The sequence below is a fragment of the Roseateles oligotrophus genome (genome assembly GCF_014204525.1).
Lineage (GTDB): Bacteria > Pseudomonadota > Gammaproteobacteria > Burkholderiales > Burkholderiaceae_C > Paucibacter_A > Paucibacter_A oligotrophus_A.
On the sequence record NZ_JACHLP010000011.1, the window covers coordinates 1 to 112,253 of the forward strand.

A 112,253-nucleotide genomic window follows, 5' to 3' on the forward strand; every position below is an offset into this window, starting at 1 on the left:
GCCGGGTGTCCAACCCGGCTGCGGTTTGCGCCTTGCCTGCACCCCTGGCTGGGCACAACGCGACCCATTGCCGTAGCGCTAACAGGCCCTAGGCCCGGCAGCGCATAATCGGCCGCCATGAAACTCGTCATCTTGATCGCCTTTATCGGCATTCTGGGCGCCCTCGCCGCCGCCGGCCTCTTCATGCTCAGAGGCGGCAGCGGCGCCGACAAAGCCAGGCGCGGGCCCCTGATGGCGCGCGCCCTGGCCCTGCGGGTGGGCTTGTCGGTGGCCTTGTTCCTGTTCATTTTGCTGAGCTATCTGATGGGGTGGATAGAGCCAAGCGGCCTGCCGCTGCATCGATAGAGCCGCGCAGCTCGGAAGGAAAAAGCGCCGCAATCAGCGGCGCTTTTTTCATGGGGCCTGAGGGGCCCGGACTCACATCCAATAGACGATGAAGTAAAGGCCCAGCCACACCACATCCACAAAGTGCCAGTACCAGGCCGCGCCTTCGAAACCGAAGTGGCGGTCCTTGGTGAAATGGCCTTTTTGCAGGCGCAGGGTGATGAAGAGCAGCATCAACATGCCCACGAAGACGTGGAAGCCATGGAAGCCGGTCAGCATGAAGAAGGTGGAGCCGAACACGCCCGAGCTGAGCTTGAGGTTCAGGTCGGTGTAGGCATGGTAGTACTCATAGCCCTGCACGCACAGAAAGGTGGCACCCAGCAGCACGGTCACCCACATCCAGGCAATGGTCTTGGCACGATGGCCGGCAATCAAGGCATGGTGGGCAATCGTCAGCGTCACACCCGAACTCAGCAGCAAGGCCGTGTTGATGGTGGGCAGGGGCCAGGGGCCCATGGTGGCAAAGGGCTCCACCGTACCGGCCGGCGAAGCGGTGGCACCGGCGGCCACGCTGGGCCAGATGGCCTTGAAATCGGGCCACAGCAGATTGTTGTCCAGGCTGCCCAGGGCAGGCACCGAATGCACGCGAGCCCAGTAGAGGGCGCCGAAGAAGGCGGCAAAAAACATCACCTCGGAGAAGATGAACCAGCCCATGCTCCAGCGGAAGGACAGGTCGATGCGATCACTGTACTGGCCGCCTTCGCTCTCGCGGATGGCATCGCCAAACCACTGTTTGAGCACCACGGCGAACCAGAGCAGGCCGAAGATCAAAGAGTACTTGCCCCAGTCATGATCGTTGATCCACTGGCCCGCGCCCAGGATCACGAAGAACAGGCCGATGGCGGCCATCACCGGGTGCCGCGAGGGGCCGGGGACGAAGTAGTAAGGGGCTTTGCCCGTGGAAGTCGCTGCCGACATTTTTCTTCTCCTTGAACTAGGAATCAGTCCAGATTTCGCTAGGAACTCAAATCAGGTCTATCTATCAACACGCCTAAAAAAGCCATCCAACTCAAGCGGCCACGCCGCTGCCAATCACCCACTGGACCAGCAGCACCAGCAGCAAGACAAACAACAAGGCCCCGATGACGCCGCCGATGATCACATGCACCGGGTTCAGCCGCGCCACATCTTTCTCGTAGTCGGCCCCACGGCGGATGCCGAAAAACGACCAGGCCACCGCGCGCATGGTCTGCAAAAAAGACAGCGGCCGCGCCGTCACTTGCTTGAAGTCATCCCCTGCCTTGTCGCCACCACTCACAGCCGAATCTCCTTCGCCATCGACGCAGGGCTCAGCGCCGCGCTGGGTGCCGCAGGCGTGCCCGGCAGCGGCTTTTGCCCCTTGCCCGCCACCTCGAAGAAGGTGTAGGACAGGGTGATGGTCTTGACATCCTTGGGCAGCTTGGGGTCGATCACAAAGACCACCGGCCAACGCTTGGTCTCACCCGGCTGCAAGGTGTATTCATTGAAGCAAAAGCACTCCAGCTTGTTGAAATGCGCCGTCGCCTGCTTGGGCGCATAACTCGGAATCGCCTGGGCCGACATCACCCGGTTCTGCACATTGCGGAACTCATACATCACCGTGGTCAGCTGGCCCGGATGCACAGTCAGGTTCGAGACCTCGGGCTTGAACTCCCAGGGCCCGCGCGAGTTGGCGTCGAACTCCACCGAGATGGAACGGCTGGCGTCCACCTGGGTGTTCTTGACGTCCTCAGCGCGCACGGCATGCTGACGCTCGGACAGCGACAGCACATTGATGCCCAGCGCCGTGCAGACCGCCTTGTAAAGCGGCACCAAGGCATAGCCGAAGCCGAACATCAAGGCGGTCACCACGAGCAGCTTGCCCACCAGCTGCAGATTGTCTCTGCGCAGGGCGGCGGCCAGGGACCAGCGGCGTTTTTGATCGGTCATATCCGCGGGCGCGCTTGGCTGTTCAGAAGCCGAGCACGGCGATCTTGGCCATGAAGCCGACAAAGAACACCAGGGCCACGCTGGCCAGGATCAGGGCCAGGCGCTTATTGCTCTTGCGCTGTTCGGGCGTCTGGGCCATGGTTTTAGCCGATCACCTTGGTGGCGTTGGCATTCAGCTTGGGCGGCTCTTCAAAGGTGTGGAAGGGCGCCGGCGACGGCACTTCCCATTCCAGGCCTTCGGCAGCTTCCCAAGGACGCTGGGGCGCCTTCTCACCCTTGCCGCGCATCATGGGGATGACAACGAAGAGGAAGAAGTAGACCTGCATCAGGCCGAACCAGAAGGCGCCGATCGAAGCGATGGCGTTGAAGTCGGCGAACTGCAGCGGATAGTCGGCATAACGACGCGGCATGCCGGCCAGGCCCAGGAAGTGCATGGGGAAGAAGGTAACGTTGAAGCTGATCAGCGAGCCCCAGAAATGGATCTTGCCGCGCGTCTCGTTGAACATCACCCCGGTCCACTTGGGGCCCCAGTAGTACACGCCGGCGAACAAGGCATACAACGAGCCGGCCACCAGCACATAGTGGAAGTGGGCAACGACGTAGTAGGTGTCCTGGATCTGGATGTCCACCGGCGCCATGGCGCAGATCAGGCCGGTGAAACCGCCCATGGTGAACACGAAGATAAAGCCCACGGCCCACAGCATGGGCACTTCAAAAGTCATGGAGCCGCGCCACATGGTGGCCAGCCAGTTGAAGATCTTCACGCCCGTGGGCACGGCGATCAACATGGTGGCGTACATGAAGAAGAGCTGGCCCGTCACCGGCATGCCGGTGGCAAACATATGGTGAGCCCAGACGATGAAGGACAGGATGGCGATGGAGGCCGTCGCGTACACCATGGAGGCATAGCCGAACAGGCGCTTGCGGGCAAAGGCCGGCACGATCTGGCTGACGATGCCGAAGGCCGGCAAGATCATGATGTAGACCTCGGGATGGCCGAAGAACCAGAAGATGTGCTGGTACATCACCGGGTCGCCGCCGCCGGCGGGGCTGAAGAAGCTGGTGCCGAAATGGCGGTCGGTCAGCGTCATGGTGATGGCGCCGGCCAGCACGGGCATGACGGCGATCAGCAGATAGGCGGTGATCAGCCAGGTCCAGGCGAACATGGGCATCTTCATCAGCGTCATGCCGGGCGCGCGCATATTCAGGATGGTGACGATGATATTGATCGAACCCATGATGGAGGACGCGCCCAGGATGTGCATGGCGAAGATGCCGGCATCCATGGAGGGGCCCATCTGCAGGGTCAGCGGGGCATACAGCGTCCAGCCGGCCGCCGGGGCGCCGCCGGGCATGAAGAAGGAAGCCACCAGCATCAGCGCCGCCGGAATCATCAGCCAGAAGCTGAAGTTATTCATGCGGGCGAAGGCCATGTCCGAGGCGCCGATCTGCAGCGGAATCATCCAGTTCGCGAAGCCCACAAAGGCCGGCATGATGGCGCCGAACACCATGATCAGGCCGTGCATGGTGGTGAACTGGTTGAACAACTCCGGGTTGAAGAACTGCAGCCCGGGCTGGAACAACTCGGCGCGTATGCACAAGGCCAAGACGCCGCCAATCATCAACATCGTGAAGGCGAACAGCAGGTAGAGCGTTCCGATGTCTTTGTGATTGGTGGCAAAGACCCAGCGGCGCCAGCCGCTCGGTGCGTGGTGATCATGATGGCCATGGTGGTCATGAACGCCATGGCCGTGATTGTCGAGCACTGCACTCATCATTTTTCCTTTGCTAGACGTTCAGGCGCTTACTTGCGGGCAGCCAAAACCTCGGCCGGCTGCAGCACCTGCCCGGTCTTGTTGGACCAGCTGTTCTTGGTGTAGGTGATCACGGCGGCGATCTCGGTGTCGGACAGCTGCTTCCAGGCCGGCATGGCGCCGTTGTTCTGCCCATTCAGCAGCACGGTCACCTGCTTGAGTTTGTCCTCATTCAGCACCACCGGCGAGCCGTCCAGCGCCTTGATCGGGCCGGCGCCCTTGCCGTCGGCCTTGTGGCAGACGGCGCAGTTGGCGGCGTAGACCTTCTCGCCCCGGGCCACCAGCGCGGCCTGATCCCAGACCTTGCTCGGATCATCGGCCTTGGCGGCCAACTCCTTTTTCTTGCCTTCCACCCAGACGCTGTAATCAGCGGCCGACACCACCTTCACGTGGATGGGCATGTAAGCGTGTTCCTTGCCACACAGCTCGGCACACTGACCGTAAAAGTCGCCGGTCTTCTCGGCCTTGAACCAGGTGTCGCGCACAAAACCGGGGATGGCATCCTGCTTGACGCCGAAGGCCGGCACCATCCAGGCGTGGATCACGTCATTGGCGGTGGTGATGATGCGCACCTTCTTGTTGACGGGCACGACCAGGGGGTTGTCCACCTTCAGCAGATAGTCGTCGCCCGCGGGCTTGCCGGCGTCGGACATTTCGCGCTGGGCCGGGTCCAGGGTGGCCAGAAAGCCTATGCCCTCGCCCTCGCCCTTGATGTAGTCATAACCCCATTTCCACTGGTAGCCGGTGGCCTTGATGGTCAGGTCGGCATTGGTGGTGTCCTTCATCGCCACCACCACCTTGGTGGCCGGCAAGGCCATCAGGATGACGATGATGAAGGGCACGATGGTCCAGGCGATTTCGACCTTGACGCTTTCGTGGAAATTGGCCGCCACCGCGCCCTTGGACTTGCGGTGCTTGAAGATGGAATAGAACATCACGCCGAACACGGCGACAAAAATCGCCAGGCAGATGATCAGCATGAAGTTGTGCAACCACATCTGATCGGCAGCGATGCGAGTAACCGGAGGATGCAGATTGATCTGGTTGACCGCCGGCCCACCGGGCAGATCACCCACCGCCAGGGCCGCCTGGGCCACAAAAGCCGAGCCAGCCGCCACGGTCAGCCTAATCTGTTGACCCAAGCGTTGCATGCGCCCCATGCACCCCAGTTGGCACACGGCCTCCTGATGCACTCCTGCGTTCGTCATCTTCATGGTCGTCACTCTTGTTTCTAGTTCATCTGATGAATGAGCCGCAGCCACACCGGCTCGCTGCCACTCATTCCGATCAAACAAGGCCCCAAAGAACGCCACGCCGGGCGAACCACGAAGCCTGTCCTGTCTCAATGACTTGTATTTGAGTTGGCTCAAGCTTGCTGACGCAAGTCCTCGCTAAACTCGGTAGACACATAGGTCGGCCGCGAGTTTAGCCTAGCGTTTGTGCGATTAAGGGGATGGCTTCCCCTCATTCGGCGCCGGCTCAGCTTGTTTTTCTGACCATTGCCCGCATCTGCTCCAGCGTCACGCTGGTCTCGGCGCTGACGCGCAACTTGGGCGGCGGCTTGAAAGCATGGCCGTAGACAATCTCCACGCTGAGCTTGAGGCGGCCGTCCGCCCCCCGCAGCGATTCCAGCGCCTGCAGCAGCTCCCGGTGCCAGGTCTTGCCTCGGCAGCCCGCAAAGCGCGTGGGCGCGATATTCCCGCCCAAGGCGCGCAGATCCTTGAGCAAGGATTGCGGCTCAGCCCAGGTTAGCTGGATGCGCTCCTGATCCATCACCGGGTCGCCAAAACCGGCTTGCACCAGCAGGTCGCCGATGTCGTGCATATCCCACCACTCCGGCCCGGCCGCGCCCCAGCCCTGCGTCGCAAAGATGCGACGCAACTCGACAAAGCTGTCCGGACCGAGGCAAGAAAACATCACAAAGCCGTCGACCGCCAGGCTGGCGTTCCAAAGCGCGAGGATTTGTGGCAGCTCGGCATGGCTGTGCAGATCCATATTGGCCCACAGCAACTGCACCTGCTGGCCGGCCAGATCCTGGGGCGCCAGCACCTTGGCCGCCGCACCGCTCTTCCAGGCCTGCCACCAAGGCTTTTTGTGCAACGCCGTCGAACGCGCCAGCAAGGCCGGATCGCTCTCGACCAGCAACTGCTGGGCCTGCGGATAGGCCTGCGCCAATTCGGCGCTGCCACCACCCAGAAAGGGCGACCATTGCAGAATCTGCTGCGGCTGCAGCTTGATATAGCTCAAACGCTCCGCCATGCGGCGGGCCACTTCTTCGTGCAGCCAGGGGCTGGTTTCGGCGCCGCTCAGGCGGCGGCGGTGGCGGCTCAGCGCTTGCGGGTCCAGCGCCTGCGCCCGGGCCGGCGTCTTGGCGGTGGTGCCGCCGGCGAGCAGGCCCTGCTCGTCGAACGGAATTGGGGGCTTGGAATGCATGGCCGGCAGTATATTGAGCCCATGTCCGCGCTGCCGCTGGCCCCAGGCAAACCCGCTTTGGTGGAACGGGTGCTGATGCGTTGCCCCGGCCAGTGCGCGGTCTGCCGGGCCTGGTCCGGCCAGCATGTCTGCGCCGATTGCCTGCAGCGTTACGCCCAAGCGGTCTCCCGCTGCTGGACCTGCGGCCTGCAGCTCCCGACTGGCCTGGGCAGTTGGCGCTTGCGAAGCCGCCCCCGCTGCGGCAACTGCCTCAAGAAGCCACCGCCGCTGGAGCGCTGCATCGCCGCGCTGGACTACCGCTTCCCCTGGGACGGCCTGCTCCAGCACTACAAATTCCATCAAGCCATCGAGCTGCGCGAAACCCTGCTGGAGCGCCTGGAACAAGCCCTGGACGCCGCCCAGGCCGAACGCCCCGACTGGCTGCTGGCCGTGCCGCTGACGCCGGAACGCCTGCGCGAGCGCGGCTACAACCAGAGTTTGGAGCTGGCCCGCAGCCTGGCACGCCGGCGCAAGCTACAGTGCGAACCTCAATTGCTGCTGCGCGTGCGCCACACCGCCCAACAAGCCAGCCTGACCCTGAAGGAAAGGGCCGCCAATGTCAAACGCGCGTTTGCGCTGGAGCCCAGGCGGGCCGGCGATTTGCGCGGCGCCCATGTGGCCTTGCTGGACGATGTGATGACCAGCGGCGAGACCTTGTTCGAGATCGCCCGCATCCTGCGCCAGGCCGGCGCCGCCCAGGTGCAAGCCTGGGTGGTGGCGCGCACCCCGCAGGCCGGCAGCGATTGAGGAAAACCGCCCTAACCTTTTCTCCCCCCGCCTCCACACACCATGTTCCACATCGTTCTGGTCCAGCCAGAAATCCCGCCCAATACCGGCAACATCATCCGCCTGGCCGCCAATACCGGCTGCAGCCTGCATCTGATCGAGCCCCTGGGCTTTGCCATGGAAGACCGGCTGCTGCAACGCGCCGGCCTGGACTATCACGAGTACACCGCCGTCCTGCGCCACGCCAGCTGGCAGGCATTTCTGGACCAGGTCCGGCCCGCGCCCGAGCGCCTGTTCGCCTTCACCACCCGCGGCAGCCGGCCCTTTGCCGAAGTGGCCTGGCGGCCCGGCGACTTTCTCGTCTTTGGCTCCGAAACCGCCGGCTTGGCCCCCGCTCTGCGCGAACAGTTCGCGCCCGAGCAGCGGGTGCGCCTGCCCATGCGGCCGGAGCAGCGCAGCCTCAATCTGAGCAATAGCGTGGCCGTGGCCGTATTCGAAGCCTGGCGCCAGAACGGCTACGCCGGCAGCGCCTGAACCCGCTAACGCTCAATCGCCCTGGATTTTGGCCGCCTGGATCAGCTGGGCCCAGCGCTGACGGTCTTCGCGCATCTGCAGGCTCAAGGCCTCGGCCGAGCCGCCGATGGCGCTGAAATACTGCGTCAGCAGACGCTCCCGAAACGCATCGCCGCGAATGATGGACTGGGCCGCTTCGGCGAAACGGCGCGCCGGCACCGCCGGCGTGCCGGCCGGCGCCAGCAAGGCCTGCCAGGAAATCGCCTCAAAACCCGCAAAGCCCTGCTCGGCCAGCGTCGGTATCTCGGGCAGCGAGGCCGCCCGCCCCTGGGTGCTCAGGCCCAGGGCGCGCAAGTTCCCGGCCCTGACCTGGCCCATGACCTGGCCGGGCACCACAAAAGCCGCCTGAATCTGCCCGGCCAGCAAGGCATTCACCACCTGGGGAAAGCCGGCATAGGGCACATGGGTCAGATCCAGCCCGGCCCGGCTCTTGAAGGACTCCATGGCCAGATGGGCGGCGCTGCCATTGCCCACGCTGCCGTAGTTGAAGCTGCCCTTGGCCGCCTTGGCCACGCGCACAAACTCGGCCAGACTTTTGGCCCCCAGCCTGGGGTCCACCACCAGCACATTGGGCGAGGAGGCCACCAGGCAGAGCGGCATCAAATCCTTCAGCGGGTCGTAAGGCAGGCGCTTGTTCAGCAGCGGCGCCGTCACCAGCGGGCCCTGGATGGTCAGCAAAAACGTGTAGCCATCGGGCGCCGATTTGGCTGCCACGCCGGTGCCGATATTGCCGCCCGCGCCGGGGCGGTTGTCGATGATGACGACCTGGCCCAGGGCCTTGGACAGCGGCTCGGCCAGCGCGCGCGCCACGATATCGGGCGAGCTGCCGCCGGGAAAGGGCACGATCAGCTTGATGGGCCGCGCCGGCCAGGTATCCGCCCTCGCCGGGCCGCCGGCCCATAGGGCAGCGGCCGCTAAGAGCAGATCTCGACGGCGTGCGGCCGCCACCTCAGATCTCCGCCCGCGACTGGCGGCTCATCAAAAGCTCGACCGCCTCGGCCGGGCTCAGCCGGCCCTCCAGCACGGCCACCACGGCGGCGGTGATGGGCATGTCCACGCCCTTGGCCTGGGCGCGGGCCAGCACGGTGGGCGCGCTGTAGACGCCCTCGGCCACATGGCCCAGATCGCGCAAGATCTGCGCCAGCGGCAGGCCTTCGGCCAGCAGCAGACCGACGCGGCGGTTGCGCGACAAATCGCCCGTGGCCGTCAGCACCAGATCACCCATGCCCGAGAGGCCCATAAAGGTTTCGCCGCGTGCGCCCAGGGCCAGGCCCAGACGCAGCATCTCGGCCAGGCCACGGGTGATCAGGGCGGCGCGGGCGTTCAGGCCCGGCGCATCGCCAATCCCAGCGGTCCGCTCGGCCCGCAGGCGCAGGCCGTCGGCCGTGCCGACGGCAATCGCCATCACATTCTTGACCGCCCCGCCGACCTCCACGCCCACCGGGTCGTTGGAGGTGTAGACCCGCAGGCGCTCGCTGTGGAAGGCCTCCACCGCCGCCTGGGCCAGGGCCTCGTCCTCGCTGGCCGCCACCAGGGCGGTGGGTTGGCCGGCCGCCACCTCCTGCGCAAAGCTGGGGCCGGACAAAATACCGACCCGCAGGCGCGGCTGCACCTGGCGGGCGATCTCATGGCCCAGCAGGCCGCTGCCGGCCTCAAAGCCCTTGCACAGCCACAGCACCCGCGCTCCGTCCGGCAGGCTGGCCAGCATGGCGCGCAGCGCCGCCATGGGCGTGGCCACGATGATCAGGCCGGGCTCGTCGGACTGGGTGGCATGCGCCACGGCCAGGGCCAGATCGGACTCGATCCGCAAGGCCGACGGCAAGCTGGCCTCGGGCAGATAGTGGCTGTTGCGGCCCTGCTCGCGCATCGCCTGCACTGCCGCGGCGTCGCGGGCCCACAAGAGCACCTCGTGGCGCGCGGCCGCCTGGATGGCCAGGGCCGTGCCCCAGGCACCCGCCCCTAAAACGCTGATCTTCATGCTGGCAGAAATTGGCTGGTCAAAAGGTCTGGACCGAAAGACAAACGCCCCGACTGAAATCCAGCGAGGGCGTTTGCAGGGTTGGATTCAAACCCCAATCGCGCGGCGCGATGGCGGGGCTTGGCACTCGTTCTTAGTTGAGCGTGGGGGCCGCTGCGGCGGCTTCGCGCTGCGCTTGCTGAGCTTCGAACATGGCCTGGAAGTTGACTTCCGACAGCAGCACGGGCGGGAAGCCGGCGCGGGTGCAGACGTCCGAGACGATGGCGCGCAGATAGGGGTAAATCATCTGCGGGCAGACGATGCCCAGAATGCCTTCGACCTGCTCTTGCGGCACGTAGCGGATCTCGAAGATGCCGGCCTGCTTGGCCTCGATCAGGAACAGGGTCTTGTCGCCCACCTTGGTGGTCACGGTGGCGGTCACGCAGACCTCGAACACGCCTTCGGCCACCGGCTCGGCCGACAGGGCCAGATTGATGTCCACTTGCGGCTGGGTTTGCTCCAGCAGGATCTGCGGTGCATTGGGTTGCTCCAGCGACAGATCCTTCAGATACATGCGCTGAATCTGGAATACGGGGGTGTTGTTCTCTTCGGCCATGGTGGTTTTCCAAAAAAAGTGAGGCCCGCGGACGAGGCCACGGGCTTGCGCAGCGATTATGGCCCAGCGTTTATGACTCTCTCGTGGGGGTCTGCCCGCTCTTGAGAAAGGCGGGCCCGCCCTCAGGCTGCTTGCAGCAGCGGCTGCAGGCCACCACGCTGGTCCAGGGCGATCAAATCATCGCAACCGCCCACATGGGTGTCGCCGATGAAGATCTGCGGCACGGTGCGGCGGCCGGTCAGGCTCATCATGGCCTCACGCGCCGCCGGATCCAGATCGATACGCACTTCCTCGATCTGTTCCACCCCACGCTGCTTCAGCAAGGCCTTGGCCCGGATGCAGTAGGGGCAGACCTGGGTGGTGTACATCTTCACGGCAGCCATCGTCGTTCTTCTCTCTCAGTTCAAGCGGTTTTCTCAATCGGCAGATTGGCTTCGCGCCAGGCATTCAAGCCGCCGGCCAGGGGCTGGGCCTTTTCATAGCCCAGCTTGCGCAGCATGCCAGCGGCACGGGCGGCGCGGGCGCCGCTCTGGCACACCAGTACCAGGGGCAGGGCCTTGTTGCTGGGCAGGGACTTGTGGCCCTCCAAGCTGCTAAGCGGAATATTGCGCGCACCGGCCACATGGCTTTTGGCGAACTCCTCGGGCTCGCACACATCGATCAACACCGCCTTCTCGCGGTTGATCAGGCGCACCGCGTCCTGGGTGGAAAGCGCAGCGCCTTGGCTGCTCTTGGCCAGGGCCGGCCACAGCAACAAGCCACCGGAGGTCACGGCGGCCAGAAGCAAAATCCAGTTGTCGAGCAAGAAGTTCAAGGGGAGCATCCAGAAATGGGGGAAGCCGGGATTATAGAAAGCCTCATCGAGCGGCTCGATAGAATGCCCCAGCCCAAGGTGGGCAGTCCCAACAGAGAACCCCGCTCCATGTACAAAATCGTGCTCATTCGCCATGGCGAATCCACCTGGAATCTCGAAAACCGCTTCACCGGCTGGACCGATGTGGACCTGACCCCCACGGGCGTCGAACAGGCCAAGCAGGCCGGCCGCCTGCTCAAGGAGGCTGGCTTCGACTTCGACATCACTTACACCTCCATGCTCAAGCGCGCCGTCTGGACGCTCTGGCATACCCTGGACCAGATGGACCGCACCTGGCTGCCCGTGGTGCACAGCTGGCGCCTGAACGAGCGCCATTACGGCGCCCTGCAAGGCCTGAACAAGGGCGAGACGGCCAAGAAGTTTGGCGACGAGCAGGTGCTGGTCTGGCGCCGCAGCTATGACACGCCGCCGCCGGCCCTGGAGGCCAGCGACGCCCGTAGCGAGCGCAGCGATCTGCGCTACGCCAAGATGAACCCGCAGGACATTCCGCTGACCGAATGCCTGAAGGACACGGTCGAGCGCGTGCTGCCCTTCTGGAACGATAGCGTGGCCCCGGCCATCAAGCTGGGCAAGCGCGTCGTCATCGCCGCCCACGGCAATAGCATCCGCGCCCTGGTCAAGTATCTGGACGGTATCGCCGACGATGCCATCGTGGGTGTCAACATCCCCAACGGCATTCCCCTGGTCTACGAGCTGGACGAGAACCTCAAGCCCATCAAGAGCTACTACCTGGGCGACGCCGAGGCCGCGGCCAAGGCCGCCGCTGCGGTGGCCAGCCAGGGCAAGGCCTAAGCGGCCATGCCCCGCTTTGCGGCCAATCTCAGCATGCTCTACCCGGAGCATGCCTTGGTAGACCGCTTTGCGGCGGCGGCGGCCGATGGCTTCGAGGCCGTCGAAATCCTCTTCCCCTACGAGCTTGCCGCCGCTGAATTTGCCACTCTGTTGAAGCGTTATGGCCTGCACCTGGCCCTCTTCAACGCCCCACCGGGCGACTGGGCGGCGGGCGAGCGCGGTCTGGCCTGCCTGGCCGGGCGCGAGGCCGAGTTCCAGGCCGGCATCCAGCAAGCCCTGGCCTATGCCCAGGCCCTGGCCTGCCCGCGCATCCATGTGATGGCCGGCCTGCTGGCCGCCGGGGATGACGCTGAAGCAGCCCGGCAGCGCTATATCGCCAATCTGCGCTGGGCCGCCGCGCAGGCCGCACATTTGGGGCTGCAGCTCTGCATCGAGCCCATCAACGGCCGCGATATGCCGGGCTATTTCCTGCAAGGCCAGGAGCAGGCTCGTGCGCTGATCCAGGCCATCGCCGCGCCCAATCTGCGCCTGCAGATGGACCTCTACCACTGCCAGATCAGCCAGGGCGATGTGAGCACCCAGCTGCGCTTGAATATGGCGTCAGGCCTGCTGGCCCATGTGCAGATCGCCGGCGTGCCGGCGCGCCAGGAGCCCGACCAGGGCGAGCTGCGGGCCGAGCATCTGCTGGCCCTGCTGGACGAGCTGGGCTACACCGGCCATGTGGGCTGCGAATACCGGCCGCGCGCCAACACCCGCGCCGGCCTGGCCTGGCTCAGGCCTTGGCAGCCAGCAAAACCCTGATCGTTTCTGCCAACAGCGGCGTGATGCTGAGCGCATTGCTGGCATGGGGCACGCTATTGCTGCTCCAGACATGGCGCACGCCGGCCGCCTGCAGATCGGCAATGGCCGAGCCATTGAACAAGCCATGGGTCACGGCCACGTCGATGGACAGGGCGCCGCGCGCCAGCAAGCCCTGAGCCGCACCCATCAGCGTGCGGCCGGTGGAGGCCATATCGTCCAGCAAGACCACGGGCCGGCCACGCACATCGATCTCGGGCAGGGCCAGCGTGACCGCGTGGTCGCCATGGCGGACCTTGCGGCCGACGCCGAAGTCCAGGCCGCTGCTCTGGGCCGCCTCGCGCACCCACTGGGCCGATTCTTCATCGGGCCCGATCAAGACCGCCCCCGGCACCCGCTCCGCCACCCAGGCCCCCAGCAGGGGCGCGGCCGACAGGGCAATGCCAGCGCCGGCGGGCATCACCTCGTCCAGACTGCTGATGCGGTGCAGATGCGGGTCCAGGGTGATGAGATGGTCGAAGAACTGGCTCAGCAGCTTGGCGATATGGCGCTGGCTGACGGCCTCGCCGGGCGTGAACTCCATGTCCTGGCGCATATAGGCCAGATAGGGCGAGACCAGCAGCAGGCGTCGCGCGCCCAGCTCGCGCGCGGTCGGCGCGGCAATCATCAGCTCGGTCAGCTTTTCATTCGGCTGCTGCAGGCCGCGCAGCAACAGCACCGTCTCGGGCAGGGGCTTGGGCAGGACCAGGCGCAGCTCGCCGTCGGGAAAGCGGTGGCGCTGGATCGGCCGCATCTCCACACCCAGGGCCTGGGCCAGCTCCTGAGCCAGTTGGGCTTCTTCCTCAAAAGCCAGCAGCAGCGCGGCTGTATTCATCGCAAAACCTTCCCCTGATGGGCCCAGCACCGTAACTCAGTGAAGCGCCAGGCCCTCTGTGATTTGATCGCGCACATGCTCGGCCATGGCGCGGCGATCGGCATGGTTGCAGCTCAGCGAGCCCAGCACATCCACCCTCACCCCCATGCCCTGCGCCTTGGCCACCATCCACAGGCTTTGCACAATCGTCGTGCCGCCGATGAACTGGGCCGCCGTGCTGAAGCGCTGGCCCGGCTCATGCCAGCGCAGCACCAGGGGCTGCAGCGGCACCTCGGTGGCGATGGCGGCCTGCAAGAGATTGCCGTGGAAGGGCAGCAGCTCGGGCCCGGCGCCGGTCGTGCCCTCGGGGAAGACCGCCACCGTATCGCCGCTCTTGAGCGCATCGGCCATCTGGTGCACCACCCGCAAGGCATCGCGCTTGCTGCTGCGTTCGATGAACAAGGTGCCCACGCCGCCCACCAGCCAGCCCACCACCGGCCAATGCCGCACATCGGCCTTGGAGACAAAGCGCGCCTCGGGCAGCACCGCGTGCACGGCGGCGATGTCCAGCCAGGAGATATGGTTGGCCACGATCAGCTTGGCCCCTGGCCGCGGCGTGCCGCTGGTCTCCAGGCGCACGCCCAGAATGGCCAGCATCTGACCCGACCAGCGCTTGACCCGCCGATGGCGCTCGGCCGGGCTCATGCCCTCAAAGCGCAGCTGGATCAGATAGAGCGCCTGCAGGATGTGCAAGCCCAGGCGCAGCAAGCGCCAGATGCCGATCAGGCCGCGCATCTCAGCGGGCAGCGGCCGGCGAGGCCTCGAAAGCGATATGCCCGGCCACCACCGTGGCCCGCACCCGCGCCGGCAGCTCGAAGCCGCTGGTCTCGAAGGCAAACGGCGTGTGCTTGCCCTGGCTGCTCAAGGCCTCCGGCGTCACGGCCCAGTGCGCATTCGCGTCGAACACGCAGACATCGGCCACGCCGCCCTGCACCAGGCGGCCGGCACTGGCCGAGAGCGAACCCAGGGCATGGCCCAGCACGGCCACCGGACCCGCGGTGACGGCGCGCAGCGCCTCCAGCTCGCCCAAGCCCTGGTCGCGGGCCCAGCGCAGGGCCAGGCTCAAGAGCAGCTCCAGGCCGGTGGCGCCGGGCGTGGCCTCGGCAAAGGGCACATTCTTCTCGTCCGCGCCCACGGGCATGTGATCGCTAACGAGCGCGTCCAGCGTGCCGTCGGCTAGGGCCAAGCGCAGAGCGTCGCGATCGCGGCCCTGGCGGACCGGCGGCGTCAGGCGCAGGGCGGGGTTGAAGTAACCGATGTCCACATCGGTGAGATGCAGGGAGTTGATGGACACATCGGCCGTCACGGCCAGGCCTTCACGCTTGGCCGCACGCACCAGCTCCACGCCGGCAGCACTGCTGATGCGGCAGAGGTGAACCCGCGCGCCGGTGCTGCGCATCAGCTCGAAAATGGTGTGCAAGGCCACGGTCTCGGCCATCACCGGCACGCCCGACAGGCCCAGCCGCGTGGCCACGGCGCCGCTGGCCGCCACGCCGCCCGAGAGCCAGGCATCCTGCGGGCGCAACCAGACGGTATAGCCATAGGTGGCCGCATACATCAGGGCGCGCTGCAGCACCAGGGTGTCGCGGATGGGCGATTCGGCCTGCGAGAAACCGATGCAGCCGGCCTCCGTCAGCTCGGCCATCTCGGTCAGCGAGTCACCGCTGAGATTCTTGGTCAGGGCGCCCAGGGGGAAGAGCCGGCAGCGGCTCAGCTTGCGGGCGCGGAACTTGAGCATCTCGACCAGGCCGGGCTCATCCAGCACCGGGTCGGTGTCGGGCGGGCAGACCAGGCTGGTGACGCCACCGGCGGCGGCCGCCGCCAGCTCGCTCTCCAGCATGCCCTCGTGCTCGTGGCCGGGTTCGCGCAGGCGCGCGGCCAGATCCACCAGGCCGGGGGCGACGATCAGGCCGCTGGCATCGATGATGCGCTCGGCGGCAAACTCGGTGGGCTCGCCCAGGGCGACGATGCGGCCGTTGGCGATGGCCAGATCGCCGATGCGGTCCAGGCCGGAGGCGGGGTCGATCAATCGACCGTTCTTGATCAAAATCTTCATGCTTCGTTTCCGGCGAGTATGGACATCACGGCCATGCGAACGGCGATGCCGAAGGTCACTTGGGGCAGGATCACGCTTTGCAGACCATCGGCCACGGTGGAGGCGATCTCCACGCCGCGGTTGATGGGGCCGGGGTGCATAACGATGGCATCAGGCTTGGCCAGCGCCAGCTTCTCGGGCGTCAGGCCGAAGTTCTTGAAGAACTCGCCGGCGCTGGGCAGCATGGCGCCGCTCATGCGCTCGTTCTGCAGGCGCAGCATGATGATGACGTCGGCGTCCTTCACGCCCTCGGCCATATCGTGGCAGACGCGCACACCCATCTCGCGCAGATCGCCGGGCACCAGGGTCTTGGGGCCGACGGCGCGGATCTCGGGCACGCCCAGGATGTTCAGCGCATGGATGTCGGAGCGGGCCACGCGCGAATGCACGATGTCGCCGACGATGGCCACCGTTAGGTTACGGAAGTCCTTCTTGAAATGCCGGATGGTGTACATGTCCAGCAGGCCTTGCGTCGGGTGGGCATGGCGGCCATCGCCCGCGTTCACCACATGCACATGCGGGGCGCAGTGCTGGGCGATCAGATAGGGCGCGCCGCTCTCGCTATGCCGCACGACAAACATATCGGCATGCATGGCGCTCAGGTTGGCCACCGTGTCCAATAGCGTCTCGCCCTTGGCGGTGGAGCTGCGCGCGATGTCCAGGTTCAGCACATCGGCCGACAGGCGCTTGGCCGCGATCTCGAAGGTGGTGCGGGTGCGGGTGCTGTTCTCGAAAAACAGATTGAACACCGACTTGCCGCGCAGCAGCGGCACCTTCTTGACCTCGCGCTCATTGACCGACAAAAAGGTGCCGGCCGTGTCGAGGATCTGGTGGATGACGGCCTGGGGCAGGCCTTCGATGGAGAGCAGATGGATCAGCTCGCCATGCTTATTGAGTTGGGGGTTTCGTTTGGACAACACGAGCAATCCCTTGTTTATTGAATGTCGAAACTGAATCGACCGGCCTCGTCTTTGGCGAGGCTCAGGCGTTGGGCGGCATCCAGATGGATGCGGGCGGCGGAGAAAGCAGGCTCGATGGGCAGCTCGCGACCGCCGCGGTCCACCAGCACGGCCAGCGTGACGCTGGCCGGGCGGCCGAAGTCGAACAACTCATTGATCACGGCCCGCGTGGTGCGGCCGGTGTAGAGCACATCGTCGATCAGGATCAGGTGGCGACCGCCCACGTCAAACGGCAGCTTGGTGTGATCGGCACTGGCCGACATGCCGCGCGAACCAAAGTCGTCGCGGTGCAGGCTGCTGGAGATCACGCCCGAGGCGCCGGCCAGGCCCAGATCGCGCTGCAGGCGCTCGGCCAGCCAGGCGCCGCCGGACCAGATGCCCACCAGGGCGGCCTCGGGCCGCAGCAGTTTTTGCACGCCGGCGGCCAGGTCGCCGTACAGCGCCTCCGCGTTCAGCAAGAGTGAGCTCATGGATTCTCCCGAAAGAATTGTTCAAGAATCAGGGCGGCCGCCATGGCGTCCACATCGCGCGCGCCATAACTTTCGGCCTCGACGGAGGTGTAGCGCTCGTCCACCTCGTGCACCGGCAGGCCGAAGCGGCGCAGCTGGCGACCGAATTTGCGCGCCCGCAGCGTCATCTCGTGCTCGGCACCGTCCGGATGGCGCGGCAGGCCGATCACCAGGGCAGCGGGCTGCCATTCCTGGATCAGCTTGGCGATGGCCTGCATGCGTGCCTCGCCGTCCTGGGTCAGCGTCGTCAGGGGCTGGGCGCTCTGGGTGAAGCGTGTGCCGCTGGCCACGCCGGTGCGGCGGGTGCCGAAATCAAAGGCCAGAAAGGACTGCTGCGCTGCGGGAGCCGGGCTCATTGAGGCACCCTTCGGCCTGCGGCCTGTCCCGCCAAGCGGGAGCGAGCTTGCTTGGGGCGGCCCTGCGCTGCGCTCATGCGTGGCCGGCCTCAAGGCTGAGCATGCGTGGGTCCACGCCCAGCAGGCCCAGGGCGCGCTCGTAGCGCAGCTCCACCGGCGTGTCGAAGATGATCTCGGGCGAGGCCGCCACCGTCAGCCAGCCATTGCGGCCGATTTCCTCTTCCAGCTGGCCGGCGGCCCAGCCGCTATAGCCCAGGGTGACGAGGATGCGCCTGGGGCCGGCGCCATTGGACAAGGCCTCCAGCACATCGCGGCTGGTGGTCATCTCCAGGCCGCCGGGCACGGCCAGCGTGGCGTTGTAGTGGCCGCCCTTGGCGTCCAACGGTTCGTGCAGCACAAAGCCACGTTCGGTCTGCACCGGACCGCCGTAGAACACCGAGGTCTCGGCCAGCTCGTCCTGCGGGGGGCTCAGCTCGACTTTTTCAAACAGATGGCCCAGGGTCAGGGAGATGGGTTTGTTGATCACCAGGCCCAGGGCGCCCTTCTCATTGTGTTCACACAGATAGACCACGCTGCCGGCAAACGCCTCATCGGCCATGCCGGGCATTGCGATCAGAAACTGGTTGGCGAGGGCAATGCTGCTTTCTTGGCTCATGCGGGCATTTTATTCGTCGGCGAAACTCCCCCACCATGAAAGATCGATATGACTGTGCACTTGTCTGGTTTCGCCGCGATCTGCGGGTGCAGGATCAGGCCGCCCTCTACCATGCCCTGCGCTCGGCCCGCCGGGTCTACTGCGTCTTCCTGCTGGACCGGCACATCCTGGAGGCCCTGCCCCGCCAGGACCGGCGGGTGCTTTTCATCCTGCAGGCCTTGCAGTCGCTGGACGGTCAACTCAAGGCCTTGCGGCCCGGCAGCGGCCTGATCGTCCGCCAGGGCCTGGCGGCGCAGGAAATCCCCAGGCTGGCGGCCGAGCTGGGCGCGCAGGCGGTGTTTTGCAATCACGACGACGAACCCGCCGCCCTGGCCCGTGACGCCGAAGTTGCGCAGCAGCTGGCCAGCTTTGCCTGTGCTTTCAAGTCCTATAAAGACCATGTGATTTTCGAGCGCAGCGAGGTGCTGACGGCTAAGAACCGCCCCTATGGCGTGTTCACGCCTTACAAGAACGCCTGGTTGCGCAAGGTGGACGAGTTCTATCTGCGCGCCTACCCGGTGGAGCGCCATGCCCAAGCCCTGGCGACGGATGCCCCCAGCACACCCATCCCAAGCTTGGCCGAGATCGGCTTCGAGGCAGTGGAGCTCAGCCCCCAGTTGGGCCGTGGCTGCGAGGGCGCCGAAACTCTGCTGGACGATTTCCTGGATCGCATCGATCGTTATGACAGCACACGCGACTTCCCTGCCCTCAAAGGGCCGAGTTATTTGAGCGTACACCTGCGCTTTGGCAGCATCTCCATCCGCCGCCTGGCCCGCGAGGCCTGGCAGCGCGCCCAGGGCGGCGACCGGGGTGCCGAGGTCTGGTTGTCGGAGCTGATCTGGCGCGATTTCTATCACCAGCTGATGCACCACCACCCGCATGCGATGACGCGAGCCTTCCGGCCCGAATACGAGGCGATTCAATGGGAGAGCGGCCCGGCCGCCGACACGCTGTTCGCCGCCTGGTGTGAGGGCCGCACCGGCTACCCTTTGGTGGACGCGGCCATGCTGCAGCTCAATCAAAGCGGCTATATGCACAACCGCCTGCGCATGGTGGCGGCGAGCTTTCTGGTCAAGGACCTTGGCATTGACTGGCGGCGCGGCGAAGCCTATTTCGCTGAGAAGTTGCTGGACTTCGACCTGGCCGCCAATAACGGCGGCTGGCAATGGGCCTCATCGAGCGGCTGCGACGCCCAACCCTGGTTCCGCATCTTCAACCCGGTGACGCAGAGCGAGAAATTCGACCCCGAGGGCCGCTTCATCAAGCGCTATCTGCCCCAGCTGGCCGGCCTGCCACCCAAGCTGATCCATGCCCCCTGGCTGGCCAAGCCACTGGCATTGCAGGCCTGTGGCTTGGCTCTGGGGCACGATTACCCGGCGCCCATCGTCGACCATGCCGAGGCGCGCGCCCGCACGCTGGCGCGCTACGCCGTGGTCAAGAGCCGGGCCCTGCCAGCGCCGGCCTGAGGGCGGGCGAGGCCCCGGCCAGGCTGCCCTGCACACCGCTGGAATAAGGCGTTTGCCAGCGCGCCAGGATGTCGCGGTAAGGCCCGCCCCAGCGCTGCAAGGCCTGGGGTCGACCGAGCAGGACATCGTCCAGAAAGGCCACGGCCAGCTCCTTGGTGGCCTGCTTGGCGCGCGGGTTGAGGCTGGCACCGCCCGTCAGGCCGCGGTCGGTGAACATGCTGTGCGAGCCGCCCTCGAACACGGCCAGCATCTTGCTGGGGCCACCGATGGCCTCGAACAAAGCCACCCTGTCCTTGGCCTCGGAGTAATAGCCGGGGATGCGTATCACGTCCTCGGTGGCGGTGATGTGCAGGCTGGGGATGGGGATGGCGCCGGCGATGGCGGCCGTGTCGGCCTCGCCGTAGAAAGGCGGGGCCGAAATCAGGATGGCGGCCTTGATGCGGGGCTCGCGCAACTCCAAGGCATGTCCCGCGCGCTGCACCCGGGCGCCGGCCAGCAGCAAGCTGGTGTTGGCGCCGTAGGAATGGCCGGCCACGGCGATGCGCTCGGCGTCGATCAGCCCGGCCCGCTCGCTGCGCAAGAGCCGGTCCAGCGCGAACTTGACGTCGGCCACCCGCGCCAGCACTTCCTGCTCGCGCGCGGCCGTCTGCAGGCGCTCGACCAGTTGCAGCGGATTGCCCAACCAGAGCTGGCGGTCGCTGCCCACATGCTGGACATGCAGGCTGGCATAGCCTTGGGCCGCCAGATAGGCCCCCAGATAGCTATAGCCGCGCCGCGAGCTGCCGATGCCGTGCGAGAACAAGACCAGGGGCACGGCCTGCCCCTGCTGCGCCGGCTGGGGCCAGTACAGGCGCACCGGCACGGCCCGGTCGCGCGACTCGTCCTGCCAGTCCAGATCGAACACCTGCACCCCGGCGGCCAGCGCCTCCTTGGCCCAGACGCTATCGGCCGCCACCTCGGGCTGGCTCTGCGCCTGGGTGGGCACGCGCCGGCTGTCCACCGGCGTGCTCTTGCAGGCACTCAGGCCCAGCAGGCCGGCCAGGCCCAAGGCCAGCAGCCAGCGCCCCGTCGTCAAGGGGGTGAATTTGATCGCCTGCATCCGTATCCCTTCTTCTCCGCAGCCCTGCAAGAGCATATGACGACAGACTAAGGCGCTTTCAATCCATGCAGAGCCGGGGGAGCTGCCGGCGCAACAAAACGATAGGAAATCAGAACAATTCCACCGTGCTGACCTGGGCCTGCTCCTGCATCTGCCCGCTGCGGATCAGATCGGCATAGTTGTGCACCTGGTTGCGGCCCGACTCCTTGGCGTGATAGACGGCCTTGTCGGCCCGGTCAAAGGCCGAGGTGGGGGAATCATCCGCCCGCACCTGGGTGAAGCCCACGCTGACCGTGATATGGCCCACCTGGGGGAAGAGGTAATGCTCGGTGTTGAGGCGCAGGCGCTCGAAGGCCTGGGCGGCGTCGAGCTGATCTTCGCAACGCATCAGGGCCACGAACTCCTCGCCGCCGAAGCGGTAGAGCAGATCGTGGAAGCGGAAGCTGCTGCGCATCAGACGCGAGAGCAGCAGCAAGACCTCGTCGCCGATCAGATGGCCGAAGCGGTCGTTGACGCTCTTGAAATGGTCGATATCGATCACGCCCAGGTAGTACTGGGGGCGCAGGCCTTCGTGGCGGCGGCCGTCGTCACAGGGCGGGACGGCCGCGTGCGCGGGCAGCTCGCCAACGGCCTTCAAAAAACTTTCCTCAAAGGTCTTGCGGTTGAGCAAGCCGGTCAAGGTGTCGCGTTCGCTGTACTCCAGCAGGCCCTGGAAGTTGTGATAAATCCGCAGCACGCTGCCCACCATGCGCTGCATGGCCGGGCTGAGTTTGAGTGTCGTGTGGACCTCCACCACGCCGACCACCTCGCGGTCGGTGGCGATGGGGAATAACGAGAGCCAGGCCTCGCCCACCCGCTGCTGCTGCACGCTGCGGCTGCGCATGCAATGCAGGCGGACCGGGTGCTCCTCGGCCGGCGACAAGGTGGCGGGATCGGCCCACAGCGGATCGGCCGTGGCCACGGCGTCGGCCAGCTCCAAACGGGCGCGCGTCAGCCAACGTTCCTGGCCGGGCTCACCGACGCAACGGAAGATCGCCACCGACAGCGGTTCCAGCAGATCGCGCAAGGCCGACACCAGGGTGACGTCCATCACATCGCGATCGCGAAACCCCGTCATCTCGGCGAGATGATCAACGACTTCGGACATGGCTTGGATCGCCCCATGTACGGGGCCTCAGCATATTTCCTCAGTGTTCAGAGCTCTTGTGGCACTTCACACCCCGATACCCAGCCTCGGGTCGGCAAGACGACACGGGCCGCGGCTCTTGCAAGCCGGGCCGTGGCATCGAATGCCGATCCGGTGTGGAACTACGCCCCCGACCCTCCGTCGGGAATGTGTGTCGAAGTGTAACCATCAATCAGTTTCAAGAGCTGGTCTTCGTCGTAAGGCTTGCCCAGATAGTGGTCGACACCCAGTTCCTGCGCGTAGTCGCGATGTTTTTGCGCAATCCGCGAGGTGATCATGATGACGGGCAGACCGGCCAGGCGTGCGTCCCCGCGCATATTGCGCACCAGGTCGAAGCCGTCCATGCGTGGCATCTCGATATCGCTGAGCACCAGAGCCGGCAGCTCTTCCTCGGCCAGGCGTTCCATCGCATCCAGGCCGTCCTTGGCCAGCTGCACCCGGTAGCCCTCACGTTCCAGCAGGCGCTGGGTGACGCGGCGCACGGTCAGGGAGTCGTCCACCACCAGGATCAGCGGCGCCAGCTGCGGCTCGTCCTCGGCCGCCGCTGCGGCCGCGCCCAGCTGCTCGCCGGCCAGCGCCTGCTGGGCCTGCACATGCAGATCGCGCAGGCCTTGCTGGGCGGCAAGACCGTACCAGCTGGCCAGCGCATGCGGGTTGTAGATCAAGGCCACATCGCCGGAGGCCAGCAGGCTGATGCCGGCCAGGCCGGGCACGCGGCTGAGCTGGGAGCCCAGATGCTTGACCACCACCTCCTGATTGCCCAAGACCTCGTCCACATGCAGGGCCAGGCGCTGCTGGCTGTTGCGCATGAAGACGATGGAGGCCGTCTTGCCATGCGCGACGCCGCGGCCCGGCTGGCCCAGCAGGCCGCCCAACCAATAGAAGGGCAGCTCCTGGCCCGCCTGGCTCAGCGTGCCCGTGGCATAAGCCTGTTCAAGCTGATCGTTAGGCAGGCGCTGCACCGAGTCCATCAGGCTGGCCGGCACGGCCACCGATTGCTCGCCGCAGCGCAGCAGCACGACCTGGGTCAGCGCCGTGGTCAGCGGCAGGCGCAGCGTGAAGTTGCTGCCCTGGCCGGTGCTGGAGGCGGTTTCTATCGTGCCGCCCAAGGTGGCCACCTCGGCCCGCACCACGTCCATGCCCACGCCGCGGCCCGAGGTTTCGGTCACCTCGGTGGCGGTGGAGAAGCCGGGGCGGAAGATCAGCTGCATCAGCTCGGCATCGCTGAGCGCCTGGACGGCCTCGGCCGGCATCAGCGCCAGCTCGATGGCGCGCTCGCGGATGCGGGGCAGGTCCAGGCCGGCGCCGTCGTCGCTGAAGTTCAGCAAGACCTCGTTGCCCTCCTGCTGCAGGCTCAGGCGCAGCTGGCCTTGCGCCGGCTTGCCCGCGGCCAGGCGCACATCCGGCGTCTCGATGCCATGGCCCACGCTATTGCGCAGCAGATGCTCAAAAGCGCCGCCCATGCGTTCGAGCACGCTGCGATCCAGCTCGGTCTGGCCGCCAACGATGCTCAGCTCGGCCTGCTTGCCGGTGTCGCGCGCCGCCTGGCGCACCACGCGGTGCATGCGCTCGGACAGGCTGTCGAACTCCACCATGCGGGTGCGCAGCAAATCGTCCTGCAGCTCGCGCGTCAGGCGCGACTGCGCCGCCAGCTCGTCCTCACCCAGCTGCACATTGCGTTGCAAGGAGCGCTGCAGCGTGGCCACGTCGCCGACCGACTCGGCCAGCATGCGGGTCAGCTCCTGGAAGCGGGTGTAACGGTCGAACTCCAGGGGATCGAAATGCTCGGCCGCGCGCTGCAGCTGTTCCTGCTGCGAGCCCATCTGGGCCTCGGCCTGCAACTCCAGCTCGCGCAACTGGGCGCGCACGCGGTCCAGGTTATCGTCCAGGTCCAGCAAGGCACCCTTCATCTGGGCCAGCTCGGACTCCAGCCGGGTGCGGCGAATGCTGACCTCGCCGGCCTGGGCGGCCATGCGTTCGAGCAAGCTGCCGCGCACCCGCACCATGGCTTGCAAACCACTGGCCGCGAACTCGCTGCCAAAGCCGGCCTCCGGGTCGGTCTCGACAAAGCGCGACCAGTCGATGCCAGCAGACGGCGCGGCCTGCGCCTCGTCGGAGGCGGGCGCCGAAGCCTCGGCGGCGACCAAGTGCTCGGCCGGCTGTGGCACAGCCGGGGCGGCCGGGGCGACCGAGGGCGCATGCTGGGCCGCACGCAGGGTTTCCAGACTGGCGGCCAGGGCGTCGGCACCGGCCTGCAAGGCCAGCAACTCTTCCAAGGCCGGCATCTCATGCCCATCGGCCTGGGCCAGGGCCCGTTCGACCGCGGTTTCCAGCTCATGGGCCTGCTCGCCCAGGCGCATCGCGCCGCTCAGGCGGGCACCGCCCTTGAAGGTGTGCAAGGCCCGCATGCAGGCCGCACCGGCGCTGCGCTCGTGCGCCTGCGACACCCAGCTGCGCAGGGCGGCATGCAGCTCGCCCAGCAACTCCTGGGCCTCGTCCTCGAAGATGGGGAAGAGCTCGGCATCGATGGCGTCCGGCAGGCCGGGCTCGACCTCGTCGTCCAGGGCCGCGGGAATGGGGGCGGCGCTGGCGGCGAAAGGGGCAGACTGAGGCAGTTCCTCGTCCAGATCCAGGCGACGCGAGTCCAGCTCCAGCTCGGGGTCGGCCTCGGGCTGGTAGGCCTGCAGCAGGGCCAGGGTGGCGGGGTCGTGCGGGCGCAGGAAACCGGCGGCGAATTGATGCAGCAGCTGGCGAATCTCGTCCGCCGCCTGCACAAACATCTGGGCCTCGGCCTCGCTGTAATGCCGGGTGCGCTGGGCGCGGCCCAGGGCATGCTCCAGCGCACGCGCCAGGGTGGACAAGTCCTCGAACTGCACGGCCGCCGCATTGCCCGCCAGGGCATGGGCCAGGGGCTCGCAATTGGCGGGCACGGTGCCGGCCAGCTCCAGCGCCCACTCGGCCAGGCTGGTGCCCAGACGGCGCGACAACTCATCGGCCTCGTTCAGGAAGATATTGAACAAGGTGATGCTGACCCGGATCGGGCCGATGACCTTGACGCTCTCTTCCTCGGACTCGGCGGCGCGTTGCTCCTGCTCCTGCAGCAGTTCGGGCGGCGGCGTGTTGCGGACCAATTCCAGCACCGGCGCGGGGCTAGGCAGCGGCACCGCGTCGGCTTCGGCTTCGGCCTGGGCTTCAAGCGGAGCTTGTTCCGGCGCGGCCAGCGCCTCCAGCAAATCGGCCGGCTCGGCCACCGCGGGCTCGGCCGGCACGACGTCGAGCAAACCGTCCAGCGAACTCAGCAAGGCAGCATCGTTGAGCGGCTCGCCAGCGGCGCTGGCGGCGGCTTCGGCCAAGGCCTCCGGCACCGAGGCTTCATCGACCGGGGCGCCGGCATCGATGCCGGTCGGCACCTGCGTCTCCTCCCAGACCGGCGGGGCGTCGCCTTGGCTCCGGGCCAGGGCCTCGTCCAGGCTGGCGCTCTCGGTCAGGGTGGGCAGATCGGCGTCGGACAGATAGGAGCGCTCGGGCGTCGGCGGCTCGGCCGGCACCGGCGGCAGCTCTTCGCCCAGATCCAGGCGCAGCTCAAACTCGGGCAGCTCAAACTCGGCCGGCGGCGCGCTCGCGACCGCCGAGGCCTCATCGGGCAGCTGCAGCACAAAGGGCGGCTCGTCCTCGTCCAGGCCAGGCGCCGGGGCGAAAGCGGCCGTGGCCTGCTCCGGCGCTTCGGCCGGATGCAGCACGGCGGCAATCGCCTGCGCCTGCTCGGGTTCCAGCAAGGCCAGGAACTCGGCCTGCACCTCGGCGTCCGTGGGCGCGGGTGGCTGAACCGGCTCGTCCGGCACCGGCGTGGCCTCGGGCGGCAGGTCCAGGAGCAAGCGCTCCACCACCTCGGTGGGCGGGAGGTCGATATGGTGGGTGACCGGAAACTCGAGCTGCTGCGTCAGCGCAAACTCCAGCGGCGAGCCCAGCTCGGTGGACTGGAAGCCGGCATGCTCGGGCGCGGCCACGGCGGGCTCGGGCGGGACCGCAGCGGCCGGCTCGAAAATACTGGGCTCGGTGAGGCCCAGGTCCGGCATGGCAGGCGCGGCTGGCTCCGCCGGCTCTTCGAGCAGGGGCACGCGCAGGCCCTGCAGGCGCAGGGCGTCGGCGCCATGCCGCAAGGGGCCGGAGTAATGCAGGGGCTCGGACAGGCCGGGCTGCGGCGCGGCGATCTGCTCGCACCACTGGCCCAGATAGTCCAGGGCCTCGGCGCTGAAGTCCAGCAGATGCTCGTTGCCGGAGGGCGGCAAGGCATCGCTCAGGCGCACGTTGTAAAGCTGCTCGCAAGCCCAGGCACCTTCGCCAAAGTCCTCCAGGCCCACCATGCGGGAGCTGCCCTTGAGGGTGTGGAAGGCGCGGCGCAGCACGGTCAGCTGCTCGCGGCTCTGGCCCTCGCTGCGCAGCTTGGCCAAGGCCTCGCGGGCCGTGAGCAGCACCTCGCGGGCCTCTTCCATGAAGATCTCGCGCATCTCCGGGTCGAAGGAGGCCGGCGGCTGGGCGACTTGCACGGGGCGTGCGGGCATGGGCGGCAGCACCGGCGCCGACGCCGGTGCCGGGCTGGACGCGGCGGCCGGCGCCGGGACCGGGGCCGCCATATCGGCGGCAGCCTCGGCATGGTTGCGGCCCATCAGCGGGCTCAGACGACCCGTGGCCTCGTCAAACACAAACATGCGTTTGGCCAGGGCGGGCTGCACGCCCAGCATATCGATCAGAAAACCCAGGGCGCCGAGATTATTGGCCAGGCGGTCGAACAGCTCGCGCGGCGCGGCGCGGGCCACATCGACCTCGGTACTGGCCAGGCGGTCGACCTCGTCACGCATGCGCACGCAGGCCTGCGCCGCATGGCTCAGGCCCAGCACGGTCAGCACGCCGCGCATGGCGGAGAGCTGACCCGGCACCGGGATCAGGCGCTCGCGCTGGCTGGGGTCGCGGAAGTATTCATCGGCCAGGCGCTCGACCTCGGCCAGGCTGGCGCGCAGCTCATGCACGACGCTGCCCAGGGTCTGGCGGTCGGAGACGCGGCGGTAGAGGTCCTCCATCCAGGCTTCCAGCGGCTCGGGCGTGGCGCCGCGGGCGACGGACTCGATGCGGCCGGCCAGGCGCTTGACGCGCTGGGCCTGCTCGGGCTGGTCGAAGGCCTGATCGTCCAGCGCGGCCTCCACATACAGCAGGCTGGTGGCCACCTCCATCGCCAGCGGGGCCGGCGGCGGCTTGCCCGAACGCAGGGTGCTGACAACGGCGCGCTGCAGCATCTCGCCCAGCACGGCGCCGCCCGGGAACAGGCGCTGCAGGGAATCGGCCAGGCTGGCGAACTGCTCGTCCAGGCCGGCCAGGCGATGGGTCTCGCCCTCGGCCACCGTGCCCCAGGATTCCTTGGCCGCGCCGACACGGCGCCGGCCCTGGCTCACCCAGGCGGGGTCGATGCGCCCCAGGCTTTCGTCCTCGTAGTCGCCGGGAGGCTGATCGGGCAGATTGAAGTTGGCGCGCACCACCAGCAGGCGGGGAGCGCTCTCCTTGGGGCCGGGCAAGGCGCTTTGGGCGCAGAAGAACAGCAGGTCATGCGCCAGGCGCTCGTTGACGGCCGCATCGCCCTTGTCCACCGCACGCAGCTGCGCCAGCAGGCGTGAGCCCAGGCGCTTGACAAAGGGGTCGGCCACCAACAGGCCCTGGGCCTGGGCCTCGAACTGGGCGGCCGCCAGCTGCCACAGCATGCGGCTGCGCGGCGCGCCGACCAGAGCGGCGGCCAGGGCCGCGCACAGATCGCTGAGCTTGGCGGCGTAGGCGCGGGCCATCGCCTTGTTGGACTCGCGCATCTGCCTGAGCAAGGCCGCCTCGAAGGGACCGCGCAGGGCCGCCGGAGCCTGGGCTTGCGCGCTGACGTCCTCGGGCAACTCGCGCCAGCGCCAATCAAAAGTCCAGAGATCGGCGGGGTGGATGCGCTCCACGCCGTTCAAGGCCTGCAGCTCGCGGAAGCTGGGGAACAGGCTCAGGGCCGAGGCCGGTGTGCCGGCCAGCATGCGCGAGATCAGCGACAGCAGGGCGAAGTCGGCCCGCTCGATGATCTCCACCTTGGGCAGATCGATATGGGCCGGATGCTGGGCCAGATTCGACACCGCCTGCTCGGCCGCGCGCAAGACGGTGGCGCCGGCGGGCAGGCCCACCAGCGACAACACGCCCGCCACCTGGTGCAGCTGCGCGGCCGCCGCCAGCAAGGGCGAATGGGCCGAACCTTCGGCCGTGCCACCCGCCAGCGCGGCGAAACTGGACAAACGGGTCTCGCCGTCGCGCAGATGGCGGCGCAGCGATTTGTGCACCGTCTCCAGCGAGCGGCGCAACTCCTCCTGCACCCAGGCCAGCGGGCTCAGGTCGACCGGCAGTTCGGAATCCTGAGCATCGCGCGGCAGTTGCGAATCGCGAAACTCCGGCACGTCTCGGCCACCCGACGCGGTGCGGGACTGGCGTGGGTTTGAGGACAAGAGCTCCATCGCTGCCTCTTGCCTCAGGCGACCTTGAACCGGGCCACCGAGGCCTTCAAGGCGTCGGCAGAACGGGACAGCTCATGCACCATCTGGGCGGTCGAGCGAGTGCCCTCGCTGGTCTGCTCGGTGACGGCAAAAATGTGCTGGATGTTCTCGGCCACCTCGTTGGCGGACGCGGCTTCGCTGAGCGCCTGGCTGGAAATCTGGGCGATCAAATCGTCCAGGCGGCGCGACACGCTGTCGATCTCTTCCAGCGCCTTGCCGGCCGCGTCGGACAGGCGCGTGCCCTGCACCACCCCCAAGGTCGAGCGCTCCATGGCGGCCACGGCGTCGTGGGTGTCGGTCTGAATGGTCTTGACCAGGGCGGCAATGCGGCGGGTCGCATCGCCCGAGCGTTCGGCCAAACGCTGAACTTCCTCGGCAACCACCGAGAAGCCACGACCGGCCTCGCCGGCCGAGGCGGCCTGGATGGCGGCGTTCAGCGCCAGCACATTGGTCTGTTCGGTAATGTCGGAGATCAGCTCGGTGATCTCGCCGATTTCCTGCGAAGACTCGCCCAGGCGCTTGATGCGCTTGGAGGTTTCCTGAATGTGGTCGCGGATGGAGTTCATGCCGCTGATATTGTTCTGCATGGCCTGCAGGCCCGACTCCGCCGCCTCACGCGACTGGCGCGCCACCTGGGCCGTGGCCTGCGCCTGGGTGGACACCTCGTTGATGCGACCCGCCATCTGCAGCACGGCCTCGCCGGTGGAGCGGATCTCGTGCAGCTGCTCTTTCGAGGCCGCCAGCAGATCGGTGGAGGTCTGGTCCACCTGGCCGGTGGTGTCGGTCACGCGGGCGGCCGTGCTCTGCACCTGGCTGACCAGATTGCGCAGCTCTTCCACCGTGTAGTTGACCGAGTCGGCGATGGCGCCGGTGATGTCTTCCGTCACCGTGGCCTGCTGGGTCAGGTCGCCCTCGGCCACCGTCTGCAGCTCATTCATCAAACGCAAAATCGCGGCCTGGTTGGCGTCGTTGACGCGCTTGGCCTCGCGCTCCTGCGCCTCGGCTTCCTGCTTTTGCGACTCGGCCATGGCCGCACGCTGGCCCTGATCGGCCACGTAGAGGCGCAAAAATCCCAGCGCACCGGCCACCAGGGCGGCCAGCGAGGCCAGCATCACCACCACCAGGGGCAGATTGATACCGCCGGCCGATTCAAGTTCCTGCGCGACCTGTTCCAGGCCTTTGCGCAGCGGCTCGGCATCGGCCAGGATGCTGGTCTGCGCCTCGCGTGCCGACACCAGGCCCTGCAGATTGCCCAGAATCACCGCAGCCTGGCTGCGCGTCTGCTCGTACTGCTTCAGCAAGGTGTTCAGGCGCGCCTTCAGGCCGGCGTCACGCACGCCATTCAGGTGCAGCTCGGGGTTGCCGCTGATCAGGGCTTCGGTGATCAGCTTGAAGGAGTTCAAGTCCTTGCCCAGCAGGAACACCGCCTCGGGGCTGACGCCCTCCTGGGTCTGGAACTCGTTGGCGCTCTTGCCGATGCGCTGGGTCAGCATCACCAGCTGGCCGGCGGCGGAGATTTCGGCGGTGGAGGCGCCTTGCTGCAAGGCCTCGGCCGAGACGGACTCGGCGCTTTCCAGCAGATCACCCGATTGCTTGTTGATGGCGCGCAAGGCCTGGCCGACTTCGGTCAAGGCCTTTTCCTGCGACTTCACCACCTTGCCGCTGGCTTCGGCACGCTCCACCAGGGGCAGCACCGCGTCCAGGCTGGCCTGGGCCGAGTGGGGGGCCTTGGCCAGCTCGCCCTCGCCCGAGCGCAGGTCCTTGACCACCGTGGCCATGGTGCTGACGCTTTCGCGCAATTCGGCAAAGGCCTCGGGCTTGCCCACCAGGGCCGAGGTGACGGACTTGGCCATGCGCTGCGACTGCATCAAGGCCTGGCCGGTGGCACGCACCTGGGCCGCGCTGCGCGAGCTGTTCAGGATCGTCAGGCTGACCGTGGCGGCCGTGCCCAGCAGGCCCAGGACCACCAGGGCGGTGAGCAGGGTCTGGTGGCGCTTGGCCGCAATAGCGGGCGCTGCGGCCGGCAGGGCCAGGGCCTCGGCGGCGCTGGTGGTGGTGTTGAAGCTGGCCGTCGTCGTGCCGAAGTCGGGCGGCGTGAATTCGGTCGGCACCGCCTCCGAGATGATGGATGAGGAGGAAGACACCGGTTGAGAGGCCTCGCTGTCCGGCTCGCCGGCCTCATAGCCTTGCGCGCCATTCAGGGCCGTCGTGGCGGGCGTACCGCCCACGCTCGCTGCATCCACGCCAAACGCATGGGCCTCGCCCTCGGTCTTGCCCAGATTCTTGATCTTGTCCAGAAAGCTCATCTCACCCTCTTCTCGATGTCACTCGACGTCACTCGATGTCGATTGTTCGCCGATCCCTGTTCCGCCCTGAGATCGGCCATTTTTCTTGTTCCGGCGCGGCCGGCCCGGGGCTGCTCAAATGGGCTGTGCCACCGCAGTCCGCCGCGGATCAGACCACAACTTGCAAAAACTGTTCATGCTTTGACAGCGCATCCAAATGCACTTGCTGCCAGGACCGCCCCTGCGCGTCCAGCATGCGCTGGCCGGCAAAGCGGGGTCGCCCTTCCTGCTCGGCCGCCGTCAGAGGCTGGGCCTTGAGCTGCTCCTCGCTGCGCAGGCCGGCCAGGCGGTCCACCAGCAAGGCGCAGTTGGAATTCATCTCCGGGTTGAGCGAAACCAGGCGCGCCTGGCCCTGCTGGCCCGACGGGGTCCGCACTTCGGCCGCGCCCGGCGCCCGCAGGCCCAGGAAAACAGCCAGATCCACCACGGTGAACAAGCCGCCGCGCAGATTCGCCACCCCCATCATCCAGGGCTTGGCATAAGGCAGAGGCTTGAGCGGCACGGGTGCGAAGATTTCGGCCGCATGCTTGAGCGAGAACAAGAGGCCCTGCCCCCCGCACTCCACCGCCAACCAGGCGGCACCCGGCGCCTGCTGCTCGCGTGCGGCCTGCATGCGTTGCGCCAGGCGCTGCTGCAATTCACGCAGGGCTTCTTTATTGCTCATCAGATCAGCCCAGGGCCTTGATCTTGGCCAACAACTCCTCGGCCTTGACCGGTTTAACGACGTAGTCGCGCGCACCCTGGCGCATGCCCCAGACCTTGTCGGTCTCCTGATTCTTGCTGGTACACATGATCACCGGCAGATCGGCATAACGCTCGTCGCGAGTGATGGTGCGGGTGAGCTGGAAACCGTTCTGGCCGGGCATCACCACATCCATCAGGATGAGATCGGGCTTCTCTTCGGCCAGGCGCTTGAGGGCTTCTTCGCCGTTCTCGGCCGTGCGCACCGAGTAACCACGCTTGAGCAGCAGTTCGCTGAGCACATGCAGCTCGGTCTTGGAGTCATCGACCAACAGTATTTTTTGGATAGGCATTATTCGTCCTCAATCGATGAGGCCAGGGGACGCGATCAAGTCGATCAAAGCGCTTGAGGCGGGCATCAAGCAACACGCCGGTGCATCTGCACGGCCTTGAGCAACTGATCTTTGGTGAAGGGTTTGGTCAGATAGTCCTGCGAGCCGACCATGCGGCCGCGCGCCTTGTCGAACAAGCCGTCCTTGGAGGACAGCATGATCACAGGGACCGAAGAAAACTGTGGGTTGCGCTTGATGATGGCGCAGGTCTGGTAGCCGTCGAGGCGCGGCATCAGGATGTCGCAGAAGACCAGATCGGGCTCGAAGTCGCTGAGCTTGGCCAGCGCATCAAAGCCGTCTTCGGCCAAGACGATGTCATGGCCGGCCTGCTTGAGAAAGATTTCGGCGCTACGCCGTATGGTGTTGCTGTCATCAATGACCAGCACTCTTGCCGCAGTCACGCTGCTTTCGGGACCTTCAGGAACTTGCACGTCCTAGCCTCTTTCTCAGCAAAACCAAACGAATCAGGGGGAGAGCCTGGCAGCAGATACAACAAACCACCTGATGATGGTGGCTGCCCGCGGGACTTGGCCCTACGGCCCTTTTTGAATTCGACCCAGTCTCTAATTAATTAAATGCGGACCATTTCGAAGTCATCCTTGCGTGCCCCGCATTCGGGACAGGTCCAGTTCATATCCACATCGGCCCAAACAGTACCCGGGGCAATGCCATGTTCCGGATCGCCTGCAGCCTCGTCATAAATCCAGCCGCAGATCAGGCACATCCAGGTACTTGCTTCGCTCACGATGCTTATCTTTTTGCTCACTACAATGCAAAGATTGTAGCCACGCTGACTCCTGCGCCTTCGTATGGAAATCGACAAGGATGCAACAGCACTTATCGGGACTTACCCGCCGGTGCCTGGGCTTTTGTCGAGATTCGCACAAAGTATCCAAAAGGCAGGGGTCGCCTGTGCTCCGCCGCCTGCGGCCAGCCGATTTGCGAAAACACCCTGACCTTGCGCCGCAACTTATGAGCAAAATCGAACCCAAAGCCCGTCCGGCCAACCCCGTTGACATGGCCCTCAGCGAAGACGATCAGGGAGCGCAAGCCCCGGCCAGCGTGATGAGCTTCAATGCCAGCGAGGCCAGCGGTGCGAGCGGCCTGGGCTGCGACGTTGCCACCATTGCCGCCATGGGTGCCCACTGCCTGCCCATCGTCACCGCCATCGTGCTGCGCGACACCGCCGAGGTGTTCGAGCACATGACGCTGGACACCGACACCATCGCCGAGCAGGCCCGGCTGATCCTGGAAGACATCCCCATCACCGCCTGGAAGGTGGGCTTTCTGGGCAGCGCCGAGGGCGTCAGCGCCGTGGCCGAGGTCTTGTCCGACTACCCCGACGTGCCCCTGGTCGCCTATCTGCCCAATGTGGCCTGGCTGGACGAAGAGCAGCAGCAAAGCTATCTGGACTCCTTCCGCGAACTGATCCTGCCGCAGACCCATGTGCTGGTCGGCAATCACAAGACCCTGACCGACTTTTTGCTGCCCGACTGGGATGCCGACCGCCCCGCCTCGCCGCGCGAGCTGGCCGTGGCCGCCGGCCAGCATGGCGCCGCCCATGTGCTGGTGACGGGCATCAGCCTGCCCAACCAGTTTGTCGACAATGTGCTGGCCACGCCCCAGGGCCCGGTGACGGGCGAGAAGTTCGAGCGTTTCGACATCAATTTCGTCGGCGCCGGCGACACCCTCTCGGCCGCCCTGGCCGCCCTGCTCTCGGTCGGCGCCGAGATCCACGCCGCCGTCGGCGAGGCCCTGTCCTTTCTGGACCAGGCCCTGGACGCGGGCTACCGCCCCGGCATGGGCAATGCCATCCCCGACCGCTTCTTCTGGGCCCTGCCGCCCAATGAGGAAGAAGAGGAAGCCGCGGCCGCCGAGGCTGCAGCGGCCGCGGCCGAGCTGGATGCCGGCGGCCCGGGCCTGGACGATGGCCCTGTGGCGGGCCGCCCGCCGCGCCGCATGCACTGACCCTTGCCGACCCCGGTACAAGCGTGTAAATCAATACCTGTACGGGCGGGCCAGGCCCGCCCTTTTTTCTTTATAGCCTCCATCAGACCGCTGTTCCTGCCATGTCACAAAACCAAGTCTTGTTCGAGCGCGCCCAGCGCGTGATCCCTGGTGGCGTCAACTCGCCCGTGCGCGCCTTCCGCGCCGTCGGTGGCACGCCCCGCTTCATCACCCGCGGCGAGGGCGCCTACATCTTTGACGCCGATGGCAAGCGTTATGTGGACTACATCGGCTCCTGGGGCCCGATGATTCTGGGCCACGGCCACCCGGCCGTGCTGGCGGCCGTCACCCAGGCGGCGCAGGAGGGCTTCTCCTTCGGCGCGCCGACCGAGCGCGAGATCGAGCTGGCCGAAGAAATCCTCAAGCTGGTGCCCAGCATGGAGCAGGTGCGCCTGGTCAGCTCGGGCACCGAGGCGACGATGAGCGCCATCCGCCTGGCGCGCGGCGCCACCGGCCGCAGCAAGTTCATCAAGTTCGAGGGCTGCTACCACGGCCATACCGACGCCTTGCTGGTCAAGGCCGGCTCGGGCCTGGCCACCTTCGGCCACCCCACCAGCGCCGGCGTGCCGGCCGAGGTGGCCCAGCACACCCTGGTGCTGGAATTCAACCACCTGGCCCAGCTGGAAGAAGCCTTCGCCCTGCACGGCAAGGAGCTGGCCTGCGTCATCATCGAGCCCATCGCCGGCAATATGAATTTCGTGCGCACCCAGACCGCGTACATGAAGCGCCTGCGCGAGCTCTGCACCGAGCACGGCGCCCTGCTGGTGCTGGACGAGGTGATGACCGGCTTCCGCGTCGGCCTGGCCAGCGCCCAAGGCCATTACGCCAGCCTGATCCCCGGCTTCAAGCCCGATATCAGCGTGTTCGGCAAGGTCATAGGCGGCGGCATGCCGCTGGCGGCCTTTGGCGCCAGCCGCGCGATCATGAAGCATCTGGCCCCGCTGGGCGGCGTCTACCAGGCCGGCACCTTGAGCGGCAACCCCGTCGCCACCGCCTGCGGCCTGGCCACGCTGCGCGAGATCCAGAAGCCCGGCTTTTTTGAATCGCTAACGGCCAAAACACGCGCCCTGGTGGACGGCCTGGCCGGCGTCGCCAAGGAGAACGGCGTGCCCTTCAGCGTCGATGCCCAGGGCGGCATGTTCGGCTTCTTCCTGATGGATCAACTGCCGCAGGAATACCAGACCGTGATGAAGACGGACAAGGAACGCTTCAACCGCTTCTTCCACGGCATGCTGGACGAGGGCATCTACCTCGCGCCCGCGCTGTACGAAGCCGGCTTTGTCTCGGCCGCCCACAGCGACGCCGACCTCAACCAGACCCTGGAAGCGGCCCGCAAGGTCTTGCGCTGAACACAGCTATGCACATCCACATCCTCGGCATCTGCGGCACTTTCATGGGCGGCCTGGCGGCGCTGGCGCGCGAGGCCGGTCACCGCGTCACCGGCTGCGATGCCAATGTTTACCCACCCATGAGCGAGCAGTTGCAAGCCTTGGGCATTGAGCTGACCCAAGGCTTCGGCGCCGAGCAACTGGCGCTCCAGCCCGACGTCTTCGTGATCGGCAATGTGGTCACACGCGGCGAAAAATTCCCGCTGATGGAAGCCATCCTGGACGCCGGCGCCCCCTACACCAGCGGCCCGCAGTGGCTGGCCGAGCATGTGCTGGCCGGCCGCCATGTGCTGGCCGTGGCCGGCACCCATGGCAAGACCACGACCACCTCCATGCTGGCCTGGATCCTGGAACAGGCCGGCCTGCAGCCGGGCTTCTTGGTGGGCGGCGTGCCGCAGAACTTTGGCGTCAGCGCCAAGCTGGGCGCGGGCAAGACCTTCGTCATCGAGGCCGATGAGTACGACACCGCCTTCTTCGACAAGCGCAGCAAGTTTGTGCACTACCGGCCGCGCACCGCCGTGCTGAACAACCTCGAGTTCGACCACGCCGACATCTTTGCCGACCTGGCCGCCATCGAGACCCAGTTCCACCACCTGGTGCGCACCGTGCCGGCCGGCGGCTGCATCGTGGCCAATGCCCGTGAGGAGGCGCTGCAGCGCGTGCTGGACCGCGGCTGCTGGAGCGAGGTGCAACGCTTTGGCGGCCGCAAGGAAGAATCCGGCAGCCTGCGCGCCCGCGGCGAACCGCAGGCCTTTGACGTGCTGCGCGGCAGCCTCAAGGTGGCGCGAGTCGAGTGGGGCCTGATCGGCGAGCACAACCAGCTCAACGCCCTGGCCGCGATTGCCGCCGCCGAGCATGTGGGCGTGGCGCCTGAGCAATCCGCCGCCGCCCTGGCCACATTCCAGAACGTGCGCCGACGCATGGAGTTACGTGGCGAGGTCGCCGGCATCAAGGTCTACGACGACTTTGCCCACCACCCCACGGCCATACGCACGACGATTGATGGCCTGCGCCGACGGGTCAACCCGAGCGAACGCATCCTGGCCATCTTCGAGCCCCGCTCCAACACCATGAAGCTGGGCACGATGAAGGCCCAGCTGCCCTGGGCGCTGGAAGAATCCGATCTGAGCTTTTGCAACCAAGCGGGTCTGAGCTGGGATGCCAAGGAGGCGCTGGCGCCGATGGGCACCCAAGCCCAGGTCGGCGCCGATGTGGACGCCCTGGTCACGGCCGTGCTGCAAGCCGCCAAGCCCGGCGACCATTTGCTGTGCATGAGCAATGGCGGGTTTGGGGGCATTCATGAAAAATTGCTGGCGGGCTTGAAGACCAGGTTTGGCGGGTGAGCGAGGGGCATTGAAGATCGATTGAGTCATCCGCCATTGGCGGATAAATTCACCCATATGGTCTTCATCGAGACACCCACTTTTACCCGGCTCGTCACCCATTTGCTGACCGATGATGAGTACCGCGGCATGGACAAGACATTGTTTGAAGACCTGGTGAGCAGCCTGCAGGAAGCCAAGGCCATCGCCAAGGGCAAGGCCCAGCCCTCACGCCGATTTGAAGTTGCCAGGCCTGACGCCAAGGCCGTGCGGGAACAGATCGGCCTGTCACAAAGCGAGTTCGCCCGCCTGATGCAGGTGAGCGTCAAGACCTTGCAGAACTGGGAGCAAAACAGGCGCACGCCCACCGGGCCTGCGGCCGCCTTGCTCAAAATCATGTCCGCCGCACCCGAAGTGGCCCTGAAGTCACTTCACACTTGAGCGCTCAGAAATCCAGCGCCGCCGAGACCATGACGGTGCGTGGCGCGCCCAGCGCCAGGCTGGACAGCAGCGGCATGCCCCAATAGGCCTTGTTCGTCACATTGGCGACCTGGGCCCTCAGCGTCAGCGGCTGGCCGGCCAGGCGGCCGGCATGGCGTGCACCGATGTCGTAAATCGTCCGGCCCGGCACCGACAGCGCGTTATCGGCGCTGATGTACTGCCGGGACATCGCCGTAGCACCCGCCGTCAGCGTCAGGCCCGGCAGGGCCGCCAAATCCCATTCGGCGCCCAGCTTGGCCTGCCACTTGGGCACACCGGTGGCCTGGCGGCCCTGGTTGACGCCACCGGCGCTGCGGGTCAGCTTGGGGTCCACATAGGCCAGCCCACCCATCAGCCGCAGGCCGCGCTGGGCCGTGCCGAAGAAGCTCCAGTCCACACCCCGGTTGCGCTGTTCGCCACCAAAAGAAAAGCGTTTGCTGAGCGGATCGATCATGCTGCTAGGGCGGCTGATCTCGTACAGGCTGAGGGTGTGGACAAACTCGCCCTGGTCGAGCTTGAGGCCCAGCTCCTTTTGCTGGGTCTTGTAAGGCGGGAACTCATCGCCCGCGTTTTCAGTGCCCATCGGCGCCTTGGCGCCCTGGCTGAGCCCCTCGATGTAATTGGCATACAGGGACAGCGAATCCGAGGCCTTGAACAGCAGGGCGACGACCGGCGTCGTGGCGCCCTGCTCGTAGCGCGAGACGAGCGCCCCGGTGTCCACATTGAGGTTGTCGCTGAGCACCTGCTGGCGGCGCAGGCCCAGGGTCAGTTGCAGGCGCTGCTGGGCGAAGGACAGGGTGTCCGCCACGCCATAGCTGTTCAGCCGCAGCGCGGTCTTGAAGATGGGCGGCGCGATGAACTCGGCGGCCGGACCCCAGACGGGTTGGTAGAGGTTGGTGGTCCAGTCCGAGCCGGGCACGCGCCGGCGGCCGTAGTCGTTCTGCTGGTGCTCGTAATGCGTGAGGCTCAGGCTCAGCTGATGATCGACGGCGCCGGTGCGCACGCGCCCGCGCAGGCCCAGCTCGGCCGAGCGCTTGTCCACATCGAAGGCCAGCTGGCCTATGCGCGTGAGGTAGGTGCCGGCGCTGTCTTGCAGCTCGGCCGCCATGGCGCCGTTGTACTCGTAGCGGGTCTTGCTGCTGCCCAGGGCCAGATGGGCTTGCAGCTGCTCGGCCAGCTGGAACTCGCCGCGCAGCAGGGCCGCTTGATCGCGGGTCTGCACATGGCCCCAGGGCGGGTTGAGCAGGATGTCGGGTCGGGGCGGCCGGGGCACGGCCACGCCCGCCGCCAGCACAATGCCGCGCGCCGGGCCGGCCACAAAGTCCTCACTGCGATAGAGGTCGGCGGACCAGCGCACGCGCTCACCTCGCCAGTCCAGGCCCAGGGCGGCCAGCTGCACTTTTTTGTCCTGCTGCTTGACGGCGCCCTCGCCATCCCGGTAGACGGCGTTGAAGCGCAGGCCCAGCTGCTTGCGCTCGCCAAAGCGCCGCCCCAGGTCGAGGTGGGCGCCCAGCTGGGCCTGGGACAGATAGGTGGTCGTCAGGCGGCTCAGCGCCTCATCCCCGGCGCGTTTGGGCACCAGATTGATCGCGCCCCCCACCGAGCCGCCCGGCGGCATGCCCATCAGCAGGGCCGAGGGGCCCTTGAGCACCTCGATGCGCTCGAACATCTCGGGCGAGCTGCGGTAGAAAGGCGCCATGCCGAACAGGCCGCCGACCATCACGTCGCCGGTGTTGGCGGCAAAACCCCGGATCGAGTAGTTCTCGCTCCAGGCGCCGGTGACGCCGTTGCTGAACACCGTCGGGTCGGTGGCGGCGATCACCTCGGTGATGTCCTTGGCCTGGCGGTCGGCGATGCGCTGGCTGGTGTAGCTGATGGTGCTGAAGGGGGTCTCCATGAAGTCCTTTTCCCCCAGCAGGCCGAGCCGGCCCTCGGTCGCCACCTGGCCGCCCGGATAGACCTTGGCCGCCGGCCCTGCCTGGGCCTTGGCCCGCACGATGGGCAGCGCGGGCGCGGCCTCGCTGGCTTCGGTCGGCTGGGCCCAGGCCGGCAGGGCGCTCAGGCCGGCGAGCAAGGCCTTGCATGCCAGGGCGGTGCTGCGATGGCGAGTGAATCGATGGATCAAGACAAACTCCTTTCAGTTTGAATAATTTCTTACTTATTGATAGCCCTTGAGCACGTCGTTGATGACGATGTGCAGGGAGCTGAGGCTGGCGGCCGTGATGTACCAGGCGTCGGCGTCGACGAAGACCACGCGGCCGCTCTTCCAGGCCTTGGTCTGGCGCAGCAGCGGGTTGGCCATGCGCTCGGCGTCCATCACCGGGCGGCGCTCCATCACGGCCGTGCGGTCCACCACGTAGAGGATGTCGGGGTCGGCCTGCTGGATGAACTCGCTGGAGATGGGCTGGCCATGCAGGCCGGACTCGGCCGCCTGGCCGGCCGGCTGCACGCCCAGCGCATCGAACACAAAGCCGTAGCGCGACTGCGGGCCAAAAGAACTGAAGGCGCCGTTGTTGTGCAGCACGATCAAGGCCTTCTCGGGCCGGCCCGCGGTCACGCGCCGGGCCTGCGCCAGCCGGGCCTCCAGCTCGGCCGCGCGGCGCTCGGCCAGTTCCTCCCGGCCGAAGATGCGGCCCAGGTCCAGCAGATGCTGCTTGAGCACGGCGATATGCCGGCCCTGGCTATTGCCGAAGTCCACGTCGTAATGCAGGCTGGGCGCGATCTCGCTCAGCTCCTGGTAATGCTGGGCTTGCAAAGGTGTCATCAGGATCAGGTCGGGCTTGAGCGCGTGCAGGCGCTCCAGATTGGGTTGCACGATGGCGCCCAGGTCCTGCACCTGGGCGGCGTCCTTGTAGCGAGCCAGGAAGTGCGGCACATAGTCCTTCACCATGCCCGCGATCGGCACGCCCAGCTGGTCGAGGAAATCGGCCTCGTTCATGTCCAGCACCGCCACCCGCTGCGGGCGCTGGCTGATCAGGGTGCGGCCCAGCTTGTGCTCGATGCTGATGGGCGCGGCCAGCGTTTGCGCGGCCGCTGGCGGCTCAGCGGGCTTGTCGCTACAGCCCGGCAGGGCCGCCGCCAGGGCCAGCGCGAACAGCAGCTGGCAAGGTCGGCACTGGAATGTCATGGTCATGCTCCTTGGGGCTTGAAGTAATTGCACAGGCGGACGCGCTCGCGCCGCAGGATTTCGAAGTCGATCTCGTAGAGCTCGCACAAGCAGGCCTCGCTCGCCACCTGCTCGGCCGGGCCGCTGCAATGCAAGGCCCCATCCTTGAGCGCGACGATGTGGTCGGCGTAATTGGCGGCGAAATTGATGTCGTGGATCACCAGCACCACGGTGCGCCCCTGCTCGTCGCAGAGGCGGCGCAGCGCCCGCATGATTTGCAGGCCATGCTTCATATCGAGGTGGTTGAGCGGCTCGTCCAGCAGCAGCAGCGGGGTCTGCTGCGCGATGCACATGGCCAGCGCGGCCAGTTGGCGCTGGCCACCGCTCAGCTCGTCGAGATAGGCCTGCCGCAAGGGCGTCAGCGAGAGGAAGTCGAGCGCCGCGGCAATGGCCTGGTGATCGGCCGGCCCCAGCCGGCCGCGGCCATGCGGGAAGCGCCCGAAGGCGACCAGCTCCTCCACCCGCAGCCGCAGGCTCAGGCCGGGCGACTGGCGCAGCGTGGCGACCTGGCGCGCGTACTCGGCGAGCGGGATGTCCGCCACCGGGCGGCCGGCCAGCCGGATCTCGCCGCCCCAGGGCTGCTGCAAGCGCGCCATCAGCATCAGCAGCGTGGACTTGCCGGCGCCATTGGGGCCGATCAGCGCACTCATGCGACCGGGCGGGAATTCGGCGTTGACGCCGGACAGCACGGTCCGGCCGCCATGGCGTTGGCTCAATTGGTGAACGCTGATCATGCAAACAAGCCCCGGGCGCGCAGCGTCAGCGCCAGAAAATATGCACCGCAAACCAGATTGACCAGGATGGCCACGGTGGTCCGGTAGTTGAAGACATGCTCGACCAGCAACTGGGCGGCGATGAAAAGCGCCACGGCCACGGCGCAGCCTAGGGGCAACGTCAGCCGGTGCCGGCTGCTGCCGGCCAGCGCGTAGGCGATATGGGCCACCAGGATGCCCATCAAGGCCGTGGGCCCGATCAGGCTGGTGGAGACCGCGACCAGCAGGGCGATCCAGGCCAGGCCGCGGCGCAGCTGCCGGCCCGGCTCCACGCCAAGCGCCTGCGCCTGCTCCCGCCCCAGCGCCAGCACGTCCAGCACCGGCAGCGCCCGGCGCAGCGCCAGGCCCACGGCGGCCAGGGCCAGGGCCGCGAGCAGCAGGGCCTGGGGCCGCACCCGGTTGAACGAGGTCTGGCTCAGGCTCTCGAACAGCATGAATTCGCCGGGGCTGATGCGCAGCTGGATGAATTGCGTGGCCGTGCCCATCAGCATGCTCAGCACCAGGCCCAGCAGCAGCAGGCGGTAGACGTCCTCACCGGTTTCGCTCAGCAGCCAGCGCTGCAGGCCCCAGGAATAGCCCAGCATCAGCAGCACGGCGCTGAGAAAGCCGCCCACGCCAAACAGGCCCGGCAGCAGCAGGAGCAGCGCCTGCCACAGCAGATAGACCGACTCATAGCCCATCACCGCCGGCGTGAGGATGCGGTTGCCGACCAGGGTCTGGAACAGGATGGCCGAGAGCGCCACGCAGCAGCCGCCCACGACCATGGCCCCCAGCCGCAGCAGGCGTTTCGGGATCACATAGCCGTAGTCCAGCCCCGCACCGGCGAACACAAAGAGCAAGGCCAGCCCGAGCAGCAGCAACAGCATGAGCAATATCGCCCGGCCTTTCACCGCAGCCCCCGCAGGATCAGCAGCAGGAACAAGGCCCCGCCCACGCCAGCGGCCGTCAACCCTATGGGCAGCTCAAAGGGGTGGATCAGCAGGCGGCCGGCGATGTCACAGGCCAGCAGCAGCGTGGCCCCGCCCAGCGCCACCAGGGGCAGGCTGCGCCCCAGGTTCTCGCCATGGCGCAGCGCCACCCAATTGGGGACGACCAGGCCGACAAAGGGAATCGCCCCCACGGTGATGACGGTGGTGGCCACCGTCAAGGCCACCAGCAGCAGGCCCAAGGCGGCCGTGGCTGCATAGCCCAGGCCCAGGCTGCTGGCCATCTCCTCGCCCATGCCCAGCAGCGTGAAACGCTGGGCATACAGAAAACTCAGCGCCACCACCGGCAGGATCAGGTAGAGCAGCTCGTACTGCCCCTGCACGACCTTGGAAAAATCGCCCAGCAGCCAGCCCCGCATGCTTTGCAAGATGTTGTGGCGGTAGGCATAGAACTCCGCCAGCGCGCTGAGCAGGCTGCCGTAGCTCAGCCCTATCACCGGCACCAGCACCGTATGCTGCCAGCGGATGCGACGGACCAGGGCCAGGAACAGCAGGCTGGCGCCCAGGCAGAAGGCCAGCGCAAACAGCATGCGGCCGGCCGTGCCCGCGCCCGGCAGCCAGACCAGGGACAGCAGGATGCCCAGCTTGGCCGCGTCCAGCGCCCCCGTGGTACCGGCCTCCACAAAGCGATTGCGCAAGATGTGCTGCAGGATCACGCCGCTGATCGCCAGGCCCGCGCCGGCCAGCACCAGGGCCGCCAGGCGCGGCAGGCGGCTGGCCGTCAGCGTCAGCCAGGCATCGCCCGACAAGGCGAACGCCTGCTGCCAGGCGAACTGCCGCGCGCCGATCAACAGCGAGGCGCCGCACAGCAGCAGGAACAACAGGGACAGCCGGCGCAGAGGCATCAGCGACCGGCCTCAAGGGCAACAGCGTCCGGCCCTGCGGCCAGATGCCAAGCCTGGGCCGCCTGCTGCTGGGCCAGCATCTGCGCGTAGGCGCCGCCGCTGACGCGCAAGACCGCGGGCGCGCCCTGCTCGATCACCCGCCCGCCCTGCAGCACCACGATCTGGTCGGCCATGGCCACGGTGGAGAGCTGGTGGGCGATCACGATCAGCGTGCGCCGCCCGCGCAGCCGCGCCAGCGTGGCCTTGATCACCGCCTGGTTCTCGGCGTCCAGCGCGGCCGTGGCCTCGTCCACCAGCAGGATGGGCGCGTCCTTGATCAAGGCCCGGGCGATGGCGATGCGCTGACGCTCGCCGCCCGACAACCGCGCACCGCCCTCGCCCACCGGCGTGTCCAGCCCCTGCGGCAGGCGCCGGGTAATCTCCGCCACGCCGGCCAGGCGCACCGCCTCCAGCAGCTCGGCCGCACTGGCCTCGGGCTTGCCGACGCGGATATTGTCGGCAATGCTGCCGCTGAACAAATAGCTGTCCTGGAAGATCTGCGCCAGCTGAGCGCTCAGGCCCGCGGCCGACTGCTGCCGCACGTCCACGCCGCCCACACAGACCTGGCCCCGCTCCACATCGAAGCAGCGCGCCAGCAGGCGCAGCAGCGTGCTCTTGCCCGCGCCCGACTCACCCACCAGGGCCGTCATGCTGCCCGGCGCAATCTGCAGACTCAAGGCCCGCAGCAGCAGGGGCTCGTCGGGGGCATAACGGAAATCCACCTCGCACAGCGCCACCGAGGCATCGCGCGGTGCCTGCGGCTGCGCCGGCTCCGGCAGCGGCCGGGCGGCCAGCAAGGCCTGCACGGCCGCCAGCTGGCCGCGCGCCGCGCGCAGCAGCTCGGCATAGCTGGCCAGCTCCAGCAAGGGCTCGACAAAGCGGCACACCAGCAGCAGGGCGAGCACCAGGCCTATCGCCTCACCCAGGGCCAGGCCGCCCACCAGCCGCAGCGCGGCCAGGGTCAGCAGGGCCGCGAACACGGCTTGCACGGCCCAGACCCCCAGCACGGCGGCCAGGGCCGAGCGCCAGATCAGCCCCAAGCCGCTACGGTGCTGCGCGGCGATGGCCTGCTCCAGCCGGCGGCTGCCGGCGCCCTCGCCATTGAAGGCACGCAACATGGACTGGGCCTGGGCGAACTCCAGCATGCGCCGGCTCGCCTCGGCAAAGCGCTGCTGGAAGCGCTCATCGGCCCGCCGCGCCAGGCCGGCCGCGAACCGGAACACCGCCACCAGCGCAGGCAGTGCCAGCAAGGCCAGCAGGCCTAACTCACCATGCAGGCGGCACAGCGCCAGCGCCAGCACCAGCGCCACCATCGCGCCGCTGATGACGGGCGTCAGCACATGGGCGGGCAGCTGGGCCAGGCTCATCATGCCCTCGGTGGCTCCATGGCCCAGCCGCGCGCTATTGGCGGGCGTGAACCAGCCGATGGGCAGGCGCAGCACATGCTCGCCCAGGCGCTGACGCGCGCCCTGCAAAATGGCCAGGCCCAGGCCTATGCCCGCCCGCTCCACCCGGCGCCGCCAGGCCCAGCAGGCCAGCGCACCGGCCAGCAACAAGGCCAGCCAGCCCAGCGCGCCGCCCACATCGCCGGCCAGCAGCAGGCCCAGCACCGGCAGCAGGGTGCTGAGGGTCAGGCCGCTCAGCAGGCCCAGGGCCAGGGCCATGCAGAGATAGCGGCGCAGGCTGGGGCCGTCCTCGCCCAGCAGCTGCAACAAGGTTTTCAACATAAGGTCTCCCCGCCCAAGGCCCACAGCCGGGCATAGCGGCCCTGCAAGGCCAGCAGCTCGGCATGGCTGCCCTGCTCGAGCAGCCGGCCGCCGTCCAGCACCAGGATGTGGTCGGCATGACGGACCGTGTCCAGCCGGTGCGCGATGAGCAGCAGGCTGCGGCCGCGCGCCAGCCGCGCCAGCGCCTGCTGGAGGGCCAGCTCGGTGCCGGCATCGGCAGCGGATGTGGCCTCGTCCAGCACCAGCACGGGCGGGTCGAGCAGCAGGGCGCGTGCGATGCTGAGCCGCTGGCGCTCGCCGCCGGAGAGCTGGGCATCCTCGCCCAGCACCGAGTCATAGCCGCGCGGCAGGGCCAGGATGCGGGCATGGATCTGGGCGGCACGCGCGGCGGCCTCGACCTCCTGCTGGCTGGCCGCGGGCCGGCCCAGCGCGATGTTGTCGCGCAGGCTGGCATGGATCAGCTGCACCTCCTGCAGCACAAAGCCGATCTGCCGGTACAGCACCGGGCTGTCCAGCTGGCGCAGGTCCACGCCACCCAGGGTGATGCGGCCCTGGGTGGGATCGAAGAAGCGCAGCAGCAAGCGCGCCAGCGTGGACTTGCCCGCCCCCGAGGGGCCGACCACGGCCGTAACCGTGCCGGGCCGCAGGGTGAAGCTGATGTCGGACAGCAGCGGCGCCTGGCCCTCGTAGGCATAGCCCACATCCTCGAAGCAAACCTCATGGCCCTCGGGCAGCCGCGCACTGCCGGCGGGCGGCGGTGCCAGCAGGGGCGTGTCCAGCAAGGCCAGCACGCGCTGGGCGGCGGCCGTGGCACTGCCCAGTTCGTGCAACAGCGTGTGCAGCAGCAGCACCGGCGCGCAAACCCCCGGCGCCACCAGGACGAAGGGCAGCAGCTCCACGGCGCGGATCCAGCCCAGGGCCATGAACAGCGTGCCGGACAACAGCACCAGACCCAGCACCGTGACCGGCGCGATCAACGCATGCGCATGGGCCATGGGCCCGACCAGGGGCCGGGTGAAAGCGGTAAAAGCCTGCGCAAAAGCGTCGACGGCCTCCCGGTAGCCCTGGTGCGCCCGGCCGCCCTGGCCAAAAGCCTTGAGCACCGGCAGGCCGGCGATGAACTCCGCCGTCGCGCTATTGATGCGCAACTGCCCGGCCACCAGCTCGGCCATGCTGGCCGCGCCGGCCCGCATGGCCCGGCGCAGGAACAGGAAGAAGCCCGGCAGGGGCAGCAATGCGACAATCGCCAGCCGCCAATCCAGCGCGAACAGATAGAGCGCCGAAACCAGGATGACCCCGGCCACGCGCGCCACGGCGGTGTAGAAATGCGCCGTCAGGCCATGCAGCGTGCCGATGTCATCCTGCAACGCCTGCTTGACCTGACCGGAACTCCGCTCGGTGAACCAGCCCAGCGGCAGCTGGGCCAGGTGCCGCACAAGCCGCAGGCGCAGGCCATGGCTCAGCTCCGTATCGGCCAGATGGGCCAGCAACTCCGCCGCCAGCACCAGGCTCATGCCGACCCACACAGCCAGCACGCTCATGCCGATCACCCGCCAAACCTCGTCCCGCGTCGGCGCGGCCTCGCCCAGGGCGAGCTGGGCGATATGCAGGATGCCGGCCAGTGGCAGCAGGCTCAGCATGCTGCCCAAGGCGGCCAGCCCTGCCGCCAGGGCCAGCCGGGCGCGTATCGGTCGCAAGACCCGGCTGATCGGGCCGCCGCCCCCAGACTCGGCCGTGGCCGTTTCGCAAATACTCATGGGAAAAAATGCAAGGACTCTGAAGACCCGGTGCCGCGGGGCCGTGCAAGGCCGCGGCCGTGCAGCCCTGTCGAGAATCGGAATACGAATTAGTTGCATCACTATAAACTAATTCACCAACAGCACGACCACAAGACCACAGGCCTCCAAAGGGAACCCGTCATGCCATCGCCCAAGACCCCTGCCCCGCGCGGACGCCCCCGCAGCATCACGCCCGCGCGCATCGCCGATGCGGGCATCGCCATCGGCCTGCCCCACATCACCTTTGTCGGCCTCGCCGCCGCGCTGGGCGTCAGCCATATGGCGCTGTACAAGCATGTGCCCAGCCTGGAGGCGCTGAAGAGCCTGGTCGCCGAGCAGATCTTCAGCCGCTGGGAGCTGCCCCCGGCTCGCGCAGGCGGCCCGGGCGAGCTGGAGCAATACCTGTTTCTGTTCGTCGCCTCGCTGCGCGAGCTGGTCAAGGCTCACCCGGGGCTGACGCCTTTTCTGCTCCGCCGCTCGGCCGCAACCCAGCCCATGATCGCCAAGATAGACCATCACCAAAGCCTGGTGGCGCAGGCCTACGGCATCTCCAAGACCCAGGCACGCGAGCTGCTGGCCACGCTGGCCTTCCACTGCATCGCCGTGGCCGACACGGTCTATTCGGTCTCGGGCCAGGGGCTGGAACTGGCCTCGGACCGGGCGGCCGAGGCGGCCGAGATCGAGGCCGAATTCGCCCAGGGCATGCGCACCCTGATCGTGGGCGCGCTGACCCTGCTGGCGCGTGAGGGCTCGGCCAATTACCGTCAATGAAAGTAGTTATGTTTTAATCGGCCGCCGTCCTGCCAGGACGAAAACAGAACAACAGGGAGCCAGCACATTTGAAAAAGAGCAAACCCAAACACTGGACCGCGGTGCTTGCCCTGGTGGCCTGCATCATGGGTCCTCTGCACACCACGACCGCATGGGCGGGCGGCCCGCCCTACCAGCCGCTGCCCAAATTCGGAATCGAGCCGGGTGCCCCCTTCCCGGCCGACGGCCTGCTCGACCCCGCGGGCCAACCCTTTGCCCTGGAGCCCTTGCGCGGCAAGCCCGTGCTGATCAACTTCTTCGCTAAGTTTTGCGCGCCCTGCATCAAGGAAGTGCCCCAGCTCAACCAGGTCAAGGCCCGCCGCACGGACTTCCATATGCTGGCCATCACCCTGGACAGCAGGGCCGACGCGGCGGACTACGTCAAAAACCACGGCCTGCGCTGGCAGGTCGCCGCCAATGGCGCCGATCTGATGCTCAACCGCCTCAGGGTCATGGCCTTCCCGGCCTTTGCTCTGCTCGACAGGGACGGACACCTGCTGGCCACGGTGATGGGCAATCAGCTGGGCGCTGCGGACGGCCACGCCACGGCCGAGGGGATTGAGGCCTGGGTGGACCTGCAGCTGGGCAAAAAGCTGAAGTGAACGACCAAAGCCGAGGCGTTTAGACCGGCAGATACAATGAGATTAATTCTCATTAACAATACTTCTGCCTTCCGCCATCGTGTTGATGACCGAACCCTCCGTCCAGCCTCAGCCGCTCTTGCAAGGCCTGTACCGCGAGCACCACGGCTGGCTGCTGGCCTGGCTGGATCGCCGCATACGCTGCGCTGCCGACGCGGCCGACCTGAGCCAGGACGTCTTTCTGCGCCTGCTGCGGCGCCCGCAAGCCCTGCCGCTGCAGGCGCCGCGCGCCTATCTGGCCACGGTGGCGCGCGGCCTGATGATTGACCATTGGCGGCGCCGCGAACTGGAACAAGCCTGGGCCGAGACCCTGGCCGCCCTGCCCGAGGCCCAGGCCCCCTCGCCGGAGCAAGAGCTGGAGCTGCTGCAGCTGCTGATCGAGATCGACCGGGTACTCGACGGGCTGAAACCGGCCGTGCGCCGCGCCTTTCTGCTGGCCCGGCTGGAGGGCCTGAGCTGCCCTCAGATTGCCCGCGAGCTGGGTATTTCCCTGGCCACGGCCGAGCGCCATGTGGCGGCCGGTCTGCGCCGCTGCTACGCGCTGCGCTACGAGTCGTGACAGATCTGCCCGAACCGGTGATCGCGGCCGCCATAGGCTGGGCCGTCAAGCAAGACCTGGGTCGGCCCGATGCGCCCGCCCAAGCAGGCTTTGCCGAATGGCTGGCCGCCGACCCGCTGCACGCCCTGGCCTGGCAACGTGTCAGCGCGCTGCATGCCGGGCACGCGCCGCCAGGATCTGCCAAGGTCCTGGGCCTGGCGCTGAACCAGGCCCGGCGCAAGAGCGGGCGGCGCCAGGCGCTCAAGCTGCTGTCGCTGGCCGGCCTGGGCACAGGCACGGCCTGGCTGGCCCGCGAGCAACTGCCATGGCAGCGCCTGCTGGCCGACGCCAGCACCGCCATCGGCGAGCAGAAAACCCTGCGGCTGGCCGATGGCAGCCGCCTGATGCTCAACACCGACAGCGCCGTGCGCAGCGCCATCACGCCGCAGGAACGTCGCGTCGAGCTGCTGCGGGGCGAGATCGGCATCAGCACCTTGGCCGCCGACGGCCGGCCGTTCTGGATCGACAGCCCGGCAGGCCGGGTGCAGGCTGGGGGCTGCCGCCTGGTCTTGCGGCTGATGGACGATAGGGCCCGCCTGCGCATCAGCGTGCAGCAGGGTGCGGCGGCGCTCCATCCGGCCGCCGACGCCAGCCGCAGCGAGGTGCAGGCCGGCCAAAGCCGCTGGCTGAGCGCCACCGGCAGCAGCGTCGCCGACGCGTCTGGCCTGCCCGAGGCCGATGCCTGGACCGACGGCGTAGTCGCCGGCCAGCGCATGCGCCTGGACCAGGTGCTGGCCGAGCTGGCTCGCTACCGGCATGGCCGCATCCGCTGCGACGCCAGGGTGGCCGGCCTGCCGGTGTCCGGGGTCTTCCATGTGGCACGCAGCGAGCAGGCGCTGGAATTTCTGCAGCGCAGCCTGCCCATCCGGGTGCGCCGCCTGACGCCCTGGTGGACCGAGATCCTGCCACGTTGACATTTTTTTGAATCTTGGTGAGGGGATGGCCCTGTCTCGTCCGGCCTGAGGTTCAGAAGGCCCTGATTTCCAGGCTGCCACGCCCTCTCGTCAATGAAAAAACATCAGACCTCCCCTCGTCTGCTCAGCCGTCTGGCGCTGCACAGCGCCCTGCTGGGCCTGAGCCTGCTGGGCGCCCAGTCCGGCGCCATCGCGCAAACCGCACCAGCCGTCCGACACGACATACCGGCCACCTCGCTGGAGGCCGCACTGCAGCGTTATGCCCGCAGCACCGGCATCAATCTGAGCTATGACGCGGCCCTGCTGGCCGGGCGCCAAAGCCAGGCCTTGCAGGGGAGCTACACCCCGGCCGCCGGCCTGGCCGCCCTGCTGGCCGGCAGCGGCCTGCAGGCCCAGGCCCAGCCGGGCGGCGGCTTTGTGCTGCGCCCGGCCGTGGCCCAAGCCGCACCACCGCCGGCCACCTTGGCGGCTAGACCCGCCGCAACACCGGCCCGGCCCGCCAGCACGCCCGAGCCCGAACCCCAGGCCGCCCTGCCGCTGGTGCGAGTCAGCGGTACGGCCGACCGCCAGGCCCAGCGCGAACTCGGCTACCGGGCCAGAACGCAGGCCTCCGCCGGCTTTGGCGAGCAGGCCTTGCTGGACACGCCCTTCCAGGTCAGCGTGGTGACGGCCGAGCTGATGCGCGACCAACAATCCCGCTCGCTGGCCGATGTGGCGCGGCTGGACGCCTCGGCCGTGGTCGGCGCGCCCGACACCGGCTGGTACGACCGCATCTCCTTGCGTGGCTTCTCTATCCGCGAGGCCTATCGCGACGGTCTGCGCATCAGCGACCAGGCACAGGTGCCGCTGGACAACAAAGCGGCGGTGGAATTCGTCAAGGGCTTGTCGGCGCTGCGCTACGGCTTCAGCACGCCGGGCGGCGTGATCAACTACATGGTCAAACGCCCCACCGAGGCACCGCTCAGCCGTGCCGGCCTGAGCCTGAACGGCTTTGGTGGCCTGGCCCTGCACACCGATCTGAGCCGCCGTTTCGGAGTGGACCAATCCCTGGGCCTGCGCCTGAATGCCAGCCTGGAGCACGAGCGCCATGAGGTAGCCGAGCAGCGCGGGCCACGTCGCTTTGTCAGCGCGGCGCTGGACTGGCTGCCCCGGCCGGACCTGCGGGTGGAGCTGGAAGGCGAGTTCCAGCAGCGCGAGCTGGGCGGCAACTACGGCCTGGGGCCCGATGCCTTCGCCCCCGGCGTGGACTCCCAGGCTCTGCTGGCGCGGCTCGACCGCAAAGCCTATCGCGGCCAGAGCTGGTCCACCTACCCTTCCCGCACCAGCGCAGGCAGCGCGCGCCTGAGCTTTGCACTGAACGACAACTGGCGCTTGCAAGCGGCCGCCCAGGTGCAGCGCATACGCCGTGCGCAATACGGCATGTGGGTCAGCAGCGAAAGCCTGCAGGCGAATGGCGATCTGCAGCTGGAACACTACATCAGCGAGCAACAGCTGCGCGGCGGCGAGGCCATGACTATGCGTCTGGACGGTACATTCCACACCGCAGCCCTGAGCCACCAGCTGACCTTGGGCCTGGAGCGCACGCGCGAAATCCAGTTCGAACCGGCCGTCTTCTGGGCCACGCTGGGGCGTAGCAATCTGTTCAACCCGGTGCGCTACCCCAAACCCAGTTTTGCGCCGGAACAAGCCGACGACTGGGACAACCGCAATATCACGGACTCGGTTTTCCTGAACGACACGATCAGCTGGGGCAGCGACTGGCAGCTCAATGTCGGACTGCGCCAACTGCGCCCCCGCTTCGAGAACTTCAAGCGCGACGGCAGCCTGAAAGCCGCCCCCTTCAAGCGGTCTGCCTTCACGCCCAGTCTCAGCCTGGCCTACAAGCCGGCCGCCCACCTGTCCATCTATGCCAACTATGTGCAAGGCCTGGAGGGCGGTGGCACCGCGCCCACCGACCAAGACATCGTCAACAAGGGCGAGGTCATGCCGGCCCTACGCAGCCATCAGCAGGAAATCGGCTTCAAGGCCGAACTGGGCGCGGGCAGCCTGTTCTCGGCAGCGCTGTTCAATATCGACAAGGGCCTGGAACGCAGGAGCGAAGCCAAGCGCTGGGTGCAGGACGGGCGCCAGGTGCATCGCGGCGTCGAAGCCAGCCTGAGCGGCACGGTGCGCCCGGGCTTGCGCCTGGTCAGCAGCCTGGCCTGGCTGGACGCCAAGACCGTCAAGGGCGAGGACCCCAGCATCGTCGGCAAACGCCCCACCGATGTGCCCAAGCTGCAGGCCAATGTCTTGGCCGACTGGCAGCTGCCGGGCCTGCCGGGCTGGTCGCTCAATGCCGGCGCCTTCCACAAGGGCAGCCGCGCCATCACGGCGGACAACCGCCTGAGCCTGCCGGCCTACACCCGCTTCGACGCCGGCCTGCGCTATGCCGGCCCGCTGGCCGGCGTGGAGAGCACGGTGCGACTGAACGTGCAGAACCTCGGTGACAAGCGCTACTTCGAAACCGGCTACGCCTTCGGCCTGCCGCGCACGCTGCTGTTGTCGGTAGACCTGGAGTGGTGAGGCCGCGGCGCTGAACCGCGATATCGAGCGCATGAGGGAGCTGGCTGCTGTTGCGCACGGCTCATCGTCCTTGTCCGACTCGTCCGAAGAGCGCCGCAAGTCTTGCGCGCGGGCCGGCCGGCCTGGCCTGACAATGCCGCCTCTAAGCATGCAACCGAGAAGAGGCCCCTATGGCGCGCGACCCAGGTTTGGAAGCCATTCTGTTCGAGGAGCTTGGCGGACTGGACGGCCTCACGGACAAGGCCATGTTCGGCGGCTGGGCCTGGCTGCTGGAAGGCCATCTGCTCTGTGGCGCGCGCACGGACGGCATGCTGGTGCGCCTGGGCAAGGGGCAGGACGGCTGGGCCCTCGCCCTGCCGGGCGTGGCAGCCATGATCTCTCGTGGCAAGCCCATGGCGGGATGGGTCAGGGCCGAGGCGCGGGCTTTTGCTAACGACCAAGTCCGCCGGCAACTGCTGGATGCCGCGCTGCGCTTTGTGGCCGCCTTGCCCAGAAAGTAAGACCCAGTCCCATGGGCCTGACCCGAACCCCATGCGCACAATAATGCGCTGAGGAAAGCCAGCACCATGCCCATCATCCACCTCATCGAAGGCCCCGTCGGCGCCGGCAAATCGACCTTTGCCAAGTCGCTCGCCGCTCGTGTCGAAGCGCCGCATATCGCGCTGGACGAGTGGTTCGCCAGGCTCTTCAGCCCGGACCGGCCGGCCACGGATCTGCTGCCCTGGTATATCGCACGCAAGACCCGGCTGCTCGATCAGATCTGGCGGCATGCGCAGGACCTGCTGGCTTGCGGCATGGCGCCGGTACTCGAACTGGGCCTGGTCCAGCGGCAGAGCCGCGCAGAGTTTTATCTGCGCGCACGCGAGGCGGGCATCGACCTGCAGGTGTATTTGCTGCAGACGCCCCGCGATGTGCGGCGTGAACGAGTCATGCGCAGAAACATCGAGCAAGGCCCCACGTTTTCCATGCTCGTGCCCGCGCCGTTTTTCGAGATGGCGAGCGATGCCTGGGAAGAACCCGATGAAGCCGAGATTGCGGAGCAGCGCATCGAGATCATCGCCAACGGGGCTTGAGCCCAAGCACCCAGGCTCGATGCGATTCAAACGCGAGCGGCATGCTGCGCCGCTTGTCAGCCCTTGGCCAACTGATACAGCTCATCCTTCAGCCGCGCCCGCTGCTGCTTCATCGCATGCAAGGCGTGGTCTTCGATCGCCTTGATGCCGAGTTCGTCCTGGCTGATCTGCTTGTCCAGCGCATCGTGCGCTTCAAGCTGCTTGGCGAAGTGGGCGTTCTCCTGCTTGAGCTGCTTGATGCGCTCGGCCAGTTCAGGAAACTCGATGCTGAGCGCGTGAGGGAGCAGGCTGCTGTTGTGCATGGCTCAAATTCCTTTGTTGGAACGGCAAGGGATTGCGGCCCAAGTATTGCACGCAGCCAGGGACAGCCGTCCCCCTACTCCCGGTTCCTGAAGGCCAGCCAGCCCGCCACCACGGTGAAGGTCAGGATGATCAACGCGATGATGGCAAAGCCATGCGGATGGTCGTTCAGCGGGATGCCGCCCACATTCATGCCCAGCATGCCGGCGATGATGTTGATGGGCAGGGCCAGCACGGTAACCACGGTCAACGTGAAGACGCTGCGATTGGTCTGCTCGCCCACCTGGGCGGCCATTTCCTCCTGCAGCAGCTTGATGCGCTCCTGCAGCGCGGCCAGGTCGCGGATGACGATGCTGAACTCCTCGGTGCTCTGGCGCAGCTCGTCCAGATCGTGCGGCCTGACCCAGGGCGGCGGCTGGCGCAGCAGGCGGAACAAGGCGCCGGGCTCGGGGGCTAACAGCCTTTGCAAGCGTACCAGCACCCGGCGCAGCTTGCCCATATCGGCGCGCTTTTGCTGCAGATGGCCTTGCAGCAAGGCATCCTCCACCCGGTCCACCTGCAAGGTGGCGTCGCGCACGATGCGCACCAGGACATCGCCCTGGTCCTGCAGCAGATGGTTGAGCAGGGCGACCGAGGAGTCGAACCGCGCGCCGTCGCGCACCGCCTGGCGCAGGCGGTCGATGGAGCGCAGGGGGTGGACGCGGGCGCTGACGGCCACCCGGGGCTTGACGTTGAGCCACAGGCTGGCGATCTCGGAGGGGTCGAAGGAAAACTCGAAGGCCACATCGTTGACGACGGCGATCAGATTGTCGGCCGCGTCCTCGATGCGGGTGGAGCGCGAGCCCTCGCGCAAGGCGTCGAAGAACTCGGGCGGCAGCTCCAGATGCGACTGCATCCATTTCTCGGAAGCGGTGTCGGTCAGATTGAAGTGCAGCCAGATGAACTCGCCGGGCGTCTGCTGCGGGCTCTGGGACAGCCAGGCCAGGGCCTCGCCCAATTCGATGGCCCGGCCCTGGCCCTGGGGCGCAAACAAGAATCCGCAGATCAGCGCCCGGTCTTCGGCCGCAAAGGTGTACGCCATCGTCATCAAGCCTCGCTCAGATCCTCTTCCAGCGGGCGATTCTTGCAGCGAAATATGTCAGGCGCCCACAAGCCCGTCATAAAACCGACTTGCAGGCGGGCTCGATGCCATGAAATAAAAAAGGCCGGGGCTTGCGCACCGGCCTTGGTTCTCAGCGATCTTTCAACAAATCAGACGCGCTGCATATTGGCGCGCAGCACCGTGGACAAGGTGTCCAGGCTCTCGGCCAGATGGGCACGGGTCTCGACCGAATGGCCGCCCTTGGCCAGGGCGTTCTTCAGATCGGCTTGCAGCTGCACCGCATGCAGACGGGCCAGCGAGTAGGCATCGGCCAGCACGCCGGGGCCGCCGCTCTTGGTCAGCACGGACTGCAGGCGCTTCAGATGCTCGCGCTGCAGATTGCGGCGCAGGCGGTCGATCTCGCTGCCGTTCTTGAGCTCGCTCCAGATCGAGGCGTTCAGCGTGGCATAGACCTCGTTCAGCGAGATCAGGCCCTTGCGCTGCTGCTCCGGCACATAGGAGGGCAGGTCCAGCAGACGCATCGCGGTATTGCCGCTCAGCAGGCGATCCAGCGCCACCAGCTGCACGCGGGCCACGGCGGCCGGCACGTTCAGCGGGCCGCCACGGTCCCACTCGTTGTAGTCGATGGTCAGGGTGGACAGGAACTCGGGGCGGAACTTGAAGCTGTCCGCACTGAACAGGCCGGCGGCCAGGAACTGCAGGGCTTCGCGTTGCTTGGCGGGCTCCACCGGCTTGAAGCTGGCGCGGCCGGTCGATCCGGGCAGATCACGCAAGGCATGCATGCCGCCGACGTATTTGCCCACCAGCTCGGCCGAGCGGAACAGCTGGTTGAAGCCGCTGACGATGGAGCGGCGCTGGCGCAGCGGGTCTTCACCAGCCTCGGGCTTGCGGTCCTGCACGCGGGCCCACAGCTCCTTGGATAGCTTCAGGCGCTTCTTGTAATAAGCCAGCGGGTCGTCGCCCAGATCGAAGCGGTTGGCCAGCGGGTCCATGCCGTCGTAAGGGCCAAAGCCACCGGCATCGCCGTCGTCCGCATAGGCCAGGGCCGGCTCGGTGCTGCGCGCGGCGATCTTGGCCAGCTCGGCCGCCTCATTGCCCGCGGTGATGGGCTTGTAGGCGTACTCGATGGCCCAGTAGTCGTAAGCGCCCAGCTGGGTGTTGTTCAGCGTGGTGGGCGCCTCGCCCTGGGCGGCGATGTTGTAGGCGTTGTAGTCCATCACCGAACCCGAGATGCCATGGGCTTCGGTATAGGCCTTGTCCTTCAGCTGCGCCTGGCTGACGGTGGTCGAGGCCTTGAAGTTGTGCTTCAGGCCCAGGGTGTGGCCCACCTCATGCATGATCACATCCTTGATGCGGGCAAAGATGAAGGCATCGGCCTCGGGGCTGTCGGGGGCGATCTCGCCGCGCGCTTCCAGCACATCCAGGGCGAAGTCCATCTCGGCGGCGGCTTCCTGGGCGTAGTTGCAATAGGCCTCGGCGCCATGGCCATGGCCGGCGTGCGAGCCGGCCCTGGCCGCCAGGCTCAGCGGAGTCTGCTGCAGGCCGGCGCTCATGCCGGGGCCCACGTCCTCGCTGATGAAGGCACGGCCGCCGCGCACAAAGATATCGCTCATGCCGATGTCGGCGTCGAGGATTTCACCGCTGCGGGGGTCGGCATGGCTGGGGCCGATGGCGAAGCCCACATCGGCGCCGACAAACCAGCGCACCGAGGCGTGGCCGGCGTCCATATTGTCCCAATCGGCATCGTCGGGCTGCTGCTTGGCGACGACGGCGTTCTTGAAGCCTATCTTCTCGAAGGCCTTGTTCCACTCCACGATGCCGGCCTCGACGGCGGGGCGGTACTTGGGCGGAATGTTCTTGTCCATCCAGTAGGTGATGGGCTGCATCGGCTCCGACAGCGCGGCGGCCGGGTCGGCCTTCTCCAGGCGCCAGCGCTTCACATAGTGCACGCGCGGGTTGGGCTTGGCGTCCTTGCCCAGATCGGTGAAGGTCTCCATGAAATGGCCCAGGCGCGGGTCGGTCAGGCGCGGGCTCATGGCCTGCTCGGGCAGGGCCGCGAAGCTGTAGACAAAGCTGACGAACATGCTGCGGGGGTCAGGTGTTGCCTGCGGCGGCGTGGGCAGGGGCACCGGCGGGGCCACCAGCGGCGGCGCGGGGATGCGCGGCGTGGCGTAGTGCATGCGGGCCGTCAGCGTGCTGAGCTTGGCGTCGGCACGGGCGGCTTCGAAGTAGGAGTTGGCGCGGTCCGGACCGAAGGGGATGCGGTAGACCATCTCCAGGCGGGTGGACAGGCCGGGCAGATCGCCCAGGAACATGCTGGCGTCGATCAGCACCGACTTGCGCTCGGGGTGCTCGGCGCTGGCCACGGGGCCGGCGGCCAGCAGGCTGGGCGAGAAGGCTTGCTCGACGGCCAGCTTGGCGCCGCCCTCGGCGCGGAAGGCCGTATTCAGCGCCACCAGCTGGATCTGGTTGCCGATGCGGCGCCATTCCACCAGCTGGTCCATGCCCATCTGGCTGGCGTACAGGCCACGCTCACCCACGCCGTTAGCGACGTTGACGGTGAACATAAAGGGCTTGCCGATCTTGTCCTTGGGAATTTCCAGCCAGACTTTTTCGTCCTTGCGCCAGATCGGGAAGAGGCCGTCCTGGCTCTTGGCTTCCTTGATGATGTCGGCAAAGGGCTTGGGCGCCGTCGGGTCGGCGGGCGGGCGCGGGGCGGCGGCAGCAGCGGCGGGGCCGGCCGGGGCAGCGGGCTTGGCGGCCGCGTTGGCGGCGGGCGCGGCCGCCGGTGTGGCGGCAGGGGCAGCGGACGGAGAGGCGGCAGCACCGGGCGCCGTGCCCGTGGCGGCACAGGCGCTCAGCAGGGTCACGGCCGCCGCAACGGCGGACAGGCTCAGCAGGCGGCGCGCGCCGGCCGACTTGGCATCAGAGGAAAAAACATTCATGCAGACCATCCTTGGACTGTTTGTGAAGGGCCGGGCCCCTGCTGTGAAAAGCGGCGAGCCTGGCTGCAAAGCCCGCAACTGTCCGCTTTCGCCCGGGCAGCGTCAATGCGTAAATTCGTTGTTCGCCCACCGCTTTCTGCACTCCATCGCATCGGGGCCGGCCGCGCGCCACGGGGCCTGCCTACACTGGGCGCCATGAACGCTGATCGTCCCAAGCCCACTCCCGCCGCGGCCCCGGCCGCTCGCGCCAGCCATCTGCTCTATCTGCACGGTTTTCGCTCCTCGCCCGGCTCGGCCAAGGCCCGACGCATGGCCCGCTGGGTGGGCGAACAGCGCCCGGACCTGCAGTTCCTCTGCCCCCAGCTGCCGCCCTCGCCCACCGAGGCGATGGCCTTGGTGGCGGCCCTGACGCGGGACTGGCCGCAGGGCGAGGGCCGGGTCCTGATGGGCAGCTCGCTGGGCGGCTTTTACGCCACCGCGCTGAGCCAAACCCCGGCCTGGGCCCGCAGCCGCGCCGTCTTGCTCAGCCCCGCCGTGGACCCGGCGCGCGATCTGGCCCGCTATATCGGCGAGCACCGCTGCTGGCAGAACCCGGCGGAGAGCTTCTTCTTCCGCGCCGAGTACGTGGACGAATTGCGTTTGCTCAAGCCCGCCGACTTGCAAGCGCCGGAGCGCCTGCTGGCCGTGATCGCCAAGGGCGACGAGGTGCTGGACTGGCGCGAGATGCAGGCCCGCTACGCCCAGGGCCCCATCCATCTGCTGGAGGGCTCGGACCACGGCTTGTCGGACTTCGACGACTATCTGGCCAAGCTCTGCGGGTTTCTGCGGCTCTGAAATGGCGCCAAGCTTTTTAGAACTGCTTGAGTTGAGATAGGCTGTCGACATGAACTCCGCCAGACGCGTTGCCAGACACTGGGGCCGCTGGATCATCAGCGGGCTGGTCGCGGCCTTGCTGTTCATGCAGCTCGCGGTGGCGGCCTATGCCTGCCCGAAGCTCGACGGCCCGGCTCAGGCCGTGGCCATGCTGGGGGCGGGCACGGCGATGGCGGCCATGCCCGACTGCCAGGCCATGCCAGGCGGCATGGACGAGGCCTCGCCCCAGCTGTGTCTAGCCCATTGCAGCGCCGACAGCCAAGCAGCACCTTCGGCTCAGGCTCTTGATTTCCACACCCCGGCCGAGCAGTTGCTCTGGCTGGCCTATGTGCTGCCGGCGGCCTTCGAAGGCGCGGCCTTGGCGGAGCGGCGGGAGGCCAGCACAGCGTCGGCCTCGCCGCCCGGCTTCCCTGCGCTTTATCTGACGCTTCAGGTCCTTAGGAATTGACGGTCCGCCTGCAGCCGCTGCGACTCCCGCAGTGGCTGACATGCCGCACCCACCGTCTTTCCAAGGACCCTCATGAAAACTATCCCCCCCGGTGTGCCGAAGGCGCACCCCCATGCGCCGCGCCTTGCCGCGCGCCATTTCCCCCTGCTCGGCGTGCTCGCCCTGGCCACAGGACTGGGCCCCGGCTCAGCGCAGGCGCTGGCTTATCAGGAGGCGCTGGCTCTGGCCGAGCAGCAGAGCCCCGGCCTGACAGCCCAGCACTTGCAGCTCGAAGCGGCGGGTGCGGCCCATGGCGCCGCAGCGGCCTTGCCTGATCCCAAGCTGTCGATCGGCCTGGAGAACTTGCCCATCGGCGGCATGGACCGCTGGAGTCTCACGCGGGACTTCATGACCATGCAGCGCCTGGCCCTGATGCAGGAAGTGCCCAACCAGGCCAAGCGGGAAGCGCGCGTGCAGCTGGCCCAGGCCCGCTCCGAGCGGGAGCGCGCCGGGCTCGCGCTGCAGCGGCTGCAGATCAGGCAGGCTCTGGGCCAGGCCTGGGTTGCTGCGCAGTCGGCCGAGCGGCGTCAGGCCCTGCTCGACGCGCTGCTGGCGGAGAACCAGCGCCTGCAGGACAGCCTCCCGGCCCGTGTTGCCGGAGGCAGCGCACAGGCCGCTGACGTGCTGGCGGCCCGCCAGGAAAACCTGGCCCTGCTGGACCGGCGCGATGAGTTGCAACGCGACACCCGCAAGGCCCGGACGGCCCTGCGGCGCTGGCTGGGCACACGGGCCGACGAGGCGCTGGACGATGCGCCGCCGCCCTTGGCGATCCCGATCGAGCAGCTGCGTGCCGAGCTGCAGCGCCACGCGGAGCTGGCGCTTTATCCGGCGCTGCGCGAGGTGGCGGCCGCCGAGCTGCGCGAGGCCCAGGCCGAGTCGCGCGGCGACTGGTCCTGGGAGCTGGCCTACAGCCGCCGCGGCCGCCAATGGGGTGACATGCTGTCCTTCCAGCTCAGCTTCGATCTGCCCTGGCAGCAGGGGCAGCGCCAGGGGCCGTTGATCCGCGCCAAGCAGCTGGAGTCGCAGCGCGTCGAGGCCGAGCAGGAGGAGGCCAGCCGGCGGCATCTGCAGGCACTTGAAGAAAGCGTGCTCGAACTGCAGAGCCTGGAGCGGCAGATCGAGCGCCTGCAATCCGACGGCATGACCCTGGCCGTCGAACGCTCGGCCCTGGCCCTGAGCCGCTACCAGTCCGGCAAGGCCGAGCTGGCTTCGGTGCTGGCGGCCCGCGCCCAGGTGCTGGAGGCCCGTCTGCGCCTGATCGAGCTGCAAGCCCAGCGGGACGGCCTGCGGGTGCGGCTGAACAGCCTGATTGCCGATTGAGCGGAGAAGACGACGATGAACACGAAGAAACTCCTCGCCGGGCTGAGCTTGATCGCCGCCGGCATCGCCATGGGCTGGGGCGTGGCACGGTGGCAGGCCGCCCCCACGTCGGCCCAGGCGGCCGCCTCGGTCGAACGGAAGGTGCTGTATTGGTACGACCCCATGGTGCCGACGCAGAAGTTCGAGAAGCCGGGCAAGTCCCCCTTCATGGACATGGCTTTGCTGCCCAAGTATGCCGATGAGGGTGGCAGTACGGACGCGGCCGGCGTGAGCGTGTCGCCCCAGGCGATCCAGTCCCTGGGCTTGCGCAGCGCCAGCGTCGAGCAGAAGACCATTGCCGCCAGCGTCGACGTGGTCGGCACGGTGCTGCTCAATGAGCGTGAGGTGAGCCTGGTGCAGGCCCGCAGTGCCGGCTTTGTCGAGCGGGTCTATGCACGCGCGCCGGGCGATGTGCTCGCGGCGGGCAGCCCGCTGGTGGATCTGCTGCTGCCGGAATGGGTGTCGGCCCAAGGCGAGTTCCTGGCCGTCAAGGCCTTGCAGGACGCGACGCTGACCCAGGCGGCACGCCAGCGGCTCTTGCTGCTGGGCATGCCCGAGGCCCTGGTCGCGCAGGTCGAGAGTTCCGGCCTGCCGCAGGGCCGCTACACGGTGACCCTGCCTGGTGGCGGCCTGGTGGCCGAGCTGATGGTGCGTCAGGGCATGACGGTGTCGGCTGGCATGAGCTTGGCGCGCATCAATGGCCTGGCTTCGGTATGGGTCGATGCCGCGCTCCCCGAGACGCAAAGCGGCCTGCTGCAGCAAGGCCAGATGGCCGAGCTGCGGCTGGCCGCCTTTCCTGCGGAAGTGTTCAAGGCCCGTGTCATCGCCGTCCTGCCCGAGGCCAGCCCGGAGACGCGTACCCTGCGGGTTAGGCTGGAACTGGCGAACCCGGGCTTGCGTTTCAAGCCGGGTATGTCGGGGCAGGTGCGCCTGGCCGGCCGCGAGCAGAGCGCGTTGCTGCTGCCCAGCGAGGCGGTGATCCGGACCGGCAAGCGTGCCCTCGTCTATCTCGTCGAGGGGCCGGGGCGATTCCGCCCGGTGGACGTCCAGCTCGGCGCCGAGATCGGCGATAAGCTGGTGCTGCTGCGCGGGCTGAACGCCGGCCAGCAGGTGGTGGCCTCGGCCCAGTTCCTGATCGACTCGGAGGCCAGCCTGCAGGGGGTGTTACCGCAGCAGAGCGTCGCCGCCATACCGGCCGCTTCCGCTCCCGCCAGCGCGGCCGTGGCCTCGTTCACGGTCCGTGGCCTCATCGAGGCGCTGTCGGCCACCGAGATGACGCTGGCGCATGAGGCCGTGCCGGCGCTGCAATGGCCGCCCATGACCATGGGGTTCAAGCTGGCGAAGCCGAGGCTGGCGGCGGGCTTCAAGCCCGGGCAGCCGGTGCGCGTCGCCTTCATCCAGCGGGGGGACGACTATGTGATCACCGCCGTCGAGGGGGTGTCGCCATGATCGCCCGCCTGATTCGATGGTCGGTCGGCCACCGCTTTCTGGTGCTGCTGGTGACCTTGATGCTGACTGCCTGGGGCGGCTGGGCCTTGCGCAACACGCCGGTGGACGCCTTGCCCGACCTGTCCGACGTGCAGGTCATCATCCGCACCAGCTATCCAGGGCAGGCGCCCCAGATCGTCGAGAACCAGGTCACTTATCCGCTGGCCACGACGATGTTGTCGGTGCCGGGCGCCAAGACCGTGCGCGGCTTCTCCTTCTTCGGCGACTCCTTCGTCTACGTGCTGTTCGACGATGGCACGGACCTGTACTGGGCGCGCTCGCGGGTGCTGGAGTCTCTGAACCAGGTGCAGGGCCGCCTGCCCGCCAGCGCCAAACCGGCGCTGGGGCCCGATGCCACGGGCGTGGGCTGGATCTTCCAGTACGCGCTGGTGGACCGGAGCGGCAAGAACGACCTGGCCCAGCTGCGCGCGCTGCAGGACTGGTTCCTCAAGTTCGAGCTCAAAAGCCTGCCCAATGTGGCCGAGGTGGCCTCGGTCGGCGGCATGGTCAAGCAGTATCAGGTCCTGCTCGATCCCCTCAAGCTGGCGGCCTTTGGCCTGCACCAGGGCCAGGTGCGTGAGGCCTTGCTGGGCGCCAACCAGGAGCGCGGCGGCTCGGTGCTGGAGTTGGCCGGCGCGGAATATATGGTGCGTGCGGGCGGCTACCTGCAGACGCTGGATGACTTTCGGGCCATCCCCCTGATCGCGCGCGGCAATGTTCCGGTTCGCCTGGGCGATATCGCCACCGTGCAGATCGGGCCCGAGATGCGCCGGGGCATTGCCGAGCTGGACGGCGAGGGTGAGGTGGCCGGCGGCGTCGTGCTGCTGCGTTCGGGCAAGAACGCCCAGGCAACGATTGCCGCCGTGAAGGCCAAGCTGGCCGAGCTGCAGAGCAGCCTGCCCAAGGGCGTCGAGATCGTCACGACCTATGACCGCAGCGCCCTGATCGAGCGCGCGATCCATAACCTGAGGAATAAGCTGATCGAGGAGTTCCTGGTCGTGGCCGTGGTCTGCGCCCTCTTTCTGTGGCATCTGCGCTCCGCCCTGGTGGCCATCATCGCGCTGCCGCTGGGCGTGATGACGGCCTTTCTGGTGATGCACTACCAGGGCATCAACGCCAACATCATGTCGCTGGGCGGCATCGCGATCGCCGTCGGCGCGATGGTGGATGCGGCCGTCGTGATGATCGAGAACGCGCACAAAAAGCTGGAGGCCTGGCAGCACGCCCACCCGGCTCAGGCGCTGCAGGGCCAGCAGCGCTGGGAGGTCATCACGCAGGCGGCCGAGGAAGTCGGGCCGGCGCTGTTCTTCTCGCTGCTGATCATCACCTTGTCCTTTGTGCCGGTGTTCACGCTGGAGGCGCAGGAGGGGCGGCTGTTCGGCCCGCTGGCCTTGACCAAGACCTATGCCATGGCGGCGGCCGCCGGCCTGTCGGTCACCTTGATTCCGGTGCTGATGGGTTACTGGATACGCGGCCGCATTCCCGACGAGCAGCAGAACCCGATCACACGGGCGCTGATCGCCGTCTATCGGCCCAGCCTGGAATGGGTGCTGCGCTGGCCCAAGGCCACGCTGCTGATCGCGCTGGCGGCCCTGGCCACGACGCTGTGGCCGCTGGCCCGGCTGGGGGGTGAATTTCTGCCCCAGCTCGACGAGGGCGATCTGCTCTACATGCCCTCGGCCTTGCCGGGCCTATCGGCGCAGCGGGCGAGCGAGCTGCTGCAGATCAGCAACCGCATGATCAAGACCGTGCCGGAGGTGGAGCGCGTCTTTGGCAAGGCCGGCCGCGCCGAGACGGCGACCGACCCGGCGCCGCTGGAGATGTTCGAGACCACGGTCAAACTCAAACCCCGCGAGCAATGGCGGCCCGGCATGACAGCGGAGCGCCTGATCGAGGAGCTGGATCGCGCGGTCAAGATCCCGGGGCTGTCCAATATCTGGATTCCACCGATACGCAACCGCCTCGACATGCTGGCCACCGGCATCAAGAGCCCCATAGGCGTGAAGGTGAGCGGCAGCGATCTGCGGGTGATAGACCGCATCGCCGCCCAGGTCGAGCAGGTCGCCAAGAGTGTGCCGGGCGTCAGCTCGGCGCTGGCCGAGCGATTGACGGGCGGCCGCTACATCGACGTCAAGATCGATCGCCAGGCGGCGGGCCGCTATGGCCTCAATGTGGCCGACATCCAGGCCATCGTGGCCGGCGCCATCGGCGGCGAGAACGTGTCGGAGACGGTGGAGGGCCTGGCCCGCTTCCCCGTCAGCCTGCGCTACCCGCGCGAGTGGCGCGACTCGCCCGAAAAGCTGGTGCAGTTGCCGATCGCCACAGCGATGGGCCAGCAGATCACGCTGGGCACGGTGGCGAGTGTTGCGATCAGCGAGGGGCCGCCCATGCTCAAGAGCGAGAACGCGCGCCCCTCGGGCTGGGTCTACGTCGACGTGCGAGGGCGGGACCTGGCCTCGGTGGCCCAGGATCTGCGCGCCGCCGTGGCCAGCCAGCTCAAGCTGGAGCCCGGGGTGAGCCTCGCCTACTCGGGCCAGTTCGAGTACCTGGAGCGGGCCAACACCCGGCTGAAGCTGGTCGTGCCGGCCACCTTGATGATCATTTTTCTGCTGCTCTACCTGACCTTCTCCAGGCTGGACGAGGCCTTGCTGATCATGGCCACGCTGCCCTTCGCGCTGACCGGCGGCGCCTGGTTCCTGTATCTGCTGGGCTACAAGCTCTCGATCGCCACCGGCGTGGGCTTCATCGCCCTGGCCGGCGTGGCGGCCGAATTCGGCGTCGTGATGCTGATCTACCTGAAACACGCCCTGGCCGAACGCTGCCCGGACGGCGCGCTGCCGACAGCGCAGCAGCTGCTGGACGCCATCCGCGAGGGCGCGGTGCAGCGCGTGCGGCCCAAGGCGATGACGGTGGCGGTGATCCTGGCCGGCCTGCTGCCCATCGTCTGGGGCAGCGGCAGCGGCTCGGAGCTGATGAGCCGCATTGCCGCACCTATGCTGGGCGGCATGGTGACGGCGCCGCTGCTGTCGCTGTTTGTCGTGCCGGCGGTGTTTCTGATGATGCGCAGGCGCTGAAATGGACCCGCAAACAAAGCCCGAAATAACGAGAATCCCGATGATGCAGAACATCACTTTTGACGAACTCGCTGTGGGCCAGACGGCCAGCCTGGTGCGCAGCCTCAGCCTGGCCGACATCCAGGCCTTTGCCGCCGTCTCGGGCGACCTCAACCCGGCGCATCTGGATGCCGAGTACGCCGAGAGCACCCGCTTTCACGGCGTGATCGCCCACGGCATGTGGGGCGGCGCCCTGATCAGCTCGGTGCTGGGCAATGAGTTCCCCGGCCCCGGCACCATTTATCTGGAGCAAACGCTGAGCTTCCACAGACCGGTGCATCTCGGCGACACCCTCAGCATCGTGCTGACGGTGAGCGAGAAGCAGGCCGCCTCCGGCATCGTCAAGCTGGACTGCCAGGCCCTCAATCAAAAAGGCGAGCGCGTCATCAGCGGCCTGGCCACCGTGCTGGCGCCCAGGCACAAGATCAGCCGGCCGCGGCCCGAGCTGCCGGAGCTGCAGCTCTTCAACCCGCGCGCCCGCCTGGAGGCTTGGGTCGGCAGCCTCCAGCTGGGCGCGGCCCTGCCCTGCGCGGTGGTCCACCCCTGCGATATCGAGTCGCTGGAGGGCGCGCTGGAAGCCGCGCGGCGCGGCCTGATCGCGCCGATTCTGGTCGGCCCCGAGGCCAGGCTGCGCGCGCTTGAACAGCAGCATGGCCTGGACCTGAGCGCCTGCCGCATCGAGGCCGTGCCGCACAGCCATGCGGCCGCCGCCCGCGCCGTGGCCCTGGCCGTGGCGGGCGAGGCCCGCATGCTGATGAAAGGCAGCCTGCATACCGACGAGCTGATGCGGGCCCTGCTGCAAGAGCCCGCCCTGCGCACCGGGCGGCGCGTCTCGCATGTGTTCCGCTTCGACATCCCCAGCTACCCCAAGCCCCTGCTGCTGAGCGACGCGGCCATCAATATCGCGCCCGGCCTGGAGGACAAGGCCGACATCGTGCGCAACACCATCCAGCTGGCCCAGGCCCTGGGTGTGGCGCAGCCCAAGATCGCCCTGCTCTCCGCCGTCGAAACGGTGACGGAAAAAATCGCCTCCACGCTGGACGCCGCCGCCCTGTGCAAGATGGCCCAGCGCGGCCAGATCAAGGGCGGTGTGCTGGACGGCCCGCTGGCTTTTGACAACGCCATCTCCCTGCAGGCGGCCCGCATCAAAGGCATTGATTCGCCGGTGGCCGGCGATGCCGATGCGCTGATCGTGCCCGATCTGGAGAGCGGCAATATGCTGGCCAAGCTGCTGGAGTACATGGCCGGCGCCTCCAGCTGCGGCGTGGTGCTGGGCGCCAAAGTGCCGATTGCGCTAACCAGCCGTGCCGACGGGCCCAGCAGCCGCATGGCCTCGGCCGCGCTGGCCGCCGTGCTCGCGCTGGACATGGCGCAAAGAGAAGCCGCACCCCGCGTATGAAAGCCGGGGAGCAGGGCCAGATCCTGGCCGTCAACGCGGGCTCTTCTTCGCTCAAGTTCGGCCTCTACGCCCTGGGCGCCCGGCACCCACACTTGAGCGGCAGCTTCGAGGGCCTGGAGCCGGGCGGCACACCCAGGCTCAAACAGGCCGGCCAAGCCGAGCAGGCCCTAGCCCTGAGCGCGGGCCAAACGCCTTTCGACGCCGCCTTGCAGGCACTGCAAACGCTGCTGGCGGCCACGCCAAATCTGCGGGCCGTGGCCCACCGCATCGTGCATGGCGGCGGCCTCTTCGACGGGCCGGTCCGGGTCGACGCCCAGATCCTGGCCCGGCTACGCCGCTTCGAGCCCCTGGCCCCGCTGCACCAGCCGCACAATCTGGACGGCCTGCAGCGCTTTGCCCAGGCCTGGCCCGGCCTGCCCCAGATCGCCTGCTTCGACACCGCCTTCCACGCCCAGCTGCCCGCCGAGGAACAGCGTTACGCCCTGCCGCCGGCCAGCGAGGAGCCGGCCCTGGCGGGCGTGCGGCGCTACGGTTTTCACGGCCTGTCCTACGACTATCTGAACCAGCGCCTGCACGAGCATTCGGCCCGCGCTCGCGCCAGCGGTGCCCGCGCCCTGCTGGCCCATCTGGGCAATGGCGCCAGCCTCTGCGCCACGCGGGCGGGCCGCAGCATCGCCACCAGCATGGGCTTCTCGGCCCTGGACGGCTTGATGATGGGCACGCGCAGCGGCGCGGTCGACCCGGGCCTGCTGCTACACCTGCTGCACCAGGGCTGGGATGCGGCGCGGCTGGAGGACTTGCTCTATCGCCGCGCGGGGCTGAAGGGCGTCTCGGGCCTGACGGCCGATATGCGCCGCCTGCGCGCCAGCAGCGAGCCGCGCGCGCAAGAGGCTCTGCGCCTGTTTGCCTACCGCCTGCGGCGCGAGGCCGGCAGCCTGATCGCGGTGCTGGGCGGGCTGGATGTGCTGGCCTTCACCGGCGGCATCGGCGAGCACGATGCGGTCTTGCGGGCCGATCTCTGCACGGGCCTGGGTTTTCTGGGCCTGCGCCTGGACGCCGAGGCCAATGCCGCGGCCCTGGGCGAGGCCATCCGGCCGCTGCATGCGGCGGGCAGCAGCATCGAGGTCTGGGTCGTGCCCACCGACGAAGGCAGCGTGGCGGCGGCGCAGGCGGCCGCCTTGCTTCACTTCAGCTGAGCTGGCCCTGGGCGATGCGCCAGTCGGCGGCGTGGCGCTCAAAGTGCAGGAGATCAAACCACTCGCCGCCCAGCTCGAAGCTGCGGCGCGAGTGGCCGAACTGGCGGAAACCGCCGGACAGCAGCACCCGCAGCGAGCCGATGTTCTCGGGCCGGGCCGTGGCGTCCAGGCGCTCCAGGCCCAGGCGGGTAAAGGCCTCGACCAGGACCAGGCGCATGGCCGCCTTGGCCAGGCCGCGGCCCTGAAAATCGGCCCCGATGCGATAGCCCAGGGAGGCTGCATGGAAGTTCGCGCGCCGCACATGGCTGAGGTTGATGCGGCCCGCCAGGCGGTGCTCGCCGTCGCGCAGCAGGAATTGATAGCCCTGGTCCTCGCGCGCGTCCTGCTCGGCCTGGGCGATGGCAGCGCGCACCCCCTCCAGGGAGTAGTAGCCGGCCGGGCGCGCATTGATCATGGACTCAAAGAACTCGCGATTGGCCAGTTCAAAGCCCAGCAGCTCCTGTGCATCGGCGGCGGTCGGCGCGGCCAGGCTGACGGCAGAGCAGGAATGGGTGCTGGGTGGCGGCATGGAAATCCTTGTGTGCAATCAAAAAAACGCGGCCGCCTCAGGGCAGGCCGTTGCGGCCATGGGCCAGAAAGCCCGGGCGCTCGCTGAGCCGCTGGTAATAAGCCTGCACACGCGGCAGCTGCGGCCTCAAGGCCTCGTCCATCGGCGCCATCGCCCAGCGATGGGTGGACAGGCCCAGCACGATATCGGCCAGCGTGAAATGCTCACCGGTGACGAAGTGCCCGGTGCTGCGGCCCAGCTGCTGCTCCAGCATCTGCATATGGCGGTTCCAGTTCTGGATGCCGGCGGCCAGGGTTTGCGGGTCGGCATGGGCCGGGCTCTTGCGCACCAGGCTCATAAAGGCATAGCGCCAGGCATTGTTCAGCTCGCCGGCCTGCCAGTCCATCCACTGCTCCACCCGGGCGCGCGCCTGGGGCTCGTGGGGCAGCAGATCGCTGCGGCCCTGGCGGGCGGCCAGATAACGGCAGATGCTATTGGACTCCCACAGCACAAAATCGCCGTCCAGCAGCACCGGCACCATGGCATTCGGGTTGAGCGCCAGGAACTCCGGCAGCTGGGTATCCCGCTCGCCGGAGCCCCAGGCCTCGTGCTGATACACCAGGCCCAGCTCGGCGCACAGCCACAAGACCTTGCGCACATTGATGGACGAGGCCTTGCCCAGAATCTTCAGTGGGCCGGGCGCGGCGGGCGGCTCGGAGTGTGGGGCGGAATTCATGCTGGCATTGTGAGGCCGGCGGCGGCACAGGGGAGGCGCCCACGGCACCACTCAAGCCGCGCGCCCCAGCCACAGCGCGTCCAGATCCCGAAAGCCCCAGGTCTTGGGGTTCTCCACCTGCAGAATCCTCTCCGCATTGGGTTCCCGCATCAGATCGATGCGATCCTCCTGCGTCCGGGATCCGGTGCGCAGCGAAAAAAAGGGCTGCAACAAGGGCTGGCGCGGCGCCTCCGCCCGCGACTCGATCACCAGGGCCAGGCGCTGCGAGGCCAGGCGCACCATGGTGCCCACCGGGTAGACGCCCACCAGCTTGATGAAGGCGGCCAGCAGGGCCCGGTCAAACTGCCCACGGGCCGCCGCCATCGCGGCCATGGCCTGCACGGGGGTCCAGGCCGGGCGATGCGCACGCTCCGAGGTGAGGGCGTCATACACATCGCAGATCGCGCCCATGCGTGCCACCGGCGCGATCTGCTCGGCCAGCAGGCCGGCCGGGTAGCCACTGCCATCGCAACGTTCATGATGCTGCAAGGCCGCCTGCATCCAAGGCCCCTCCTCCATGCCTGAGCGCAGCAAGAGCGCATGCCCGCGGCCCACATGCTCGCGCACCTGGCGGAACTGGCTGGCGCTGAGCGGGGCGTGCTGGTCCAGCAAGTCGGGCGGCAACTCGCTCATGCCCAGATCCTGCAGCATGCCGGCCAGGCCGCAATCGCGGCAAGCCTCTTCCTCCCAGCCCAGATGGTGGGCCAAAGCCACCATCAGCACGCCGACCGAGACCGCATGCGCATAATGGCAATCTCCCGCGGACTTGATGCGCGCCAGATTGATCAGCGCCGCCGGCTGACGCTGCACCGAGGCCAGCACCGAGTCGATGACGCCGCGCAAGCCAGCCAGCTCGATCAAATCGCCTTGCTTGAAAGCATCCAGCGTCTGCTGCAGGCATTGCAAGGCCTGGTCGCGAATCAAGCAAGCCTGGGGCAATTCCTCGCGCATGGGCACCGGGCGGGCCGCCGTCGCCACGGGCACCAAGGCCGCCGCGGCGGCTGTGCTGCGGGTTCGCCACAGGCTCGGCGGCTCGGCGCCGGCATCCGCGACCGGATGCACATTGAAGTCAGCCCCCTGCGCAGGCGCTTCATCCATCGAGAGGTTTCCGCACATCTTCGCCCTCCTGATCGCACACCAAGGTGCCAGAGACAGCAAATCAGCTCGCCAACCGCCAAGCCATTTTGGCGCGACAGGCGGTCCTTCTACCTCAGCCCGCGGCAAGACGCCAGTTCTTTCTGCCTACTCGGGTAATACTGCAAATTCGGCCGTAAGAATCGGCGCATAACTTAGATAATGCGCGTCTACTTCTGCAAGGTGTGGATTGCGGCCCTGTGACGAGCAGGCAAGGCAAAGCCGATGGCGCGGCTGACGCATCCGCCCAAGGGGGCGATGCAGAAATTTTGGTAGGCCGTGCAGGACTTGAACCTGCGACCAAAGGATTATGAGTCCTCTGCTCTAACCAACTGAGCTAACGGCCCCCGGGTCTTGCGTATGGCTTTTGGCCTGGGGTTGTTCCGGCATTGCACCGGAAGGCGCGGATTGTAGCGAGACTTTCGCACGGCCTTGAAAAACACCAAGCCGGCTACCCCCGCATTCACTTCTGCGACAAGGCCTGGCTGATCATCCGCGAGGTGATGTCGACGATCTGGATCATGCGCTCGTAGGCCATGCGGGTGGGGCCGATGACGCCCAGGGTGCCGACGATCTGGCCGTCGACCTCGTAGGGCGAGGAGACGATGGACAGCTCTTCAAAGGGCACGACCTGGCTTTCGCCGCCGATATAAATGCGCACGCCCTCGGCGCGGCTGGAGACGTCGAGCAAGCGCATCAGCTGGGTCTTTTGCTCGAACATATCGAACAGGCGCCGCAGGCTGCCCATATCGTTACCGAAATCCTGCACGGTCAAGAGATTGCGTTCACCGGAGATGACGACCCGCTCCTGCTCCTCGGCCATGGCCTCGGTGCCGGCCTGCACGGCGGCGCTCATCAGCGCGGCGATCTCGCCGCGCAAGGCGTCCACCTCTGACTTGAGCCGCTCGCGCACCGCTTCCAGGCTCAGGCCGGCATAGCTGGCGTTCAGGCGGTTGCTGGCCTCGGCCAGCTCGGCCTGGCTCAGGTCCTGCGCGGTGAAGATGACGCGGTTCTGCACATCGCCGGCGGGCGAGACCATGATGACCAGCACCCGCCGCTCGCCCAGACGCAGGAACTCGATGTGGTGGAAGACGCTGGGCTTGCGCGGCGCCGTCACCACACCGACGAAGTTGGAGAGGTTGGACAGCAGGGCCGCCGCGCTGGCGATGACGCGCTGGGGCTGGTCGGGCTGCAGATGGGCGTCCAGCGGCCGGGCGTCGGCGCCCAGCAAGGAGGCGGGCTGGGCCGTCAGCATGGTGTCGACGAACAGGCGGTAGCCGCGCGCCGTGGGGATGCGGCCGGCGCTGGTGTGGGGGCTGGCGATCAGGCCCAGCTCCTCCAGGTCGGCCATCACATTGCGTATGGTGGCGGGGCTGAGCTCCAGGCCCGAGGCCTTGGAGAGCGTGCGCGAGCCCACGGGCTGACCATCCGCGATATAGCGTTCAACCAGTGTTTTCAGCAGGGATTTGGATCGCTCGTCGAGCATGGCGCCATTGTAAGTACAGCCAGGCGCAGCAAGCGGCGGGGCAGGAATTCAGCGCCCATTTCCCAGGGAAGCGCCATGGTGCTGTGGTGTAATTCTTCGCATGGCCAAACCCTTCCAACATGTTGCAATCGTGGGCAAGCATCAGGCTCGGGGCATCCGGCCCATCCTGGAGGAGATAGCCGATTTCGTCCTGCGCCAGGGCCTGGACGTTTCGCTGGAACGCGACACGGCGCTGAACACCGGCATCACCAGCTTTGACGCCCTGTCCAACGAGGAGCTGGGCCAGCGCTGCGATCTGGCCATCGTGGTCGGCGGCGACGGCACCATGCTGGGCTTTGCCCGCGAGATGGCCCGTTACGGCGTGCCCTGCGTGGGCATCAACCAGGGCCGGCTGGGCTTCATCACCGACATCTCGATCGAACGCTATCAAGAGGCCTTGCTGGCCATACTCGGCGGCGACTTCGAGACCGAAAAACGCCCCATGCTGGAAGGCGCCGTCTGGCGCGACGAGCGCAGCATTTTTGAAGGTTTTGCCCTCAACGATGTGGTGGTGAGCCGCGGCGCCACCGCCAGCATGGTGGAGCTGCGGGTCGATGTGGGCGACGAGTTCGTCGCCAATATGCGGGCGGACGGCATCATCGTCGCCTCCCCCACCGGCTCCACCGCCTACGCGCTGTCGGCCGGCGGGCCCATCCTCCACCCCTCCATCGCCGGCTGGCTGCTGGTGCCGATTGCATCGCACACCTTGTCCAACCGCCCCATCGTGCTGCCGGACACCGGCGAGGTGCGCATGGAGATCGTGGCCGGCCGCGACGCCAGCGTGAACTTCGATATGCAAAGCCTGGCCAGCCTGCTGCACGGCGACCGCATCACCGTGCGCCGCTCCACCCACCAGGTCTGCTTTCTGCACCCCAAGGGCTGGAGCTATTACGCCACCCTGCGCCGCAAGCTGCGCTGGTACGAAGGCGTGAGTTGAATTCCCACATCCGAGGCCTTTGCATATGTTGAGAAGACTGAGCCTGCGGGACTTTGTCATCGTCCCCGAAATGGAGCTGGACTTCCATGCCGGCTTCTCGGTGCTGACCGGCGAGACCGGCGCCGGCAAGTCCATCCTGATCGACGCCCTGCAGCTGGCGCTGGGCAGCCGCGGCGATGCCGGCGTGGTGCGCGAGGGCGCGGCCCGGGCCGATATCTCGGCCGAGTTCGACCGCCCCGCCCAGCTGGGCGCCTGGCTGGACGAGGCCGGCTTCGAGCATGAGTCCGGCAGCCTGCTGCTGCGCCGCGTCATCGACAGCCAGGGCAAGAGCCGCGCCTGGATCAATGGCAGCGCCGCCACCGTCACTCAACTGCGCGAGCTGGCCGACAGCTTGCTGGACATACACGGCCAGCATGCCTGGCAAGGCCTGACCCGGCCAGCCGCCGTGCGCGCCCTGCTGGACGACTACGCCGGCCTCAACACCACGGCCCTGGCCGCCAGCTACCAGGCCCTGAAGAGCACCGGCGACGCCCTGGCCGCCGCCCAGACCCGCCAGGGTGAGCTGCTGCGCGAGCGCGAACGCCTGGCCTGGCAGATCGGCGAGCTGGCACGCCTGGCCCCCGGCGAGGACGAGTGGGATGAGCTGAACGCCGAGCACCAGAAGCTCTCCCACGCCCAATCCCTGATGGACGCGGCCCGCGCCTCGCTGGAGGCCCTCAGCGAGGCCGAGCCTAGCGCCGAAGCCCTGCTGACCCAGGCCCTGGACCAGCTGGAAAAAGTGCTGGACTACGACGCCGCCCTGCTGCCCGCCGTCGAGGCCTTGCGCGGCGCGCAGGCGCAAGCGCAGGACGCCGCCCACACGCTCAGCACCTATCTGCACGGCAGCGAGCTGGAGCCCTCGCGCATGCAGGAGCTGGACGAGCGCGTCTCCGCCTGGCTGACCCTGGCCCGCCGCTACCGCCGCACGCCGCAGGAGCTGCCGGCCCTGCTGGCCCAGTGGCGAGCCGAGCTGCAAGCCCTGGACGCGGCCAGCGATCTGGACGCGCTGGAAGCCGCCCTGGCCCAGGCCAACAAGGCCTTTGGTGCGGAGGCAAAAATAGTCAGCGCCGCCCGCAAGGCCGCCGCGCCCCAGCTGGCCGCCGCCGTGAGCCAGGCCATGCAGCAGCTGGGCATGACAGGCGGCGTGTTCGAGATCGCGTTGGCGCCGCAGGAGCAGGCGCAGAGCTATGGCCTGGAGTCGGCCGAGTTCCTGGTCGCCGGCCATGCGGGCAGCGCGCCGCGGCCGCTGTCCAAGGTGGCCTCGGGCGGCGAGCTCTCGCGCATCGCCCTGGCCATCGCCGTCACGGCCAGCCAGCAGTGCAGCGGCCAGCAAGGCGTGGGCACGCTGATCTTTGACGAGATCGATGCCGGCGTCGGCGGCGCCGTGGCCGAGACCGTGGGCCGCTTGATGAAGCAGTTAGGCCGCGAGCGCCAGGTGCTGGCCGTCACCCACCTGCCCCAGGTGGCCGCCTGCGCGGACCAGCATCTGGTCGTCGCCAAGGCCTTGCAGGCCGGCCAGACCCTCAGCAGCGTGCGCCCGGTGGCGGGCGAGGCCCGCACGGCCGAGATCGCCCGCATGCTGGGCGGCGAGCGCCTGTCCTCCACCAGCATCGCGCATGCGCAGGAGATGCTGGATCTTTCCGCCAGCGCCCCCCTTAAAACCAAGAAGGCCAAATCATGAGCAAGAGCAGCACGCCCACGGCCAGCCCCAAGGCCGAGCACAGCGATGTGGTGCTGGTCACGGGCATGTCGGGCGGCGGCAAGTCCGTCGCCATGCACGCGCTGGAGGACGCCGGCTTTTTCTGCGTGGACAATCTGCCCGCCGAGCTGCTGCTGGACTTTCTGCGCCTGGAGCAGCAGCGCGGCAAGCGCCATGTGGCGATTGCGGTGGATGTGCGCCGGGCCGGCTCCCTGCCCCTGCTGCTGCCCCTGATCAAGCAGCTGCGCACCGAGGGCGTGGCCGTGCGCTCCATCTTTCTGGACGCCAATACCGAGGCGCTGATGCGCCGCTTCTCCGAGACCCGCCGCCCCCACCCCCTGCGCCAGGACCAGTCCTCGCTCGGCGCGGGCCCGCAGGACGACGGCGAAGACCAGCACCGCGCCCTGCTGGACGCCATCGCCCTGGAGCGCGAGCTGCTCAGCGCCCTGCGGGTGGAGTCCACCGTGCTGGACACCAGCCAGCTGCGCCCGGCCCAGCTGCGCGCCTGGGTGCGCGATCTGGTGGTGGTGGACGGCACGGCCCTGACCCTGGTGTTCGAGTCCTTCGCCTTCAAGCATGGCGTGCCCAGCGATGCCGATCTGGTGTTCGATGTGCGGGTGCTGCCCAACCCCTATTACGACCGCGAGCTGCGCCCGCTCAACGGCCGCGACGCGCCGGTGGCCGCCTATCTGGAGGCCCAGCCCGAGGTGAGCTTGATGCTGGGCCAGATCGCCGGCTTTCTGGCCACCTGGCTGCCCAGCTATGCCGCCGACCAGCGCAGTTATCTGACCGTGGCGATTGGCTGCACCGGCGGCCAGCACCGCTCGGTCTATCTGGTCGAGACCCTGGCCCGCAAATTCGCCGACCACGGCCAGGTGCTCAAGCGGCACCGGGAGCTGGACGCGCGCTGAAGTGAAACGCCAAATTCAAATACGACCACAGAGTCACAGAGACACAGAGGAATTCAAAGCTTGTCTTCTCTGTGTCTCTGTGACTCTGTGGTTGACTTTCGGTATTCGTTTCATGCGTCGCGGGTGGGGCATGAACGCCATGGATAACTGAAATGAATCAAGGGCGTACCCGCTTGCTGGCGGGTACGCCCTTCGTCAATTCAGCGAGTCGCTAACTTAAAACCTGTACTGCGCCTTCAGGCCCAGGAAGCGGCCGCGCGGGTCGCCCTGGCTGCCATCAAAGGTGCCGGTGGAAGCATCCCAGGGCAGCTGGCTGGCCGCCAGGTTCTGCACGGTGGCGGTGGCCAGCAGGCGCGGGCTGATCTGCCAGTCCACATTCAGGTCCACGGTGTTGATGCTGCCCACCGACTCGGCATGGGCCGCCGTCGGGCGATAGGTCTGGCCGTAGCCGCCCACATGGTTCCAGCTCAGGGTCGTGCTCCAGCCGCCCAGGCTCCAGTTGGCGCTGCTGGTGCTGCGCCAGATCGGCAGGGAGCCGAACTCATTGCTACCCGCGCCATTGATGGGGGCCTCGCCCTCGGCTGGTGCGGCCTTGAACTGCAAAAGGCGGCTGATCTGGGCCCTGAGCTTGAGCTGGCCCAGCTCGCCCAGGCCAAAGCCGCGGCTGGCCTCGATGTCAAAGCCCGAGACCGTGCGCTCGCCCTGGTTCTTGAACTGGCGGGTGATGGAGACGATGCGGCCCTGCTCGTCGCGCGCGATGCGGCCGGGCAGATTCTGCTCGTTGTCAACGATGTATTTGGCGGTCTCGGTGTCTATCAAATCCTGTTGCCGGATATTGAAATAGTCGATGCCGAAACTGGTCTGCGCGTCCGGCGAAACGACGATGCCGAAGTTCAGATTTCGCGAGCGCTCGGGCTTGAGCGCGGGGTTGGCGGCAGTCAGATTGGTGACGCCACGCGCCACGGTGGGCGAGATGGGGTCGCGCGGGTCGACCACCGAACCGTAGCTAACGCCCGTGCTCTGCGTATTCTCGGGCAGCGAGGGCGCGCGGAAGCCTTGCGAGGCATTGCCGCGCAACACCAGCCAGGCGGCCGGCTGGTAGCGCAGGCTGGCCTTGGGCGAAAAAGCGGCGCCAAAGTCGCTGTAATGGTCGAGGCGGCCGGCCACGTTCAAGGTCAGCGTCTTGAGCAGGGGCGCGTTGAACTCGGCATAGCCGGCGCTGACGCGGCGCGAGCCCTGGATGATGTTGATGGCCGGGCGCAGCTCGGTGCCTGAGAGCACGGCCTCCGAAGTGCGTGAGTCCATGCGCTCATGCCGCAGCTGCAGGCCGGCGGCAAAGCCCAGCGGGCCGGCCGGCAGCTTGGTCAGCTCGGCGGATGCGTTAGCGTCCAGCGCATACAGCTCGGTCTCGGCCGGGCGCAGCGTGGACAGGCGCAAGGCCTGGCGCTGGGCCTCGCTATTCTTGCTCTGCTCGGCGAAGTTGTAGCTGCCGGCCTTGAGCGCGCGCTCGAACTCGTAGCGGTTGACGAAGTTCTGCGCCGTCTCGCGCATGCGGCTGCCGGATTGCAGGACCGAGGCCTCCCAGTCCCAGGCGCCCGTCGTGCCGCGCGCACCGGCCAGCAGGCGCTGGAATTGCACCGAGTCCTGCTTCATGCGCGGGCCCAGATCGAACAAGGTGGCGGTCAGCACATTGGAGCCGCTGGCCGGGTAGTTGGGGTGATCCTTGGGCAGGGCGACCGAGATGCTGTCCAGCGACTGGGTCTTGTCATTCCAGGCGCGCAGGCTGCTGGAGACCGTCAGCGGGGCCGCGAAGATCAGCTCCGCCCGCGACTTGCCCAGCAGAACCTCGGCATAGGCATCGATGTTGTCGTTGATGCGGTAAGTGCCGCGGGCCGAGGCGTGGTAGCGCTCCACACCGGGGATCAAGGTCTTGTACTGCGCCGGGTTATAGGCCAGCACGGTGCCGGTCTTGCCGGGCGAGATGTCAGCGTAGTTGACGAGTTTGAGCGGGCCTTGCTCGCCGCCCAGCTTGTTCGTGGGGTCGCTGCCCAGATAGTTGCTGGCCACCCAGGCCAGGCTGCCGCCGCCCTGATTGCGGAAGTCGTTATCGCGCAGCCATGCCACCTGGCTCTGGTCCAGACGGTCGCGCTTGACGGCGTCAAAGCTCAGGCTGAGGTTGTAGCGATCGGCCGTCAGATCGCCGAAGCCGTGGCGCAGCTCCAGGCTGCGCTCGCGCTGGCCCGTGCCCTCGGTCGAACTGCCCAAACCCACGCGGATCTCGCTGCCCTGGAAGTCCTCGTACAAAAGAATGTTGACCACGCCGGCGATGGCGTCCGAGCCGTACAAGGCCGAGGCCCCGTCCTTGAGGATCTCGATGCGGCGCACGCCGGCCAGGGGCAGGCTGTTCAGGTCGGAGAAGACCTCTTGCATGTTTTGCGCCGTGGCATAGGGCGCGACGCGGCGGCCGTTGACCAGCACCAAGGTGTTCTGCTGGCCCAGGCCGCGCAGCGACATGCCCGCCGTGCCGGCCGAGAAGCTGCCGGTGAACTGCTCGTTAAAGCTATTGCCGCTATTGGCCGTGAGGGAGCGCAGCAACTCGGGCAAGGTGGTCTTGCCGCTGGCGGCGATGTCCTTGGCCGTCAGTGTCTGCACGGGGTTAGCTCCCTCGCGCTGGGTGCTGAGGATGTTGGAGCCGGTGACGGTGACGCGCTCCAGGCGGTCGCCCTTGTCGGCGGCTTGGGCTTGGGCGCTCAGCAGATGAGCGGGCAGGAAGGCGGCGGCCAATGCAGCGGCCAGTACTGAGGGTTTCAGCAACATGATTTTTTGGGAAGCGAAAAGGAAAAGTCCGGGTCGGGACCGAAGCTGCCCCGGTAAGGGCTCAAGACCAGGCGGCGCGCGCCGTCAACACATTCGTGGCGAAGTGTCGGAAGAGAAGGCGGACAGATTCGATGGGGCGGCTGTGGCCCGGATCGACGGGAAGGCGGGGATCATTGCGAGGTTTGTTTCTACTGCACGCTCTTGTTGGCGCCTTCGCAATTTAGGTGTTAACCCGAGATTTTCTAAACAATGCTTTCTTGTTTGCTTATTCGCTTCTTGCGCACAAGCGATTGAAGCGTCAAGCGAGGCCTCAAGCCTCGGGGCTGGGGGCCGAGCCCGGCAGGGCCGACTCCTTGTCGCTGGAGACGATCAGGGCCAGCAGCACGGCCGTACCCACAGGCATAAAGATCACCAGCAGGGGCAGCCACAGCCAGAGCGAGCGGCCGCTGCGCTTGACCAGAATGCCCATAAAGGCCCAATGCGCCGCCAGGCTGGCCGCCAGCCCGAGGGCCAGCAGCGCCACGCGCGAAGCCGCCGGGTCGGCACTGTCGGCCGCCGAGATCAAAAACCACAGGCAGCTGGCAGCGGCCAGCAAGGCCACCAGGGCCGATTCCACGGTCGATTTCAAACTTGCATTCATTCCCAAAGCTCCCGCTTTTGAATCGCCTATCAGCTCACGATCATTTTTTTGAGCGGCGCCGGCAAGGCGTATTCGGCCAGGCGCTCGCGTGCCACCCATTCTCCACCGAACCAGGCATCAGCGGGCCGCTGCTTGAGCTCGGCCCGCTGGGTATGCAGGGTCCAGTCGAAGTGGGTCAGCGCATGCTGGATGCGCGGCATGGTTTCCAGCGGTGCGCCCAGACACCGGGCCGCCGTCTGCAAGGCTGCCTCGTCCTCGAACAAGGGCAGGCTCCACAGCCCCGCCCACACCCCCTTGGCCGGGCGCTGCTGCAGCAAGACCTGGCCCTCGTGTTCCAGCCACAACCACCAGTTTTCACGCTGGCTGCGCTTGAGCTTTTTGGTCTTGACCGGGAAGCGCGTGGGCTCGCCCTGGGCGCGCGCCAGGCACAGCTCGCTGACCGGGCACAACAGGCATTGCGGCGCGCGCGGCGAGCAGATGCTGGCGCCCAGATCCATCTGGCCCTGGGTGTAGGCAATCATGTCCTCGGCCGCAGGCAGCAGCTCAGTGGCCAGCTGCCAGAGCTTTTTCTCCTGCGCGCTGCTGGCCAGATCGCCGTCAAAAGCCAGCAAGCGGGTCAGCACGCGCTTGACGTTACCGTCCAGTATCGCCACCCGTTCGGCAAAGCAGAAGGCGGCGATGGCCGCCGCGGTGGAGCGGCCTATGCCGGGCAGCTCCTGCAGGGCCGCGGCCGTGCGTGGGAACTCTCCGCCATGCCGTTCGCGCACCGTCTGCGCGCAGGCGTGCAGATTGCGCGCCCGGCTGTAATAGCCCAGGCCGGCCCACATGGCCAGCACCTCGTCCAGCGTGGCCGCGCCCAGATCGCTGACGGTGGGGAAGCGCTCCAGAAAGCGCTGGTAGTAACCCAGCACCGTCGTCACCTGGGTCTGCTGCAGCATGATTTCCGACAGCCAGACACGATAAGGGTCGCGCGTGTTCTGCCAGGGCAGGCTGTTGCGCCCATGGCTGCGCTGCCAGGCCACCAGCAAGGTGGCGAATGCATTCATCTCTTTTATCTCTTTTGGCATTGGGGACAGAAAAACGTCGATCGCTGACCCTGGACGATGCGGCGTATGGGTGTGCCGCAATCAAAACAGGGCAGGCCTTCGCGGCCATAGACCCGAGCCTGCATCTGGAAGCTGCCGGCCACGCCATGGGCGTCCTTGAAGTCGCGCAAGGTCGTGCCGCCCGCCTCCACGGCCTGGGCCAGCACGCCGCGCACCGCCAGTGCCAGGCGTTCGGCCCGCGGCCGGCTGAGCTTGGCGGCGGCCAGCCTTGGGTTGATGCCGGCGATGAAGAGGGCCTCGCAGGCGTAGATATTGCCGGCGCCCACCACGATGTCGCCGGCCAGCAGAGCCAGCTTGATCGCCACCCGGCGGCCGCTCAGGCCCGCGTGCAGATGCTCGCCGTTGAAGCGCGCATCAAAAGGTTCCATGCCCAGCCCGGCCAGCAGTTTGGCGGCGGGGCCGGCGTCCAGGGCCTCGGACCAGACCACGGCACCAAAGCGGCGCGGGTCGGTCAGGCGCAGCAGACCTCTATCGGTCTGCAAATCAAAATGGTCATGCGGGCCGGGCGGCGAGCCGCGCAGATCGGCCTGCGGCGTGAAGGCCAGCGAGCCCGACATGCCCAGATGCAGCAGCAGGCCACCGCGCTCCACCGGGGCGGAGACCGGCAGCCACAAATATTTACCTCGGCGCAGCACCGCGCCGATGCGCCCGCCCTGCAAGGCCTCGGCCGCCTGCCCCAGGGGCCAGCGCAAGGGTTTGCCCAGGCGCAGCTGGGCCACCTCGGCACCGGCAATGGCGTCCGCAAAGCTGCGGCGGGTGACTTCGACTTCGGGGAGCTCGGGCATGGGGGCGATCATATCGGGGCAGAATGGGCGAGCATTTCACGCAGGAGCTTTCATGCCCGAGTCTTTCCGCCGCGGCGGACCCCGTATCAAGCGCAGTCTTCTGGCCTCCCTGCTGTGCGCAGGCCTGCTCGCCGCTCCTGCCCTCGCCGCATTCGCCGCAAGCAAGGCCGAGGCCGAGACGGCCAAGCCGCTCAACTCGGATCTGGATGCCCCGCTGTTCTACCAATTGCTGGTGGGCGAGCTGGAGCTGCGCGCCGGCCAGCCCGGCGTGGCCTATCAAGTGCTGCTGGACGCGGCTCGCCGCAGCAGCGATGAGGAGCTGTTCACCCGCGTCGTCAGCATCGCCCTGCAGGCCCGTGCCGGCGACCAGGCCTTGCTGGCCGCCAAGGCCTGGCGCGAGACCCTGCCCAAGTCCACCGCCGCCCAGCAGATGACCGTCCAGCTGCTGGCCTTGCTGAACCGCCCGGCCGAGGTGGCCGAGCCGCTGCGTGCCCTGCTGGCCCTGACGCCCGAGGCTCAGCGCCCTGGCGTGCTGGTCTCCCTGCCGCGCCTGTTCCAGCGCGCGGCCGAGCCGAAGAAGGTCTTGGCCACGCTGGACCCGGTGCTGGAAGCGGCCGCCGCCCAGCCGCTGACCCGCCTGGCCGCCCGCGTGACGCAGGCCCGCTTCGCCATCCAGGCGGGCGACAGCGCCCGCGCCCTGGCGATCGCCAAGGACATCGCCCAGCAATACCCCGAGTCCGATGAACCTATGCAGCTGGCCCTGGAGCTGATGCCCAGCCAGACCGCGGCCGAGGCGCTGATCAAGACCCGGCTCGCCGCCACGCCCGCCAACCACGCCCTGCGCCTGGCCTATGGTCAAGCCCTGGCAAGAGCCCAGCGCGCCGGCGACGCGGCCAGGGAGTTCCGCAGCATCACCGAAGCCGCGCCCAGCATCTCCACCGCCTGGTTCGCCCTGGGCGCGCTGGAACTGGACCTGCGCCATGCGCGCGAGGCCGAAAGCGCCTTGAATCAATACCTGCAGCTCTTGGACCAGGCCGCCGCGACCCCAGGCAGCGCCGAGGCGAGCGTGCCCGCCCAGGCCCAGGCCGATAGCGAGGCGCGCCAGCAAGCCTGGCTGATGCTGGCCCAGGCGGCCGAGATGCGCGGCGACTTCCAGGCCGCCGAGGCCTGGTTGCTCAAGGTGGACGGCGCCGAGCGCGTCACCGAGGCGCAGTTCCGCCGCGCCTCCCTGCTGGCCCGCCAGGGCCGGCTGAGCGAGGCCCGCAAGGTCGTGCAAGCCATGGCCGAGGACACGCCGGAGAAGCTGCGCGGCAAGCTGCTGGCCGAGTCACAGCTGCTGCGCGATATGCGTGAATGGCAGCTGGCCTACGAGCTGCTGGCCAAGGCCAACGAGCGCCTGCCCGATGACGCCGACATGCTTTACGAGCAGTCCATGATGGCCGAGAAGCTGAGCCGCTTCGACGAGATGGAGGCCTTGCTGCGCAAGGTCATCAAGATCAAGCCCGACCATCACCACGCCTACAACGCCCTGGGCTATTCCCTGGCCGAGCGCAATATCCGCCTGGACGAGGCCCGCAACCTGATCGCCAAGGCCTTGAGCTTTGTGCCCAATGAGCCCTTCATCCTGGACAGCATGGGCTGGGTCGAGTTCCGCCTGGGCAACAAGGCCGAGGCCGTGCGCCTGCTGCGCCAGAGCTATGCCTCGCGGCCGGACGCCGAGATCGCCGCCCATCTGGGCGAAGCCTTGTGGGCCAGCGGCGAGCAGGCAGAAGCCCGCCGCATCTGGCAGGAAGGCATGCAGCGCGACGCCAAGAACGAGGCCTTGCAGGAAACCATCAAGCGCCTGAAGGTTGGCCTGTGAGCCATGTTTTGCTCGCCGTTCTTTTCAGCGCCGGCCTGCTGGGCCTGAGCGCCTGCAGCAGCCTGGAAAAGCGCCCGCCACCGCTTTTGCAAGTGGCCGAGGGCGATGTGCATCTGAATGGCCGCCTGAGCATCCAGGTCAACAACACGCCCAACGGCCGGCCCACCGGTGGCAATGTGGGTTTTGACCTGAATGGCCGGCCGTCCGCCGGGCAGTTGGAGCTCAGCACCCCTCTGGGCAGCTTGTTGGCCAGGGCGACTTGGGGCGGCGGCGAGGTGCACCTGAAGACGCCCGAGATCGATCGCAGCTTCGAGGACCTCGATGCTCTAACTCGTGAACTGCTGGGCGAGGCGATTCCCGTTGCCGCCTTGTTTGACTGGCTGCAAGGCCGCCCCTGGCCGCAGATGGACAGCCGCGCGCTGGAAGGCAAGAACGCGCAAGGCTTTGAGCAACTGGGTTGGCGCATCGACACCTCGCGCTTCGACGCCCAGGCCGGCCAAGGCCTGATCATCGCCACCCGTGGCCCCTATCTGGCCGACCCGGCCGTGGTGCTGCGCGCCCGCATCGAGCCCTGAACACCTCTCTCTCTTTTCCCCTGTCTTCGCCATGCAAGCCATTTACGACGTCCCGGCGCCTGCCAAGCTCAATCTCTTTCTGCATGTGGTGGGCAAGCGGCCGGACGGCTATCACCTGCTGCAGTCCATCTTCGCCCTGATCGACTGGGCCGACACCTTGCATTTTGAAAAGCGTGCTGACGGCCAGCTTGCACGGCATGACCAAGGCGACGCCCTGCCCGCCGATGATTTGTGCCTGCGCGCGGCCCGCGCCCTGCAGGCGCAAAGCGGCTGCGGCCTGGGCGCCGACATCCATATCGAGAAACGCCTGCCCGCCGGCGCCGGCATGGGCGGCGGATCCTCGGATGCGGCCTCCACCCTGCTTGCCTTGAATCGTTTATGGGGGCTGAACTGGCCGCTGGAAAAACTTTTTTCGCTAGGCCTGAGCCTGGGTGCGGACGTGCCGTTTTTTCTGGGCGGAAGGCACGCGTTCGTAGAAGGCATCGGGGAAATCCTCCATCCCATCGATCTGCCGCCCATGAGTTTTGCGGTCCTCAAACCCGGCCAAAGCATCTCGACACAGCAAATTTTTTCCAGCCCCCTCTTGGCAAGGTCAAAATCTGTGGCTATAGTAGCGGGCTTTCCTGCACACAACGAGTTGCAGCGCAAAAATGGAGAGTTAGCTGAAGAGCGGCTCGAGATTGATGCCAAACCCGTTGTGCTGAACGAGGAAGGGATAGCGAGTTTTCTGCATGGCTACGGTCGTAACGATCTGCAAAAGCCGGCCGAAGCAAGCTGCCCCCAAGTCGTTCAGGCGCTGCGAATTCTTGAAGCCGAGTTTGGCAATAGCCGGATGACGGGATCGGGAAGCGCGGTATTCGCCAGACTGGCGTCTGGCGATGCGCAAGAGCAGGGAGACGGCAAATTAACTTCGGTTAAAAAGTTTTGGCAAGAGGATTTACCCTCTGATTTTCATGCTAGAATCTGCCGCTGCTTAGATCAGCACCCACTTCACGGTTGGGCCTAAGCAAAAAATCGACGCAAGTTGGTTTTTAAGAAAGCAACGCAAGTTGCTTGCGCTGGAAAGTTATAGGGTGCTGCAGCTCTGCAGTGTCCTGTGTAGGGGAGTCGCCAAGTTGGTTAAGGCATCGGATTTTGATTCCGACATGCGAAGGTTCGAATCCTTCTTCCCCTGCCAAATTTCTTTCGGAAGTCAAAGTTTTTCGCGCTTTATTCCACGGCCCGCTAATCTAACCGTTAGGGGCCTTTGTTTTTTCACCCGGACACGCGGCTGACCACGGGTCCTTTTCCGTAAAGGATGGCTCGTGCTGCTCAATACCGTCCTCTTCACCGGTAACGCAAACCCGGTGCTCTCCCAAGAAATCGCCACGCATCTGGGCCTCGAGCTCGGCAAGGCCGTGGTCGGTCGTTTCTCCGACGGTGAAGTCACCGTCGAAATCCAGCAAAACGTCCGCGCCCGCGATGTTTTCGTGATCCAGCCCACCTGCGCGCCGACCAACGAAAACCTGATGGAGCTGCTGATCATGGTCGATGCCCTGAAGCGCGCCAGCGCTCGCCGCATCACCGCCGTGATCCCCTACTACGGCTATGCCCGCCAGGACCGCCGCCCCCGTTCGACCCGTGTGCCCATCTCGGCCAAGGTGGTGGCCAATCTGCTGGAGACCGTCGGCGTCGAACGCGTCCTGACCATGGACCTGCACGCCGACCAGATCCAGGGCTTCTTCGACATCCCGGTCGACAATATCTACGCCTCGCCGGTGCTGCTGTCGGACCTGAAGGCCCGCAACTATTCCAATCTGGTGGTGGTCAGCCCCGACGTCGGCGGCGTGGTGCGCGCACGCGCACTGGCCAAGCAACTGGGCTGCGATCTGGCCATCATCGACAAGCGCCGTCCGGCCGCCAATGTCTCCGAAGTGATGCACGTCATCGGCGAGATCGATGGCCGCAACTGCGTCATCATGGACGATATGATCGACACCGCCGGCACCCTGGTGAAGGCCGCCGAGGTTTTGAAGGATCGCGGCGCCAAGAGCGTGTTCGCTTATTGCACCCACCCCATCCTGTCGGGCCCGGCGATCGAGCGCATCTCCAAGTCCCATCTGGACGAAGTGGTGATCAGCAATACCATCCCGCTGAACGATGCGGCCAAGGCCTGCGGCAAGATCCGCCAGCTGTCGGTGGCCTTCCTGTTCGCCGAGACCATACGTCGCATCTCGGACGGTGAGTCGGTCACCTCCTTGTTCAGCGAGCAGAACAACAACTTCTAAGTTTTTTCAGCCTTGGCAGCAATGCCAGGGCTGAATGTCGTCTGCGGTCACTTTTTGAGACCGCTTTTAACGGAGCAGCCTGGTCGCGGGCGCTCCATCCTTGTTGGAGAACCATATGAAATTCGTCGCTTTTGAGCGCAATTTGCAGGGGACCGGAGCGAGCCGCCGCCTGCGCATTGCTGGCCGCGTGCCCGCCATCGTTTTCGGTGCTGGCGAGCCCGCCAATATCGAACTGGACCACAACGCCCTGTTCCACGCCCTGAAGAAGGAAGCCTTCCACAGCACCATCCTCGAGATGGAACTGAACGGCGCCGTCACGCAAGTGCTGCTGCGCGACTTCCAACTGCACCCCTACAAGCCGCAAGTCCTGCACGCCGACTTCCAGCGCGTGGACGGCACGACCAAGATCACCAAGAAGGTGCCCCTGCACTTCATCGGTGAAGAGACCTCGGTCGCCGTCAAGACCGACAGCTGCACCGTCAACCACGTGATCAACGAACTGCTGATCACCTGCCTGGCCCAGCAACTGCCCGAGTTCATCGAAGTCGACCTGAGCGGCCTGACCAAGGGTCACTCCGTGCACGTCAACGATCTGAAGCTGCCCGCCGGCGTCAAGGTCGTGACCCATGGCAAGCCCAACCCCGTGGTTGCCACGCCGGTTGAGCCCGTGGCCGAAGAAATCGTTGTGGCCGCTGCTGCGCCCGCCGACGACGGCAAGGGCAAGAAGAAGGGCAAGAAGTAATCCTTCTGCGGCCCCGCGCTCCGGCGCGCCCCATCAAGAATGGCCCTGGTTTCCAGGGCCATTTTTTTTGCTCCTGCGCAGCTGTTTTGGGCAAAAGCGTACGGAACGGCCAATGTGCGTTACGGCGCGGCCAAATGCGGCCGAACTCAGGTTATCCCTGTCCGGCGGGCTGATTTCGATTCCTATAGTGAATTCGAGATGGCCGATTCCCGGCGCTTCAAAGTCGCTCGGACAGGCCCGGCCAAGCCCAAAGACCGGAGAAGCCCGCACCATGAAAACCCGCGCAGCCGTGGCCTGGAAGGCCAAAGAGCCCCTGACGATAGAGACCGTGGACCTCGCAGGCCCCAGGGCCGGTGAGGTGCTGGTGGAGGTCAAGGCCACAGGCATCTGCCACACCGATCAGTACACGCTCTCGGGCGCCGACCCCGAGGGCTTGTTCCCAGCCATCCTGGGCCATGAGGGCGCGGGCGTGGTGCTGGAGTTGGGGGCCGGCGTCACGTCTCTGAAGGCGGGCGACCATGTGATCCCGCTCTACACGCCCGAGTGCCGGCAGTGCAAGTTCTGCCTCTCGCGCAAGACCAATCTGTGCCAGCAAATCCGCGCTACGCAGGGCCGCGGCCTGATGCCCGACGGCACATCGCGCTTCTCCCTCGATGGCAAACCCATCCTGCACTACATGGGCACCTCGACCTTTGCCAACCACATCGTCGTGCCCGAGATCGCGCTGGCCAAGATACGCAGCGACGCCCCCTTCGACAAGGTCTGCTACATAGGCTGCGGCGTCACCACCGGCGTGGGCGCCGTGCTGTTCTCGGCCAAGGTCGAGCCCGGCGCCAATGTGGTGGTGTTCGGCTTGGGTGGCATAGGCCTCAACGTGATCCAGGGCGCCCGCATGGTGGGGGCCGACAAGATCATAGGCATAGACCTCAACCCCGCCCGCGAGGCCATGGCGCGCCAGTTCGGCATGACCCACTTCATCAACCCCAAAGAGCATGCCAATGTGGTGGACAGCATCGTGCAGCTGACCGATGGCGGCGCCGACTACAGCTTCGAGTGCATAGGCAATGTGAACACCATGCGCCAGGCCCTGGAGTGCTGCCACAAGGGCTGGGGCCGCAGTCTCATCATCGGCGTGGCTGCAGCCGGCCAGGAGATCGCCACCCGCCCCTTCCAGCTGGTGACCGGGCGCAAATGGGAGGGCTCGGCCTTTGGCGGCGCACGCGGCCGCAGCGATGTGCCCAAGATCGTCGATTGGTATATGGAGGGCAAGCTCTCCATCGACCCCTTGATCACCCACACCCTCAAGCTCGAGGACATCAACAAGGGCTTCGAGCTGATGGAGCGCGGCGAATCCATACGCTCAGTAGTCGTGTTCTAGCCGCAGCGCCAGCAGGTGGCGCCCTCAACAACAGGAGATGTGAACCATGAAGCTTTACGATTTCGAGTTGTCCGGTAGCTGCTACAAGATCCGGCTGCTGCTCAACATCCTGGGCCAGCGCTATGAGGCCGTGACGGTGGACTTCGTCAACAAGGAACACAAGTCGGCCAAGTATCTGGCGCTCAATCCCTTTGGCGAGATCCCCATCTTCGAAGACGGCGCCCTGCGCCTGCGCGATGCCCAGGCCATCATGGTCTATCTGGCCCGCAAGTACGACAAAGGCAATTACTGGTATCCCGATGATGCGGAGTCCATGGGCCGCATCAATCAGTGGCTGTCCACCGGCGGCGGCGAGGTGATGAATGCGGCCGGTGCGCGCCTGGTCAAGATACTCAACTACCCGCTGGACCTGGAGAAGCTGCAGGCCGGCGCCAACCGGGTCTTCAAGATCATGGACGAGCAGCTGGCCGGCCGCCAGTTCCTGGAGCTTGGCCACCCGACCATAGGCGATATCGCCTGCTTCCCCTACACGGCCATGGCCGGCGAAGGCGGCATCTCGCTAACGCCATATCCAAACGTGCTGTCCTGGCTGGACCGCATGAAGCGCATCCCGGGCTTCATCCCCATGCCTGGCATAGCGGCGCCCTGAAGCCCTTGACGCGCGTCCCTCAGCTCGCGTCACGCGCCCCGCAGTCCCTCGCAGCGAGCATTCCTTCCACAACACTCAAACCGAGACAAGAGACAAAAGGAGTCATTCCATGCGGACCACCTTCACCCAGCGCGGCAAGCTCACGCTCGCGGCCATCGGCATGCTGCCCGGCCTGGCCTTGGCCAATGCCGACGTCGAGAAAAACATCGCCAATCCCAATAACTGGGCCATGCAGGCCGGCGATATGGCCAACCAGCGCTATAGCAAGCTCAAGCAGATCAACACCGCCAATGTCGGCAAGATGCAGGTCGCCTGGACCTTCTCCACCGGCGTGCTGCGCGGCCACGAGGGCTCGCCCCTGGTGATAGACGGCACCATGTATCTGCACTCGCCCTTCCCCAACAAGGTCTGGGCCGTGGATCTGGACAGCCAGAAAATCCTCTGGAAGTACGAGCCCCGCCAAGACCCGGCCGTGATCCCGCAGATGTGCTGCGACACCGTCAATCGCGGCCTGGCCTATGCCGAGGGCAAGATCTTTCTGCAACAGGCCGACAGCATGCTGGTGGCCCTGAACGCCAAGACCGGCAAGCCGGTCTGGAGCGTCAAGAACGGCGAGCCCAAGCTGGGCGCCGTCAACACCAATGCGCCCCATGTCTTCGGCAACAAGGTCATCACCGGCATCTCCGGCGGTGAATGGGGGGTGCGCGGCTTCCTGGTCGCCTACGACATCAATAGCGGCAAGCAGGTCTGGAAGGCCTATAGCACCGGGCCCGACGAGGAGATGCTGGTCGACCCCGACAAGACCATGACCTGGACCGATGGCGCGATGAAGCCCGTGGGCCCGGCCTCCTCGTTGAAGTCCTGGCAGGGCGATCAGTGGAAGACCGGCGGCGGCACGACCTGGGGCTGGTACAGCTATGACAAGGCGCTCAACCTCGTCTACTACGGCACCGGCAACCCCTCCACCTGGAACCCCGCCCAGCGCCCCGGCGACAACCGCTGGTCCATGAGCATCATGGCCCGCGACCTGGACAGCGGCATGATGAAGTGGGTCTACCAGATGACGCCTTATGACGAGTGGGACTACGACGGCGTCAACGAGATGATCCTGGCCGACATCAATGTCAAGGGCAAGCCCACCAAGGCCTTGGTGCACTTCGACCGCAACGGCTTCGGCTACACCCTGGACCGCGCCACCGGCGCCCTGCTGGTGGCCGAGAAATACGACCCCCAGGTCAACTGGGCCACGCACATCGATATGAAGAGCGGCAAGCCCGTGCGTGATCCCAAGTTCTCGACCGCCAAGAACGGCCCCGACGTCAACACCAAGGGCGTCTGCCCCGCCGCCCTGGGCAGCAAGGACCAGCAGCCCGCCTCCTTCGACCCGATGACCAAGCTCTTCTACGTGCCCACCAACCATGTGTGCATGGACTACGAGCCCTTCAAGGTCGACTATGTGGCCGGCCAACCCTATGTGGGCGCCACGCTGTCGATGTTCCCCTCGCCCGCCAGCCACGGCGGCATGGGCAACTACATCGCCTGGGACGCCGGCAGCGGCAAGATCGTGCAGAGCAAGGCCGAGAAGTTCTCGGTCTGGAGCGGCGCGCTCAATACCGCCGGAGGCCTGTCCTGCTTCGGCACGCTGGAGGGCTATCTGAAGTGCGTCGACGCCAAGGACATCAACAAGGAGCTGTTCAAGTTCAAGACCCCCTCCGGCATCATCGGCAACGTCTTCACCTACGAGCACAAGGGCAAGCAGTATGTGGGCGTGTACTCGGGCATTGGCGGCTGGGCCGGCATCGGCATGGCCGCGGGCCTGGAGAAAGACAGCGATGGCCTGGGTGCCGTCGGCGGCTACCGTGAACTGGGCCAGTACACCGAGCTGGGTGGCTCGCTGACCGTGTTCGCCCTGCCCAACTGAGACCGGCCGCGGGGGGCGACAGCCGCTGCCCCCGCGGCTCATCCAGAGAGACTGAAGCGCTATGAAGAAACTGATCTTTGGCCTGGGTCTGCTGATGCTGCTGAACCCCTTGCAGGCCGCCGATGGCGAGGCCGCACTCTACAAGGTGGAGGGCGGCACCAAGGTCGACAGCCAGACCATGAAGGGCTTCCGCACCTGGCGCGCCGCCGCCTGCGACCGCTGCCACGGTGCCAACCAGGAGGGCATGGTGGGCCCCTCGCTGATCGCTAGCCTCAAGGTCTTGAGCAAGGACGACTTCGTCAAGACCGTGCGCGACGGCCGGCTGGAAAAAGGCATGCTCAGCTTCAACACCAACCCCATGGTGATGGAGAACATGAACCAGCTCTATGCCTATCTGAAGGGCCGCTCCGACGGCGCCATCACCCAGGCCCGGGTCGAGGAAATCAAATGAAAACCTGGCTGGGCTGCATGCTAGCCCTGAGCCTGGCTTCGGCAGGCCAGGCCCAGCAGCCGCCCGCGCGCACGGCCCTGCGGGTCTGCCAGGATCCCAACAATATGCCCTTCTCCAACCAGGCGGCCGAGGGCATTGAAAACCGCATCGCCCAGCTCTTCGGCAAGGCGCTGGGCCTGCCCGTCAGCTACTACTCCTTCCCGCAGCGCATGGGCTTTGTGCGCAATACCTTGCGCTACAAGCTGCCCGACCAGGACTACCCCTGCGACATCATCATGGGCGTGCCCGTGGGCTTCGACCAGGTGGCGCAGACGCGGCCCTATTACCGCTCCACCTACACCCTGGTGCTGGCCCGCCGCAAGGGGCTGGAAGACGTGCAGAGCAGCGCCGACTTCCTGGCCCTGCCGGCGGCCCGGCGCGAGGCCTTGCGCATCGGCGTCTACGACCGCTCGCCCGGCTCCGAATGGTTGCTGGCCCATGGCCTGCTGGCCCAGGGCGTGCCCTACAACATGCTCAGCCCCAACCCCGAGCAATACCCGGGCGAGATCATCGAGAAAGACCTGGTCCAGGGCAAGCTGGATGCCGCCATCGTCTGGGGCCCGATAGGCGGCTATTTCAGCAAGCGCGCGGGCGAGGGCCAGCTGCGCAGCATCGCCCTGCCCTCCGAGCCCGGCGTGCGCTTCGACTACGCCATGGCCATGGGCGTGCGCTATGGCGAGCGCGAATGGAAGGCCCAGATCGACCAGCTGATCGTGGCCAAACAGGACGAGATACGCCGCATCCTGCAGGAATTCAATGTGCCCCTGCTGGACGAGGCCGGCACGAAAGCGGCCGAGCGATGAAGCGCCAGCTTGCCACCGCGAGCCTGCTGATGGCCGGCTACCTGGCCCAGGCCCAGCCCACTTATCTGCAGGACTACCCCACGCTGGAGCGGGTGCAGTTCGTCCAGACCTGCATGCGCGAACATCCCGGCCCCGAGTTCGAGATGCAGAGCAAATGCGCCTGCATGCTGGACAGCCTGGCCACGGAGCTGGCCTACGAGCGCTATGTCCAGCTCTCCACCGAGGCAAAGGCCATCAGCATAGGCGGCGAGCGCGGCGGCGTCTTGCGCGACAACGAGGCCGTCAAGGACGAGATCAAGCAATACCGCGCCCAGCAGGCCCGCGCCGAGAAGGCCTGCTTCCTGGCCCCGGCCAAACGCTGAACTTCGGCGCATCCTCATGAACCCGCAACGGCGCAACACCTGTCTGCAACTGGCCTGCCTGCTGGCCTGCCCGCGCCTGAGCCTCGCCCAGGCACCGCCCGACCCGAACCAAAGCCCGCGCTGGCTGCAGCTGCGCGCCAGCCTGTTCGCCGACCAGGAGCCGCAGCGCTCCGAGCTGGTGCTGCTGCGCGTGCCGGCGCGCGCCGTGGACGCGGGCGCCGTGCCGCTCGATCTGCAGGCACCGGCCCTGGCCCCAGGCACGGCCAGCCCCCTGGCCAAGCTCTATCTGGTGATTGACGAGAACCCCACGCCGCTGGCGGCCGTGTTCGAATTCGGCGGCCCGGCCCTGCCCGCGGTGCAGACCCAGGTGCGCATCGACGGCTACACCCATGTGCGCGGCGTGGCCGAGTATGCCGACGGCAGCCGGCTGATGAGCTTGCAATTCGTCAAGGCCGTGGGCGGCTGCTCGGCCCCGCCCCTGGGCGGCAGCGAGGCCGGCCGGCTGGGCGAGATGAGCTGGCAGCTGGCCCCGCCCCCACAGGCCGGCCAGCCCCAGCAGGCACGCTGGCAGATCCGCCACCCCAACCACAACGGCATGCAGATGGACCCGCTGACCCGCCTAACCCCGGCCGCCCACTTTCTGCGCCATGTGAAGCTGAGCTGGGGCGAGCAGCTGCTGTTCGCCGCCGACCTGGACTTCGCCATCAGCGAGCCTCCCGGCTTCGGCCTGCAACTCAGGCCCGGACCGGCACAGACGCTGCGGGCCGAGGCCGACGATTCCCAGGGCCGCGAATTCCGCGCCAGCTTCCCGCCATGAAGACCGCAATGCTCACGGCCCTGGCCCTGTTCGCCGCGCTGGCCCAGGCGGCCCAGCCCGACCACCCCATCGCCGACCTCAGCGCCTACCAGCCGCTGCAGATCCTGCCCGACAAGACCTCGCCCACGCACTGGGAATTCGATCTGGACCCGGCCCTGCAGCAGGCCAGGCGCGAGGGCAGGAACATCTACCTCGTGCTGTCCGCCTGGGACTGCCATTTCTGCGCCAGGTACGAGCATTTCCTGGCGCGCAATGCCAAGGCCCTGGCGCCGCCCTTCCGCCGCCACAAGCTGCTCTTCGTCTACCTGCCCAGCGCGCTCGAGGCGCAGGGCCAGCATGTCTATCTCAAGGCCGGCGGGCAAAGCCGGGTCTATGCCGACTTCCAGCGCGCCCTGGGGGACGAGCGCACAAAGCGCATGGTCTACCCGGTGATCTGGCTGCTGGACCCCGCGCTCAAAAACCTCAGCCAGCTGCCCTATGGCACGGGCACTTTCGAGACCGTGGAAGATCAGCTGGAGGTGATAGGCCCGGCCCTGGTCAAACCCTGAGGCCCCCACGGGTAAACCACCGGCGGCCCTTTGTGTACGCCGGGCGCAGAATTCGCAGGCCCCAGCCTGAACCGAGGACGGCCATGAAAAACGGCAGCAACGCCAGCCACAAACCCCAGGACGACGCAGCGCGGCCGCCGACCAGGCGGCGCGTCCACATCGTCGTCTACCCCGGCTTCAAGGGCCTGGAGGCCGTGGGCACGCTGAGCGTGTTCGACTACGCCAACCGCCACCTCTGGCAGCGCGGCCAGGCGGCCGCCTACGAGATCATCATCGCCTCCACCCATGCCGGGCCGGTGCAGAGCGAGACCCTGGTGCAGCTGCAAGCCACCCATGCCATCAGCACCGAGGACATCCCCGAGACCGCCATCATCGTCGGCTGCCGCCATATCGAGCAGGCCATGCACGACAACCCCGAGCTGATCGCCTGGGCGCGCGAGGTGGCGCCCCGCATCGACCGCCTGGTGGCCATGTGTACCGGCAGCTTCTTCCTGGCCGCCGCCGGCCTGCTGGACGGTAGCGTGGCCACCACGCACTGGAGCGCGGCCCAGCTGCTCAAGACCCGCTTCCCCAAGGTCGATGTGCAGGCCGACGCCATCTATCTGCGCAGCGGCAGCCATCTCTGGACCTCGGCCGGCGTCACCGCCGGCATCGACCTGGCCCTGGCCCTGGTGGAGGAGGACCATGGCCGCGAGCTGGCCCTGGACATCGCCCGCGACCTGGTCGTCTACCTCAAGCGCCCGGGCGGGCAAAGCCAGTTCAGCGTCCATCTGGAAGGCCAGCGCAGCAACCACCCCTGCGTGCGCGAGGTGCAGGACTGGTTGCTGGAGCATCTGGAACACCCCCTGTCCATGCCCGACCTGGCCAGCCGCGCCGCCATGAGCGAGCGCAACTTCCGCCGCGTCTTCCACAAGGAGACCGGCAGCAGCCCCATGCAATTCGTCGAGACCGCCCGGCTGGAGGCCGCCCGCCGCCTGCTGGAGGAGGGCCATCTGCCCCTCAAAAGCGTGGCCGGCCGGGTCGGCTTCGGCTCCGAGCAATCGCTGCGCAAGCTCTTCATCAAGCATATGGGCGTGGCCCCGCACGAGTACCGCGAGCGCTTTGCCAGCGCGCGGAGGGATCATCACTGAACCGGCAGCCAGACCCCTCAGCCCCGCAGCCACTGGCATAGCAAGGCATGCAGCTGCTCCACGGCCAAGGGCTTGCGCAAGACCAGATAGCCCTCCTGCTCCGCGGCCAGCAAGTCCTCGGAGTCCCACTCGGCGCTGACCATGGCGCCGCTGGCATCCGGGCACAGGCCCAGCAGCTTCTTCAACACCTGCACCCCGCTCTGCCCCGAGCGCAGACCTTGGTCGCACAAAATGGCCTGGGGCAGAAAGCCCGACTGCAAGGCCGCCAAGGCCTGCTCCTCGTCTTCGACGCAGCGCACCTCCAAGCCCCAGGCCTGCATCAAACTGGCCCAGGCCGAAGCGACCTGTCTATCGTCCTCCACCACCAGACAGGCACCACTCAGCGGGCCTCTCGGCAGTGCGGGAGGCGACTGCACAAGCGCGGCCAGGCCCAGGCTTGAGGCCGACTGCAAGCGCAGGAAAAAACGCGAACCCCGCCCCTCGACGGAGTCCAAGCCATAGCCGGCCCCCATCAGCTTGGCGCAACGCGCCACCACGGCCAAGCCCAGGCCATGGCCTCCGCCATCGACCGCGTGCGCATGCACATGGCGATAAAAGGGCGAGAAGATCCGCGAGCGCTCCGCTGCCGGTATGCCCAGGCCGCTATCCCAGACCTCCAGCCGCCAGTCCGGGCCACGCCTGCGGGCCGCCAGCAAAATGCCGCCGCGCCGGGTATAGCGCATGGCGTTGTGCAGCAGATTGACCAGGGACTGGCGCAAGAGCACTGGGTCGGCAAAAACAACAGCGTCCGCTGCTGCCGCCCGCACCCGCAGGGACAGGCCGAGGCTTTGGGCTTCGGCGCTGAACAGCGTGGCCACCTCCTGCAGCAGGGGCTTGAGGGCCAATAACTGAGGATTGACGCTGACATGCCCGTTCTCGATCCGGGACAAATCCAGCAAGGCGCCGAACATCAGGCCCAGGGACTGGGCCGCCTGGCGCAGATCGGCCAGGGCCGGGCGCAGCGCCGCATCCTGGTTGCGATGGGCGATGGACTCGATCAAGAAACTCATGGCATGCACCGGCTGGCGCAAATCATGGCTGGCCGTGCGCATGAACAGGTTCTTGCTCTGCAAGGCCTGCTCGGCCTCCTCCTTGGCCGCTTGATATTGCTGCGCCAGCCGGGCCGCCTGCTCCTCCAGCTTGATCTGCTGGTGGAAGAAGTTCTGCGTGATCAAGGCATGTCGGTAAAGGACCAGCAGGAATAGCAAAGAAACCGGCAGGACGAAAGGCCAGGGCGAGTGCGACAGCAGCTCGCTGACCCGGGCCAGGCTGGGTTCGGCGATCAAGGGCGGCCAGTCCAGGCGGGTCAGGGGATAGACCACCGTCGCAATCCCCCAGCCCAGGCCCAGGAAGCGCAGCAAGATGCCCACCGTGGGCAACTGGCTGCGCGCGTTGGCGACGATCAGCAGCGCCAGTCCGATTTGGGGCAGCAGGACGAAGTCGTATTCGCTGCGGCCCGAGGCAAGAAAGAGCGTCAGGCCCAGCGCCGCCAGGCCCAGGGCATTGGCCTGGCCCAGGCGCCGGACCCGGGACTGCCAGCGCAGCAAAAGCTCCTCGGACGAATCCGCCTGCAGATCACGCAAAAATCGCCGCCGCATCAGCAAGGCCAATAGCGATGCCAGGACGTAGCAGGCGGTCCATATCCTCAATCCCCGCTGATTGCGCCCAAAGCCCTGGAACCACAGGGCCAGGACCAGCCCGAAAAACGGCAGGGTGCAGATGCTGAAAACCAGGCGCTGCAACATCAAGTCCAGCAAGCGGGCCCGGCCCGCGGGGCTCAGATCCTCCTGCGCCAGCGCCGGCGGGAACACATTCCGCCAGGCCTGAGAAAGGCGCTCCTTCAGCTTCTTCATCTGGGCTCGATGCGCCGGCCCTTGAGCAGATTGATGGCCTCGATCCGGTTGCTGACACCCAGCTTGGCCAGGATCTTGCCCATATGCTCTTTCACCGTCGCCTCGCTCAGCGCCAGCATGAGGGCGATGCGCTTATTGGGCAGGCCGCGCAAGGTCAGGCTCAAGACCTCGGCCTGCCTCTCGGTCAGACCCAGATCGGCCGCATGCAAAGGCAGCTCACGCCGGGCCAGGGGCAAGCGCGCGGCCACCGCAGGTGCGAAGCAAGTTCCCCCCGCCAGCAAGGACTCCACCACCCGCGCAAACCGCTCGGGCGAGGCTTGCTTGAGCAAAAAACCATGGGCACCGGCCGCCTGCACCTTGCCTTGAATGGCGGGGTCCTCATCGCCGCTCAAAACCAGCAGCCGGGTCTGCGGGGCTTGCCCGCTCAGCCGGGCCACGAGTTCCAGCGCGCTGCCGTCAGCCAGCCAGAAATCCAGGACCACCAGGCTTGCCGCCACCCCCATCTCCTGCAAGCAGCGCTGACAGCCGGCCCCGTCGGCCGCCAGATGGACCTGGGCAAAGCCGCAATGGCTTTGTAAAAACTGTGCCAGGCCGCGTGCGACCAAGGGGTGGTCATCGACCACCAGGGCATGGCCCGAGCGCACTGCCGGATCGCTTCGCTGCGCCGGCGGGAAGAAACAAGGCTCAGCATTCATTCCGTGCATTCCTGTATTGGCCCGCATTTCCGGCCCCAGCGCCACCCTACTTCGGGAGGGTTCACGAGCGGGGCCTGGCCTGGGCAAACTCGGTCGCAAGCTCAACAAGCCGAATCCCTTCACAACTGTAGTCAAAAAAGAAAGCACACCATGGCCTCCCCCTGCACCCGCCGCGTCCGCTCCCATACCTACGGCCTCATCCCTGTCTTGCTGACGCTAGCAGCCTGCTCCTCCACCATCAAGCAAGAAGGCCTGGAACAAAGAGCCGCCATGGCCACCGGCCACCCGGTGGGCAGCTTCACCATCACCGACAAGGTGGAAGCCGGCGGCGGCCGCATCGAGTTCAATGTCAAGGCCAGGGACGGCGCCAACTTCCAGTGCTATATGTACTCCGCCACCGCCTTCCAGAAAGCCATGTCCTTTGGTCAAACTCCGCACTCCGACGCCATCTGCACCCAGATGGGCAAGGGCAGCGGCGCCAGCCCGGCCGCCCCCAGCTGCAATGCCTTGCTCAAGGCCGCAGGCAAATGCTGAAGCCTTGAAGCGGGGGGACCGGCTGCGCTGGCCCGATAATCCCGCCCATGATTCGACTCTTTGTTGGCCTGGGCAACCCAGGCGCCGAATACGAGGACACCCGCCACAACGCCGGCTTCTGGTGGATTGATACCCTGGCCCGCAAGCTGGGTGCCAGCCTGCAGCTGGAGCGCAGCTACTACGGCCTGTGCGCGAGGGTGAACAATGCGCCGGGTGCGGCCGGGCCCATCTGGTTGCTGCAGCCCATGACCTATATGAATCTCTCGGGCAAATCGGTGGCCCCGCTGGCGCGCTTCTTCAAGATCGCACCCGAAGAAATCCTGGCCATCCACGACGAGCTGGACCTGCTGCCCGGCGAGATGAAGTTCAAGCAAGGCGGCGGCAACGGCGGCCACAACGGTCTCAAGGACATGCAGGCCCAGCTGGGCAGCGCCAATTTCTGGCGCCTGCGGCTGGGCATAGGCCACCCCGGCCATCGGGACGAAGTCTCAGGCTATGTGCTGCGCAAGCCGCCGCTGGCCGAGCGCCAGGCGCTGGAGGACTGCATCGCCAAGTCCATGGACGCGGTGGAGCTGATACTAGGCGGCCAGATGGACAAGGCCCTGGCCAAGATCCACGCCAAGCCGCCCCGGCCCAAGCCCCCCAAACCGGCGCCCGCACTTGCGCAGCCGGGGCCCGCCGCCGCAGAATCGGCCCAGCCAGCCCTCATCACGGACCCCGGCCCAAAACCATGAAACCCAGCCCCGCACCGGCGCTTGCAACGCTTACCCTGCTGCTGATCGCAGGGCCAGGCATGCAGGCACCGGCGCAGGGGCAGACCCAGACGCAAAGCAGCAGCCTCTACCGCTGCGGGCCCGAGGGCCGCGATCTGCGCGACTCGCCCTGCCCCAATGACAAGAGCAGCCCGCCGAGCCAGCTGCAGTACACACAACCCAGCGCCGCGCAAACCGCGGCCGCCCAGGCCCAGACGGCAAGGGACGCCAAGCTGGCCCAGCAAATGGCACAGGAGCGCCGCCAGCAAGAGGCACGCGATCTACAAGCCAACGGGCGGGCCGCCCATATCGATGGGCGCAAGGGCATGGCCCAGGGCGACGCGGACGCGCCCCAGCCCAAGTCCACGATCGGCCAGCCCAGCAAGCAGCGTAAAGCGCCCACGGCGGCCAAGAAGCACAAGAGCCCGCCCAAGCACAAGGCGGCCGGCGCAAACGGCGGCGGCAGCGGCGGCGGCTAGAATCCACAGCTGTTGGTGCTCGTGCAGGCATTCATGCCTGCGCAGTTAAACGGGAATCAGGAAGGCGCGCTGCCACGCATGCAAGCCCAACCTGAGCTGTCCCCGCAACGGTAAGTGAACGAGGCAGTGCTGCCTCAAGCCCAGGACCCCGTCCACTGGCAGCCCGCGCAAAACGGGTGTTGGGAAGGACTCTGCGGTGTGGTTCACCAGCCCGGATACCGGCCAACAAGGTGATGCCCCCTCGCGGTCCTCAGGCGAGTCGGCATTGATATCGGTGCGCACAGCGGGTGAGCTGGGTGCCTGAGTCCTCCCTTCTCAACTCTCCATCGTCATGAATCCAAACGCCCTGCGCCCGCCCGTCCTGGCCGCGCTCTCCCTGCTCGCTGCCCTGTCCGCCCAGGCGCAAAACAATGCGCCCGCCAGGCTGGACGCGGTGACCGTCACCGCCACCCGCAGCGCCAGCCCACTCAAGGCTGCCCTGGCCGATGTGACCGTGCTGGAGCGCGCCGACATCGAGCGCCTGGGCTATGGCGGCCTGCCCGATCTGCTGCGCACCCAGGCCGGCTTCGAGATCACCCGCAACGGCAACCCCGGCAGCACCACCTCGGTCTTTCTGCGCGGCGCCAGCAGCCAGCACACCGTCCTGCTGATCGACGGCGTGCGCATGGACAAGCAAAGCGGCTCCGGCGGCGCCAGCTGGGAGAACCTGCCCCTGGCCCAGATCGAGCGCATCGAAGTGCTGCGCGGCGCGGCCAGCGCCCTCTACGGCTCGGACGCCGTGGCCGGCGTGGTGCAGGTCTTCACCCGCAAGGCCCAGCCCGGCATGCAGCTGGATGTGGGCGCCGGCCTGGGCAGCCTGGGCCGCTTCAAGGCCGACACCAGCTTGCGCGGCAGCGCCGCCGGTTTCGACTACAGCCTGGGCCTGGCCACCGAGGTCGCCGAGGGCTTCAACGCCCGCCCCTTGAGCGCCCCCGTGCCCGGCTACGAGCCCGACCGCGACGGCTGGCGCAGCCAGAGCGCCAATGCCCGCCTGGGCTGGCAGCCCACAGCAAGCCAGCGCCTCGAAGTGCAGGCCCTGAGCAGCCGGACCGACAGCCAGTACGACGCCTCGGCCCGCCCCAAGCCCGGCGTCGATGACCGCAATCTGAACGAGAACAAGCTGCTGCGTGCCCTCTGGCGCGCCGACTGGACGGCCGACTGGCAGACCGAGATCAGCGCCAGCCAGTCGCGCGACCGCTACGAAACCCGGCCCTCGGCCTATCTGACCGAGACCCAGCTGCGCTCCCTGAGCCTGCAAAGCAATCTCAAGGTCGGCCCCGGCAAGCTGGTCGCCATCCTGGAGCGGCGCGAGGACGAATTGCTCAACAGCGGCCTGCGCGCCAGCAGCGCGGGCCAGGCCCAGCGCCAGCAAGACGGCCTGGCCCTGGGCTATCTGCTGAGTCTGGGTGCGCTGGACGCCCAGCTCAATCTGCGCCACGACCGCGACAGCAAGTTCGGTGGCATCGACACCGGCACCGTGGCGGCCGGCTACCGCTTCAGCCCGCAATGGCGGGTCTGGGCCTCGGCCGGCAATGCCTTCCGTGCGCCCACGCTGTACCAGAGCTTCAGCGAGTACGGCCCCAAGGACGGCGGCAAGGCCTTGGACCCCGAGCGCAGCCGCAATCTTGAGACCGGGCTGAGCTTCAACAGCGGCGCCCACGAGCTGGGCCTGAGCGTCTATCGCAACGAGGTGCGTGACCTGATCGACTGGAGCGGCGCCTTCCTCGGCAACTGCCCACCCCAGGCCGTGCCCCAGCCCTGGGACGGCTGCTACGGCAACCTCAGCAGCGTGCGTCTCTCCGGCGCCAGCCTGAAGGGCGCCACCGAGCTGCTAGGCCTCAAGCTGAGCGGCTCGCTGGACTTCCAAGACAGCAAGGACCTGAGCACCGGCAAGCAGCTGGACCGCCGCGCCAAGCGGATCGGCCGCCTGCGCGCCGACAAGAGCCTGGGCGCCTGGAGCCTGGGCGCGCAAGCCCTGGCCAGCAGCGAGCGCAGCGACCGCTACGGTCCCAAGCCCGTGCTGCCCGGCTACGCCGTGCTGGACCTGGATGTGGGCTACGCGCTCAGCAAGAGCACCCGCCTGCAAGTCAATCTGGACAATGCGCTGAACCGCGAGTACCAGACCGCCGGCGGCTACGCCCAGGCCCCGCGCAGCATCTTCTTCAGCCTGCGCTACAACACAGGCAACTGAGGTGACAGTCCAGCACCAACTCATCGTCGGCGGCCAGCGCAGCGGCAAGTCGCGCCACGCCGAACAGCTGGCCGGCGACTGGCTGGCCGCTGCAGCCGGCCGCAGCGTGTTGGTGCTGGCCACGGCGCAAGCCTTTGACACCGAGATGCGCGCGCGCATCCAGCGCCACCAGGCCGACAGACCGGCCGGCTTCGCCACACTGGAAGAGCCGCTGCATCTCGCGGCGGCGCTGTGTGCTAACGCTGATCCTCAGCGCCTCATCCTGGTGGACTGCCTGACCCTGTGGCTGACCAACTGGTTGATGCCCATGGACGAGCGCCCCGATCTGCCCGCCTGGGAGGCCGAGCTGCAAGCCCTGCTGGCCGCCCTGCCCACGCTGCCCGGCCGCATCGTCTTCGTCTCCAACGAGGTGGGCTGGGGCGTCTCGCCCATGAGCCGCGAGGCGCGCTTTTATGTGGACGAGCTGGGCCGGCTGAACCAGGCGGTGGCGGCTCGCTGTCAAGACCTGACCCTGATGGTGGCCGGCCAGGCCTGGACGCGGCCGGTACACCAGCCAAGCTAAATCCCATGCAATACATCACCCGCCCCCTGCTGTCCCTGCTGCTGCCCCTGCTGCTGGCCCTGGCCAGCGGCCTGGGCCAGGCGCAGACCCGTGTTGAGATCAAGGACGACCTCGGCCAGACCACGCACTGGAGCCAGCCGCCCCTGCGCATCATCACCCTGCTGCCCTCGCTGACCGAAACCGTCTGCGAGCTTGGCGCCTGCGACAGGCTGGTCGGCGTGGACCGTTATTCCAACCACCCGGCCGCGGTCAACAAGCTGCCCAAGCTGGGCGGCCTGGACGATACCCAGGTCGAGACCATCGTTGCGCTCAAGCCCGATGTGGTGCTGCTGGCGCCCTCCTCGCGCGTCACCGAGCGCCTGCGCAGCCTGGGCCTGACCGTCATCACGCTGGAGGCCAAGTCCTACGCCGATGTGCAGCGGGTGCTGGCCAAGATCGGCGCCCTGCTGCAGGTCAAGGACGCGCAGGCCGTCTGGCGCCGCATCGACGCCCTGGTCAGCGCCGCCGCCCAAAGCCTGCCCGCCCAGGCACGCGGCAGCCTGGTCTATTACGAGGTCGACCGCTCGCCCTATGCCGCCGGCCCGGTCTCCTTCATGGGTGAGACCATGGCCCGCCTGGGCCTGCGCAACATCATCAAGCCCGAGATGGGCCCCTTTCCCAAGATCAGCCCCGAGTACGTGGTGCGCGCCAATCCGCAGCTGATCATGATAGGCAAGCGCAATGCCGACGGCCTGTTCCAGCGCCCCGGCTGGGAGCGCATCCCCGCCATCCTTGACAAGCGCGTCTGCGTCTTCGATGCCTTGCAAAGCGATGTGCTGGCCCGCCCCGGCCCGCGCATGGGCGAGGCCGCGCAAATCATGGCGCAATGCCTGCGCCAGCATTACGGCCAGCAACACGCCAAGCCATGAGCGGCAAGGCCCCCGCACGCTCCTGGTCGGCCTGGCCCCTGCTGGCCGGCCTGCTGCTGGCCAGCGGCCTGGCCCTGGCCATGGGCGTGGCCGTGGGCAGCACCGGCTTTGCGCTGGACTGGTCGGCCGCCGACCCCATGCAGGCGCAAATCCTCTGGCAGATCCGCCTGCCGCGCTCGGCCGGCGCCTGGCTGGCCGGCGCCCTGCTGGGCCTGGCCGGGGCCATCACCCAGGGCCTGTTCCGCAACCCCCTGGCCGACCCCTATCTGCTGGGCAGCGCCGCCGGCGCGCGCTTAGGCGTAGCGCTGAGCCTGGCCGTTCTGGGCGGCACGCCCATGGGCATGCAGTGGCTGGAACGCCTGGGCCTGACCGGCGCCGCCTTTCTCGGCACCCTGGCCGGCGTCAGCCTGGCCCTGACCATGGCCAAGGGCGTGGAGCACAGCTTGCGCCTGCTGCTGGCCGGCGTGGTGGTGGGCGTGGTGCTGGGCGCCATCACCGACTTGATCACCCTGGCCCAGCCCGACACCCTGCGCACCATGCAGGCCTTTGTGCTGGGAACCACCAGCTTTCTGGGCTGGCCCAGCATCGTCTTGATGGGCGGCGTGCTGCTGCTCAGCCTGGCCGTGGCCCTGGGCGCCAGCGAGGCGCTCGATGCCCTGACCCTGGGCGAGGCCACGGCCCAGTCGCTGGGCGTGCGCTTGGGCGCGGTGCGCCTGCTGCTGATCTGCGCCTTCGCCCTGGCCACCGGCACCGCCGTGGCCCAGACCGGCATGATCGCCTTCGTCGGCCTGGTGGCACCGCATCTGGTGCGCAATCTCTGCCGGGGCTCGCACCGCCAATTGCTGCTGCTCTCGGCCTGCGCCGGCGGCCTGCTGCTGCTGGCGGCCGACATCCTCTCGCGCTGGCTGATGGCGCCGCAGGAGCTGCCGGTGGGCGTGATCACCGCCATCCTGGGCGGTGGCTATCTGCTGCGCCTGATGCACAAGCGCAGATACGGAGGCCGCGCATGAGCAAGAACAAGCAGCCCGCCTTGGCCTGCCAGGACCTCAGCGCCAGCCTGCAAGGCCAGCCGGTGCTGCACCGGCTCACACTGGCGCTGCCACCCGGCCGCTGGACCGCCATCGTCGGCCCCAATGGCGCCGGCAAGTCCACGCTGCTGCGCGCCCTGGCCGGCCTGATTCCCAGCCTCGGCAGCATCGAGCTGCTGGGCCGCCCCCTGGCCGACTGGCCGCGCAAGGCGCGCGCCCGCGAGCTGGCCTGGCTGGGCCAGAACGAAAGCAGCGGCGACGAGCTGAGCGCCGAGGACGTGGTCATGCTGGGCCGCCTGCCGCACCGCGCCTGGCTGGCGCCGCCAAACAGCGCCGACCGGGCCGCCGTGCAGCAGGCCATGGCCCAGACCCAGAGCTGGGACTGGCGCCAGCGCCCGCTGGGCCAGCTCTCCGGCGGCGAGCGCCAGCGCGTGCTGCTGGCCCGCGCCCTGGCGGTGCAGGCCAAGGTCTTGCTGATGGACGAACCGCTGGCCCATCTGGACCCACCGCACCAGGCCGATTGGCTGCAGCTGGTGCGCGGCCTGGCCGACGCCGGCGTGGCCGTGGTCAGCGTGCTGCACGAGCTGAACATGGCTTTGCAGGCCGACGGACTGCTCATCATGCAGGCCGGCCGCCTGCTCTGCCACGGCGCCCCCGGCGAGGCCGAGACCCGCCGCAGCCTGCAACAAGTCTTCGACGGACGCCTGCATCTGCTGCAGGTGCAGGGCCAGTGGCTGGCCTTGCCGACGACAGCAGAGCCGCCAATCTGCAACGTTAGCAATGTCCTACCCCTCAAACAAAAAAACGATTGAAGCGCTTCATCAATCAAGCACCATGCCGCTGAACACCGCCTCCACCCTCTGCCCCGCCGTGCTGATCAGCGCGCCCTCCTCGGGCTCGGGCAAGACCAGCGTCACCGCGGCCATCGCCCGCTGGCATCGCCATCAAGGCCAGCGCGTGCGCGTGTTCAAGACCGGGCCCGACTACCTCGACCCCATGGTGCTGGAGCGTGCCAGCGGCCACCCGGTCTACCAGCTGGACCTGTTCATGGGCGGCCTGGCCCATTGCCGCGCCCTGCTGGCCGCGGCCGCTGCCGAGGCCGACCTGATCCTGGTCGAAGGCGTGATGGGCTTGTTCGACGGCCAGCCCAGCAGCGCCGACCTGGCCGCCGCCTTCGGCCTGCCGGTGCTGGCCGTGATCGACGCCGCCAGCATGGCCCAGACCTTTGCCGCCATCGCCACCGGCCTGCAGCGCTACCGCAGCGACATCACGCTCTGCGGCGTGGTGGCCAACCGCATCGGCAGCCCCGGCCACGGCCAGATGGTGGCCCAAGGCCTGCCGGCCGATCTGCCCCTGGCCGCCGCCCTGCCGCGCCGACCCGAGCTGAGCCTGCCCGAGCGCCATCTGGGCCTGGTCCAGGCCATGGAACTGCCCGAGCTGGACGGCCAGTTGGACGCCTGGGCCCAGGCCTGGGGCGAGGCCTTGCGGCCCGAATTCGAATGGCCGCGGGTGCGCTTAGCTCTGAGCGAGCCGCTCTGGCCCGCGGGCGAGCTGCCGCCGCAAGCCCTGGCCGGCCTGCGCATCGCCGTCGCCCAGGACGCCTGCTTCTCCTTCATCTACACGGCCAATCTGGACTGCTTGCGCGCGCTCGGGGCCGAGGTGCTCAGCTTCTCGCCGCTGCAGGGTCAGGTCTTGCCCGAATGCGATGCGCTCTGGCTGCCCGGCGGCTACCCCGAGCTGCACGCGCCGGCCCTGGCCGCCCACCCCAGCTTCTTCGCCTCGCTGCGCGCGCATCTGGCGAGCAACAAGCCCCTGCTGGCCGAATGCGGCGGCATGCTCTGCCTGCTGGACAGCCTGGCCGATGCCCAGGCTCAGGTTCACCCCATGGCCGGCCTGATGCCCGGCCAGGCACGCATGCAAAAGCGCCTGGCCGCCCTGGGCTTGCAGGCCCTGGACTGGCCCGAGGGCCCGCTGCGCGGCCACAGCTTCCATCACTCGACGATGGAAACCCCGCTGCAGCCCCAGGCCCTGGCCAGCAATCCCAATGCCAAGACCGGCAGCCGCGCGGCCGAGCCGCTCTACATCCAGGGCTCGCTACGTGCCACTTATGTGCACCATTACTTCCCCTCCAACCCGGTGGCCGTGGCGCGCTTTTTTTCCGGCCGGTCGCAATGAGCCTGGACGCCCAGCACCAGTTCAGCGCCGCCGAGCGCGACACCATCTACGCCAATATCGCGCTGCGCCGCGACATCCGCCACTTCGTGCCCGGCGGCCGGGTCGAGGAGGCGCAGCTGCAACGCATGCTTAACGCCGCCCACCAGGCGCCCTCGGTCGGCCTGATGCAGCCCTGGCGCTTTATGCGCTTGCGCAACACGCAGCGCCGTGCGCAGATCCAGGCCCTGGTCGAGCTGGAACGCCAGCGCACGGCCGCCGCCCTCGACGCGCGCGCGGCGGAGTTTCTGCGCCTCAAGGTCGAGGGCATTGCCGACTGCGCCGAGCTGCTGCTGGTCAGCTTGGCCGCCGACGACGGCACGGTGTTCGGCCGCCGCAGCATGCCGCGCGAGATGGCGCTGTGTTCGGCCGCCTGCGCGGTGCAAAACCTCTGGCTGGCGGCGCGGGCCGAAAACTTGGGGCTGGGCTGGGTCTCGATGTTCGAACCCCAGGCCCTGGCCGAGCTGCTGCATTTGCCCGCCGGCTCCATGCCGCTAGGCCTGCTCTGCCTGGGGCCGGTCGCCACTTTTTACGAGCGTCCCATGCTGGATGAGCTGGGCTGGCGCCAAGCCCGCCCGCTCGCCGACATGCTGATGGACGAGCCCCCCTGCCAAGAGGACTGAAGCATGGAAATCGAAAAACCTCCCGTCGACCGCGAACGCATCATCCCCACGGCCGAGCGCCGCGGCCTCATCCTCGTCCACACCGGCGACGGCAAGGGCAAGAGCACGGCCGCCTTCGGCCTGGCCTTGCGCGCCCATGGCCGCGGCAAGGCGGTCAAGATCTACCAATTCATGAAGGTGCCCAGCGCCCGCTTTGGCGAGCACCGCGTGTTCGAGCAGTTAGGCGTGCCCATCGAGGGCCTGGGCGACGGCTTCAGCTGGAAGAGCAAGGACCTGGAACACAGCGCCCAGCTGGCCCGCGAGGGCTGGGCGCGTGCCGAGGCGACGATTCGCGCCGGCGAGCATTTCCTGGTCGTGCTGGACGAGATCATGTACCCGCTGCGCTACGGCTGGCTGCCGCTGGAACCGGTGCTGCAAGCCCTGCGCGAGCGCCCCGCCCATGTGCATGTGGTGCTGACCGGGCGTAACGCGCCGGCCGAGCTGATTGAGCTGGCCGATACCGTCACCGAGATGGCCTTGGTCAAACACCATTTCAAGGCCGGTGTGCCGGCGCAGCGAGGGATTGAAGATTGATCATGGCACTGCTGTGGCCGCTGGCCTTTGCCTTCGCCCTGCTGATCGATCGCCTCTGCGGCGAGCCGCCCACCTGGGCGCATCCGGTCGTGGCCATGGGCCGCTATCTGGGCCTGTTCTCCAAGCGCCTGCTGGGGCTGGCGCCCAGGCCGGCCTTTGCGCTGGGCGCCCTGGCTTGGGTATTGGGCGCCCTGCTGGTGGGCGGACTGGCCCTGCTGCTGGAGTCCCTGCTGATCCTGGGCCTGGCGCCCTGGAGCGCCTGGCCGCGCCTGTTGCTGTGCGCCGCGCTGCTGGGCCTGCTGCTCAAGCCCTTGCTGGCCTGGCGCATGCTGGCCGATGAGGTGCTGGCGGTGGAGCAGGCCCTGCAGGAATCGCTGGAGGCCGGCCGGCTGCAACTGGCCCGTCTGGTCAGCCGCGACACCTCGGGCCTGAGCGCCGAGCAGGTGCGCGAGGCCGCCATCGAGACCCTGGCCGAGAACCTCAACGACTCGGTCGTCGCCCCCTTGTTCTGGGCCATGCTGGCCGGCCTGCCGGGCGCGGCCATCTACCGCTTCGCCAACACGGCGGACGCCATGTGGGGCTATCGCGGTGAGTGGGAATGGGCGGGTAAATGGGCGGCGCGGGCGGACGATGTGCTGTCCTGGATTCCGGCGCGCATCACCGGGCTGGCGATGGCCAGCTGGCGGCTGGACGCCTTGCTGCGTCTTTGCATCGAGGCCCTGCGCACGCCCTCGCCGAATAGCGGCTGGCCCATGGCCGCCATGGCCTTGCGCCTGGGCCTGCGCCTGGGCAAGCCCGGCGTCTACCAGCTCAACGCCACCGGTCGCGCCCCGCTGCCGCAAGACCTGCCGGCCGCGCTGGCGATTGCCCGGCGCGGTCTGCTGGGCTCGGCCTTTGTGCTGGCGGCCCTGGCGGGCTGGCTGCGCTTGCAACCATGAATGTCCACGGCGGCAGCGATGCGGGGCCCACGCCGGCCCATGATTTCTCCAGCAATGCCAGCCCCCTGGGCCCGCCACCCGAGCTGTTGCGGGCCGTGCTGGCCGCCGACAGAAGCCGTTACCCCGACCCGGCCTACACGGCCTTGCGCGAGCATCTGGGCGCCGATCTGGCCGTGGCGGCCGAGCGGGTGCTTCCCTGCTCAGGCGGGGCCGAGGCGATACGGCGGCTGAGCCTGGCCGCCTTGCTGAGCGGCATCCGCGAGGTCTGGGTGCCGCAACCCGGCTTTGGCGACTATGCCGCCGCCGCCCAGGCCCTGGGCCTGAACCTGCAGCGCTACCGCAGCGTGGCCGAGTTATGCAGCGGCCTCGGGCCAGCCCGCGCCCTGGTCTGGGTCTGCGAGCCCTGCAACCCCAGCGGCAGCAGCCTGAGCGCGGCCGATTGGCAAGACCTGAGCCTGGCCCTTGAGCGCAGCGCCGCTGTGCTGGCCATAGACCTGGCCTACGACAGCCTGCGCCTGGACAGCCACAGCGCCCTGCCCGCCGCGCTGCAGCAGCGGGCCTGGCGCCTGCATTGCCCCAACAAGGTGCTGGGCCTGACGGGGGTGCGCGCGGCCTGCCTGCTGGCGCCGCAAGCCAGCGGCGCCTTGCTGCTGCACGCCCAGGCCCTGGCGCCCAGCTGGGTTTTGTCCAGCGAGGGCTGCGAGCTGCTGCGGGCCTGGCGCAGCCGGGAATCCGCTGAATATTTGCGTCAGGTCCAGGAAACCTTGCGCGGCTGGCGCGACACTCAGCGCCTGCTGCTGGCCGATTTGGGCTGGCAGCAACAGGGTAGCTGCAGCAATTTCTGGCTGGCCCGCCCGCCCGCGGCGGTGCAGGTGAGCGATTTGCTGCCGGCCCTGCGCCGGCGCGGCATCAAGCTGCGCGACGCCAGCAGCTTCGGCCTCCTTGGCTGGCTGAGGCTGTCCACACAAAACAAGGCATCGCAGGCCGCGCTGAAACAGGCTTTGGAGGAATTGCAGAGATGAACATCCCAGCCCCCTGGCGGCGTCCGGCGTTCGCGAAGAAACATGGAATTCAATTTCAACCACAGAGACACAGAGACACAGAGGTCATTCCATTGAGTTCCTGGTATTCCTCTGTGTTTTTCTCTGTGTCTCTGTGTCTCTGTGGTCGTCTTTCGGAGTTTTGTTTCTCATGAGCAACACAAGAGCCAAGGCCGTGATGGTGCTGGGCACGACCAGCGGCGCGGGCAAGAGCTGGCTGGCCACGGCCCTGTGCCGCTGGTATGCCCGCCAAGGCCTCAAGGTCGCACCCTTCAAGGCGCAGAACATGAGCAATAACGCCCGCGTCGTGCCTGGCCTGAACGGGGCCATGGGCGAGATCGGCTCGGCCCAATACTTCCAGGCCCTGGCCGCGCGCTGCACGCCCGAGGTGCGCATGAACCCGGTGCTGCTCAAGCCCGAGCGCGACACGGCCTCGCAAGTCGTCGTGCTGGGCGAGGTGGACGAAGCCCTGAGCCGCGCGCCCTGGCGCGAGCGCAGCGAGCTGCTGTGGCAGCGCGCCCGCCCGGCCCTGCACGAGCTGATGGCCGAGCACGATGTGCTGGTGATCGAGGGCGCGGGCTCGCCGGCCGAGATCAATCTGCACAGCAGCGATTACGTCAATATGCGCACCGCCCTGGAGGCGCAAGCCGCCTGCCTGCTGGTCACCGACATCGACCGCGGCGGCGCTTTTGCCCACCTCTACGGCACCCACCAGCTGCTGCCCGCGCACGAGCGGGCGCTGATCCGCGGTTATGTCCTGAACCGCTTCCGCGGCGATGCCAGCCTCTTGGCCCCCGGGCCCGAGCAGCTGCAGCAGCTCACCGGCGTGCCCACCGTGGCCGTGCTGCCCATGTGGCGCGGCCATGGCCTGCCGGAGGAAGACGGGGTGTTTGACGACGGCGTCAGCGGCAGCAGCCGCGGCCTGAAGGTCGCCATCGTGGCCTACCCGCGCCTGTCCAATCTGGACGAATTCCAGCCCCTGCGCAGCCTGCCCCATGTGCGCCTGAGCTGGGTGCGCGAGCCGGCCGGCCTGGAGGGCGTGGACCTCATCATCCTGCCCGGCTCCAAGGCGGTGGCGGCCGATCTGGCCTGGTTGCGCGCGCAGAAGCTGGATCAGGCCATCGCCCTGCATGCGGCGGCCGGCAAGCAGGTGCTGGGCATCTGCGGCGGCCTGCAGATGCTGGGCGAAAGCCTGCTCGACCCGCACGGCCTGGACGGCAATGCGCCGGGCCTGGGCCTGCTGCCCCTGGTCACCCAGTTCGAGCGCGACAAGCTCTTGCGCCCCGCGCAGCTGCGCTTTGCCGGCCTGCAAGCCCCCTGGGCCGGCCTCGATGGCCTGCAGGCCCGTGGTTATGAGATCCACCACGGCCGTACCGTCCAGCACCCCAGCCTGGCCGCGGCCACGCCGGCTGTTGTCAGCGATAGCGGCGAGGTGGTGGGCTGGCAGGCGGGCCCGGTGCTGGGCTGTTATGCCCACGGACTGTTCGAAGACGGCGCCGTCATGCAAGCCCTGTTCGGCGCCCAAGCGCCCAGCCTCGACGGTGTGTTCGATGGCCTGGCCGACTATGTGGGCCAGCACTTCGCGCCCGGCGTGCTCGCCGGGCTCTTGAATGAATAAGCAAGGAACTGACAGGAAACTCTCCATGCCCTCCCCCATGCAAGATCTGATCCCCCACATCCCTTCCCTGCACAGCGAGCCCCTGGCCGCGGCCCTGCAGCAGCGCATCGCCAACAAGACCAAACCGCTGGGCTCGCTGGGCCGGCTGGAGGACTTGATGCTGCGCCTGGGCCTGATCCTGGGCAGCGAGACGCCCGAGCTGCACCAGCCCCAGATGATGGTGTTCGCCGGCGACCATGGCCTGGTGGCCCAGGGCGTCTCGGCCTACCCCAGCGATGTGACCTGGCAGATGGTAGAAAACTTTCTGGCCGGCGGCGCGGCGGTGTCCGTGCTGGCCCGCCAGCATGGCCTGGACCTGGTGGTGGTGGACGCCGGCGTGGCCCACGACTTCGCCCCGCGCAAGGGCCTGATCATCGCCAAGATCGCCCACGGCACCCAGGATGCCAGCCGCCAGCCGGCGATGAGCGTGGAGCAATGCGCCACCGCCATCAACGAGGGCAAGGCCTTGCTGCGCCAGCGCCCCGGCAATGTGCTGCTGCTGGGCGAGATGGGCATAGGCAATACCTCCAGCGCGGCCCTGCTGCTGGCCCGCCTGGCAGGCCAGCCGGTGGCCGGCTGCACCGGCCGCGGCACCGGCCTGGACGACGCCGGCCTGACCCGCAAGATCGGCGTGCTGCAGGCCGTGCTGCAGCGTCATGCCGAGGCCAGCGAGCCCTTGCAGGCCCTGGCCGCCTTCGGCGGCTTCGAGATCGCGATGATGGTGGGCGCGGTGCTGCAGGCGGCGCTGGAGCGCCGCGTCATCGTGGTGGACGGCTTCATCACCAGCAGCGCCGTGCTGGTGGCCTCCCGCCTGCAGCCGGCGGTGCTGGAGCGCTGCGTGTTTGCCCATCGCTCGCAGGAGCAAGGCCATGCCTTGATGCTGCAGGCCTGCGGCGGCGCCACGCCCCTGCTGGACCTGGGCCTGCGCCTGGGTGAAGGCTCGGGCGCGGCCCTGGCCTGGCCCCTGCTCGACTCGGCTTGTCGCATCCTGCACGAAATGGCCAGCTTTGCGTCGGCCGGTGTCAGCGAGAAACAAGCCGGCTGAATCCCCTGGTCACATAATCAGCTCGTCAACAGCGGGGCCTTGCGATGACCGACTTGGTATTTGCGGACGAAGAGGACGAGGACGCCGCCGCGGCAGCGGCGGCGCTGGATCCCTGGGTGGTGCTGATCGTCGACGACGATGTGGCCGTGCACCAGGTGACCCAGCTGGTGATGGCGGACTTTGAATTCGCCGGCCGCCGCCTGCTCTTCCTCGACGCCTACAGCGCCGCTGAGGCGCGGAGCCTGCTGCAGGCCCGCCGCGATGTGGCTCTGATCCTGCTGGACGTGGTGATGGAGTCCGAGCATGCGGGCCTGGAACTGGCGCGTTATATCCGCGAAGAGCTGGACAACCACCATGTGCGCATCGTGCTGCGCACCGGCCAGCCCGGCCAGGCGCCGGAAGAGCATGTCATCAAGAGCTATGACATCAACGACTACAAGGAAAAGACCGAGCTGACCAAGCGCAAGCTGATCACGGTTTTCTACGCCGCCCTGCGCTCCTACCGCGACATCATGATCATCGAGCAGTCGCGCCAGGCGCTGCGCCGCTCCATCGATGCCATCACCCGCGTCTACGACTCACAGAACCTGCGCCGCTTCGCCTCCGCCGTGCTGGAGCAGGTGGCCTATCTGCTGGGCTATGAGGCCCAGGGCCTGTGCGCCAGCCGGGTGGCGGCTTATGCCGCCTCGCATGCCGAGGGGCGGCTGAAGATACTGGCCGCCACGCCCGAGTATTCGCGCATGCTGGTGGACGAGGAGATCGGCACCCTGCCCCCGCGGGTCTGCGCCGCGCTGGACCGCGCCCTGCTCGAACAGCAGGGCAATTCGGACCCCCAGCATTTCGTCGGTTATTACCGCAGCAGCTCGGGCAATGAGACCTTGCTGTATATGGAATTCGCCGAGCTGATCGACGAGCAGGCGCGCGAGCTGCTGGAGATCTTCTGCGCCAATGTGGCCATCACCTACGAGAGCCTGCTGCTGCGCGAGGAGATCCAGGACACCCAGCGCTCCACCGTCTACATCATCGGCGAGGCGGTGGAGCGCCGCTCCTTGGAGCCCGGCCAGCATGTGCGCCGGGTCGGCGAG

At 67.4% G+C, this 112,253-nt stretch carries 104 protein-coding genes, 2 tRNA genes and 1 riboswitch (1 of these 107 running past the window's edge); of the genes, 58 read left to right on the forward strand and 48 right to left on the reverse strand.

Annotated features, from left to right (window positions below; all coding sequences use genetic code 11):
* Positions 1–117 precede the first annotated feature (117 nt).
* Positions 118–345, forward strand: a complete 228-nt coding sequence (locus HNP55_RS21025) for a DUF2909 domain-containing protein (RefSeq protein WP_184303918.1) — start codon at positions 118–120, stop codon at positions 343–345.
* A gap of 72 nt (positions 346–417) precedes the next feature.
* Here the strand turns inward: HNP55_RS21025 and HNP55_RS21030 are convergent, their stop codons facing one another.
* From HNP55_RS21030 to HNP55_RS21055, 7 genes are all read right to left on the reverse strand, one after another.
* Positions 418–1,302, reverse strand: a complete 885-nt coding sequence (locus HNP55_RS21030) for a cytochrome c oxidase subunit 3 (RefSeq protein WP_184303920.1) — start codon at positions 1,300–1,302, stop codon at positions 418–420.
* Positions 1,303–1,393: 91 nt separating this feature from the next.
* On the reverse strand, positions 1,394–1,570 hold the full coding sequence (locus HNP55_RS21035; protein WP_184304158.1) for a DUF2970 domain-containing protein: 177 nt from the start codon (positions 1,568–1,570) through the stop codon (positions 1,394–1,396).
* A gap of 68 nt (positions 1,571–1,638) precedes the next feature.
* A complete protein-coding gene (locus HNP55_RS21040) occupies positions 1,639–2,292 on the reverse strand; it encodes a cytochrome c oxidase assembly protein (protein ID WP_184303922.1) in 654 nt (217 codons plus the stop codon).
* A 22-nt stretch (positions 2,293–2,314) separates the two neighbouring features.
* Positions 2,315–2,431 (reverse strand): cytochrome oxidase small assembly protein, encoded by a 117-nt coding sequence (locus HNP55_RS24015; protein WP_221439726.1) that lies wholly within the window; start codon positions 2,429–2,431, stop codon positions 2,315–2,317.
* A gap of 4 nt (positions 2,432–2,435) precedes the next feature.
* Positions 2,436–4,067, reverse strand: a complete 1,632-nt coding sequence (ctaD, locus tag HNP55_RS21045; RefSeq protein ID WP_184303924.1) for a cytochrome c oxidase subunit I — start codon at positions 4,065–4,067, stop codon at positions 2,436–2,438.
* 29 nt (positions 4,068–4,096) lie between these two features.
* Positions 4,097–5,266, reverse strand: a complete 1,170-nt coding sequence (gene coxB / locus HNP55_RS21050) for a cytochrome c oxidase subunit II (protein ID WP_246448577.1) — start codon at positions 5,264–5,266, stop codon at positions 4,097–4,099.
* 319 nt (positions 5,267–5,585) lie between these two features.
* Positions 5,586–6,539 carry a biotin synthase gene (locus tag HNP55_RS21055; protein WP_184303926.1) on the reverse strand — a complete coding sequence of 318 codons (954 nt, stop codon included), beginning with the start codon at positions 6,537–6,539 and terminating at the stop codon, positions 5,586–5,588.
* A gap of 21 nt (positions 6,540–6,560) precedes the next feature.
* Between HNP55_RS21055 and HNP55_RS21060 the strand changes: the two genes are divergently transcribed.
* Positions 6,561–7,325: a ComF family protein gene (locus tag HNP55_RS21060; protein WP_184303928.1), complete on the forward strand. Its 765-nt coding sequence runs from the start codon at positions 6,561–6,563 to the stop codon at positions 7,323–7,325.
* A gap of 42 nt (positions 7,326–7,367) precedes the next feature.
* Positions 7,368–7,838, forward strand: coding sequence for a tRNA (uridine(34)/cytosine(34)/5-carboxymethylaminomethyluridine(34)-2'-O)-methyltransferase TrmL (trmL, locus tag HNP55_RS21065; protein ID WP_184303930.1), 471 nt, complete (start codon positions 7,368–7,370; stop codon positions 7,836–7,838).
* A gap of 12 nt (positions 7,839–7,850) precedes the next feature.
* Here trmL and HNP55_RS21070 read toward each other — a convergent pair whose 3' ends face one another.
* From HNP55_RS21070 to HNP55_RS21090, 5 genes are all read right to left on the reverse strand, one after another.
* Positions 7,851–8,825, reverse strand: coding sequence for a Bug family tripartite tricarboxylate transporter substrate binding protein (locus HNP55_RS21070; protein ID WP_409993764.1), 975 nt, complete (start codon positions 8,823–8,825; stop codon positions 7,851–7,853).
* Position 8,826: 1 nt separating this feature from the next.
* Entirely contained in the window at positions 8,827–9,855 is a 1,029-nt protein-coding gene (locus tag HNP55_RS21075; protein ID WP_184303931.1) for an NAD(P)H-dependent glycerol-3-phosphate dehydrogenase, read from the reverse strand.
* Between the two features lie 133 nt (positions 9,856–9,988).
* Positions 9,989–10,450: a protein-export chaperone SecB gene (gene secB / locus HNP55_RS21080; protein ID WP_184303932.1), complete on the reverse strand. Its 462-nt coding sequence runs from the start codon at positions 10,448–10,450 to the stop codon at positions 9,989–9,991.
* 122 nt (positions 10,451–10,572) lie between these two features.
* Positions 10,573–10,833: a glutaredoxin 3 gene (gene grxC, locus HNP55_RS21085; protein ID WP_184303933.1), complete on the reverse strand. Its 261-nt coding sequence runs from the start codon at positions 10,831–10,833 to the stop codon at positions 10,573–10,575.
* Positions 10,834–10,853: 20 nt separating this feature from the next.
* The gene (locus tag HNP55_RS21090) at positions 10,854–11,264 is read right to left on the reverse strand and encodes a rhodanese-like domain-containing protein (protein WP_184303934.1); all 411 of its coding nucleotides are present in this window, start codon (positions 11,262–11,264) and stop codon (positions 10,854–10,856) included.
* A gap of 108 nt (positions 11,265–11,372) precedes the next feature.
* On the opposite strand from HNP55_RS21090, the gene gpmA reads away from it, so the two are divergent.
* Complete coding sequence (gene gpmA / locus HNP55_RS21095; RefSeq protein ID WP_184303935.1) at positions 11,373–12,116, forward strand: 2,3-diphosphoglycerate-dependent phosphoglycerate mutase; 744 nt, start codon at positions 11,373–11,375, stop codon at positions 12,114–12,116.
* A 6-nt stretch (positions 12,117–12,122) separates the two neighbouring features.
* Positions 12,123–12,917 carry a 2-oxo-tetronate isomerase gene (gene otnI / locus HNP55_RS21100; protein WP_184303936.1) on the forward strand — a complete coding sequence of 265 codons (795 nt, stop codon included), beginning with the start codon at positions 12,123–12,125 and terminating at the stop codon, positions 12,915–12,917.
* Here otnI and HNP55_RS21105 read toward each other — a convergent pair.
* The 7 genes from HNP55_RS21105 to HNP55_RS21135 all read right to left on the reverse strand — a co-directional run bounded on the left by HNP55_RS21105 (position 12,889) and on the right by HNP55_RS21135 (position 18,401).
* Complete coding sequence (locus HNP55_RS21105; protein WP_184303937.1) at positions 12,889–13,788, reverse strand: ribose-phosphate diphosphokinase; 900 nt, start codon at positions 13,786–13,788, stop codon at positions 12,889–12,891. The two genes, otnI and HNP55_RS21105, sit on opposite strands and share 29 nt — an antisense overlap.
* 36 nt (positions 13,789–13,824) lie before the next feature.
* Complete coding sequence (locus HNP55_RS21110) at positions 13,825–14,562, reverse strand: lysophospholipid acyltransferase family protein (RefSeq protein ID WP_184303938.1); 738 nt, start codon at positions 14,560–14,562, stop codon at positions 13,825–13,827.
* Between the two features lies 1 nt (position 14,563).
* Positions 14,564–15,883 (reverse strand): dihydroorotase, encoded by a 1,320-nt coding sequence (locus HNP55_RS21115; RefSeq protein WP_184303939.1) that lies wholly within the window; start codon positions 15,881–15,883, stop codon positions 14,564–14,566.
* On the reverse strand, positions 15,880–16,842 hold the full coding sequence (locus HNP55_RS21120; protein ID WP_184303940.1) for an aspartate carbamoyltransferase catalytic subunit: 963 nt from the start codon (positions 16,840–16,842) through the stop codon (positions 15,880–15,882). Before HNP55_RS21120 ends, HNP55_RS21115 begins: the two co-directional genes overlap by 4 nt.
* A 14-nt stretch (positions 16,843–16,856) precedes the next feature.
* Positions 16,857–17,351: a bifunctional pyr operon transcriptional regulator/uracil phosphoribosyltransferase PyrR gene (gene pyrR / locus HNP55_RS21125; RefSeq protein WP_184303941.1), complete on the reverse strand. Its 495-nt coding sequence runs from the start codon at positions 17,349–17,351 to the stop codon at positions 16,857–16,859.
* Positions 17,348–17,746 (reverse strand): Holliday junction resolvase RuvX, encoded by a 399-nt coding sequence (gene ruvX / locus HNP55_RS21130; RefSeq protein WP_184303942.1) that lies wholly within the window; start codon positions 17,744–17,746, stop codon positions 17,348–17,350. Before ruvX ends, pyrR begins: the two co-directional genes overlap by 4 nt.
* A 73-nt stretch (positions 17,747–17,819) precedes the next feature.
* Positions 17,820–18,401, reverse strand: a complete 582-nt coding sequence (locus HNP55_RS21135) for a YqgE/AlgH family protein (RefSeq protein ID WP_184303943.1) — start codon at positions 18,399–18,401, stop codon at positions 17,820–17,822.
* 35 nt (positions 18,402–18,436) lie between these two features.
* Here HNP55_RS21135 and HNP55_RS21140 point away from each other — a divergent pair, with 35 nt between their 5' ends.
* Positions 18,437–19,906, forward strand: a complete 1,470-nt coding sequence (locus HNP55_RS21140) for a cryptochrome/photolyase family protein (protein ID WP_184303944.1) — start codon at positions 18,437–18,439, stop codon at positions 19,904–19,906.
* On the opposite strand, the gene HNP55_RS21145 is transcribed toward HNP55_RS21140, so the two are convergent.
* The 8 genes from HNP55_RS21145 to HNP55_RS21180 all read right to left on the reverse strand — a co-directional run bounded on the left by HNP55_RS21145 (position 19,875) and on the right by HNP55_RS21180 (position 32,896).
* A complete protein-coding gene (locus HNP55_RS21145) occupies positions 19,875–21,005 on the reverse strand; it encodes an alpha/beta hydrolase family protein (RefSeq protein ID WP_184303945.1) in 1,131 nt (376 codons plus the stop codon). The two genes, HNP55_RS21140 and HNP55_RS21145, sit on opposite strands and share 32 nt — an antisense overlap.
* Positions 21,006–21,114: 109 nt before the next feature.
* Complete coding sequence (locus tag HNP55_RS21150; protein WP_184303947.1) at positions 21,115–22,152, reverse strand: GGDEF domain-containing protein; 1,038 nt, start codon at positions 22,150–22,152, stop codon at positions 21,115–21,117.
* 161 nt (positions 22,153–22,313) lie between these two features.
* Positions 22,314–28,706: an Hpt domain-containing protein gene (locus HNP55_RS21155; protein WP_221439728.1), complete on the reverse strand. Its 6,393-nt coding sequence runs from the start codon at positions 28,704–28,706 to the stop codon at positions 22,314–22,316.
* 23 nt (positions 28,707–28,729) lie between these two features.
* Positions 28,730–31,060 carry a methyl-accepting chemotaxis protein gene (locus tag HNP55_RS21160; protein ID WP_184303951.1) on the reverse strand — a complete coding sequence of 777 codons (2,331 nt, stop codon included), beginning with the start codon at positions 31,058–31,060 and terminating at the stop codon, positions 28,730–28,732.
* Positions 31,061–31,208: 148 nt separating this feature from the next.
* Positions 31,209–31,763: a chemotaxis protein CheW gene (locus HNP55_RS21165; protein ID WP_184303953.1), complete on the reverse strand. Its 555-nt coding sequence runs from the start codon at positions 31,761–31,763 to the stop codon at positions 31,209–31,211.
* Positions 31,764–31,767: 4 nt separating this feature from the next.
* A complete protein-coding gene (locus HNP55_RS21170) occupies positions 31,768–32,133 on the reverse strand; it encodes a PleD family two-component system response regulator (RefSeq protein WP_184303955.1) in 366 nt (121 codons plus the stop codon).
* 65 nt (positions 32,134–32,198) lie between these two features.
* A complete protein-coding gene (locus HNP55_RS21175; protein ID WP_124450313.1) occupies positions 32,199–32,573 on the reverse strand; it encodes a PleD family two-component system response regulator in 375 nt (124 codons plus the stop codon).
* 170 nt (positions 32,574–32,743) lie between these two features.
* Positions 32,744–32,896: a rubredoxin gene (locus HNP55_RS21180; protein WP_124450315.1), complete on the reverse strand. Its 153-nt coding sequence runs from the start codon at positions 32,894–32,896 to the stop codon at positions 32,744–32,746.
* Positions 32,897–33,144: 248 nt separating this feature from the next.
* Here HNP55_RS21180 and HNP55_RS21185 point away from each other — a divergent pair, with 248 nt between their 5' ends.
* From HNP55_RS21185 to nadS, 4 genes are all read left to right on the forward strand, one after another.
* Complete coding sequence (locus tag HNP55_RS21185) at positions 33,145–34,140, forward strand: hydroxymethylpyrimidine/phosphomethylpyrimidine kinase (protein ID WP_348648739.1); 996 nt, start codon at positions 33,145–33,147, stop codon at positions 34,138–34,140.
* A 101-nt stretch (positions 34,141–34,241) separates the two neighbouring features.
* Positions 34,242–35,528, forward strand: a complete 1,287-nt coding sequence (gene hemL, locus HNP55_RS21190) for a glutamate-1-semialdehyde 2,1-aminomutase (protein ID WP_184303957.1) — start codon at positions 34,242–34,244, stop codon at positions 35,526–35,528.
* Positions 35,529–35,536: 8 nt separating this feature from the next.
* Positions 35,537–36,910, forward strand: coding sequence for a UDP-N-acetylmuramate:L-alanyl-gamma-D-glutamyl-meso-diaminopimelate ligase (mpl, locus tag HNP55_RS21195; RefSeq protein ID WP_184303958.1), 1,374 nt, complete (start codon positions 35,537–35,539; stop codon positions 36,908–36,910).
* Positions 36,911–36,931: 21 nt separating this feature from the next.
* Positions 36,932–37,330 carry a NadS family protein gene (gene nadS / locus HNP55_RS21200; RefSeq protein ID WP_246448573.1) on the forward strand — a complete coding sequence of 133 codons (399 nt, stop codon included), beginning with the start codon at positions 36,932–36,934 and terminating at the stop codon, positions 37,328–37,330.
* 4 nt (positions 37,331–37,334) lie between these two features.
* Here the strand turns inward: nadS and HNP55_RS21205 are convergent, their stop codons facing one another.
* The 7 genes from HNP55_RS21205 to HNP55_RS21235 are packed head-to-tail and all read right to left on the reverse strand — an operon-like array spanning position 37,335 to position 46,662.
* Positions 37,335–39,494: a TonB-dependent receptor gene (locus HNP55_RS21205; RefSeq protein ID WP_184303959.1), complete on the reverse strand. Its 2,160-nt coding sequence runs from the start codon at positions 39,492–39,494 to the stop codon at positions 37,335–37,337.
* A gap of 33 nt (positions 39,495–39,527) precedes the next feature.
* On the reverse strand, positions 39,528–40,502 hold the full coding sequence (locus HNP55_RS21210; RefSeq protein ID WP_409993765.1) for a siderophore ABC transporter substrate-binding protein: 975 nt from the start codon (positions 40,500–40,502) through the stop codon (positions 39,528–39,530).
* A complete protein-coding gene (locus HNP55_RS21215) occupies positions 40,499–41,269 on the reverse strand; it encodes an ABC transporter ATP-binding protein (RefSeq protein WP_184303961.1) in 771 nt (256 codons plus the stop codon). Before HNP55_RS21215 ends, HNP55_RS21210 begins: the two co-directional genes overlap by 4 nt.
* Positions 41,266–42,174: an iron chelate uptake ABC transporter family permease subunit gene (locus tag HNP55_RS21220; protein WP_221439729.1), complete on the reverse strand. Its 909-nt coding sequence runs from the start codon at positions 42,172–42,174 to the stop codon at positions 41,266–41,268. Before HNP55_RS21220 ends, HNP55_RS21215 begins: the two co-directional genes overlap by 4 nt.
* Positions 42,175–42,194: 20 nt before the next feature.
* Positions 42,195–43,139 (reverse strand): ABC transporter permease, encoded by a 945-nt coding sequence (locus HNP55_RS21225; RefSeq protein ID WP_184303963.1) that lies wholly within the window; start codon positions 43,137–43,139, stop codon positions 42,195–42,197.
* The gene (locus HNP55_RS21230; protein ID WP_184303964.1) at positions 43,139–44,905 is read right to left on the reverse strand and encodes an ABC transporter ATP-binding protein; all 1,767 of its coding nucleotides are present in this window, start codon (positions 44,903–44,905) and stop codon (positions 43,139–43,141) included. The genes HNP55_RS21225 and HNP55_RS21230 overlap by 1 nt, the downstream gene beginning before the upstream one ends.
* Positions 44,899–46,662, reverse strand: coding sequence for an ABC transporter ATP-binding protein (locus HNP55_RS21235; RefSeq protein ID WP_184303966.1), 1,764 nt, complete (start codon positions 46,660–46,662; stop codon positions 44,899–44,901). The genes HNP55_RS21230 and HNP55_RS21235 overlap by 7 nt, the downstream gene beginning before the upstream one ends.
* Positions 46,663–46,824: 162 nt before the next feature.
* On the opposite strand from HNP55_RS21235, the gene HNP55_RS21240 reads away from it, so the two are divergent.
* From HNP55_RS21240 to HNP55_RS21270, 7 genes are all read left to right on the forward strand, one after another.
* Positions 46,825–47,454: a TetR/AcrR family transcriptional regulator gene (locus tag HNP55_RS21240; RefSeq protein ID WP_184303968.1), complete on the forward strand. Its 630-nt coding sequence runs from the start codon at positions 46,825–46,827 to the stop codon at positions 47,452–47,454.
* A 68-nt stretch (positions 47,455–47,522) separates the two neighbouring features.
* The gene (locus HNP55_RS21245; RefSeq protein ID WP_184303970.1) at positions 47,523–48,095 is read left to right on the forward strand and encodes a TlpA family protein disulfide reductase; all 573 of its coding nucleotides are present in this window, start codon (positions 47,523–47,525) and stop codon (positions 48,093–48,095) included.
* Positions 48,096–48,180: 85 nt separating this feature from the next.
* Complete coding sequence (locus tag HNP55_RS21250) at positions 48,181–48,693, forward strand: sigma-70 family RNA polymerase sigma factor (protein WP_184303972.1); 513 nt, start codon at positions 48,181–48,183, stop codon at positions 48,691–48,693.
* Positions 48,690–49,646 carry a FecR domain-containing protein gene (locus HNP55_RS21255; RefSeq protein WP_348648740.1) on the forward strand — a complete coding sequence of 319 codons (957 nt, stop codon included), beginning with the start codon at positions 48,690–48,692 and terminating at the stop codon, positions 49,644–49,646. Before HNP55_RS21250 ends, HNP55_RS21255 begins: the two co-directional genes overlap by 4 nt.
* A 93-nt stretch (positions 49,647–49,739) precedes the next feature.
* A complete protein-coding gene (locus HNP55_RS21260) occupies positions 49,740–52,208 on the forward strand; it encodes a TonB-dependent receptor (protein ID WP_184303974.1) in 2,469 nt (822 codons plus the stop codon).
* Positions 52,209–52,378: 170 nt separating this feature from the next.
* Positions 52,379–52,708 carry a TfoX/Sxy family protein gene (locus HNP55_RS21265; RefSeq protein ID WP_184303976.1) on the forward strand — a complete coding sequence of 110 codons (330 nt, stop codon included), beginning with the start codon at positions 52,379–52,381 and terminating at the stop codon, positions 52,706–52,708.
* A gap of 66 nt (positions 52,709–52,774) precedes the next feature.
* Positions 52,775–53,281, forward strand: coding sequence for an AAA family ATPase (locus tag HNP55_RS21270; RefSeq protein ID WP_184303978.1), 507 nt, complete (start codon positions 52,775–52,777; stop codon positions 53,279–53,281).
* A gap of 56 nt (positions 53,282–53,337) precedes the next feature.
* On the opposite strand, the gene HNP55_RS21275 is transcribed toward HNP55_RS21270, so the two are convergent.
* The 3 genes from HNP55_RS21275 to HNP55_RS21285 form a co-directional block, all read right to left on the reverse strand.
* Positions 53,338–53,583 (reverse strand): YdcH family protein, encoded by a 246-nt coding sequence (locus HNP55_RS21275; protein WP_184303979.1) that lies wholly within the window; start codon positions 53,581–53,583, stop codon positions 53,338–53,340.
* A gap of 74 nt (positions 53,584–53,657) precedes the next feature.
* Positions 53,658–54,662 (reverse strand): transporter, encoded by a 1,005-nt coding sequence (locus HNP55_RS21280; protein WP_184303981.1) that lies wholly within the window; start codon positions 54,660–54,662, stop codon positions 53,658–53,660.
* A 170-nt stretch (positions 54,663–54,832) separates the two neighbouring features.
* Positions 54,833–57,628: a zinc-dependent metalloprotease gene (locus tag HNP55_RS21285; protein ID WP_184303983.1), complete on the reverse strand. Its 2,796-nt coding sequence runs from the start codon at positions 57,626–57,628 to the stop codon at positions 54,833–54,835.
* Between the two features lie 195 nt (positions 57,629–57,823).
* Here HNP55_RS21285 and HNP55_RS21290 point away from each other — a divergent pair, with 195 nt between their 5' ends.
* The 7 genes from HNP55_RS21290 (at position 57,824) to HNP55_RS21320 (ending at position 67,543) form a co-directional block, all read left to right on the forward strand.
* Positions 57,824–58,462, forward strand: coding sequence for a YqiA/YcfP family alpha/beta fold hydrolase (locus HNP55_RS21290; RefSeq protein WP_184303985.1), 639 nt, complete (start codon positions 57,824–57,826; stop codon positions 58,460–58,462).
* A 49-nt stretch (positions 58,463–58,511) separates the two neighbouring features.
* Positions 58,512–58,949 (forward strand): hypothetical protein, encoded by a 438-nt coding sequence (locus HNP55_RS21295; RefSeq protein ID WP_184303987.1) that lies wholly within the window; start codon positions 58,512–58,514, stop codon positions 58,947–58,949.
* Positions 58,950–59,021: 72 nt separating this feature from the next.
* A complete protein-coding gene (locus tag HNP55_RS21300; RefSeq protein WP_184303988.1) occupies positions 59,022–60,308 on the forward strand; it encodes a TolC family protein in 1,287 nt (428 codons plus the stop codon).
* 15 nt (positions 60,309–60,323) lie between these two features.
* A complete protein-coding gene (locus tag HNP55_RS21305; RefSeq protein ID WP_184303989.1) occupies positions 60,324–61,796 on the forward strand; it encodes an efflux RND transporter periplasmic adaptor subunit in 1,473 nt (490 codons plus the stop codon).
* Positions 61,793–64,909, forward strand: a complete 3,117-nt coding sequence (locus HNP55_RS21310; RefSeq protein ID WP_184303990.1) for an efflux RND transporter permease subunit — start codon at positions 61,793–61,795, stop codon at positions 64,907–64,909. The genes HNP55_RS21305 and HNP55_RS21310 overlap by 4 nt, the downstream gene beginning before the upstream one ends.
* Positions 64,910–64,949: 40 nt before the next feature.
* On the forward strand, positions 64,950–66,347 hold the full coding sequence (locus HNP55_RS21315; RefSeq protein WP_184303991.1) for a bifunctional enoyl-CoA hydratase/phosphate acetyltransferase: 1,398 nt from the start codon (positions 64,950–64,952) through the stop codon (positions 66,345–66,347).
* Positions 66,344–67,543 carry an acetate/propionate family kinase gene (locus tag HNP55_RS21320; RefSeq protein ID WP_184303992.1) on the forward strand — a complete coding sequence of 400 codons (1,200 nt, stop codon included), beginning with the start codon at positions 66,344–66,346 and terminating at the stop codon, positions 67,541–67,543. The genes HNP55_RS21315 and HNP55_RS21320 overlap by 4 nt, the downstream gene beginning before the upstream one ends.
* Here HNP55_RS21320 and HNP55_RS21325 read toward each other — a convergent pair.
* From HNP55_RS21325 to hrcA, 5 genes are all read right to left on the reverse strand, one after another.
* A complete protein-coding gene (locus HNP55_RS21325) occupies positions 67,536–68,111 on the reverse strand; it encodes a GNAT family N-acetyltransferase (protein ID WP_184303993.1) in 576 nt (191 codons plus the stop codon). The two genes, HNP55_RS21320 and HNP55_RS21325, sit on opposite strands and share 8 nt — an antisense overlap.
* Before the next feature lie 37 nt (positions 68,112–68,148).
* Positions 68,149–68,826, reverse strand: coding sequence for a glutathione S-transferase family protein (locus HNP55_RS21330; RefSeq protein ID WP_184303994.1), 678 nt, complete (start codon positions 68,824–68,826; stop codon positions 68,149–68,151).
* A 51-nt stretch (positions 68,827–68,877) separates the two neighbouring features.
* Positions 68,878–69,963: an HD-GYP domain-containing protein gene (locus HNP55_RS21335; protein ID WP_184303996.1), complete on the reverse strand. Its 1,086-nt coding sequence runs from the start codon at positions 69,961–69,963 to the stop codon at positions 68,878–68,880.
* A gap of 306 nt (positions 69,964–70,269) precedes the next feature.
* A tRNA-Ile gene (locus HNP55_RS21340) sits at positions 70,270–70,346 on the reverse strand.
* 116 nt (positions 70,347–70,462) lie between these two features.
* Positions 70,463–71,485, reverse strand: a complete 1,023-nt coding sequence (hrcA, locus tag HNP55_RS21345; protein ID WP_184303997.1) for a heat-inducible transcriptional repressor HrcA — start codon at positions 71,483–71,485, stop codon at positions 70,463–70,465.
* A 100-nt stretch (positions 71,486–71,585) separates the two neighbouring features.
* On the opposite strand from hrcA, the gene HNP55_RS21350 reads away from it, so the two are divergent.
* From HNP55_RS21350 to rapZ, 3 genes are read left to right on the forward strand one after another with little or no spacing between them, the layout of a single operon-like run.
* Positions 71,586–72,461, forward strand: a complete 876-nt coding sequence (locus HNP55_RS21350; protein WP_184303999.1) for an NAD kinase — start codon at positions 71,586–71,588, stop codon at positions 72,459–72,461.
* A gap of 25 nt (positions 72,462–72,486) precedes the next feature.
* A complete protein-coding gene (recN, locus tag HNP55_RS21355; RefSeq protein ID WP_184304001.1) occupies positions 72,487–74,181 on the forward strand; it encodes a DNA repair protein RecN in 1,695 nt (564 codons plus the stop codon).
* Complete coding sequence (gene rapZ / locus HNP55_RS21360; RefSeq protein WP_184304003.1) at positions 74,178–75,110, forward strand: RNase adapter RapZ; 933 nt, start codon at positions 74,178–74,180, stop codon at positions 75,108–75,110. Before recN ends, rapZ begins: the two co-directional genes overlap by 4 nt.
* Positions 75,111–75,326: 216 nt before the next feature.
* Here the strand turns inward: rapZ and HNP55_RS21365 are convergent, their stop codons facing one another.
* From HNP55_RS21365 to mutM, 4 genes are all read right to left on the reverse strand, one after another.
* Positions 75,327–77,927, reverse strand: coding sequence for a TonB-dependent receptor plug domain-containing protein (locus tag HNP55_RS21365; RefSeq protein ID WP_184304004.1), 2,601 nt, complete (start codon positions 77,925–77,927; stop codon positions 75,327–75,329).
* Positions 77,928–78,237: 310 nt separating this feature from the next.
* A complete protein-coding gene (locus tag HNP55_RS21370) occupies positions 78,238–78,567 on the reverse strand; it encodes a hypothetical protein (RefSeq protein ID WP_184304006.1) in 330 nt (109 codons plus the stop codon).
* 29 nt (positions 78,568–78,596) lie between these two features.
* The gene (gene mutY, locus HNP55_RS21375; protein WP_184304008.1) at positions 78,597–79,613 is read right to left on the reverse strand and encodes an A/G-specific adenine glycosylase; all 1,017 of its coding nucleotides are present in this window, start codon (positions 79,611–79,613) and stop codon (positions 78,597–78,599) included.
* 5 nt (positions 79,614–79,618) lie between these two features.
* Entirely contained in the window at positions 79,619–80,458 is an 840-nt protein-coding gene (gene mutM / locus HNP55_RS21380) for a bifunctional DNA-formamidopyrimidine glycosylase/DNA-(apurinic or apyrimidinic site) lyase (protein WP_184304010.1), read from the reverse strand.
* Positions 80,459–80,510: 52 nt separating this feature from the next.
* On the opposite strand from mutM, the gene HNP55_RS21385 reads away from it, so the two are divergent.
* The 15 genes from HNP55_RS21385 (at position 80,511) to HNP55_RS21455 (ending at position 94,001) form a co-directional block, all read left to right on the forward strand.
* The gene (locus tag HNP55_RS21385) at positions 80,511–82,319 is read left to right on the forward strand and encodes a tetratricopeptide repeat protein (protein ID WP_184304012.1); all 1,809 of its coding nucleotides are present in this window, start codon (positions 80,511–80,513) and stop codon (positions 82,317–82,319) included.
* Entirely contained in the window at positions 82,316–82,894 is a 579-nt protein-coding gene (locus HNP55_RS21390; protein WP_184304014.1) for a lipoprotein insertase outer membrane protein LolB, read from the forward strand. Before HNP55_RS21385 ends, HNP55_RS21390 begins: the two co-directional genes overlap by 4 nt.
* Before the next feature lie 31 nt (positions 82,895–82,925).
* On the forward strand, positions 82,926–83,900 hold the full coding sequence (ispE, locus tag HNP55_RS21395) for a 4-(cytidine 5'-diphospho)-2-C-methyl-D-erythritol kinase (RefSeq protein ID WP_184304016.1): 975 nt from the start codon (positions 82,926–82,928) through the stop codon (positions 83,898–83,900).
* A 94-nt stretch (positions 83,901–83,994) separates the two neighbouring features.
* Positions 83,995–84,071: transfer RNA gene (locus HNP55_RS21400), tRNA-Gln, on the forward strand.
* A 127-nt stretch (positions 84,072–84,198) separates the two neighbouring features.
* Positions 84,199–85,161, forward strand: a complete 963-nt coding sequence (locus HNP55_RS21405; protein WP_124448124.1) for a ribose-phosphate pyrophosphokinase — start codon at positions 84,199–84,201, stop codon at positions 85,159–85,161.
* A gap of 115 nt (positions 85,162–85,276) precedes the next feature.
* On the forward strand, positions 85,277–85,903 hold the full coding sequence (locus HNP55_RS21410) for a 50S ribosomal protein L25/general stress protein Ctc (RefSeq protein ID WP_184304018.1): 627 nt from the start codon (positions 85,277–85,279) through the stop codon (positions 85,901–85,903).
* A 271-nt stretch (positions 85,904–86,174) separates the two neighbouring features.
* Positions 86,175–87,281, forward strand: a complete 1,107-nt coding sequence (locus tag HNP55_RS21415) for an S-(hydroxymethyl)glutathione dehydrogenase/class III alcohol dehydrogenase (RefSeq protein WP_184304020.1) — start codon at positions 86,175–86,177, stop codon at positions 87,279–87,281.
* 46 nt (positions 87,282–87,327) lie between these two features.
* The gene (locus HNP55_RS21420) at positions 87,328–87,930 is read left to right on the forward strand and encodes a glutathione S-transferase family protein (RefSeq protein WP_184304021.1); all 603 of its coding nucleotides are present in this window, start codon (positions 87,328–87,330) and stop codon (positions 87,928–87,930) included.
* A gap of 160 nt (positions 87,931–88,090) precedes the next feature.
* Positions 88,091–89,851, forward strand: a complete 1,761-nt coding sequence (locus HNP55_RS21425) for a methanol/ethanol family PQQ-dependent dehydrogenase (protein WP_246448582.1) — start codon at positions 88,091–88,093, stop codon at positions 89,849–89,851.
* 94 nt (positions 89,852–89,945) lie between these two features.
* Complete coding sequence (locus HNP55_RS21430; protein ID WP_246448584.1) at positions 89,946–90,302, forward strand: c-type cytochrome; 357 nt, start codon at positions 89,946–89,948, stop codon at positions 90,300–90,302.
* Positions 90,299–91,144, forward strand: coding sequence for a quinoprotein dehydrogenase-associated putative ABC transporter substrate-binding protein (locus HNP55_RS21435; RefSeq protein WP_184304027.1), 846 nt, complete (start codon positions 90,299–90,301; stop codon positions 91,142–91,144). Before HNP55_RS21430 ends, HNP55_RS21435 begins: the two co-directional genes overlap by 4 nt.
* Positions 91,141–91,506, forward strand: a complete 366-nt coding sequence (locus HNP55_RS21440; protein WP_246448574.1) for a hypothetical protein — start codon at positions 91,141–91,143, stop codon at positions 91,504–91,506. The genes HNP55_RS21435 and HNP55_RS21440 overlap by 4 nt, the downstream gene beginning before the upstream one ends.
* 16 nt (positions 91,507–91,522) lie before the next feature.
* Positions 91,523–92,323: a quinoprotein dehydrogenase-associated SoxYZ-like carrier gene (locus HNP55_RS21445; RefSeq protein WP_184304029.1), complete on the forward strand. Its 801-nt coding sequence runs from the start codon at positions 91,523–91,525 to the stop codon at positions 92,321–92,323.
* Positions 92,320–92,871 (forward strand): thioredoxin family protein, encoded by a 552-nt coding sequence (locus HNP55_RS21450; RefSeq protein WP_184304031.1) that lies wholly within the window; start codon positions 92,320–92,322, stop codon positions 92,869–92,871. Before HNP55_RS21445 ends, HNP55_RS21450 begins: the two co-directional genes overlap by 4 nt.
* An 83-nt stretch (positions 92,872–92,954) precedes the next feature.
* Positions 92,955–94,001, forward strand: coding sequence for a GlxA family transcriptional regulator (locus tag HNP55_RS21455; RefSeq protein ID WP_184304033.1), 1,047 nt, complete (start codon positions 92,955–92,957; stop codon positions 93,999–94,001).
* A 17-nt stretch (positions 94,002–94,018) separates the two neighbouring features.
* On the opposite strand, the gene HNP55_RS21460 is transcribed toward HNP55_RS21455, so the two are convergent.
* Both HNP55_RS21460 and HNP55_RS21465 read right to left on the reverse strand, forming a co-directional pair.
* Positions 94,019–95,893: a hybrid sensor histidine kinase/response regulator gene (locus HNP55_RS21460; RefSeq protein WP_184304035.1), complete on the reverse strand. Its 1,875-nt coding sequence runs from the start codon at positions 95,891–95,893 to the stop codon at positions 94,019–94,021.
* Positions 95,890–96,588 carry a response regulator transcription factor gene (locus tag HNP55_RS21465; protein WP_184304037.1) on the reverse strand — a complete coding sequence of 233 codons (699 nt, stop codon included), beginning with the start codon at positions 96,586–96,588 and terminating at the stop codon, positions 95,890–95,892. The genes HNP55_RS21460 and HNP55_RS21465 overlap by 4 nt, the downstream gene beginning before the upstream one ends.
* A 150-nt stretch (positions 96,589–96,738) precedes the next feature.
* Here HNP55_RS21465 and HNP55_RS21470 point away from each other — a divergent pair, with 150 nt between their 5' ends.
* The 16 genes from HNP55_RS21470 to HNP55_RS21545 form a co-directional block, all read left to right on the forward strand.
* Positions 96,739–97,122: a hypothetical protein gene (locus HNP55_RS21470; RefSeq protein WP_184304039.1), complete on the forward strand. Its 384-nt coding sequence runs from the start codon at positions 96,739–96,741 to the stop codon at positions 97,120–97,122.
* 47 nt (positions 97,123–97,169) lie between these two features.
* The gene (gene pth / locus HNP55_RS21475; RefSeq protein WP_184304041.1) at positions 97,170–97,856 is read left to right on the forward strand and encodes an aminoacyl-tRNA hydrolase; all 687 of its coding nucleotides are present in this window, start codon (positions 97,170–97,172) and stop codon (positions 97,854–97,856) included.
* Positions 97,853–98,353 carry a hypothetical protein gene (locus HNP55_RS21480; protein ID WP_184304043.1) on the forward strand — a complete coding sequence of 167 codons (501 nt, stop codon included), beginning with the start codon at positions 97,853–97,855 and terminating at the stop codon, positions 98,351–98,353. Before pth ends, HNP55_RS21480 begins: the two co-directional genes overlap by 4 nt.
* Positions 98,350–98,595, forward strand: a riboswitch (cobalamin riboswitch). (Overlaps the previous gene by 4 nt.)
* An 89-nt stretch (positions 98,596–98,684) precedes the next feature.
* Entirely contained in the window at positions 98,685–100,583 is a 1,899-nt protein-coding gene (locus HNP55_RS21485) for a TonB-dependent receptor domain-containing protein (protein WP_184304045.1), read from the forward strand.
* Position 100,584: 1 nt separating this feature from the next.
* A complete protein-coding gene (cobU, locus tag HNP55_RS21490) occupies positions 100,585–101,145 on the forward strand; it encodes a bifunctional adenosylcobinamide kinase/adenosylcobinamide-phosphate guanylyltransferase (protein ID WP_184304046.1) in 561 nt (186 codons plus the stop codon).
* Between the two features lie 5 nt (positions 101,146–101,150).
* The gene (locus HNP55_RS21495; protein WP_184304047.1) at positions 101,151–102,053 is read left to right on the forward strand and encodes an ABC transporter substrate-binding protein; all 903 of its coding nucleotides are present in this window, start codon (positions 101,151–101,153) and stop codon (positions 102,051–102,053) included.
* A complete protein-coding gene (locus tag HNP55_RS21500) occupies positions 102,050–103,063 on the forward strand; it encodes a FecCD family ABC transporter permease (protein ID WP_184304048.1) in 1,014 nt (337 codons plus the stop codon). Before HNP55_RS21495 ends, HNP55_RS21500 begins: the two co-directional genes overlap by 4 nt.
* On the forward strand, positions 103,060–103,893 hold the full coding sequence (locus HNP55_RS21505; protein ID WP_184304049.1) for an ABC transporter ATP-binding protein: 834 nt from the start codon (positions 103,060–103,062) through the stop codon (positions 103,891–103,893). Before HNP55_RS21500 ends, HNP55_RS21505 begins: the two co-directional genes overlap by 4 nt.
* Before the next feature lie 22 nt (positions 103,894–103,915).
* Entirely contained in the window at positions 103,916–105,256 is a 1,341-nt protein-coding gene (locus HNP55_RS21510) for a cobyrinate a,c-diamide synthase (RefSeq protein WP_184304050.1), read from the forward strand.
* On the forward strand, positions 105,253–105,915 hold the full coding sequence (bluB, locus tag HNP55_RS21515; RefSeq protein WP_184304051.1) for a 5,6-dimethylbenzimidazole synthase: 663 nt from the start codon (positions 105,253–105,255) through the stop codon (positions 105,913–105,915). Before HNP55_RS21510 ends, bluB begins: the two co-directional genes overlap by 4 nt.
* Positions 105,916–105,918: 3 nt before the next feature.
* Positions 105,919–106,488 carry a cob(I)yrinic acid a,c-diamide adenosyltransferase gene (gene cobO / locus HNP55_RS21520; RefSeq protein ID WP_184304052.1) on the forward strand — a complete coding sequence of 190 codons (570 nt, stop codon included), beginning with the start codon at positions 105,919–105,921 and terminating at the stop codon, positions 106,486–106,488.
* Between the two features lie 2 nt (positions 106,489–106,490).
* Positions 106,491–107,426 carry an adenosylcobinamide-phosphate synthase CbiB gene (gene cbiB / locus HNP55_RS21525; protein WP_184304053.1) on the forward strand — a complete coding sequence of 312 codons (936 nt, stop codon included), beginning with the start codon at positions 106,491–106,493 and terminating at the stop codon, positions 107,424–107,426.
* Positions 107,423–108,448, forward strand: coding sequence for an aminotransferase class I/II-fold pyridoxal phosphate-dependent enzyme (locus HNP55_RS21530; protein ID WP_184304054.1), 1,026 nt, complete (start codon positions 107,423–107,425; stop codon positions 108,446–108,448). Before cbiB ends, HNP55_RS21530 begins: the two co-directional genes overlap by 4 nt.
* A gap of 169 nt (positions 108,449–108,617) precedes the next feature.
* Positions 108,618–110,084 carry a cobyric acid synthase gene (locus tag HNP55_RS21535; RefSeq protein ID WP_184304055.1) on the forward strand — a complete coding sequence of 489 codons (1,467 nt, stop codon included), beginning with the start codon at positions 108,618–108,620 and terminating at the stop codon, positions 110,082–110,084.
* 25 nt (positions 110,085–110,109) lie between these two features.
* The gene (gene cobT, locus HNP55_RS21540; RefSeq protein ID WP_246448575.1) at positions 110,110–111,168 is read left to right on the forward strand and encodes a nicotinate-nucleotide--dimethylbenzimidazole phosphoribosyltransferase; all 1,059 of its coding nucleotides are present in this window, start codon (positions 110,110–110,112) and stop codon (positions 111,166–111,168) included.
* A gap of 44 nt (positions 111,169–111,212) precedes the next feature.
* Positions 111,213–112,253, forward strand: partial view of a response regulator gene (locus HNP55_RS21545; RefSeq protein WP_184304058.1) — the 5' portion only. It continues 504 nt past the right edge of the window; only the first 1,041 of its 1,545 coding nucleotides appear in the window; its start codon is at positions 111,213–111,215; its stop codon lies beyond the right edge, outside the window.

Bases quoted from the DNA above. Each gene is read 5' to 3' on its own strand.
- HNP55_RS21025 (WP_184303918.1), top strand. From the start codon at position 118: ATGAAACTCGTCATCTTGATCGCCTTTATCGGCATTCTGGGCGCCCTC.
- HNP55_RS21030 (WP_184303920.1), bottom strand. From the start codon at position 1,302: ATGTCGGCAGCGACTTCCACGGGCAAAGCCCCTTACTACTTCGTCCCC.
- HNP55_RS21035 (WP_184304158.1), bottom strand. From the start codon at position 1,570: ATGCGCGCGGTGGCCTGGTCGTTTTTCGGCATCCGCCGTGGGGCCGAC.
- HNP55_RS21040 (WP_184303922.1), bottom strand. From the start codon at position 2,292: ATGACCGATCAAAAACGCCGCTGGTCCCTGGCCGCCGCCCTGCGCAGA.
- HNP55_RS24015 (WP_221439726.1), bottom strand. From the start codon at position 2,431: ATGGCCCAGACGCCCGAACAGCGCAAGAGCAATAAGCGCCTGGCCCTG.
- ctaD (WP_184303924.1), bottom strand. From the start codon at position 4,067: ATGAGTGCAGTGCTCGACAATCACGGCCATGGCGTTCATGACCACCAT.
- coxB (WP_246448577.1), bottom strand. From the start codon at position 5,266: ATGGGGCGCATGCAACGCTTGGGTCAACAGATTAGGCTGACCGTGGCG.
- HNP55_RS21055 (WP_184303926.1), bottom strand. From the start codon at position 6,539: ATGCATTCCAAGCCCCCAATTCCGTTCGACGAGCAGGGCCTGCTCGCC.
- HNP55_RS21060 (WP_184303928.1), top strand. From the start codon at position 6,561: ATGTCCGCGCTGCCGCTGGCCCCAGGCAAACCCGCTTTGGTGGAACGG.
- trmL (WP_184303930.1), top strand. From the start codon at position 7,368: ATGTTCCACATCGTTCTGGTCCAGCCAGAAATCCCGCCCAATACCGGC.
- HNP55_RS21075 (WP_184303931.1), bottom strand. From the start codon at position 9,855: ATGAAGATCAGCGTTTTAGGGGCGGGTGCCTGGGGCACGGCCCTGGCC.
- secB (WP_184303932.1), bottom strand. From the start codon at position 10,450: ATGGCCGAAGAGAACAACACCCCCGTATTCCAGATTCAGCGCATGTAT.
- grxC (WP_184303933.1), bottom strand. From the start codon at position 10,833: ATGGCTGCCGTGAAGATGTACACCACCCAGGTCTGCCCCTACTGCATC.
- gpmA (WP_184303935.1), top strand. From the start codon at position 11,373: ATGTACAAAATCGTGCTCATTCGCCATGGCGAATCCACCTGGAATCTC.
- otnI (WP_184303936.1), top strand. From the start codon at position 12,123: ATGCCCCGCTTTGCGGCCAATCTCAGCATGCTCTACCCGGAGCATGCC.
- HNP55_RS21105 (WP_184303937.1), bottom strand. From the start codon at position 13,788: ATGAATACAGCCGCGCTGCTGCTGGCTTTTGAGGAAGAAGCCCAACTG.
- HNP55_RS21110 (WP_184303938.1), bottom strand. From the start codon at position 14,562: ATGCGCGGCCTGATCGGCATCTGGCGCTTGCTGCGCCTGGGCTTGCAC.
- HNP55_RS21115 (WP_184303939.1), bottom strand. From the start codon at position 15,883: ATGAAGATTTTGATCAAGAACGGTCGATTGATCGACCCCGCCTCCGGC.
- pyrR (WP_184303941.1), bottom strand. From the start codon at position 17,351: ATGAGCTCACTCTTGCTGAACGCGGAGGCGCTGTACGGCGACCTGGCC.
- ruvX (WP_184303942.1), bottom strand. From the start codon at position 17,746: ATGAGCCCGGCTCCCGCAGCGCAGCAGTCCTTTCTGGCCTTTGATTTC.
- HNP55_RS21135 (WP_184303943.1), bottom strand. From the start codon at position 18,401: ATGAGCCAAGAAAGCAGCATTGCCCTCGCCAACCAGTTTCTGATCGCA.
- HNP55_RS21140 (WP_184303944.1), top strand. From the start codon at position 18,437: ATGAAAGATCGATATGACTGTGCACTTGTCTGGTTTCGCCGCGATCTG.
- HNP55_RS21145 (WP_184303945.1), bottom strand. From the start codon at position 21,005: ATGCAGGCGATCAAATTCACCCCCTTGACGACGGGGCGCTGGCTGCTG.
- HNP55_RS21150 (WP_184303947.1), bottom strand. From the start codon at position 22,152: ATGTCCGAAGTCGTTGATCATCTCGCCGAGATGACGGGGTTTCGCGAT.
- HNP55_RS21160 (WP_184303951.1), bottom strand. From the start codon at position 31,060: ATGAGCTTTCTGGACAAGATCAAGAATCTGGGCAAGACCGAGGGCGAG.
- HNP55_RS21165 (WP_184303953.1), bottom strand. From the start codon at position 31,763: ATGAGCAATAAAGAAGCCCTGCGTGAATTGCAGCAGCGCCTGGCGCAA.
- HNP55_RS21170 (WP_184303955.1), bottom strand. From the start codon at position 32,133: ATGCCTATCCAAAAAATACTGTTGGTCGATGACTCCAAGACCGAGCTG.
- HNP55_RS21180 (WP_124450315.1), bottom strand. From the start codon at position 32,896: ATGTGCCTGATCTGCGGCTGGATTTATGACGAGGCTGCAGGCGATCCG.
- HNP55_RS21185 (WP_348648739.1), top strand. From the start codon at position 33,145: ATGAGCAAAATCGAACCCAAAGCCCGTCCGGCCAACCCCGTTGACATG.
- hemL (WP_184303957.1), top strand. From the start codon at position 34,242: ATGTCACAAAACCAAGTCTTGTTCGAGCGCGCCCAGCGCGTGATCCCT.
- mpl (WP_184303958.1), top strand. From the start codon at position 35,537: ATGCACATCCACATCCTCGGCATCTGCGGCACTTTCATGGGCGGCCTG.
- HNP55_RS21210 (WP_409993765.1), bottom strand. From the start codon at position 40,502: ATGACCATGACATTCCAGTGCCGACCTTGCCAGCTGCTGTTCGCGCTG.
- HNP55_RS21215 (WP_184303961.1), bottom strand. From the start codon at position 41,269: ATGATCAGCGTTCACCAATTGAGCCAACGCCATGGCGGCCGGACCGTG.
- HNP55_RS21220 (WP_221439729.1), bottom strand. From the start codon at position 42,174: ATGCTGTTGCTGCTGCTCGGGCTGGCCTTGCTCTTTGTGTTCGCCGGT.
- HNP55_RS21225 (WP_184303963.1), bottom strand. From the start codon at position 43,139: ATGCCTCTGCGCCGGCTGTCCCTGTTGTTCCTGCTGCTGTGCGGCGCC.
- HNP55_RS21230 (WP_184303964.1), bottom strand. From the start codon at position 44,905: ATGTTGAAAACCTTGTTGCAGCTGCTGGGCGAGGACGGCCCCAGCCTG.
- HNP55_RS21235 (WP_184303966.1), bottom strand. From the start codon at position 46,662: ATGAGTATTTGCGAAACGGCCACGGCCGAGTCTGGGGGCGGCGGCCCG.
- HNP55_RS21240 (WP_184303968.1), top strand. From the start codon at position 46,825: ATGCCATCGCCCAAGACCCCTGCCCCGCGCGGACGCCCCCGCAGCATC.
- HNP55_RS21250 (WP_184303972.1), top strand. From the start codon at position 48,181: ATGACCGAACCCTCCGTCCAGCCTCAGCCGCTCTTGCAAGGCCTGTAC.
- HNP55_RS21260 (WP_184303974.1), top strand. From the start codon at position 49,740: ATGAAAAAACATCAGACCTCCCCTCGTCTGCTCAGCCGTCTGGCGCTG.
- HNP55_RS21265 (WP_184303976.1), top strand. From the start codon at position 52,379: ATGGCGCGCGACCCAGGTTTGGAAGCCATTCTGTTCGAGGAGCTTGGC.
- HNP55_RS21270 (WP_184303978.1), top strand. From the start codon at position 52,775: ATGCCCATCATCCACCTCATCGAAGGCCCCGTCGGCGCCGGCAAATCG.
- HNP55_RS21275 (WP_184303979.1), bottom strand. From the start codon at position 53,583: ATGCACAACAGCAGCCTGCTCCCTCACGCGCTCAGCATCGAGTTTCCT.
- HNP55_RS21280 (WP_184303981.1), bottom strand. From the start codon at position 54,662: ATGGCGTACACCTTTGCGGCCGAAGACCGGGCGCTGATCTGCGGATTC.
- HNP55_RS21285 (WP_184303983.1), bottom strand. From the start codon at position 57,628: ATGAATGTTTTTTCCTCTGATGCCAAGTCGGCCGGCGCGCGCCGCCTG.
- HNP55_RS21290 (WP_184303985.1), top strand. From the start codon at position 57,824: ATGAACGCTGATCGTCCCAAGCCCACTCCCGCCGCGGCCCCGGCCGCT.
- HNP55_RS21295 (WP_184303987.1), top strand. From the start codon at position 58,512: ATGAACTCCGCCAGACGCGTTGCCAGACACTGGGGCCGCTGGATCATC.
- HNP55_RS21300 (WP_184303988.1), top strand. From the start codon at position 59,022: ATGAAAACTATCCCCCCCGGTGTGCCGAAGGCGCACCCCCATGCGCCG.
- HNP55_RS21305 (WP_184303989.1), top strand. From the start codon at position 60,324: ATGAACACGAAGAAACTCCTCGCCGGGCTGAGCTTGATCGCCGCCGGC.
- HNP55_RS21310 (WP_184303990.1), top strand. From the start codon at position 61,793: ATGATCGCCCGCCTGATTCGATGGTCGGTCGGCCACCGCTTTCTGGTG.
- HNP55_RS21315 (WP_184303991.1), top strand. From the start codon at position 64,950: ATGATGCAGAACATCACTTTTGACGAACTCGCTGTGGGCCAGACGGCC.
- HNP55_RS21320 (WP_184303992.1), top strand. From the start codon at position 66,344: ATGAAAGCCGGGGAGCAGGGCCAGATCCTGGCCGTCAACGCGGGCTCT.
- HNP55_RS21325 (WP_184303993.1), bottom strand. From the start codon at position 68,111: ATGCCGCCACCCAGCACCCATTCCTGCTCTGCCGTCAGCCTGGCCGCG.
- HNP55_RS21330 (WP_184303994.1), bottom strand. From the start codon at position 68,826: ATGAATTCCGCCCCACACTCCGAGCCGCCCGCCGCGCCCGGCCCACTG.
- HNP55_RS21335 (WP_184303996.1), bottom strand. From the start codon at position 69,963: ATGGATGAAGCGCCTGCGCAGGGGGCTGACTTCAATGTGCATCCGGTC.
- hrcA (WP_184303997.1), bottom strand. From the start codon at position 71,485: ATGCTCGACGAGCGATCCAAATCCCTGCTGAAAACACTGGTTGAACGC.
- HNP55_RS21350 (WP_184303999.1), top strand. From the start codon at position 71,586: ATGGCCAAACCCTTCCAACATGTTGCAATCGTGGGCAAGCATCAGGCT.
- recN (WP_184304001.1), top strand. From the start codon at position 72,487: ATGTTGAGAAGACTGAGCCTGCGGGACTTTGTCATCGTCCCCGAAATG.
- rapZ (WP_184304003.1), top strand. From the start codon at position 74,178: ATGAGCAAGAGCAGCACGCCCACGGCCAGCCCCAAGGCCGAGCACAGC.
- HNP55_RS21365 (WP_184304004.1), bottom strand. From the start codon at position 77,927: ATGTTGCTGAAACCCTCAGTACTGGCCGCTGCATTGGCCGCCGCCTTC.
- HNP55_RS21370 (WP_184304006.1), bottom strand. From the start codon at position 78,567: ATGAATGCAAGTTTGAAATCGACCGTGGAATCGGCCCTGGTGGCCTTG.
- mutY (WP_184304008.1), bottom strand. From the start codon at position 79,613: ATGAATGCATTCGCCACCTTGCTGGTGGCCTGGCAGCGCAGCCATGGG.
- mutM (WP_184304010.1), bottom strand. From the start codon at position 80,458: ATGCCCGAGCTCCCCGAAGTCGAAGTCACCCGCCGCAGCTTTGCGGAC.
- HNP55_RS21385 (WP_184304012.1), top strand. From the start codon at position 80,511: ATGCCCGAGTCTTTCCGCCGCGGCGGACCCCGTATCAAGCGCAGTCTT.
- ispE (WP_184304016.1), top strand. From the start codon at position 82,926: ATGCAAGCCATTTACGACGTCCCGGCGCCTGCCAAGCTCAATCTCTTT.
- HNP55_RS21410 (WP_184304018.1), top strand. From the start codon at position 85,277: ATGAAATTCGTCGCTTTTGAGCGCAATTTGCAGGGGACCGGAGCGAGC.
- HNP55_RS21415 (WP_184304020.1), top strand. From the start codon at position 86,175: ATGAAAACCCGCGCAGCCGTGGCCTGGAAGGCCAAAGAGCCCCTGACG.
- HNP55_RS21420 (WP_184304021.1), top strand. From the start codon at position 87,328: ATGAAGCTTTACGATTTCGAGTTGTCCGGTAGCTGCTACAAGATCCGG.
- HNP55_RS21425 (WP_246448582.1), top strand. From the start codon at position 88,091: ATGCTGCCCGGCCTGGCCTTGGCCAATGCCGACGTCGAGAAAAACATC.
- HNP55_RS21430 (WP_246448584.1), top strand. From the start codon at position 89,946: ATGCTGCTGAACCCCTTGCAGGCCGCCGATGGCGAGGCCGCACTCTAC.
- HNP55_RS21435 (WP_184304027.1), top strand. From the start codon at position 90,299: ATGAAAACCTGGCTGGGCTGCATGCTAGCCCTGAGCCTGGCTTCGGCA.
- HNP55_RS21440 (WP_246448574.1), top strand. From the start codon at position 91,141: ATGAAGCGCCAGCTTGCCACCGCGAGCCTGCTGATGGCCGGCTACCTG.
- HNP55_RS21445 (WP_184304029.1), top strand. From the start codon at position 91,523: ATGAACCCGCAACGGCGCAACACCTGTCTGCAACTGGCCTGCCTGCTG.
- HNP55_RS21450 (WP_184304031.1), top strand. From the start codon at position 92,320: ATGAAGACCGCAATGCTCACGGCCCTGGCCCTGTTCGCCGCGCTGGCC.
- HNP55_RS21455 (WP_184304033.1), top strand. From the start codon at position 92,955: ATGAAAAACGGCAGCAACGCCAGCCACAAACCCCAGGACGACGCAGCG.
- HNP55_RS21460 (WP_184304035.1), bottom strand. From the start codon at position 95,893: ATGAAGAAGCTGAAGGAGCGCCTTTCTCAGGCCTGGCGGAATGTGTTC.
- HNP55_RS21465 (WP_184304037.1), bottom strand. From the start codon at position 96,588: ATGAATGCTGAGCCTTGTTTCTTCCCGCCGGCGCAGCGAAGCGATCCG.
- HNP55_RS21470 (WP_184304039.1), top strand. From the start codon at position 96,739: ATGGCCTCCCCCTGCACCCGCCGCGTCCGCTCCCATACCTACGGCCTC.
- pth (WP_184304041.1), top strand. From the start codon at position 97,170: ATGATTCGACTCTTTGTTGGCCTGGGCAACCCAGGCGCCGAATACGAG.
- HNP55_RS21480 (WP_184304043.1), top strand. From the start codon at position 97,853: ATGAAACCCAGCCCCGCACCGGCGCTTGCAACGCTTACCCTGCTGCTG.
- HNP55_RS21485 (WP_184304045.1), top strand. From the start codon at position 98,685: ATGAATCCAAACGCCCTGCGCCCGCCCGTCCTGGCCGCGCTCTCCCTG.
- HNP55_RS21495 (WP_184304047.1), top strand. From the start codon at position 101,151: ATGCAATACATCACCCGCCCCCTGCTGTCCCTGCTGCTGCCCCTGCTG.
- HNP55_RS21500 (WP_184304048.1), top strand. From the start codon at position 102,050: ATGAGCGGCAAGGCCCCCGCACGCTCCTGGTCGGCCTGGCCCCTGCTG.
- HNP55_RS21505 (WP_184304049.1), top strand. From the start codon at position 103,060: ATGAGCAAGAACAAGCAGCCCGCCTTGGCCTGCCAGGACCTCAGCGCC.
- HNP55_RS21510 (WP_184304050.1), top strand. From the start codon at position 103,916: ATGCCGCTGAACACCGCCTCCACCCTCTGCCCCGCCGTGCTGATCAGC.
- bluB (WP_184304051.1), top strand. From the start codon at position 105,253: ATGAGCCTGGACGCCCAGCACCAGTTCAGCGCCGCCGAGCGCGACACC.
- cobO (WP_184304052.1), top strand. From the start codon at position 105,919: ATGGAAATCGAAAAACCTCCCGTCGACCGCGAACGCATCATCCCCACG.
- cbiB (WP_184304053.1), top strand. From the start codon at position 106,491: ATGGCACTGCTGTGGCCGCTGGCCTTTGCCTTCGCCCTGCTGATCGAT.
- HNP55_RS21530 (WP_184304054.1), top strand. From the start codon at position 107,423: ATGAATGTCCACGGCGGCAGCGATGCGGGGCCCACGCCGGCCCATGAT.
- HNP55_RS21535 (WP_184304055.1), top strand. From the start codon at position 108,618: ATGAGCAACACAAGAGCCAAGGCCGTGATGGTGCTGGGCACGACCAGC.
- cobT (WP_246448575.1), top strand. From the start codon at position 110,110: ATGCCCTCCCCCATGCAAGATCTGATCCCCCACATCCCTTCCCTGCAC.